The sequence below is a fragment of the Pseudomonas sp. GW823-FHT06B06 genome (assembly GCF_058795195.1).
In genome coordinates this window covers 1-111,223 of sequence record NZ_JBXAHO010000001.1, presented here as the reverse complement: position 1 = coordinate 111,223, position 111,223 = coordinate 1, and the positions used below count along the sequence as shown (strand labels likewise).

Genomic DNA, 111,223 nt, shown 5'->3' with positions numbered 1-111,223 from the left:
GGCCCAGTGAAGGCTCGTCGAGCAGCAACAGCTTGGGTTTGCTCATCAGCGCACGGCCGATGGCGAGCATTTGCTGTTCGCCGCCGGACATGGTGCCGCCACGCTGGCTGAAGCGCTCTTTCAAGCGTGGGAAAAGTCCGAGGACCTTGTCCATCTGTTCCTGATAGTCGCCTTTGGCGGTGAAGAAACCACCCATGGAGAGGTTTTCTTCGACGGTCAGGCGGGAAAACACCCGACGACCTTCCGGCACCACGGCAATGCTCTTGCGCATGATCTGCGAAGAGTCCTGCCCGACCAGCTCCTCACCCATGTAGCGGATGCTGCCGCTGTGGGCCCGCGGCGAACCGCACAGGGTCATCAGCAGCGTGGACTTGCCGGCACCGTTGGCGCCGATCAGGGTCACGATCTCGCCCTGGCGGACTTCGACGTTGACGCTGTGCAGGGCCTGGATCTTGCCGTAGAAGGTGGAAACGTTTTCGAACTGCAGCATTTACGCTTCCCCCAGGTAGGCTTTGATCACTTCAGGATTGTCACGGATCTGTTCCGGCGTACCGTTGGCCAGGGGCGTGCCCTGGTTGATCACGACGATGTGGTCGGAAATGCTCATGACCAGTTTCATGTCGTGTTCGATCAGCAGCACGGTGACGTTGTGCTCTTGACGCAACACGCTGATCAGCGCCTTGAGGTCCTCGGTTTCCTTCGGGTTCAGGCCGGCGGCCGGTTCGTCGAGCATGAGGATCCGCGGACGGGTCATCATGCAGCGGGCAATTTCCAGGCGCCGTTGCTGACCGTAGGCCAGGGTGCCGGCCGGACGGTTGGCGAACTCCTTGAGGTTGACCTTTTCGAGCCAGTACTCGGCGAATTCCATGGCCTCGCGTTCGCTCTTGCGGAACCCTGGGGTCTTGAACAGGCCGGACAGGAAGTTGGTGTTCAGGTGGCGATGCTGGGCGATCAAGAGGTTCTCGACCGCGGTCATGTCCTTGAACAACCGCACGTTCTGGAAGGTGCGCACCACGCCCTTGAGGGCGATCTTGTGGCCCGGCAGGCCTTCGATCGGCTCGCCATCGAGCAGGATGCTGCCGCCGCTTGGCTTGTAAAAGCCGGTGAGGCAGTTGAACACGGTGGTCTTGCCGGCGCCGTTGGGGCCGATCAAGGCAACCACTTGTTTCTCTTTCACGCTCAAGGCAACGCCGTTGACCGCCAGCAAGCCGCCGAAGCGCATGCTCAGGTTTTCTACTTTAAGGATCTCGCGGCTCATTTGCGCAGCTCCATGTGAGGACGTTGCATGGGCAGCAGACCCTGAGGGCGCCAGATCATCATCAGTACCATCAAGGCACCGAACATCAACATGCGGTACTCACTGAACTCACGCATCATTTCCGGCAGCAGGATCATTACCACGGCGGCCAGGATCACACCCAGCTGCGAGCCCATGCCACCCAGTACCACGATGGCGAGGATGATCGCCGACTCGATGAAAGTGAAGGATTCCGGCGTCACCAGGCCCTGACGGGCAGCGAAGAAGCTACCGGCGAAACCGGCGAAGCTGGCACCCAGGGTGAACGCCGACAATTTGATCACGGTAGGGTTCAGGCCCAGTGCACGGCAGGCAATCTCGTCTTCACGTAACGCTTCCCACGCGCGGCCCAGGGGCATGCGCAGCAGGCGATTGATGACGAACAGCGCGCCGAGCGCCAGCAACAACGCAACCAGGTACAGGAAAATCACCTTGTTGATCGAGTTGTAGGCGATGCCGAAATACTCGTGGAACGTCTGCATCCCTTCAGCGGCCTTACGTTCAAAGGTCAGGCCGAAGAACGTTGGTTTCTCGATGTTGCTGATGCCGTTCGGACCGCCCGTGAGGCCGGTCAGGTTACGCAGGAACAGACGGATGATCTCACCAAAGCCCAGGGTCACGATCGCCAGGTAGTCACCGCGCAGACGCAGCACCGGGAAGCCGAGCAGGAAGCCGAAGGTGGCCGCCATCAGGCCGGCGATCGGTAGGCAGATCCAGAAGCTCAGGCCGTAGTAGTGCGACAGCAGCGCGTAGCTGTAGGCGCCAACGGCGTAGAAACCGACGTAACCGAGGTCGAGCAGGCCGGCCAGGCCGACCACGATGTTCAGGCCCAGGCCCAACATTACGTAGATCAGCACCAGCGTCGCGATATCGACTGCACCGCGAGAGCCGAAGAACGGCCAGACCAGGGCGCCGGCGATCAGCGCGATGATGATCCAGCGCTGAGTGGTAGGCAGGGTCAGGAAGTTGCTGGCCTTGGCTGGGATCAGCGGCATGCTCGGCGAAGAACGCCAGGCCGAGCTGATCTGCTGGTCGAACAGCACACGCAGGAACATCAGTACCGAGCACACCGCGATGGTGATCAGGGTGGCGTCGCTGGTGCCATGAACTTCGAGGTTGATGCCGACGATGGTCAGCTTCAGACCGAGTACCGGGTAGGCCACGGCCCACACCAGCAAAGCGCTGAACAGCGCCTGTTTAAGATTCCTAGTCATACCTTCTCAACCTCCGGACGGCCCAACAGGCCAGTTGGCCGGAACAACAACACCAAAACCAGGAGGCCGAACGCCACGACGTCCTTGTATTGGTCGCCGAAGATATCGGCACCAAAGGCTTCCGCAACGCCCAGCACCAGTCCGCCAAGCATGGCGCCTGGAATGCTGCCGATACCGCCCAGTACCGCGGCGGTGAAGGCCTTGAGGCCGACCAGGAAACCGGCGTTCGGGTTGATCACGCCGTACTGCATGCTCAGCAGCACGGCCGCGATGGCCGCCAGCGCGGCACCGATGACGAAGGTCAGGGCGATGATGTTGTTGGTGTTGATACCCAGCAGGTTGGCCATCTTGATGTCTTCGGCACAGGCGCGGCAGGCGCGACCCAGGCGAGAGCGGGAGATGAACAGCGTCAGGCCGAGCATGGCGACCAGGGTCACCACGAACACCACGATTTGCATGTAGGAAATCAGCACTTCATGTGCGCCACCTGGTCCGAAGGCAAAGTTGCCCGGAATCAGGTTGGGGATGGATTTGTCCTTGGAGTCTTGCGCCAGCAGAACCGTGTTCTGCAGGAAGATCGACATGCCGATGGCGGAAATCAGCGGGATCAAACGGTTGCTGCCGCGCAAGGGGCGGTAGGCGATCCGTTCGATGCTGTAGCCGTAGGCACTGGTGACGACGATGGTCGCCAGGAAAGCGGCGGTCATCAACAGCGGAACACTGTCGAGTCCCAGCATGGCCAGCCCGGCGATGGCGATGAACGCCACGTAGGAGCCGATCATGTACACCTCGCCGTGGGCGAAGTTGATCATTCCAATGATGCCGTAGACCATCGTATAGCCGATGGCGATCAGGGCATACGTGCTGCCAATGGTCAAACCATTAACCAGCTGTTGGAAGAAGTGATAGATGTCAGGCATTACAGCGCTCCTAAAAACCTGATACGCATTTCACTGGTGGAGTCATTTTCCCGCCCGGGCCCCGTGGATCTGCATCCACTTCGAATCCGGGATTTGCCAGCGAACCGCTGATGACGGTTTTGAGATTTTCAGGTGGGGAGACTAGCGGATCACGCCAGCACGGCCCAGATACGTTCGTAAAACAAAGCCCACGGCACGCCGTGGGCTTTGTTGGCAGTCAGTCAGGCAGCGCCTTACTGAGGCTTGGCTTCAGTTTTTGGTTTGCCGAAGTGCCACTCGTAAACCACGAATTTGAAGTCTTTCAGGTCGCCCTTCTCGTCGAAGCTCAAGTCGCCGGTAGGGGTCTTGAAGGTGCCTTTGTGGATGGCTTCAGCCACTTTGGCGGAGTCTTCGGACTTGGCCGCCTTGATGCCTTCGGCAATCACTTCCACAGCCGAGTAGGCCGGGAACACGAACGGACCGCTTGGATCTTCTTTCTTGGCCTTGAAGGCGTCAGCCAGGGCGATGTTGGCCGGATCCTGGTCGAAGGATTTCGGCAGGGTCACCAGCAGGCCTTCGGAAGCGTCCTTGGCAATCTGCGAGATGGAATCGTTACCCACGCCTTCCGGACCCATGAACTTGGCTTTCAGGCCTTTTTCCTGGGATTGACGCAGGATCAGGCCCAGTTCCGGGTGGTAGCCGCCGTAGTAGACGAAGTCGACGTTGGCTTGCTTGAGCTTGGCGATCATCGACGAGAAGTCCTTGTCGCCGGCGTTGACGCCTTCGAACACGGCAACCTTCACGCCTTTGCCTTCCAGGGTTTTCTTCACGGCAGAGGCGATACCTTCACCGTATTGCTGTTTGTCGTGCAGCACGGCAACGATTTTCGGTTTTACGAAGTCGGCGATGTAGTTACCGGCGGCAGGGCCTTGGGCGCTGTCGAGGCCGATGGTGCGGAACACCATTTTGTAACCACGGTTGGTGATGTCCGGGCTGGTGGCTGCCGGGGTGATCATGATCACGCCTTCGTCTTCGTAGATGTCCGAAGCCGGTTGAGTGGAGCTGGAGCACAGGTGGCCAACCACGAATTTCACGCCGTCGTTGACGACTTTGTTCGCGACCGCTACCGCTTGTTTTGGATCACAGGCGTCATCGTATTCAACGGCTTCGAGCTTCTTGCCGTCTACGCCGCCTTTGGCGTTGATCTGTTCAATGGCCATTTTGGCGCCGCTGAACTGCATGTCGCCGTATTGGGCTACAGGACCGGTTTTTGGGCCGGCGATGCCGATCTTGATGGTGTCAGCTGCGAACGAATGGCTGGCAACCCCGGCCAGAACCATAGCGGCAAACAGTTTGGAAATCTGCTTAGTAGCCTTAGTCATAGTGCTCCACTCTTACTGTTGTAATTTTTATAGTCCTGGCGCCGTCGGCGGCAGAACCGGGTCAGTATCTACGACATTCCCCGGAAAAGCCCCTCGGCAACTGTACCGGTACAGTGTAGAGCGCCGATTGTCAGCCTGGGAAGCTGGCGCCGGGGGGCAAAACTTGGGGGTGTCGCTTTTTTGAAAGAAAAAGTCAGAATTGCGGCGGGGCTTTGACGGGCTTATAGCCAGATTCCGTGCATTCCTTGGCATTCCTGCGCTTTTCATTCGATCCTGCAAATTGCATCTGGGTTTTTCTGCCTGACCACCGACGTTATCATTGCGTCGATTTCTTTTCCGGACCGGACCCATGATTGAAGAACCTAGCACCCTCTATGCCAAGCTGCTTGGAGAAACCGCATCTATTACCTGGAAGGAGTTGGAGCCGTTCTTTGCCAAGGGTGCCCTATTGTGGGTCGACCCCGGCCTTGATTTGATCGCTGCCGCCGAAGCCATGGCGACCGATGACGGCGAGAAAGTGGCCGCCTGGCTGGCTGACGACAAGGTCGCCAAGCTGTCTGAAACGCGGGCGCTGGATCTTTTTGAAAGGGATCCGGAGTTGTGGGCGGTGGTGGTTTCGCCCTGGATCATGATTCAGGAAAAGGCGCAGGGTTGAATGGTTGCACTGTCTTGGTGCGATGGCTTGGCGGGGATAAGTGTGTAGCCGAGTAGCGTGATGGCACGTTGCCGTAGAGAAAGGCCACGCTTCACGGTGACGTAAACGTAACGGGAACAGTTGGGTAGGCAATTAAACGACTGCCCAATTGTTTCTGGATTTGCCTTCGCGAGCAGGCTCGCTCCCACAGGGATCGCATTTACCCAGAAGGTACGCGGTCAACTGTGGGAGCGAGCCTGCTCGCGAATGGGCGTGCCACGGATTAAGCGGTTCTACCCGTATGGTTATTCAACGAAATCACCTTGGTCTTGCCAATCCGGTGACGATAGATCTCACGCAGGTACTTGATCGCTTTCTTCACGCAATCGCGTGACAGGCGGATATCGTTGATCGAGACAAACTTGTCCTTGTCGTTGATCAGCTCGCGATACTTCTTCTCGTACATCGGTTTGATCGCATACCAATTGGTATCAAGAATTTTCGCCGGGTTCTCGAACTCGTTGAGCAGGTCGTCGATCAGGTCTTCATCGAATTGTTCGTTGATGATGAAGTCCAGGACCGAGTTGTCCAGGGTGTCATCGAAGCGGTAAGGCGCACGCGCAAAGCAACGCTTGATGAACGCCACGATCAAGGTCAGGAAATCGTCCGACAGGCATGGGCTCTTGGCGATCAGGGTGGTCAGCGACAGGTTGGCCGAGGCACCGATCACCAACGCATAACGCTTGAGCGTGGTGTTGGGGAACAGGTTGTTGAGGTGCGTCTTCAGCCGGTTCAGGTCCATGTAGGACAGCTTGTAGTCCTTGGGCAGGGAAACGATCGACACCACCGACGAACAGTTCTTGAAGAAATGCAGGTCGTGCAGGGCTGCCGCGTCATATCCCGAATTCTTGTATTGCTCCAGCGACGCACGATAGCGCTTGGACTCGATCGGCAACAGGCTGATGCCTTCGATGGCCTGGGTGACCTTGTTGAAGTGCGGCAGGTCGATGGAGCGGAAGAACAGATCGTCGATGTTCAGGCGCTGTGGCTCTTTTTCGAACACCTTGAACTTGTCGCCGGTAGGCGCCTGGGTTTCAGGCACCACGGACTCGGCGTAGGCAATCGCCACGGGGCCGGCCAGACTCATGAACAGGTCGTTGGCATCCAGGCGAATGGTTTCGCCGATGTCGATGCCGGCACGGCGGAAATAGTTCTGGTCGTAATCGGTCGTGACCGCCTGCGCGGTCAGGATGTTGAAGATCTGCTGCGAGATGTACTGGTTGGCATGCTTTTCCATGGCGTTGACGTCGATGTTCTGGATGTTGCCGTCATCGCTTTCTTCGGCATAACGCATGATGTCATTGGAAATCAGCATCATGGCGTTCCATGGGCGGATACGTCCCATGACACTGGCTTCGCTGCTGTCTTCGTTGGCGAAGTTGTAGGAGAAATCCCACTCTTCCGACAGGTATTTGCACAGCAGGCGACCGGCGTTGATGTGCAGCGCTTCGGACATTTCACTGCGGTGATCGGAGATGTTCGGCAGTACGCAGATACCGCTGGTGAAGATCGGCTCGAAGACGAAGGCATGGCCGCTCTTGCTGTCGTGCTCGTCCATCGGCTTGGTGTCGAACGTCTTGTTCATGTACGAGTGTTGCTGGGCCAGGCCGAACTCCGAGGCCATGCCCGAACCGGTGCCGCCACCGGCACTGAAGATCGAAAAATACAGGCGCGACTGGTTGGCCTTGATGCCACAGCTGTCGATCAAGTACGAGTGAATCATCTTCCAGTCCGGGCTGGAGAAGCGCTGGGTGTCCTTGTTCAGGATAATCTTGGCCAGGTACTGGCCGAGGATCGGTGCGTTACCGGCACCCCCGGCATGGACTTCCGACAGGTCCATGATCTTCATCTTGCTGTAGTCACGCAGGAACCCGCTCTTTTCGCCCTTGCGCGAGAAGCGGATACGCCCAGCAATGTCTTTGTCCAGGTCACCCAGCATCACCAGGGGTTCTACCAGGAACACCGGCTTGGTGGCCTTGTTCGACCCCAGGCGCAAGTTGTTACGAATCCACTGCGCCGGGCTATAGCCTTTTTCCGCATAGCGTTTGTCTGGCGAGAGGCGATCGTCGTTGTTGAATTCGTTGAGGTAGAACTTGCGGGCGTTGTAGACCAGTTCTGCGACATCCAGCGCGATGTTCGATCCGCAGCGGCCCAGGCCAATAAGGCACACCGACGGGAATTGCTGGTCGTTGTGCTGTTCGTTGTCGCCTTCCAGATGCGGCGGGCGGGGGAATACCATGTCGCGCAGGCCGTCGAGGTTGTCGAGGATGCGATCGGTATTGGTTTCGGTGAAGTACAGGTATTGCTGGGTCGCGAGCGGGCGCGACGGTGTCAATGGCTTCGACGGTGCGGGGCTGTTCGCCGCCGGGCTCAGCGTCAGGTCGGAAAGCGCAGGGGCCGGGTTGTTTTTGGAAGTCATTGTTCGCCATGTACCTGGGCTGGTTGGTCGGGCGGCATACTGTCGTCGACCATCACGGAATGAGAACTCGCGTCTTTTATCAGCGCGTATTAGTCCCGGGCGGCGCAGTCAGCTTGCGCGTCGCTCGGCGGAATCCTTTCCTGCGTCTTGAAGAATCGGCCAATATTCAGTGTTCTTTAATCCAAAGGAGGCAAAATGATGTCAACGTTACCGGCCCTGGGATTTGCCGGAATCGGCCTGATGGGCCTGCCGATGTGCCGGCGTTTGCTCGCCGCGGGGTATCCGCTGGCGGTGTGGAACCGCAATCCGGCCAAGTGCGCGCCGCTGGTTGAAGCCGGGGCACGCCAGGTCGCCACGCCTGCCGAGTTGTGCCAGCACGCCGAGGTGGTCATGTTGTGCCTGGCGGATACCGCGGTGGTTCGTGAGGTGGTTTTCGGCAAGTCGGGCATTGTCGAAGGGGCGACAAAGGATCAATTGCTGGTGGATTTTTCCAGCCTGGAGCCCACGGCGACCCGCGAGATGGCGACAGAGCTCGGCAAAACAGGCATGGGCTGGCTGGATGCGCCGGTGTCCGGTGGTGTGGTGGGTGCCGAAGCGGGTAGCCTGGCGATCATGGTCGGCGGCACCGTGGCACACCTTGAGCGGGTCAAACCGGTCTTGTTGAATCTCGGCCAGCGTGTGACGCACATGGGCGCCGTGGGCGCAGGGCAGGTGACCAAGGCCTGCAACCAGATGATCGTTGCCTGCAACGCACTGGTCATCGCCGAAGTGGTGGCTTTGGCGGAGCGCTCCGGGGTCGACGCCAGTCGGATCGCCGAAGCACTGGCCGGCGGGTTTGCCGATTCCAGGCCGTTGCAGTTCCTGGCTCCGCAAATGGCCGAGAGCCGTTTCGAACCGGTCAAATGGCACGTGCGGACCTTGCTCAAGGATCTGGACGGTGCGGTGAAATTTTCCCGCGAACAGGGTTCGGCGACGCCGATCAGTGGCTTGGCCGCGCAATTGATGCGCCTGCACGGGGGGCAGGGTTTCCTGGAGAAGGACCCGTCTACGTTAGTGCAGATGTACCGTGAGCCAGACCCAGGCGCCTGACGCTGTACGAATGCTTGCGCTGGTTGATTTCGTTCAGCACCGGTTGCAGTTCGGTCAAAGGTATCGGGCGGCTGAGCAGGTAGCCCTGGACGAAATCGCAGCCGTGGCATTCGAGAAACTGGTACTGCTCGAAGGTTTCTACGCCTTCGGTAACCACCTCCAGATGCAGGGTGTGGGCCATGACGATAATGGCCTGGACGATCTCCATGTCCTGGGTGGATTTCGGAATGTCCTGGATGAATGAACGGTCGATCTTCAGCGTGTTCAGCGGTAAGCGCTTGAGGTAAGCCAGGGATGAATAACCGGTGCCGAAGTCATCGATCGACAACGAAACGCCGAGGGCGCGTATCTGCTGCAGCAGCACCAGCGTCTCGGCAATGTTGCCCATCAGAGCGCTTTCGGTGACCTCCAGTTCCAGTCGATGGGGCTCCACCCCGGCGCTGCGCAATGCCAGTGAGATTTCGTCGCTCAATTCTTCGCGTGCCAGGGTCAGGGGTGAGCAATTGATGGCAATCTTCAAGTGCCCGCAGCCCTGGCGCGCCAGCTCGCCCAGGTCGGCGCAAGCCTTGCGCAGCACCCAGTTGTCCAGCTCGGTAATCAGCCCATTGGCCTCCGCTATGCCAATGAAGCGGTCCGGCGCGAGGAATCCGTGGACGGGGTGTTGCCAGCGGATCAACGCTTCGAGCTTGCTGACCTGGTCGGTCTTGAGGTCAAGGATCGGTTGGTAATAGAGCATCAGGCCGGTGTCTTCGCGCAGGGCGTGGCGCAACTCTTCCTCCATTTGCAGTTCGAGCATGGCGCGTGCCTTGAGGTTGGCACTGAAGAAATTCAGGCCATTACGGCCACCGTCCTTGGATTGATAGAGCGCCAGGTCGGCGTTTTTCAGCAGTTCTTCACAGGTCTTGCCGTCTTCGGGAAATACGCTGATGCCGATGCTGGTGGTCATGACCATGCGCCGCCCGGACAGCTCGATGGGTTCCTTCATTTTCAGCATGATGCGCTGGGCCATCTGTCGCGCCTCATCACGGTCATGCAGGTCGATGAGAATGCAGAATTCGTCGCCGCCAAAACGTGCTACCACATCGTCATGACTGCGCACTGAACTTTTGATGTGCCGGGCGAGCACCTTGAGCAATTCATCGCCGGCATCGTGGCCCAGGCTGTCGTTGATACGCTTGAAATGGTCGATGTCGAGGAACAGGACTGCGAGCATGCCGCCTGCGTGAGTGCGCTCCAGGAGCTTTTCGGCGAAGAGCTGGTTGAACCCGCGACGGTTGAGCAGATTGGTCAGGGCGTCATAGTGCGCCACCTGTTGCAGGGACATCCGCGCCTGGTCCAGTTGGGTGAGTAGCGAATTCACCCGCAGCAGATCGCGATCCTTGTGCTGCAGCTTCTTGTCAGCCAATGCCGCACTGATGCAGCTGCCTATTATCAGGAGCGTCATGACGGCTACCGTCAGGCCCAATTGCAGATGGTTATTTTCGCCTGGCTGGGTTAACTGGCTGCCAGTTGGCAGGGCCAGGTCGAAGGCGGCCATGCCGGTGAAATGCAGGCTCATGATGCCTGCGCCCAGTACCAGGCTGGCGGCGCATTTGCGCAGTTGGTGAAAAATACCCAAGCCATTACGCAGGTAACTCGCCAGCAGCAGTGCTGCCAGACTGGCTCCGATGGCGATCATGATCGAAAGGATGAACAGCCCCGGATGGTAGTAGGCCGTGGCTTGCGAGCGCATGGCGGCCATGCCCACGTAGTGCATGGTGGCGATGCCCAGGCCAATGATGATCGACGCCTTGCAGCATTGTCGAAAATTCAGGGTAGGCAAGCTGAGGGTGTGCATCGCCAGCCACGACGCACACAGGGCGATCAGTAGCGACAAGAGTGTGATGGGCAAATGATAATGAACGTCGATCGGCGCCTGGAACGCCAACATGCCAATGAAGTGCATGGCCCAGATTCCGCCGGCCAGGCATCCGGCGCCGATCCAGCGCCAGAGGCGTTGGGACGCTGGTTTTTGCGCATGATTGATCCGTTCGGCCATATCCAGCGTGGCAAAACAGCTGGCGCAGGCGACCAGATACGCCAGCAGCACCAGAAAAGGGTCATGTACACATTGGAGTATGACCTGTCCGCTTTCTGCTAGCTCTGTAGTGAAATGCAGACCAAGCCACTCCATTAGCATGCCCCGTGTTTGTCTCCCTGCCGACGTTATCAACGCTGGCGAATGTCTTGGAGTATAGAGGCCATGGATTGAACGCAAGCGATGGTGGCACATTGTCTACCAATGATTTTGGAATGGACCTTAGTTCGTTTGGAAATAAAATATTGCCTGGGCCGCGTCTGTCCCCATGGGCGGGTATCAGCTTTACGAATAATTACAGACAGTCCCGGCCTGCCTGACTAGATTGCAGGTTCCGGGCTCGGATGCACTGGCAGTGAAGCCCCCATAACAATAAAAGAGACGGACCCATGCAGAACTCGACCCAAGCGGCGAATGCCTGGCGCATTCTGTTCCTGCTGTTCCTGGCCAACCTGTTCAACTTCTTCGACCGCACGATCCCAGCCATCATCATTGAGCCGATCCGCATGGAGTGGCAGCTCAGCGACTTTCAACTGGGGATCATCGGTACTGCCTTCACTATTGTCTACGCGATCGCCGGCCTGCCACTGGGACGAATGGCCGATACCGGCTCGCGCAGCAAGTTAATGGGGTGGGGCCTGGCGGCTTGGAGCGGCCTGACCGCCGTCAACGGCATGGTCGGCAGCTTCTGGAGTTTCCTGATCGTGCGCATGGGCATCGGCATCGGTGAAGCCAGTTACGCACCGGCCGCCAACTCGCTGATCGGCGACTTGTTCCCGGCGCATCGCCGGGCGCGGGCCATGGGTATATTCATGCTCGGACTGCCGTTGGGCTTGTTGCTGGCGTTCTTCACCATCGGCGCGATGGTCAAGGCTTTCGACAGCTGGCGTGCTCCATTCTTTATTGCCGCAGTACCGGGACTGATCCTGGCGATCTTCATGTTTTTCATCAAGGAACCGAAACGCGGCGCGGCTGAAAGCGTGCAGGTGTCGCAGGAGAAGATTGATCGACCGATTCGCCGGGTGCTGGCGGTGCCGACATTCCTGTGGCTGGTAATGGCTGGACTTTGTTTCAACTTCGCCACCTATGCCTGTAACTCGTTCCTTGTGCCAATGCTGCAGCGTTATTTCCTGATGCCGTTGCAGGAGGCTGCGGTGGCGACCGGGGTGATCGTCGGCGTGACAGGGTTGTTCGGACTGACACTGGGCGGTTGGGTGGCGGACAAGATCCACCAGCGCGTCGCCAACGGTCGCCTGCTGTTCGCCGCGTTCAGCCTGATCATTTCAACGCTGTGCACGGCGTGGGCGCTGCATTCTGGGCGAATAGAGATCGGCGTATTCGTGGCGGTGTTCAGCCTGGGTTGGTTGTTTGCCTATAACTTTTATACCTGCGTCTACACGGCGATTCAGGACGTGGTCGAGCCGCGGTTGCGGGCGACGGCCATGGCGCTGTTCTTTGCCGGGTTGTACTTGCTGGGTGGTGGTCTTGGACCGGTCGTGGTGGGCGCGTTGTCCGATCACTTTGCCCACACGGCGATGCTCTCGGCCGGTGCCGGGCAGATGACCGAGGCGTTCAAGGCGGTCGGCCTGCATGACGCGATGTACCTGATTCCGGTGGCGCTGTTTTTCACCATGGTGTTTCTGGTGTTGGCGTCGCGGTGTTTTGTGAAAGATGCCAAGCGGATGAAGGACGGGTTGGTGGCGGTGGTTGAGCCGGTGGGTTCTGCGGCGACTGCGTAGCCACTTGCGTTGATCGCTCCCACGCGCAGCAAAGGAATGCAGCCCGGGACGCTTCGCGTCCCTTTCGAGAGCTGGAACGCGGAGCGTCCCTTGAGGTATTCCCACGCAGAGCGTGGGAACGATCAGGCCCGCATCGCTGCGGGCCTGATCGTTCAAGCGGTGGAGCAGGGGGGGGCTTAACCCGCCACCAACACCCGGATCGCTTCCAGTCGCAGCGCAGCCTTGTCGAGCATCGCCAGGCCTTGTTCGCGTTGCTTGCGCAAGGCAACCAGTTCGCTGTCACGAACGGTCGGGTTGACCGCTTGCAGCGCGGTCAGGCGTGCCAGTTCTTCTTCGGTATCGGCGGCCAGGCGGCGTTGCGCCTCTGCCACACGTTCGGCGTGACGTGGGTAGATCTTGTCCTCGCCAGCGTTGATCCGTGGCGTCAACTGATCGCGCTGGGCCTGGATGAACTTGTTGGCGCTGGCGCGCGGCACGCTTTCCAGTTGATCGTTCAAGGTCTCGAACGACACCCGGGCCGACAGGTCGTTGCCATTGGCATCGAGCAGGCAGCGCAGGGCGGCCGGCGGCAGGTAGCGGCCCAGTTGCAGTGAGCGCGGGGCAACCACTTCACTGACGTAGAGCAGTTCCAGCAACACGGTGCCAGGTTTCAGCGCCTTGTTCTTGATCAGCGCCACGGCGGTGTTGCCCATGGAGCCGGACAGCACCAGGTCCATGCCGCCCTGGACCATCGGGTGCTCCCAGGTGATGAACTGCATGTCTTCGCGAGACAGCGCCTGGTTGCGGTCGTAGGTGATGGTCACGCCTTCGTCGTCGCCCAGCGGGAAACTGGCGTCGAGCATTTTTTCGCTCGGCTTGAGGATCAGGGCGTTTTCCGAATGGTCTTCGCTGTCGATGCCGAATGCATCGAACAGGGTTTCCATGTAGATCGGCAGGGCGAACTGATCGTCTTGCTCAAGAATCGCTTCGACCAGCGCATCGCCTTCGCCAGCGCCACCGGAATTGAGTTCCAGCAAGCGGTCACGGCCGGTGTGCAGTTCGGCTTCCAGGCGTTCGCGCTCGGCACGGGCTTCGTCGATCAGCGCTTGCCACTCGCCATCGTCGGCTTCTTCGAGCAGCGGCAGCAGGCGCGGGCCAAACTGATGCTGCAGGGCGTTGCCGGTCGGGCAGGTATTGAGGAACGCGTTCAGGGCTTCGTGGTACCACTGGAACAGGCGCTCTTGCGGGCTGGTTTCCAGGTACGGCACGTGCAGTTCGATCGTGTGCTTCTGGCCGATCCGGTCCAGACGGCCGATACGTTGTTCAAGCAGGTCCGGGTGCGATGGCAGATCGAACAGCACCAGGTGATGGGAGAACTGGAAGTTGCGGCCTTCACTGCCGATTTCCGAGCAGATCAGCACTTGCGCGCCAAACTCTTCGTCGGCGAAGTAGGCGGCGGCGCGGTCCCGCTCGAGGATGTTCATGCCCTCGTGGAACACCGTGGCCGGGATGCCGGAACGCACGCGCAACGCGTCTTCCAGGTCCATGGCGGTTTCGGCATGGGCGCAGATCACCAGCACCTTGGTGCGCTTGAGCATTTTCAACTGGTCGATCAGCCACTCGACACGCGGGTCGAATTTCCACCAGCGCTCTTCTTCGCTAGCGTCCGGCTGGGCCTGGAAGCTGACTTCCGGGTACAGCTCGGCGTGATCGCCCAGTGGCAGTTCAAGGTATTCGTCCGGGCACGGCAGCGGGTAAGGATGCAGTTTGCGCTCCGGGAAACCCTGGACCGCCGCTCGGGTATTACGGAACAGCACGCGGCCGGTGCCGTGGCGGTCCAGCAGTTCGCGCACCAGGCGGGCGCTGGCTTCGGTGTCGCCATCGTTGACGGCGGTCAGCAGGGCTTCGCCTTCGTTACCGAGGAAGCCGTGAATTGTTTCATGGGCTTTCGGCGACAGGCGACCTTTTTCCAGCAGTTCCTGAACGGCCTCGGCCACCGGGCGATAGTTTTCGCTCTCGGCGCGGAAGGCGGCCAGGTCGTGGAAGCGGTTCGGATCGAGCAGGCGCAAACGCGCGAAGTGACTGTCCTGGCCCAACTGTTCCGGGGTTGCGGTCAACAGCAAGACGCCCGGGATCGTTTCAGCAAGTTGCTCGACCAGAGAGTATTCAGGGCTGACCTGATCTTCGTGCCACACCAGGTGATGTGCTTCGTCGACCACCAGCAAGTCCCAACCGGCTGCGAACAGCGCGTCCTGGGCTTTCTCGTCGTCGACCAACCACTCCAGGGCCACCAGGGCGAGCTGGGTGTCCTCGAACGGGTTGGAGGCATCGCTTTCGATGAAGCGTTCTTCGTCGAACAGCGCGACCTGCAGGTTGAAGCGACGGCGCATCTCTACCAGCCACTGGTGCTGGAGGTTTTCCGGTACCAGGATCAGCACGCGATTGGCGCGGCCCGAGAGCAATTGGCGATGGATCACCAGGCCGGCTTCAATGGTTTTGCCCAGGCCTACTTCGTCTGCCAGCAACACCCGTGGCGCAATCCGGTCGGCCACTTCGCGGGCGATGTGCAGCTGGTGCGCGATCGGTTGCGCACGCACGCCACCCAGGCCCCACAGCGACGACTGCAGTTGGCGGCTGGTGTGTTCCAGAGTGTGATAGCGCAGGGCGAACCAGGCCAGGGGGTCGATCTGCCCGGCGAACAGACGGTCGCTGGCGAGACGGAACTGGATGAAGTTCGACAGTTGGGTTTCCGGCAGGGTGACTACTTCGTTCTGCGCGTTGAGGCCGTGATAGACCAGCAGGCCATCGATGTCGTCGACTTCGCGAACGGTCAGTTTCCAGCCTTCGAAGTGAGTGATGGTGTCACCCGGCGAAAACCGTACACGTGTGAGGGGCGCATTCCGTAGCGCGTACTGGCGAGTGTCGCCAGTGGCCGGGTAGAGCACGGTCAGCAAGCGGCCGTCCTGTGCCAGAACGGTGCCCAAACCCAGCTCCGCTTCGCTGTCACTGATCCAGCGTTGCCCCGGTTGATACTGCTGCGCCATGCTGCCTGACTCCCACCTTGAAAAAGCGGGCTATCTTAACGGAATCAGGTCTCCAGACCAAAGGAATACCTGTGCGGGAACTGCCTTGGGCTACGATCCTTTGATCTTGCCAGGCTGAAGAAATCGTAGCCTGTGGCAGTTCTTGTCGTGCCGATAGACACACAGTTTGCGACCGATGGCTCAAGTCGCCGTCGCCGCGGCCGACAGCCTGCAGACAGGAGACCGAAAAAATATGCTGCCACCGATGCTCCCCTTGAGTGCCGTGCCGATCACTTCCCAGCACGACCCGGTCCGCCCGCGCCCGGACATCGCGCCCGTCGTGCCGATGCAGGAAAGCGCCAGCGACAGCACCATCGACCTGCAACATCGTGATCCAGAAGAGGCCGCCCTGCTGCTGCGCGAGGAGCAGCGGCGCAAGCAAGAGCAGCAAAGGCGCCGCCGTGAGGCCGATGAAGACCCTGAGGCGCACCTGGCGATCCCGGGTAACGAACTCAATGCCGACAACACCGTGCCGGTGGCCCCGTTGATGGAAGGCCAGCCTCGCCAGGGACTGTGGGTCGATATCGAGATTTGAGCCGGTGGCTGGTCAGCGCCGTCGCCAGACCGCATTATTGGCACAATCCCGCCGATACCTGCGGCAATTGAATTTCATTTCAAGCGATGCACTGACGCCATGAGCCAAGATGACAAGCTGATCGACCTTAATGCCGAACGCGCCAAGCGTGTCCACGATCTCAACGACAAGCGCCTGAATGAAGTGCGCCAGGCGTTCGAGCAGGCCATGCCGTTGGGCAAGGCGAAGAAAAAGCCGAAGAACAAACCGAAAAAGCGTTGAATCCCCCTGCATCGATTGATGCAGGTCAGTTTTTCCCTCCTTCTATGCCCGGTCCCGGGCAACATTGATCCCGGTCAATATTCTCTCCTGCCCAAATGGTTACCTTGGCTCCATCGCAACAGGGCAACTGCAGGAGACGCGTCATGTTTTTCGACAACGTGGTGATCGCCGGAGTGCTGACCGTCAGCCTCATGTTGGTGTTTTTTGCAGGGTTCGGATTCTTTATCTGGAAAGACTCGCACAAGCGAAAAAAGCCGTAGGTCTTTCTGGATGCAATGAGCACGCAAGGCATTTTGGGCAACTTCGGTTGCCCTTTTTTTTGTCTGCGATTCCTGGAAGTGGATCGTTCCCACGCTCTGCGTGGGAATGCCGCCATGGACGCTCTGCGTCCACCTGTGACGCGGAGCGTCACGGGATTCATTCCCACGCAGAGCATGGGAACGATCGAGCGTGCACATTCAAACAGGTAAAAAAAAGGCGCGGTCCTCACGGAGCGCGCCTTTTTTCGTACGACTGCGTATCAGCTACCCAGTGCCTTCGACGCCAGCCAGAACAGGCCGGCCGACAGGGCGACCGTGGCTGGCAGGGTCAATACCCAGGCCAGCAGGATGGTCTTGACGGTGCCGCCTTGCAGGCCGCTTTTGTTGGCGACCATGGTGCCGGCCACGCCCGAGGACAGGACGTGGGTGGTGGACACTGGCAGGCTGAAGATGTTGGCCATGCCGATCAGGCTCGCCGTGGTGATCTGCGCCGACATGCCTTGGGAATAGGTCATGCCTTGCTTGCCGATCTTCTCGCCGATGGTCAGCACCACGCGTTTCCAGCCAACCATGGTACCCAGGCCCAAGGCCAGGGCGACCGCCAGAATGACCCAGAACGGAGCGTATTCGGTGGTGGTGGTCAGGTCCTTGCGCAGCTTGTCGAGGTCAGCCTTTTCACGGGCGCCCAGGATTGGCAACTTGCTGACTTTCTTCGCCGTGTCGTCCAGGCACAGCAGGTAACGGCGTACTTCGATGCGGCTTTCCGACGACAGCGAGTGGTAGTCAGAGACACCTTTGAGGGTGCCAAGCAGAGCGTCGATGGTCGGTTCGGTCTGCTGCGGGTTGCAGCGGAATTTCTCCGGCAGATCGCCTTCGACACTTTTGCCCAGTGCCAGGAACTCGCCCAGGGAGTCGGCATTGCGCTTGTAGAACTGGCTCAAGTGCAAGGTGGCATCGCGGGTGCGTTCGATCTGGTAGGTGGTGCTGTTCAGGTCGAGCACGAATTGCGCCGGTACGATACCGATCAGCACCAGCATGATCAGGCCGATACCTTTCTGGCCATCGTTAGAGCCGTGCACGAAGCTCACGGCCATGGCGGAGATCACCAGCACCAGGCGGTTCCAGAACGGCGGGTGTTTCTTGTCGTCGATCTTGCGGCGCTGTTCCGGCGTCTTGTGCATCTTCGACAGCGGACGCCACCATTTAAGGCCGATCAAAATCAGCGCGGCAATCAGGAAGCCTGCCATCGGCGAGAACACCAGCGACATGGCGATATCGATCGCCTTCTGCCAGTTCACCCCGTCGGCCAACGCAATATCGTTGATCAAGGCATTGGCCAGGCCTACGCCGAGGATCGAACCGATCAGCGTGTGGGAGCTGGAGGCCGGGATACCGAAGTACCAAGTGCCCAGGTTCCAGGTGATGGCCGCCGCGAGCAGCGAGAAAACCATTGCCAGGCCGTGGCCGGTGTTCACGTTGATCAGCAGTTCAACCGGTAGCAGGTGAACAATGGCATACGCCACGCCCACGCCACCGAGCAATACGCCGAGGAAATTGAACACACCGGAAAAGAACACCGCCAGATGTGGGGGCATGGCTTTGGTGTAGATAACAGTGGCTACCGCGTTAGCGGTGTCATGAAATCCATTGATGAACTCGAAGGCGAGGACAAAAGCCAGGGCGAGCAAGAGGCTCACAAGCACCCAAGCATCCAGTCCGCTGAATAAATCGATCATGAAGGTTTTCTGACCCGGTCATAAGGGGGCGCGATTATGCCAGAAAAGACTGGAAATCGATGCACTTGCTGCTCATCGGTAACATTCTTCAACGAATTATTTTGCAACGGTGCCGATAACCCCCGTGAATTACAGGGTTTTGCAAGTGATTGAATTTCTTTGAGAAGCCCGCAGGCACAGGGGTTTGCCTCACCTGAAGGGGGGGTGAGCATGCTTGTATGAAATTTCTGAAAAAAGGGTCAGATTCGAGCCTTCGACCTCGTCCGGTGGGCAAGGCGGCCGCTGCCCGCTCGTAGCGGGCGCAAAAGGCAATATCTATACATTCCGCTTTTAACGGATGCAACGCAGACCCCGGCAGGCATTCAAGCCCAGGCCTTCATGGCTCCTCGGCTTTGAGTTCCTTTTCCATTTTTTCCAGTTCTTGCTTGAAAACCTGATCCTGAACGGTGGCGCGTTTGCGCCATGGCTTGCGTTCCGGTTCTGGCTGGGCGGCGTAGGTGGTGACTTCCCCGCCGTAAACTTCCTTGTAACGTTGTTCCTGGCGCTCAAGTTCCGCGCGCAGTTCGTCTTTTGTCACGGTGCTACCTGATTGAGATGAGATGAGTTCTGGTGAAACGCACTGCACCTGATGTATTGACCGCACGCATCGAATGCAAAAAGCCTTTGCAGGCATCGCGTTTACGACAGGGCGATCATTACTTCCATGTTGCAGGCGGCCACGGCACCAGAGATAAACAGCTGACGTAGCATCAGATCCTGTTTCAGCGAGCGCGTTGGCGCGATGCGGATGCAGTCGGCGTCAGGTGCTTGCTGTGGAGAGCGGCGATGGAACATCGCGCCACCGGGTAGCGGTATCGGCCAATAAAAATCCGAATGGCTACTGAACTACATTATAGCGAGCGATTTACAGAACACTATCACGAGAGAGTTAAAAGTGGATCTTGATGTGTGATTGTTTTTTACCCATAACCGTAACTGGCAACTAGGGCATAGGAGGATGCCACACTACGGTGATGTCTTTCTGACGTCATTAAGTCGCACAACTTAAGACAGTTACATTGCGTCATGAAGTCTGCAGCGCTTGCACAAAAAAACTTGTATCGATGGCTGCATGGGCGATTGCGTCGTGAGCAGCATCGGTTGCGATTATCGCGCAATGGTTCGATAATCGCCCGATGATACCGAGTCGGGCTTGTATACCCTGCACCCAGTGCCCTGTAATAGCTCGCCGATCCGTCCGGGAAAAGGACCTTGTATGAACGATCAACTGCGCAACTCCTTCGCTTCGGTGGCACCGCCGATCGTCGCTTCACCCGCCAAGCGCATCCAGGCCCTGACCGGTGATCCGGATTTCATGACCTCGCTGGCGCGTGGACTGGCCGTGGTGCAAGCCTTCCAGGAGCGCAAGCGGCACTTGACCATTGCGCAGATCAGCCATCGTACGGAAATTCCCCGCGCCGCCGTGCGACGTTGCCTGCACACGCTGATCAAACTCGGTTATGCCACGACCGATGGCCGAACGTATTCGTTGTTGCCCAAAGTCCTGACCCTGGGCCATGCCTATGTGTCCTCGACGCCGCTGGCGGTTTCTGCGCAACCCTACCTGGACCGCATGAGCGAGCAACTCCACGAGGCCTGCAACATGGCTACCCTGGAAGGCGATGACATTTTATATATCGCGCGTTCGGCGACCACCCAGCGCCTGATTTCGGTCGACCTTTCGGTGGGCGGGCGCCTGCCGGCCTATTGCACGTCGATGGGCAGGATCCTGCTCGCCGCCCTCGATGACAGTTCATTGCGCGAGTATCTCGACCACGCCGACCTGCAAGCCAAGACCAGTCGAACCATTCATACCCCCCAAGCCTTGCTCGAATGCCTGCAGGAAGTACGTCAGCAGGGTTGGTGCATCGTCGATCAAGAGCTCGAGCAGGGGCTACGTTCGATCGCCGTCCCGGTATACGACGCTTCCGGCCAGGTGGTCGCGGCTCTCAACGTCAGTACCCACGCCGGTCGGGTTAGCCGCAGCGAGCTCGAGCAGCGTTTCCTGCCCGGCCTGCTGAGTGCCAGTCGTGACCTCAGTACCCAGCTGTTTTCCTAAGCTGTTCGATAATCGCACAGACTCGCGTTTGACGAATTGACGCTCTTTCCCTTGCCTCATTAATGTCGCGCCAGCGCCACCCGGCGCTGGCGATCTCGATCCGGCTCCGGACGACGACCCCATAATAATGAGAAGAGGCACCCATGCGCACATTCCCTGACTGTCGCCGTTCTCCCCGGTTATTTTGCCGGAGCTCGATCACCTGATCCCGGCTCCCCCTTTCTCGTGACAGCCTCGTTAGAGGTTGATATCTGTTCGACTGCGTTCTTTGCGTGGAAAAAAAATAATGAACCAGCCCCAGTCTGCTGTAGGTAACTGCCTCGACGTGCAGTCCTTCATCAATGCCCAACCCATTTCGCGTTATCAGTGGCGAGTGGTGATCCTGTGTTTCCTGATTGTCTTCCTCGATGGTCTCGATACAGCGGCGATGGGCTTCATCGCGCCCGCCCTGTCCCAGGATTGGGGTATCGATCGCGCCAGCCTTGGCCCGGTGATGAGTGCGGCGCTGATCGGCATGGTCTTCGGGGCGTTGGGCTCCGGGCCGCTGGCTGACCGGTTTGGGCGAAAGGTCGTTCTGGTCGGGGCTGTGCTGCTGTTCGGTGCCTTCAGCCTGGCTTCGGCCTACAGCACCAACGTCGACCAGTTGCTGGTATTGCGCTTCCTGACCGGCCTCGGCTTGGGCGCGGGCATGCCCAACGCCACGACCCTGTTGTCGGAGTACACCCCGGAGCGCAAGAAATCCCTGCTGGTGACCAGCATGTTCTGCGGCTTCAACCTGGGCATGGCCGGTGGCGGATTCATTTCGGCCAAGCTGATCCCCGCGTTCGGCTGGCATAGCTTGCTGTTGATCGGCGGGATCCTGCCGTTGATCCTCGGCGTCGTGTTGCTGATCTGGCTACCGGAATCGGCGCGTTTTCTGGTCGTGCGTAATCGCGGCACCGACAAAGTACGCAAGACGCTGGCACCCATCGACCCGAAGGTGGTGGCCCAGGCATCGAGCTTCAGCGTGCCGGAACAGAAAACCGTGAAGGCGCGCAACGTGTTTGCCGTGATCTTCTCCGGCACCTACAGCGTCGGCACCTTGCTGCTATGGCTGACCTACTTCATGGGCCTGGTGATCGTTTACCTGCTGACCAGCTGGCTGCCGACCCTGATGCGCGACAGCGGTGCGAGCATGGAGCAGGCCGCGTTCATCGGCGCGCTGTTCCAATTCGGCGGGGTGTTGAGCGCGGTGGGCGTTGGCTGGGCCATGGATCGCTTCAATCCGCATAAGGTCATCGGTACTTTCTATCTGTTGGCCGGGGTGTTTGCCTACGCGGTAGGGCAGAGCCTGGGCAATATCACCTTACTGGCGACCCTGGTGTTGGTGGCGGGCATGTGTGTCAACGGTGCGCAATCGGCGATGCCTTCGCTGGCGGCGCGGTTTTATCCGACTCAAGGGCGTGCCACCGGGGTGTCATGGATGCTCGGGATTGGCCGCTTCGGCGCGATCCTCGGTGCATGGATGGGCGCGACACTGCTGGGACTGGGCTGGAATTTCGAGCAAGTGCTGACGGCACTGGTGATTCCGGCGGCTTTGGCGACTGCGGCAGTGGTGATCAAGGGTGTGGTCAGTCATGCGGATGCGACCTGACATTTTACCTTGATCGTTCCTGCGCTCTGCGTCCGCTTCGGCAGGGACGCGGAGCGTCCCGGGCTGCATTCCCACGCAGAGCGTGGGAACGATCATAGGCAAGACAAAACGGTAGCCTGACAACAATGTGTTCGATAAACGAACACTCAGTCGATTATCGGATTGTTTGGTGTGGGGCACGCGCTTAATCTTTAACCACTCCGGCGCTGCGCATCGGCGCCTTTTTATCAGTTGGTTAATAACAAACGGGAGCCTGCCCCGATGGCTGAAATTCTTTCGCTGCACGACGCGGTAAAGCAATTCGTGAACGACGGCGATACGGTCGCACTCGAAGGCTTTACCCATCTGATCCCGACAGCGGCGGGTCACGAACTCATTCGCCAGGGCAAGAAAGACCTGACCCTGGTGCGGATGACCCCCGACCTGATCTACGACCAGTTGATCGGTGCCGGTTGTGCGCGCAAGCTGATTTTCTCCTGGGGCGGCAACCCGGGTGTCGGTTCGTTGCATCGTCTGCGTGACGCCGTCGAGAAGCAGTGGCCCCACGCCCTGGAAATTGAAGAACACAGTCACGCCGACCTGGCTAACGCCTATGTTGCCGGCGCTTCCGGGCTGCCGTTCGCGGTGCTGCGTGCCTACGCCGGTTCCGACCTGCCGAAAGTCAACCCACTGATCAAGTCCGTCACCTGCCCGTTCACCGGTGAAGTGCTCGCCGCCGTGCCTTCGGTACGCCCGGATATCACCGTGATTCACGCGCAAAAAGCCGACCGCAAGGGCAACGTGCTGTTGTGGGGCATTCTCGGCGTGCAGAAAGAAGCCGCGCTGGCTGCCAAGCGCTGCATCGTCACCGTTGAGGAAATCGTCGACGACCTGAACGCACCGATGAACTCCTGTGTCCTGCCCACCTGGGCCCTGAGCGCGGTTTGCCACGTCCCTGGTGGCGCGCATCCGTCCTACGCCCATGGTTACAACGAGCGGGACAACCGTTTCTACCAGGCCTGGGACCCGATTGCCCGCGACCGTGAAACCTTCACTGCATGGATCAACGAGTACATCCATGGCAGCGCTGACTTCAGCGAGTTCCAGGCCAAACTGGCCGCCGCTTCGGAGGCGAAGTAATGACTTACACCACCAATGAAATGATGACCGTGGCTGCCGCCCGCAGGCTGAAGAACGGTTCTGTGTGCTTCGTGGGTATCGGCCTGCCGTCGAAAGCGGCCAACCTGGCGCGCCTGACGTCCTCGCCGGACGTGGTCCTGATCTACGAATCGGGCCCAATCGGCGCCAAGCCGAGCGTACTGCCACTGTCGATCGGTGATGGTGAACTGGCGGAAACCGCTGATACCGTGGTCCCGACCGGTGAGATTTTCCGCTACTGGCTGCAGGGCGGGCGTATCGACGTCGGTTTCCTCGGCGCTGCGCAAGTCGACCGTTTCGGCAACATCAACACCACCGTGGTCGGTGATTACCATGCACCGAAAGTGCGTCTGCCGGGTGCCGGTGGCGCGCCGGAGATTGCTGGTTCCGCCAAGAGCGTGCTGATCATTCTCAAGCAGTCGTCGCGTTCGTTCGTCGACAAACTCGATTTCATCACTTCGGTCGGCCATGGCGAGGGTGGTGATTCACGCAAGCGTCTGGGCCTGCCGGGCGCCGGTCCAGTGGGAATCATTACCGACTTGTGCATCATGGAGCCGGAAGCCGACACCCACGAGTTCGTGGTCACCGCACTGCACCCGGGCGTGACCCGCGAGCAAGTGGTCGCGGCGACCGGTTGGCCGATCCGCTTTGCCGATAGCGTCGACACCACTGCCGAGCCGACCGAAGTCGAGCTGACCGCGCTGCGTGATCTGGAAGCCCGCACCGCAGCCGCCCACGGCCAAACCCCAGGAGAAGCATGATGCGTGAAGTTTATATCTGCGACGCGATTCGTACCCCCATCGGCCGTTTCGGCGGAGGCTTGTCGGCGGTTCGCGCCGACGACCTGGCCGCCGTGCCGATCAAGGCCTTGATGGAGCGCAACCCGTCGGTGGACTGGAATGCAGTGGACGAGGTGTTCCTCGGCTGTGCCAACCAGGCCGGTGAAGACAACCGCAACGTGGCGCGCATGGCGCTGCTGTTGGCGGGTCTGCCGGAAACCATTCCCGGCGTGACCCTTAATCGCCTGTGCGCTTCGGGCATGGATGCCATCGGTACCGCGTTCCGCGCCATCGCCAGTGGCGAAATGGAGCTGGCGATTGCGGGTGGCGTCGAATCGATGTCCCGCGCGCCGTTCGTGATGGGCAAGGCGGACGCCGCGTTCTCGCGCAACATGAAGCTGGAAGACACTACCATTGGCTGGCGCTTCATCAACCCGTTGATGAAGGCCCAGTACGGTGTGGATGCGATGCCGCAGACCGCCGACAACGTCGCCGACGATTATCAAGTGTCCCGTGAAGATCAGGACGCTTTCGCCCTGCGCAGCCAGCAACGCACCGCTGCCGCGCAAGCCGCGGGCTTTTTCGCCGAAGAAATCGTCGAAGTGCGCATTGCCCACAAGAAGGGTGAAACAGTGGTCAGCCAGGATGAGCATCCGCGCGCCGACACGTCCCTGGAAACCCTGGCCAAACTCAAACCGGTCAATGGCCCGGACAAAACCGTCACCGCCGGCAACGCTTCCGGTGTGAACGACGGCGCGGCGGCCTTGATCCTGGCCTCGGCCGAAGCGGTGAAAAAGCACGGTCTGACCGCTCGCGCCAAAGTATTGGGCATGGCCAGCGCCGGTGTTGCACCTCGGGTGATGGGTATTGGCCCGGTGCCAGCGGTGCGCAAGTTGACCGAACGCCTGGGTGTGGCGGTCAGCGATTTCGACGTCATCGAACTCAACGAAGCGTTCGCCAGCCAAGGCCTGGCGGTACTGCGTGAACTGGGGCTGGCGGACGACGCACCTCAAGTCAACCCGAACGGTGGTGCCATTGCCTTGGGGCATCCGTTGGGCATGAGCGGTGCACGACTGGTTTTGACAGCCCTGCATCAGCTGGAAAAAAACGGTGGCAAGAAAGGTCTGGCGACCATGTGCGTCGGTGTCGGCCAGGGTCTGGCCCTGGCGATCGAGCGCGTCTGACGCGCTCGAAAAGACTTATAAGAACTGAGGAATGTTTCATGACTGACAAGCCTGGTTACCGTCGCCCGCAGGAAGGCACCCAGCCTGCCTACCTGCACCCGACCTATCAATCCACCAACCTGCGCTCGCCGTCCAAGCCGCTAGTGTTCTTGCCGCACTCGTTGTCGGAAATCACCGGTCCTACCGTTGGTGCCGAGCGCATCAACGAGAAGGACAACGACCTGACCGCCCAGCACGAAGGGCAGCCTCAGGGTGAGCGCATCATCATCCACGGCCGTGTGCTGGATGAAAACGGCCTGCCGGTGCCGGGGATCCTGGTGGAGATCTGGCAAGCCAACGCCGCCGGACGCTACAACCATCCCCGGGACCTGCACGATGCACCGCTGGACCCGAACTTCACCGGCACCGGCCGTACCGTGACCGATGCCGATGGCTGGTACCAGTTCCAGACCATCAAGCCCGGCGCGTATCCATGGGGTAACCACCACAACGCCTGGCGTCCGGCGCACATCCATTTCTCGCTGTTCGGGCCGAGCATCCTGACGCGCCTGGTCACGCAGATGTATTTCCCCGGGGACCCGCTGCTGGCGTACGACCCGATCTACAACTGCGTGCCCGATACCAGTGCCAAGGAGCGTTTGATCGCCAGTTTCGATCTGGAAAAAACCATCCCTTCCTACGCCCTCGGTTATCGCTGGGACATCGTATTGCGTGGCCGCGACGCCACGCCGATGGAGAAATAAGATGACGCTGACTGCGACCACGTCCCACACCGTAGGGCCTTACTACCATATCGGCCTGACCTGGCTTAATCGCGAAAACCTGACCGTCGAACAAACCCTGGGCGAGCGCGTGGCGATCACCGGGCAAGTGGTCGATGGCAACGGTGATGTCGTCAACGACGCGATGCTGGAAGTCTGGCAGGCCAACGCCGCCGGCAAGTACGACCACCCTGAAGACGATCAGGACAAACCCCTGGACCCGAACTTCGAAGGCTTTGGCCGGGTGCCGGTGGACGCCGAAGGGCGTTTCCGCTTTACCACCATCAAGCCGGGCACGGTTGAAGGCCTCAAGGGCACGACCCAGGCGCCGCACCTGGTGGTGCTGGTGTTTGCCCGTGGTTTGGTAAAGCACTTGCTGACGCGGATCTACTTCGATGGCGAACCGGCCAACGTGGACGACCCGTTGCTCGAATGCGTTCCGGCCGAGCGCCGCAGCACCTTGCTGGCCAAGCAGGATGCCAGCGGTGTTTATCAGTGGAATGTGATTCTGCAGGGCACTGATGCCGAGACGGTGTTCTTCGATTATTGATCGAACACCACAAAACCCTGTAGGAGCGAGCATGCTCGCGAAAAACGTCTCGCCAACGCGGGCATTCAGATTCCCCGCGTTATCGTTGGCGCCCATCGCGAGCAGGCTCGCTCCTACAAGGGAATCGTGTTGGTGATCCATCTGCGGAACGGGACTGTTACAAAGTGTGTCTAGACTCTCACTGTCCCCATTGAGTGAACAAAACAATGACAACCCCAACTACAGCTCCTGCAGCGCTCTACACAGGCGAAGAACGCAGCAAGCGGATCTTCGCCATCGTCGGCGCATCGTCGGGCAACCTCGTCGAATGGTTCGACTTCTACGTCTACGCCTTCTGCGCGATCTATTTCGCGCCAGCCTTTTTCCCGTCCGACAACCCCACGGTGCAGTTGGTCAACACAGCGGGCGTCTTTGCCGCCGGGTTCCTGATGCGTCCGATTGGCGGCTGGATTTTCGGCCGTCTCGCAGACAAGCACGGGCGCAAGAATTCGATGCTGATATCGATTCTGATGATGTGCTTCGGTTCGTTGCTCATCGCCTGCCTGCCCACCTACAAGGACATCGGGGTCTGGGCCCCGATCATGTTGCTGTTCGCCCGTTTGCTCCAGGGCCTGTCGGTGGGCGGCGAATACGGCACCACCGCTACCTACATGAGCGAAGTCGCCCTCAAGGGCCAGCGCGGTTTCTTCGCCTCGTTCCAGTACGTGACCCTGATCGGCGGGCAGTTGCTGGCGGTGTCGTTGGTGGTGGTCCTGCAACAGTTCCTCACCGAGGATGACTTGCGTGCCTACGGCTGGCGGATTCCGTTCGTGGTCGGTGCCATGGCGGCCTTGGTTTCGCTGTACCTGCGTCGTTCGCTGAAAGAAACCACCAGCAAGGAAATGCGCGAAAACAAGGACGCCGGCAGCATTCGCGCGTTGTTCCGCGACCATAAAGCCGCGTTCATCACCGTGCTCGGTTACACCGCCGGCGGCTCGCTGATTTTCTACACCTTCACCACGTATATGCAGAAATACCTGGTGAACACCGCCGGCATGCACGCCAAGACCGCCAGCTACATCATGACCGGCGCACTGTTCCTTTATATGTGCATGCAGCCGATCTTCGGCATGCTCTCGGACAAGATCGGCCGCCGGAACTCGATGCTGTGGTTTGGCGCACTCGGCACGCTGTGCACCGTGCCGATCCTGCTCAGCCTGAAAAGCGTCACCAGTCCATTCCTGGCCTTCGTGCTGATTACCCTGGCGCTGGCGATCGTCAGTTTCTACACCTCGATCAGCGGTCTGGTAAAAGCCGAAATGTTCCCGCCTGAGGTGCGTGCACTGGGTGTTGGCCTGGCTTACGCGGTGGCGAATGCAATCTTCGGCGGTTCGGCGGAATATGTTGCCCTGAGCCTCAAGGCAGTCGGCATGGAAAACTCCTTCTACTGGTACGTGACGTTGATGATGGCGATAGCGTTCCTGTTCAGCCTGCGTCTGCCCAAGCATGCGAAGTATCTAGAAAACGACCTTTGATCCACATCCGCGGGCCTGAGCGGCCCGCGCCTCCAGGGACTGTTTATGAACGAGCGACCGGGCAATCAATTGTTCGATGCCTATTTCACTGCCAGCGATATGCGCGAAGTGTTCTGCGATCAGGGCCGGGTCCAGGCCATGCTCGATTTCGAAGCGGCGCTGGCCCGGGCCGAAGCGCGGGTCGGCGTGATTCCGCCTACCGCGGTGGCACCGATTGAAGCGGCGTGCCAGGCCGGGCATTACGATTTTGCCGCCCTCGGCGAGGCAATTGCCACGGCGGGTAATTCGGCGATCCCGTTGGTCAAGGCGCTGGGCAAGCAAATCGCCGCGAGCGATGCGCAAGCCGAACGCTACGTGCATCTGGGCGCCACCAGCCAGGATGTAATGGATAGCGGCCTGGTGTTGCAATTGCGCCGGGCGCTGGAATTGATCGACAGCGATCTGGCGCAACTGGGCGACACCCTCGCCACCCAGGCCCAACGTCATGTCGCCACGCCACTGGCCGGGCGCACCTGGTTGCAACATGCGACGCCGGTGACCCTCGGCATGAAAATCGCCGGTTGGCTGGGCGCCGTCACCCGCAGCCGTCAACGTCTGCAAGAGCTCAGGCCGCGCCTGCTGGTGCTGCAATTCGGTGGCGCCTCCGGAACCCTCGCGGCCCTCGGTGAACAGGCGATGCCGATTGCCCAGGCGTTGGCCGAAGAGCTGCAACTGAGCTTGCCCGACCAACCCTGGCACACTCAGCGCGATCGCCTGGTGGAGTTTGGCTCGGTGCTCGGATTGATCGCCGGTAGTCTCGGCAAGCTCGGTCGCGATATCAGCTTGCTGATGCAAACCGAAGCCGCCGAGGTGTTCGAGCCTTCGGCGCCGGGCAAGGGTGGCTCTTCGACCATGCCGCATAAACGCAATCCAGTCGGCGCGGCGGTGCTGATTGGCGCGGCGACTCGCGTGCCAGGCCTGCTGTCGACACTGTTCAGCGCCATGCCGCAGGAGCACGAGCGCAGCCTGGGGCTGTGGCATGCCGAGTGGGAAACCCTGCCGGAAATTTGCTGCCTGGTGTCCGGCAGTCTCAAGCAGGCGCTGCTGGTCACAGGCGGCCTGGAAGTGGACGCCGAACGCATGGCCCGCAATCTCGACCTGACCCAGGGCCTGGTGCTTGCTGAAGCGGTGAGCATCGTCCTCGCACAACGGGTCGGCCGCGACACCGCGCATCACCTGCTGGAACAATGCTGCAAACGCGCCGTCGCCGAACAACGCCATCTGCGTGCCGTACTTGGTGACGAACCGCAAGTGACTGCCGAGCTGTCGGCCACTGAACTCGATCATCTGCTGGACCCCGCCCATTATCTCGGTCAGGCCCGTACCTGGGTCGAGCGAGCGGTGGCTGAACACTCTGCAATGACTGCCTGAAGGAGACTGCTGTGGCTTTCGTACAACTCGCCGATGGCGAACTGCACTACCAAATTCAAGGGCCGCAACTTGATGGGCCGGTCGATGCGCCGGTGCTGGTGCTGTCCAACTCGCTGGGCACCGACCTGCACATGTGGGACGCGCAGATTCCGGCGTTCACGGAGCACTTTCGTGTGCTGCGTTTCGACACCCGCGGCCACGGCCAATCGTTGGTGACACCGGGCCCTTACAGCATCGAACAACTGGGCCGTGACGTATTGGCACTGCTGGATGCCTTGCACATCGAACGCGCACATTTCTGCGGCCTGTCCATGGGCGGCCTGATCGGCCAGTGGCTGGGGATCAACGCCGGCGAACGTCTGAATAAGCTGATCGTGTGCAACACGGCGGCGAAAATCGGCGATCCGTCGATCTGGAACCCGCGTATCGAAACGGTGTTGCGTGACGGTCAGGCAGCGATGGTCGCCTTGCGCGATGCATCGATTGCACGCTGGTTTACTCCGGATTTCTCCGAAGCCAACCCGGCGGCGGCCAAGCAGATTACCGACATGCTGGCGGCGACATCGCCTGAAGGCTATGCGGCCAACTGTGCGGCGGTGCGCGATGCCGATTTCCGCGACCAGTTGTCCTCGATCAAGGCGCCGCTGCTGGTGATCGCCGGCACCCAGGATGCGGTCACGCCGCCGTCCGGCGGGCACTTCATCCAGGAGCACGTGCCGGGTGCCGAGTACGCCGAGTTCTATGCCGCGCACTTGTCCAACGTCCAGGCCGGCGCTGATTTCAGCGACCGCGTACTGGCCTTCCTGACGGCTCGTTGAGGGGAATTCCGTGGACGAGAAACAACGTTACGACGAGGGCATGAAGGTCCGTCGCGCTGTTCTGGGCGATGCCCATGTCGATCGCAGCCTGACCACCCTGACCGAGTTCAACTCGGAGTTCCAGGAAATGATCACCCGCCACGCCTGGGGCGACATCTGGACCCGTCCGGGCCTGCCGCGTCACACCCGCAGCCTGATCACCATCGCCATGCTGATCGGCATGAACCGCGAGGGCGAACTCAAACTGCACCTGCGCGCCGCCGCCAACAATGGCGTGAGCCGTAGCGAGATCAAGGAAGTGATCATGCAGAGCGCGATCTACTGCGGGATTCCGGCAGCCAATGCGACGTTCCACCTGGCTGAGTCGGTGTGGGATGAGTTGGGGGTTGAATCGCGGGAGTGATCCCCCGCGATTGATCGTTCCCACGCTCTGCGTGGGAATGCCTCAACGGACGCTCTGCGTTCGGCTTTGGAAGGGAAGGGACGCGGAGCGTCCCGGGCTGCATTCCCACGCAGAGCGTGGGAACGATCAGGCAGCAGAGGTTTAGAGCAGGCTGATCGGATAGCTGATGATCACGCGGTTCTCATCAAACTCGTTGTTGCTGTAGTCGCGGCGCATCGTCGAGTTGCGCCACTTCACATTCAGGTCTTTCAGCGCACCACTCTGCACGGTGTAGCCCAGTTCACTTTCACGCCCCCATTCCTTGCCATCGGTGATCGTGCCGGTGTGCACGTTATCGCCGCTGATGTAGCGGTTCATCAGGGTCAGGCCCGGCACGCCGAGGGCAACGAAGTTGTAGTCGTGGCGCACTTGCCAGGATTTTTCCCGGGCGTTGTCGTAGCTGGAGTTGTAGCTGTCGTTGGCCAGGGTGCCGCCGCTGGTGCCGTTGACCCGCATCCACGGGCTGTCGCCGGTAAGTTTCTGCAGGCCGACGTAAAAGGTGTTGCCGCCGTACTTGGCCGAGAACAGGCCGTACATGGTTTTGTTGTCCAGCTCGCCGGCTCGGGCGCTGCCGTCATCCTTGCCGTAGAAGTAACCGAGGTTGGCGCCGAGGGTCCAGGCGCCGATGGGTTGGCTGTGGGTCAGGCTGATGAATTGCTGGCTGTAGATGTCCTTCAGTTCGGCGTTCCACACACCGATCTGGGTGCGTTTATCGTTGAACAGGTACTCGCCGCCCTGGAAGTTGAAACGGTCGGAGGTGAACGCGGCTTTGCCGGTCATCGACATGTCGCCCATGCTGCTGTCGTCGCGCGGGCTGTTCTGGCGGAACTGACCGCCGTACAGCGTCAGGCCGTCGATTTCCTTCGAGGTGAGTTGGCCGCCGCGGAAGGTTTGCGGCAGGGAACGACCGTCGTCCGAACGCAGGATCGGCAGCACCGGCATCCATTCGCCCACTTTCGCTTCGGTCTGCGACAGCTTGGCCTTGAACGCCACGTTGGTGCGACCGAAGTTGTCGGCCGGGCGGCCGTCACTGTCCAGCGGCAGCAGTTGGGTACCGCCAGTACCTTTGCCGCCATCGAGTTTCACCGAGTACAGGCCCAGCACATCCATGCCGAAACCGACGGTGCCTTGGGTAAAGCCGGACTTGGCATCGAGGATGAAGCTTTGCGTCCACTCTTCGGCCTTGCCTTGGGCCTTGGTCGGGTTGGTGAAATTGCGGTTGATGTAGAAGTTGCGCAGGTTCAGGTTGACCTTGGCGCCCTCGACAAAACCCGGCTCTTCGGCGGTCACGGTAGTTGCGGTTGCGGTCAAGGCGACGGCGATCAAGCTTGGGAGGAAATAATGCGCGGTGGAAGGCGTCATGGGCTCGGGTCTCTCTAATTGTTGTGGATGCAACAGGATGTGCCGCAACCTGAGGCTGCATTTGAAGATTCGGATCGGGTGATAGCGGAACGGGATCAGCCGGGAAGGGCAGGGCGCTGGGGCACGGTGTGGATCCTGATTGTTATTGGTCTGAGATGGAATGGTGCGGTGAATTAACTAGATAGTTCAATTGTGAGGGATGAATTTTGGGCGATTATCGAACGAAAATGAATGGCGTAATTTCAGGCAGGTAGGGAGAAGGGCGGTGGTGTTATTGGACTAGTTTTCGCCATGGATATCAGGTTTTTATAACTTTTAAGTTTGTCGCGCTGTCACTTATGACAGTTGTTTTGATCCTGATCAAGAAATACGCTCGCCTTGTAGTTGTGTATTTTTAACGATAATCCAATAGAGGGTGTGATCATGGGTGCCGAAAAAGAAGAACAAGGCAATGCAGCCATTAGTGGGGCGAAAGATCATGGGCCGGGAGTCGGAGGAATTAGAACAACCATTACAAAAGGCGATATAGTGCGTCGGATCAATTTTGGTGAAATTGATTATCTTTCCTGGACGCCTCGTAATTTTTTGCTGAATGCCTCAAACCCAGTAACGGGTGGTAAAGCTAATATAGAGTTTGAATCGAATCTGGATCTTATAGAGAATACAGAATACGTAATCGGTTCAGGTTTGGATTTAGTAGAGGCATATTGTGAAATTGAAGAGTTTATGGGTTTTCCATATTCCACGTCAGGAAAAATCACTTTCACGACCTTGACTAAAGTTGAAGGTGTAGTAAGCGTAGCCGGTAAGTTTGATTTTGATATTATAAATGCCCAAGATCCAGCAGAAATCATACATGTGAACTGCCCTGGGTTCGTTGTGAGTTCCAAAGTGTAACGATAAGTCCTTAACGTAAAAGGCTTCGCCGGCGCGTTCTAGGTGGGCTGTATGGTTTAATTACTAGATAGCGTGGATGTGGAATGTGAATTTGAGGGGTTTACCGGCAGCTGTATGTCATTCGGCAAGTTATCAGGCTCAGATGCCGGCGATGTATATGATCTTTGGCCGCCATACCAATAAGCCCACCATCGGTGGGCTTATTGGTTTTACTACTATCAGAATAATTTCAACTTCGGCGCTTCTTCTTTCAGCGGCTCGTTCTTCGCCGTCTGTTCATTCCAGCCACCGCCCAAGGCCTTGTACAGGTTGACCTGGCTGACCAGTTGCGCCAGACGGTCGGTGATCAATGCCTGTTGGGCACTGAACAGCTGGCGCTGGGCATCGAGGAAGGTCAGGTTGCTGTCGACACCGATGCGGTAACGACGCTCGGCCAGGCGGTAGTAGTCCTGGTTGGCGTTGACGAAGTCCTGCTGCGCCTGCAACTGCTGGACGTAGGTCTGGCGCGCGGCCAGGCCGTCGGCGACTTCCTGGAAGGCGGTCTGGATGGACTTCTCGTAGTTCGCCACGCCAATGTCTTTCTGGATTTTCGAGTAATCCAGGCTGGCACGCAGGCTGCCGGCGTTGAAGATCGGCAGGTTGATCTGCGGCTGGAACAGCCAGGTGCCCGAGCCACCCTTGAACAGGCCGGACAGGTCCGGGCTGAGGGTCCCGGCGTTGGCCGTCAGGCTGATGCTCGGGAAGAACGCTGCCCGCGCCGCGCCAATGTTGGCGTTGGCGGCCTTGAGGTTGTACTCGGCTTGCAGGATGTCCGGGCGACGCTGCAGCAAGTCCGACGGCAGGCCAGGCGGCACTTCGGCCAGCAGGTCGTCGTTCAGCGGTTTAGCCGCTTGCAGGTTGGCCGGGATGCCGGTGCCAAGCAGCAGCACCAGGCTGTTTTCATCCTGGGCGACCTGACGGGTGTACTTGGCCAGTTGCGCACGGGCGTTTTCCACCGAGGTGCGCGATTGTGCCAGGTCCAGGGCCGAAGCGACGCCCACTTCGTTGCTGCGCGCGGTGAGCTTGTAGCTCTCCTCGAACGCGGCGAGGGTGTCCTGGGTCAGCTTGAGCAGTTCCTTGTCGGCCTGCCAGGTCAGGTAGGCATTGGCCACGCTGGCCACCAGGCTGATCTGGGTGCTGCGCCGGCCTTCTTCGGTGGCGAAGTACTTCTGCAGGGCTTCTTCGTTCAGGCTGCGAATCCGACCGAACATATCCAGTTCATAGGCGCTGATGCCAACCGTGGCCGAGTAGGAACTGGTGATACCGGCCTCGCCGGTCTGCGAAGCGTCAGCCGGCAAGCGCTGGCGGCTGCCGGTACCGTTGGCCGAAACGGCCGGGAACAGATCGGCGCGCGAGATGCGGTATTGAGCCGCAAAGGCGTCGATGTTCAAGGCCGCGACACGCAGGTCGCGGTTGTTTTCCAGGGACAGCTGAATCAGTTGCTGCAGCGCCGGGTCATGGAAAAACTGCTTCCAGCCCTGCTCGGCAGCGGCCTGCGCCGGAGCCTGGGCTGGCGAATACGCCTGGCCCTGCGGGTATTGATCTGCCACCGGAGCGTCCGGCCGCTGATAGTCAGGTATCAGCGAGCAGCCACCAAGCACGAATGCGGCGACGGCCAGGGAGAGTAGCGACTTGCTCATTAGCCAGCCTCTTTAGAAGTTTCAATGGCGTCTTGCTGGTCGACGTTTTTACGCTGACCCAGGGCCGACACGGTGACGAAGAACAGTGGGACCCAGAAGATCGCCAGAACGGTTGCGGTGATCATACCGCCAATCACGCCGGTACCGATGGCATGCTGGCTACCGGAACCTGCACCCGTGGATATCGCCAGGGGCACCACGCCGAGCACGAACGCGAGCGAGGTCATGATGATGGGTCGCAGACGCATGCGGCAGGCTTCGATGGCCGCCTCGCGCAGGCTGCGCCCTTGTTCGTGCAGTTCCTTGGCGAATTCGACAATCAGGATGGCGTTTTTCGCCGCCAGGCCGATGGTCGTCAACAAGCCCACCTGGAAGTACACGTCGTTGGACAGGCCGCGCAGGCTGGTGGCCATCAGCGCACCGATGATCCCCAGCGGTACCACCAGCATGACCGCGATCGGAATCGACCAGCTTTCATAGAGGGCCGCCAGGCACAGGAACACCATCAGCAACGACAAGGCGTACAGCGCAGGCGCTTGCGAACCCGACAAACGTTCCTCGTAGGACAACCCGGTCCAGGAAATACCGACGCCGGCCGGCAGTTTCTTGGCGATGGCCTCGACTTCGGCCATGGCTTCACCGGTGGAGTAACCCGGTGCCGGGGCGCCGAGGACTTCCACCGCTTCCACGCCGTTGTAACGGGCCAGTTTCGGCGATCCGTAGATCCACTCACCCTTGGCGAACGCCGAGAACGGAACCATGGTGCCGACGCTGTTGCGCACGTACCACTTCTGCAAGTCCTCAGGGCTCATCCGCGCACCGGGCTGGCCTTGCACGTAAACCTTCTTCACCCGACCGCGGTCGATGAAGTCGTTGACGTAGCTACTGCCCAGGGCGATCGACAGGGTGTTGTTGATGTCGGCGATGGTAATGCCCAGGGCACTGGCCTTCTCGTCGTCGATTTCCAGCTGGTATTGCGGCTCATCGTTCAAGCCGTTCGGACGCACTTGAGTCAGGATCTTGCTTTGCGCCGCCATGCCGAGGAACTGGTTACGGGCTTCCATCAGCTTGTCGTGACCGATACCGGCGCGGTCCTGCAGGAACACGTCGAAACCGGTGGCGTTACCCAATTCCAGTACCGCCGGTGGCGCGAAGGCAAACACCATGGCGTCACGGAAGGTGAAGAAGTGCTGCTGGGCCCGGGCTGCGACCTTGAACACGCTGTTCTCGGCGTTACGGTCTTCCCATGGGCGCAGCATGATGAACGCCATGCCCGAGCTTTGGCCACGGCCGGCGAAGTTGAAGCCGGTCACGGTAAACACCGAGTTCACCGCGTCGCCTTCACCGCCATCCTTGCCCGGACGCAGCAGGAATTCACGCATTTCGTCCACGACCACCTGGGTACGCTGGGACGTCGATCCGGCGGGGGTCTGTACCTGGGCGAACAATACGCCCTGGTCTTCTTCCGGCAGGAACGCGGTTGGAATGCGGGTGAACAGCCAGATCATGCCAACGACGATGATGATATAGGCCAGCAGGTACGGCGCCTTGTGCGTCAGCATGCTGCCGACGCCACGCTCGTAGCTTTTGACACCACGGTCGAAGTTGCGGTTGAACCAGCCGAAGAAACCGCGTTTCGGGGTGTGGTGCTCGCCCTTCGGAATCGCCTTGAGCATGGTGGCGCAGAGCGCCGGCGTGAAGATCAGGGCAACCAGTACCGACAGGGCCATGGCCGAGACGATGGTGATCGAGAACTGCTTGTAGATCACACCGGTGGAGCCGCTGAAGAAGGCCATTGGCAACAGCACCGCCGACAGCACCAGGGCGATACCGACCAGTGCTCCCTGGATCTGCCCCATGGATTTCTTGGTCGCTTCCTTGGGCGACAGGCCTTCTTCGCTCATCACCCGTTCGACGTTTTCCACCACGACGATGGCATCGTCCACCAGCAAGCCGATGGCCAGCACCATACCGAACATGGTCAGGGTATTGATGCTGAAACCGGCTGCCGCGAGGATCCCGAATGTACCGAGCAATACCACCGGTACCGTCATCGTGGTGATGATGGTGGCGCGGAAGTTCTGCAGGAACAGGAACATCACCAGGAACACCAGCCCGACCGCTTCGACCAGGGTGTGAACCACGCCCTTGATCGATTCGGTCACCACCGGCGTGGTGTCGTACGGGAACACCACTTCCATCCCTTCGGGGAAGAACGGCTTGAGGTTGTCGATGGTCGTGCGCAGGGCCTTGGCGGTATCCAGGGCGTTGGCGCCAGTGGCCAGTTTCACGGCCAGGCCGGACGCCGGGGCGCCGTTGAACTGGGCGTTGATGCTGTAGTTCTCACCACCCAGGCCGACGCTGGCGACATCCCTGAGGCGAACCTGGGAGCCGTCCTTGTTGACCTTGAGCAGGATCTTTTCGAATTGCTCGGCGGTCTGCAGGCGGGTCTTGCCGATGATCGTCGCGTTCAGCTGCGTGCCGGGCAGGGCGGGCAGGCCGCCGAGCTGGCCGGACGAGACCTGGACGTTCTGTGCGGCGATGGCGGTTTTGACATCGATCGGGGTCAGGTTGAAGTTGTTCAACTTTGCCGGGTCGAGCCAGATGCGCATGGCGTACTGGGAGCCGAATACCTGGAAGTCGCCGACGCCGGCGGTCCGCGAGATCGGGTCCTGCATGTTCGACACGATGTAGTTGGACAGGTCGTCCTTGGTCATGCTGCCGTCACGCGACACCACGCCGATGACCAGCAGGAAGTTCTTCACTGCCTTGGTCACGCGGATACCTTGTTGCTGCACTTCCTGCGGCAACAGCGGGGTGGCCAGGTTCAGCTTGTTCTGGACCTGGACCTGCGCGGTATCGGAGTTGGTGCCTTGCTCGAAGGTCGCGGTAATGGTCATGGTGCCATCGGAGTTACTTTCCGAAGACACATAACGCAAATTGTCGATACCGTTTAGCTGCTGCTCGATCACCTGGACCACGGTGTCCTGCACGGTTTGCGCAGAAGCGCCCGGGTAGGTCACGGAAATGGCGATGGCTGGAGGCGCAATGCTCGGGTATTGGTTGATCGGCAACTTGAGGATCGATAGAGCCCCGACCAGCATGATCACCAGGGCGATTACCCAGGCGAAGATCGGACGGTCGATGAAGAATCTGGACATGGATTACTCCCCTTGGCCGCTGGAAGCCTGCTCAGCTGGCTTGGCGGGGGCCGGGTTTTTTGTGCCGACGTTGGTGGCGTCAGTGGGCTTGACTTCGATGCCCGGCTTGACGAATTGCAGGCCTTCGGTGATCAGGCGATCGCCGGCCTTCAGGCCGTCTTCGATCAGCCATTGGTTGCCGACGGTGCGGTTAGCCTTGAGCTGACGCAGTTCGACCTTGTTGTCGGGACCTACGACCAGCGCGGTCGGCATGCCTTTGAGGTCGCGGGTGACGCCTTGTTGCGGCGCCAGGATCGCGGCGCTGTTCACGCCTGCCTGCAACTGGGCGTGCACGAACATGCCCGGCAGAAGGGTGTGGTCAGGGTTCGGGAACACGGCGCGCAGGGTCACAGAGCCGGTGGTCTGGTCAACCGAGACCTCGGAGAACTCCAGCTTGCCGTCGAGCTTGTACTGGCTGCCATCCTCGAGGGTCAGTTTGACTTTCGCGGCGTTGTCGCCGGCTTTTTGCAGACGACCGCTTTCCAGTTCGCGGCGCAGCGTAAGCAGCTCGACCGAAGACTGGGTGACGTCGACGTAGATCGGGTCCAGCTGTTGGATCACCGCCATCGCTTCGGCCTGGCCGTTGCTGACCAGTGCACCTTCGGTGACCGACGAGCGACCGATCCGACCGGTCAACGGCGCATAGACCTTGGTGTAGCGCACGTTGATCTGGGCCGTTTGCAGTGCGGCTTCCGATTGCAGGCGATTGGCCACGGCGGTGTCGTATTCCTGGCGGCTCACGGCCTGTTCGTCGACCAGTTGCTTGTAGCGGTCAGAGATCGACTTGGTCGAACGCAAGTTGGCTTCGGCGCTTTTGAGCGTAGCGTCATAAACCGATGGATCGATCTGATACAGCTGCTGACCGGCCTTGACGTCGCCGCCTTCCTTGAAAAGACGCTTGAGAATGATGCCGTTGACCTGTGGGCGCACTTCGGCAATGCGGAATGCACTGGTGCGACCCGGCAGATCGGACGTCAACGTAAACGTTTGCGTCTGCAGAGTGACGACGCCGACCTGAGGCGGTGGTGCGGCCGGAGGGGCCTCTTCTTTTTTACATCCGCTGAGCAGCGATGCCAGGGCGACGGCGGCGACCAGAGCGGTAACAGCTGGCTTGAATTGCATGAAAATCCTCGGGTCAGGCGCGAAACAAACGCACAAGAAAAAATTGAAGGTTAAAAAGTGGGGGCCGAGTGGATAAGTAGCATGCTAAGGAATATACTTACGTTCATGGCTGTTTGTAAATACCTTGGTCACGTACCCAATCCGTTACAAACGCCGTCGCAAGGTTCGAATTGTAGGCCCGGGGACGATACCCAAGAGCACTCGCCCCGCTTTTATTCAGCTGATATCCAGACATCGCTGAAGCATCCTGATTGAGGTTGTACTGCCATGGTCCGTCGTACCAAAGAGGAAGCTCAAGAAACCCGCAGCCAGATAATTGAGGCGGCAGAAAAAGCCTTTTTTGAAAGGGGCGTGGCGCGCACGACACTGGCGGATATCGCGACCCTGGCCGGCGTCACTCGTGGGGCTATCTACTGGCATTTCAGCAACAAGGCGGATCTGGTGCAGGCCATGCTCGACACCCTGCACGAGCCTCTGGATGAAATGGCCAAGGCCAGCGTAGACGCGGACGAACTCGACCCCTTGGGCTGCATGCGCAAGCTGTTGATTCATTTGTTTCATCAAGTTGCTTTGGACCCGAAAACCCGACGCATCAACGAAATTCTGTTTCATAAGTGCGAGTTCACCGATGAAATGTGCGACCTGCGCCTTCAGCGTGTGGCGGCCAGCCTGGACTGCAATGTACAGATCGACCTGGCCTTGAGTAACGCCGTGAATCGCGGGCAATTGCCGGAAAACCTCGACACGGCTCGCGCGGCCATCAGCCTGCATGCCTATATCGATGGCATCCTGTACCAGTGGCTGCTGGCGCCCGACAGTTTTCAACTGCACCTTGACGCAGAGCGTTGGGTTGAAACCGGGTTGGACATGCTGCGCTTGAGCCCCAGTCTGCGCAAATGAAACAATATGTAGAATTGGAGGCGAGCGCTGATCCTTCAGCGCTCGTCTGTTCGCGATGGCATGCTTTTATATACGTACGCGTGCCAGGTTGAAAGGTAGCGAGTTTCGTATTTTGTAGGGAATTTGTGTCGTGGGTAGTAAGGCAGGCTCAGACGCAGAGGTGAACACTCGCGTGACAAATGCCCTGGCTGACCACGCTTGTCGAACCGGCGGATTGGCCACCATCAGCCCAGGATGATTTCTACCTCGAAGTCGAAGGGCGCCTCATCACCCATTCGAGTGGTTGTGGTCGAGCACTTGATACTGGATGAGCCAATCGACGTGACGGTGTTTTTTACACTTGGCCTGAGCGTTGGCGTATGAACGCCAAATGACGTATTCATGATCATGCCCAGATCGAAGCGGACTCCGATATGATTATCGACGAAGTCTATAAACTGATTGAACATGATTTTGTTTTTAGGCCAGGGGTAGGCATAGCTATAGTCAAAGTCGCATTTAAATGCAGTTTGTCCTTGGGTGGGCGTCTGGAACGATTCGCGCTCTGCCTTGCTCATGGGTAAGCTGGTCTGGGCAATACCGAATGTATGAGACGTGTTATTGATGATTTTTACAATCACACGCGTATGTTTTGGACCCCTTTTCTGATTTCGCCATTGTTCGATTTTTTGATTCAGCGCGTTCGTATATTCCGCTTCTTCCAGCAAATCAATCAGCTCCACCTTGGCCTTGCCTACCAGATCGTCCAGCATGGCCTGGTATTCCTCGCTGAGCAGGTGCGGCGAAAGCTGGTAAAGAATACCGATAGAGGTAGCTTTAAAGAACGCGAACAATTGGTCGTAGGGTTGGTTAACTTCGTTGTCAGTGTTTTCACTGGTGTTCATGTCGATTCCTTTCGATAAAGTTTTGTCTTAGTTATGAGGAGTACAGCTGTCTGTGGAAAATTTATTATCTGTATTGGTGGTGCGTGCCGGAAGAGGTGGATGATGTCTGGATGTGTGTTGAATGCTTTTTTAGTGTGCTCGAAAGTTATTTTAATAAAAAAGCCCCGGCGCTTTCGAGTCGGGGCTTTTGCGTTTCAAGCTATGAAACTTACAGCGTCGGGTAGTCGATGTATCCCACCGGGCCCTTGGCGTAGAACAGCTCCGGACGAGCCTCGTTGAGCGGCGTATCCGCTTTCAGGCGCGCCGGCAAGTCCGGGTTGGCAATGAATGGCACACCGAAGGCGACTGCATCAGCCTTGCCGCTCGCCAGCCAGGCATTGGCGCTGTCCTTGGTAAAGCGTTCGTTGATGATGTACGGGCCACCGAAGGCTTCCTTGATTTGCGGTCCCAGGCTGTCGGCGCCTTCTTTTTCGCGCGAGCAGATGAAGGCGATGCCGCGTTTGCCCAGTTCGCGAGCGACGTAGGTGAAGGTTTCGGCCAGGTTGTCGTCACCCATGTCATGGGAGTCGGCGCGAGGTGCCAGGTGCACACCGACACGGCCGGCGCCCCAGACCTCGATCGCGGCATCGGTCACTTCCAGCAACAGCCGGGCACGGTTTTCCACGGAACCGCCGTATTGGTCGGTGCGCTGGTTGGTGCTGCTTTGCAGGAACTGGTCGAGCAGGTAGCCGTTGGCGCCGTGGATTTCCACGCCATCAAAACCGGCGGCCTTGGCGTTTTCGGCACCCACGCGGTAAGCGTCGACGATGTCGGCGATTTCAGCGGTTTCCAGCGCGCGGGGCGTTGGGTAATCGGCCAGCGGACGCACCAGGCTGACGTGGCCTTTAGGCTGGATGGCGCTTGGGGCGACCGGTTTTTCGCCATTCAGGTACGACTCGTGGGACACCCGGCCGACGTGCCACAGTTGCAGGAAGATCTTGCCGCCCGCGCCGTGGATCGCCTTGGTGACGTTGGTCCAGCCGCGCACCTGGTCGTTGGACCAGATGCCCGGGGTGTCCGGGTAGCCGACGCCCATCGGGGTGACCGAAGTGGCTTCGCTGAGGATCAGGCCAGCCGAAGCGCGTTGTACGTAATATTCGGCCATCAACGCGTTGGGCACACGGCCTTCGTCGGCGCGGCAGCGGGTCAGCGGGGCCATGATGATGCGGTTAGCCAGCTCGAGGTCGCCCAGTTTGATCGGATCGAAAATAGTCGTCATGAAATAGCTCTCTTGTGAAGATCAGTTGGTAACGGGGGCCAGTTCGGGGTCACCGCTCTGACGGAAAGTGATCAGGGTCGCCAGCAGGGCGAGTACCGCGAGGGCCGCTGCCGCGAGAGGCACGCTGGTCAGGCCGAAACCGTGGGCGATGACGCTGCCACCGACCCAGGCGCCCAATGCGTTGCCGACGTTGAAGGCGCCGATGTTCAGGGTCGAGACCAGGTTCGGTGCCGCCTTGCCGTAGGTCACCACGTTGACTTGCAGGGCAGGCACGGCGGCGAAACACGCGGTGGCCCAGAGGAACAGGGTGATTTCGGTCGGGATCAGCGCGACGCTGGTCCAGGTCAGTACGGTGGAGACCACGGCCATGGCGATGAAGACGCCGATCAGGGTTGCCGCCAGGCCTTTGTCCGCCAGCTTGCCACCGATGATGTTGCCGACGGTCAAACCCAGGCCGATGAGCATCAAGGTCCAGGTCACGCCACGGGGCGAGACACCGGTGACTTCGCCCAGCAGTGGCGCTACGTAAGTGAACAGGGTGAATACAGAGGCGGCGAACAGTGCCGTCATGCTCAGGGACAACCAGATACCGGCGCCTTTGAGGGCGCGCAATTCGGCGCGCATGTCGAGTTTTTCTTCATCGCGGTTGGCCGGCAGGAAGCGGATCAGGCCGATCAATGCGATTACGCCGATCACGGTCACCGCCCAGAAAGTCGAGCGCCAGCCGGCCTGTTGGCCGAGCGCGGTGCCCAGCGGTACGCCGAGGACGTTGGCCAGGGTCAGGCCGGTGAACATCAAGGCCACGGCCGAGGCGCGCTTGTTGGCGGGCACCAGGCCTGCCGCCACCACCGAACCGATGCCGAAGAACGCACCATGGCACAGGGCGGTCACCACTCGGGCAAACATCAGCACGTTGTAGTCACTGGCTACCGCGCAAAGCAGGTTGCCGACAATGAAAATGCCCATCAACGCTACCAGGGCGGCCTTGCGCGGCAGCCGGGCGGTGGCCAGTGCCATGAATGGCGCACCAATGGCCACGCCCAAGGCGTAACCGGTTACCAGCCAGCCGGCACCGGGGATCGACACACCGAGGTCGGCCGCCACATCGGGCAGCAAGCCCATGATGACGAACTCGGTGGTGCCGATGGCGAAGGCGCTTAACGCCAATATGAGTAGCGAGAGGGGCATGGGTGGATTCCTTGTCGGCTGGCTGACGTAAAGGGTCAGAGCTCTTTGCTGAAGACTTTGAGGAACTCCTGGATGGTTTCCTCGTTACGTTTGAAAAAGTGCCACTGGCCGACCTTGCGGCTGCTGATCAGGCCGGCGCGTTGCAGGGTCGCCAGGTGTGCCGACACCGTGGACTGCGACAGGCCGCAACGTTGATCGATCTGCCCGGCGCAAACACCGTGCTCGTTACTGTGGGACTGGTCGGGGAATTCGACGGTCGGGTCTTTGAGCCAGTGCAGGATGTCTCGCCGTACTGGGTGCGCCAGGGCTTTTATTATTTCGTCGAGGTCAAGGTTCATGGTCGGGGGCTCGTGATTAGTAAAACGCTATATCGCGATGAAGCGAACTTTAAATCGGTATTTCGCGATATACCAATATGATTTCGATCTGATGACCGAGTAAATCGATATATCGGGTTATAACGATACGAGGATTGTATAGGGTCAAGGGCACAGTGCTAAGCTGCGCCCATGAACTATCTCGCACATCTTCACCTCGGTGGCCATCGTCCCGGTCAATTGCTCGGCAGTCTCTATGGCGATTTCGTCAAGGGACGGCTGCAGGGGCAGTTCGATCCGGAAATCGAAACGGCCATCCAGCTGCATCGCAGCATCGACGTATTTACCGATCGCCATCCGCTGGTGGATGTCGCGTTGTCGAGGTTTTCCCTGACGCGCCGGCGTTATGCCGGAATCGTGCTTGATGTATTTTTTGATCATTGCCTGGCCCGGGACTGGACGCTGTACGCGGATCAGCCGCTGGAACTGTTCACCTCGGACGTGTACCGGGTGTTGTCTGCCCAACCTGAACTGCCGGATCGCCTGGCGACAATCGCGCCGCACATGGTGGCCCATGACTGGTTGGGGTCTTATCGGGAATTCGAAGTGCTGGAGCAGGTATTGCGGGGGATTTCTCGACGCTTGACCCGACCGGAGGAACTGGCGGCGGCGATGCAGGAGTTGCGCGTGTTGTATGAGCCGTTGAGCGAGGATTTCCGGTTGTTCTATCCGCAGCTGCAGGATTTTGCCCAAAACCAGCCAACACCATAAAGCTATTGTGGGAGCGGGCTTGCTCGCGAATGCGGTGTGTCAGCCGGCATAGATGTCCACTGACACACCGTATTCGCGAGCAAGCCCGCTCCCACAGGAGATCTATGTTTATGCCGCGATAGCGGGTCGCATCGGTGCTTGCCGGGGTTCCGGAATGGCCCCAAACAATGCCTTCTGCACCGCCTGCTGCGCTTCGAACGCCAGCGCAGCACGTTCGCGGCCTTCGCATGGGATCGGCTTGAGCAGATGAATCTCCACCGCGCCGCGGTCGTTGGCAAACAAGCGCATCAGGTGCGACAGCAAATCATCATCGCCAATGAACGGTGCCAGTGTGTCGGGTTCACCGTTGCGCACATAACGAATCGCCACCGGTTGCAGTTTCACCTCGGAGTCGATCGCCGCCGACAGAAGGCGACCGTGAAAGGTGCGCAGCGAACGGCCATCGGTAGTCGTGCCTTCCGGGAACATCAGCAGCGGATGTGCCTGTTGCAGGTGGCGCGTCATCTGTTTGCGGATCAACTGGCTGTCACCCGAACCGCGACGGATAAACAGGCTGCCGGCCTTGGCCGCCAACCAGCCCGCCACCGGCCAGGTGCGCACTTCGGCCTTGGACAGGAACGACAGCGGCGTGAGCATTCCCAACAGCGGGATGTCGGTCCAGGACACGTGGTTGCTGACCCAGAGCATTGGCGTCTTGGGCAACTCACCGTGCAGGGTCACGTCGAAGGGCAAGGAGTTGCTCAGGCGTGCCATGAAAAACCGCGACCAGCGCTGGCGGCGTTCCATCGAGTGAGCCAGCCCCAGGCGTTCGAACATACCGAATACGCTGGCCATGCTCAGGCCGAGCGCGACCACCAGAAGCACCCGGGCGATTCGCGCGTACACGCGCAAGCGACTCATCAGACAGCCGCCTTGAAGTGTTTGGCGTAACGCGGGCAGAGTTCGTCGCGCTTGAGCAGGATGAACACATCGGCCACCTGGAAATCTTCGTCCCAGCACGGCTCGCCGCAGATCTTCGCGCCCAGGCGCATGTAGGCCTTGAGCAGTGGCGGCATTTCGGCGATCACGTTCGAGGGAATGTCCAGGGTGGGCAGCGGCTTTTTCGGTTCCGCCCGCAAGTGTTCGGTGCACAGGTAGCGTTCACGCAGGCGCTGCATGATTGCGTGGGCCTGGATCCCGCCGTCCTGCATCGGAATGCTTGCGCAACCCATCAAGTAACTGTATCCGCCCTGGTTCAGGACTTCGGCCAGTTCGCCCCAGAGCACGGCGATGGTACCGCCATTGCGGTAGGCCGGGTCGACGCAGGTGCGACCGATTTCCAGGATCGGGCCTTTGAGGTGAACGAGCCCGTGCAGGCTGAATTCTTCTTCGCTGTAGAATTTGCCCAGGCTGCTGGCGGCGGTATGGTCGAGCAGCCGGGTGGTCGCCACCAGGCGCCCGGTGTTCAGGTCACGCACGCCGATGTGAACGCAGTGAACATCATAGTCGTCCATGTCCAGACCCAATTCCGCGCCCTTGAGCTTGGCGTTGAACTCGCCGCTGAACACGTTGAAGCGAAGGGCCTGGGCTTCCTGCAAAGCCTCGGCACCGACCAGGCGTTCGGCTTGCAGGCGGCGTTCGTTGCCGGTGTCGCTGATGCGTGCGATCTGAGTCATGGCGAATCTCCGTGCGGGCTGCTCACCCGTCTTGGGGTTACAGCGAATCGACTTTCTTTATCCAGCCGTGTTGTGCAAAGTCAGGCTATGTAGCCCCGGTGTCATCGCCGTTAAGCTTTGGTGATGCTTGTATGACAGCCCACAAGGAGCCTCTTATGCCCTGGCAAACCCTGTTGAACCGCCACGCTCGCTTGCCCGCCAATCCGGATCTGGGCGAGGGGTTCGCAACGTTGTTGCAGCAGCTGGGTAACGTCGCCCCGTTTGAACTGGCCGTGGTCGGTGCACGCTTGATGGCGACGCCGGGGCTGGCATTCCTGGTGGGCTATCAGGCGGCGTTGCGCATGCTGTGGCCGAGCGCGCCGTTGAGCCTTGGCGCACTGTGCGCGACCGAGCAACGCAGCCTGCGGGTGGCTGACATGCAAACCCGTCTGCACGATTTGCGCTTGAGCGGACGCAAGGATTTCGTCACTGCAGGCGATGCCGCCGACTGGCTGCTGATTGCCGCCCGCAGCGAACAGCAAGGCGAAGCTCCGCGCCTGAGCCTGGCGGTGGTCTACCCCGATGAACCGGGCGTGCGGGTGGAAAAACTGCCGCCGATTCCGTTGATGCCGGACATCAGCCATGGCCGGCTATTTCTCGACAATGCATTGTGCGAATTGCTCGCGGGGGATGGCTGGGATGCGTACGTCAAGCCATTCCGGACCCTGGAAGACATCTATGTCTTGAGTGCCATGACCGCCTGGCTGTACGGCGTTGGCCAGGACAGTGACTGGTCGCAAGCCTTGCAGTTGCGCTTGCTGGCGCTGCTGGCCGGGTGTGCGGAGGTCAGTCGACATCCCCCCGTCAGTCCGGCGGGGCATGTGTTGCTCGGTGGTCTGTTTGCGCAGTTCGAGGGGCTCAAGGGTGAGATCAACGCAGCGCTGGCCGAGGGCCCGCCACAGTGGGCGGCGATGTGGCAGCGCGATCAGGCGGTACTGGATCTGGCGGCCGGGGCCAGGGGCAAGCGGTTGGCCAAGGCACTATCCGGATCTTCGCTGAATTGACTGACGCCTTCGCGAGCAAGCCCGCTCCCACATTTGATCGCAATCATTCTGGGAACCCGGTTAAATGTGGGAGCGGGCTTGCTCGCGAAGGCGGTCGCAGTAACAACACAAATCCCGGAACTGTCATCAACCTCGACTAGGCTCAGCAGGTTCATCGCCACGAGCCCCCGCCATGCCCAAAGGCCTGTTCCTGTTTTTCATGCTGTTGCTCAGTCTCCCGGCCCACGCTGAAGACTGGCCCACTGAGCAATGGCCCACAGGGCCAGCCATCACCGGTCCGGCGCTTCAAGCACTAGAGGCATATGCCTTCCCACCCCGCGACGACACCACCCGCCGAGGCATTCGCAGCGACGCCTTGCTCGTCATCCGCGACGGCCAGTTGATCTACGAACGCTACGCCGGCCCGACCAATGCCCAGACGCCGCATCTCACTTGGTCCATCAGCAAAAGCCTGATGGCCACGGTCCTCGGCGTAGCTTATGGCGATGGCCGGTTCAGGCTCGAGGACCCGGTGGCCAAATTTTACCCGCCATTGGCAAAACACCCGGACCTGACCATGGCCGACCTGCTGCACTGGGCCTCCGGCATCGACTGGCAGGAAGACTACGAATACGCACCGTTGAAGTCGTCGGTGGTGGCCATGCTCTACACCCGTGGTCACTCGGACATGGCTGCCTTCACGGCCGATCACCACTCGTACGCAGCAGCGGGGCAGGCGTTTCGCTATTCCAGTGGCGACACCAATCTACTGTCCGCCGCGCTGAAAAACATCGTCGGTGCAGAGCGCTACCCGAACTATCCGTGGAGTGCGTTGTTCGAGCCATTGGGCATTCGTAGCGCGGTTTGGGAAACCGACGCTACGGGAACGTTCGTCGCCTCGTCCTATGCCTACCTCACCGCTCGGGATCTGGCTCGCATCGGTCTGTTGATGGCGCGAGACGGTCGCTGGGGCGATAAACAACTGCTACCCAAAGACTGGGTTGTTTTCAATCGCGAGCCCTTCATTGGCTATCGCGCCAATCAGGATGAGGCGGTTCCCGGCGGCCACTGGTGGCTCAATCGTGCAACAGGCGGTGGCGCCCGACCCTGGCCCGATGCACCTGCCGACACCTTCGCTGCGCTGGGCCACTGGGGGCAGGCGATGTACGTGATTCCTGGCGCGAACCTGGTGATCGTCCGCTACGGCGATGATCGCGACGGCAGCTACCGGCACAATGAATTGCTCAGGCTTGCGCTCAAGGCGTTTGCCGGGAGTGAGCAGCCATGAGCAGCTTCATTCGTCGCCGTCCTTTCAGTGCGCTGCTGCTGGTCCTGTTGCTCGCCTTGGTAGGCTGGGTCTGGCATGAGCGAGTGGCGCTGATGGCGTTCCCCGACATCATCAGTGCATACACTGCGAAAGAATATTGCTCATGCCGCTACGTGATGGGTAACGACACCGAGTATTGCCTCAGCTATGTAAAGCAGTGGTTGCCCACCAGCGGTTTTTACGATGACGCCCCCAACAAGCGCATCACCGTCAGCGGCATGGGGCGCACTAATCGTGCAGCCTGGATCGGTGAACGCCAGGGCTGCCGCTTGAACCCCTGACGCCACACACAACACCCGTGGGAGCGAGCCTGCTCGCGAAAGCGTCGGCAGACTCAACGCAAGCAGTGGGACTGGTAGAGCATTCGCGAGCAGGCTCGCTCCCACAGGGTATTGGGCGAATTTCAATTGATCGGCCACCCAGGTTCCATCCAGTGGAACCACATTCGATTGTCCTCGCGCGCGACTCGCGGTTATCTGGTGGCGAACGCGACCTGCCGTTGATACGTCGCGCAATCACAGCGAACAAAAAGAACGGGAATACACCCGGCCCGAGGACATTCGACATGACCCGACATCAGCACATCCTTGCCTGGCTCAACGACGTCGCCAGCGACCTGCATGCCACCCGACAGGATATCCACGCCCATCCGGAACTCGGTTTCGAGGAAAGTCGCACCTCGGCGCTGGTCGCCAGGTCTCTCGAAGAGTGGGGCTACGAGGTTCACACAGGTATCGGCAAGACCGGCGTAGTCGGCGTCCTGCGCAACGGCAGCAGCCCGCGCAAGTTGGGGATACGGGCCGACATGGATGCACTGCCGATCATCGAGAACACCGGGGCGGCCTACAGCAGCCGGCATCAGGGCTGCATGCATGCCTGTGGACACGATGGACACACCGCGATGTTGTTGGGCGCGGCGCGCTATCTGGCGGCGACTCGCCAGTTCGATGGCACGCTGACCCTGATATTCCAGCCAGCCGAAGAAGGCCAGGGCGGCGCCGAAGCGATGCTCGCCGATGGCCTGCTCGAACGTTTCCCTTGCGACGCACTGTTCGGCATGCACAACATGCCGGGCTTGCCAGCGGGGCACCTGGGGTTTCGCGAAGGGCCGATGATGGCTTCGCAGGATTTGCTCACCGTGACCCTCGAAGGCGTCGGCGGGCACGGCTCAATGCCGCATCTGGCGGTCGACCCATTGGTGGCGGCGGCCAGCGTGGTCATGGCCCTGCAAACCGTGGTCGCGCGCAACATCGATGCGCAGCAGGCGGCGGTGGTGACGGTCGGTGCATTGCAAGCCGGGGAGGCGGCCAACGTCATCCCCCAGCAGGCGATCCTGCGCCTGAGCCTGCGCGCGCTGAACGCCCAGGTGCGTGAGCAGACCCTCGACCGAGTGCGCGCGATCATCCAATCCCAGGCGCAAAGCTTCGGTTGCAGTTCGAAAATCGAACACCGTCCGGCTTACCCGGTACTGGTCAACCACGCCGCCGAAACCGAATTCGCCCGGCAAGTCGGCGTCGAGCTGGTCGGTACCGATGCCGTCGATGGCAACACCCCAAAACTGATGGGCAGCGAGGACTTCGCCTGGATGCTGCAACGCTGCCCCGGCGCCTACCTGTTCATCGGCAACGGCGTGTCGCGGCCGATGGTGCACAACCCCGCCTACGACTTCAACGACGACATCCTGCTGACCGGGGCTGCGTATTGGGGCGCGCTGACCGAGAGCTGGCTCAAGCCGGCCTGACCCTTTCACTTTCTACTGCCGCTGGACCGGGCGCGTCGAGTCGCGCCCGGCATCACCCAACAGGTTATTGGAGAGTTCCCCATGCACACTTCGAGCACAGGTGTTTCGCGCACCCGGCAGGTGGTCGCTGCCGTGATCGGCAACGCGCTGGAATGGTATGACTTCATTGTTTACGGCTTTCTGGCGAGCATCATTGCCCGACAGTTTTTTCCGTCCGAAGACGAATATGCGTCGTTACTGATGGCCCTGGCGACGTTCGGCGTCGGGTTTTTCATGCGCCCCGTGGGCGGCATCCTGCTAGGCATGTATTCGGACCGCAAAGGCCGCAAGGCGGCGATGCAGATGATTATCCGCTTGATGACCGTGTCGATCGCGCTGATCGCCTTCGCGCCGAACTACGCCGCTATCGGCATGGGCGCCCCGTTGTTGATCGTAGTGGCGCGGATGCTCCAGGGTTTTGCCACCGGCGGCGAATACGCCAGTGCCACGGCGTTCCTGGTGGAAAGCGCGCCAGCGCACCGCAAGGGGTTGTACGGTTCGTGGCAGTTGGTGGGGCAATGCCTGGCGGTGTTTTCCGGGGCAGGGATGGTGGCGTTGTTCACCCATCTGCTGACCCCCGAAGCCCTGGACAGCTGGGGCTGGAGGGTTCCGTTCATGATCGGTCTGTTGATCGGCCCGGTCGGCCTGTGGATTCGCAAGCACATGGAGGAACCGGAAGAATTCCTCGAGGCACGCAAACAAGCCAAAGGCGCGAGCCCGGGTTTGCTGCAAGTGATCCGCGAACATCGCCGCGCCATCCTGGTGTCGATGGGCCTGGCGTGCGGCGCGACGGTGTCGTTCTACGTGGTGCTGGTGAACATGCCGACCTTCGCCCACAAAAACCTCGGTTTGCCGCTGGATCAGGTGCTGCTGGTGCAAATGCTCGCGGTGGCGTTGATGACCGTGGTGATTCCGCTGTCTGGCGCATTGTCGGACCGTCTTGGTCGCCGTCCGGTGTTGATGGCTTTCACCCTGGCATTTTTCCTGATGGTGTATCCGCTGTACGTGTGGGTCGCGGCGGCGCCCTCGGTGGAGCGCTTGCTGGTGATGCAACTGTTGTTGTGCAGTTCAATTGGCGGCTTCTTTGGTCCGGCACCGACGGCGCTGGCCGAGCAGTTTCCGATTGAAGTGCGCTCCACTGGCGTGTCGGTGGCTTATAACGTTGCGGTCATGGTGTTCGGCGGTTTTGCTCCGCTGATCGTCACCTGGCTGAGCAAGGTGTTGGCGACACCGGTGGCGCCTTCGTTCTACGTGTTGTTCGCTTGCGTGCTGACGCTGTTGGGCACTTACTGCATGCAGGAAGCACCACGGGCAAAGCGATCCGTTGCACTTAACCTTGGGGTGAAACCTTGAGCATGAATCCGATTGTTGAAATGGACGCCGATGCGTTGTCCCAGGCCATCCACGCTCGCGAGGTGTCCTGCCGTGAAGTGATGCAGGCCTATCTGGCGCAGATCGAGCGCTTCAATCCGCAGGTCAATGCGCTGGTGTCGCTGCGACCTGCCGAGGAGCTGCTGGCAGAGGCCGACGCCTGCGACCGACAACTGGACCAGGGCCAGTCCCGGGGCTGGATGCACGGTATGCCGCAAGCGGTGAAGGACCTGGCGGCCACCGCCGGGTTGCGCACGAGCATGGGATCAACGCTGTTCGCCGAACACATTCCACAGCACGACGCCATCAGTGTGGCGCGGGTTCGTGATTGCGGCGCGATCATCATCGGCAAGTCCAACGTGCCGGAATTCGGCCTCGGCTCGCAGACCTACAACAGCGTGTTCGGTACCACCACCAATGCCTACGACCCGACGTTGATTGCCGGTGGCAGCAGCGGCGGGGCGGCGGTGGCGCTGGCGTTGCGCATGCTGCCGGTAGCCGACGGCAGTGACATGATGGGCTCGCTGCGCAACCCGGCGGCGTTCAATAACGTGTTTGGTTTGCGTCCGTCCCAGGGCCGCGTGCCGCATGGCCCGCAGCCGGAGGTGTTTGTCCAGCAACTGGCCACCGAGGGGCCGATGGGCCGCACCGTCACCGATGTCGCGCGTTTGCTCGGGACCCAGGCCGGGTACGACCCTCGCGTGCCATTGTCATTGACTCAGTGCCCGCAGGTTTTCCATCAGTCGCTTGCGCGAGACTTCGGCGAGGTCCGCGTGGGTTGGCTGGGCGACTACAACGGTTATCTGCCGATGGAGCCTGGCGTAATGAGCCTGTGCGAGTCGGCGCTGCAGGACTTTGCAAGCCTGGGCTGCAAGGTCGAAGCCTGTCAGCCGGATTTCTCCATGGAACGCCTGTGGCAGACTTGGTTGGTGCACCGTCACTGGCTGGTGCACGGCAGTCTCGGCGCGTTGTATGCCGACTCGCGCAAGCGCGAACAACTCAAGCCCGAAGCCCAGTGGGAAATCGAGGGTGGCCTGCGCCTGATTGCGGCCGATGTCTATCAAGCCTCGGTCAGCCGCAGCGAGTGGTATCGCGCCTTGAACGAATTGTTCGAACGTTACGATTTCCTGCTGCTGCCCACCGCCCAAGTGTTCCCTTTTGATGCACAAACCCCTTGGCCGCGGGTGGTCGGCGGGCAAGATATGGACACCTATCACCGCTGGATGGAAGTGGTGATAGGTCCGACCCTGGCAGGTTTGCCAAGCATGAACGTGCCGGTGGGATTCAACCCGGCCGGACTGCCGATGGGCCTGCAAATCATTGGCCCGGCCCAGGCTGACCTTGCGGTTTTGCAGCTGGCTTACGCCCATGAGCAGCTAACGCAATGGGTTACGCGTCGGCCACCCGGTTGTCTGCAAACTGCGTAGAACCTTCGGGCAGGCCCGCATCTTGCTGTGCTTTTTAATAAAAAGAGAGCAGCGATCATCCGATCCGGGCTTAGGGATATCGAATCCATGGAAAACAAGGCAGAAACCGGCAGCGTACGTTCCGTCGAGCGCGCTTTGGCGATCGTCGAGCTGCTGGGTGAGCATCAGGCATTGGGCCTGGAGGAGTTGCACTATTTGACCCGCCTGCCCAAGGCCACGGTGTCGCGCATGTTGCTGACGTTGCAGGAGCAGGGCTGGATCTATCGCGGCTTGAGCGACCGGCGCTACCGTTTGTGTGCCAAGCGCCTGTTCGGTGACAGTCGGCAACGCTTCAAGCGGCGGCTGGTGGAAAGCGCCGCGCCGCTGTTGCTGGAGTTATGCGAACGCACCGGCTTGGTGGCGGACCTGTCGTGCTTCGATGGCGAACGGGTGGAGGTGATGGAAAGTGCGATCCCCTCGGTGCTGCGCAAACGCTATCCGAACAACTGCCAGATCGTCGGCCAGCATGCCAGCCTGTTTCATTCGGCCATGGGACGGGCCTGCCTCGGTGAACTGGAACGTCATGAGGTAGAGCGCCTGGCCGAGCGTGAACGGGTGAGCGACGAATCTCTGTTCAGCGCCACCGAACAGGCATTGCAGCAAGGTTTCGGCCAGCGCACCGAAGGCTACTGGGAATACCCGGTGCGCCTGCCCTTCCTGATTCGTGCGGTGGCCTTGCCGATTCACACCGATGGTCGGCTGGTCGGCAGCATGGCGTTGCACTGGCCGATGGACCAGGCGCCGGTGGAGCGGGTGTTGAGCCTGCACCTCAATAGCCTGGCGGCCACGATTGGCGATGTGCAGCAGGCGATGGCTTGATTGACGCCTAACCTGTAGGAGCGAGCCTGCTCGCGATGGTCGTTAACGATAACGCGGGGTTGCAGGATAAACGTGGTGCTCTTGAGTCCATCGCGAGCATGCTCGCTCCTACAAGTTTGCAATTGGCTCGTGGGCAGTTAAGGTTCAGCACAGGTTTATCTGCCCCCACGAGTTTTTATGTTCAAGCGGTCTGTCACCCAAACCCTCGCCTGCCTGCTATTGGCCGGCGCTTCGCTGTCGGCCCAGGCTAACTGGTATCTGGACGGCGAATCCTCGCGGCTGTCGTTCGTCAGCACCAAAAACGCCAATGTTTCCGAAGTGCAGCGCTTTTTGGTGTTACACGGCAAAGTCGATCCCAACGGCAAGGCCGAGGTAGAAGTCGAGCTCGAATCGGTCAACAGCGGCATTCCCCTGCGCGACGAACGCATGCGCAAGGAGCTGTTCGAAATCCAGACCTTTGCCGAAGCGCTGATCACCACGCAAATCGATCTGCGGCCGATCAACGATCTCGCGCCCGGTGCGCAACTGGAATTGCGCCTGCCGCTGACCGTTGACTTGCACGGCAAGCAACACACCTACAACGCCGAACTGCTGGCTACCCGGCTCGATGACCGGCGTTTCCAGGTGGTGACGCTGGAGCCGGTGGTGATCAATGCCCAGGACTTCGATCTGGCGCCGGGCCTGGAAGCGCTGCGCAAGGTTGCCGACCTGTCAGCCATCAGTCTGTCGGTGCCGGTGGGTGCGGTACTGATCTTCACGGCGCGTTGACATGGCCGGCCCGATCTTTCCCTGGCGTGAAGGCAATCGCTTCGAGTTGCTGGTCGATGGCCCGCAATTCTTCCCACGCATGCTGGTGGCGATTGCCCGCGCCGAAGAACAGGTCGAGCTGGAACTGTACCTGGTGGAGGCGGGCGCTTGCGCCGAAGCCATGGTCCAGGCACTGGTCCAGGCCGCCGAACGCGGTGTGCGGGTGCGCTGCCTGTTCGATGATTACGGCAGCCTCGCCTTTACCCTGACCCTGCGCCATCGACTCATGGCCGCCGGCGTCGAACTGCGCTTCTACAATCGCTTGAGCTGGCGGCGCTGGGTTGGCAATTTCTACCGCGATCACCGCAAGCTGCTGCTGGTGGACCAGAGCATGGCCGTGGTCGGCGGTACCGGTGTAACCGACGAGTTCTGGACGCCAAACGAGGACGTCAGCGAGTGGCACGAGGTGATGGTGGAAATAACCGGCCCGCTGGTGCTCGACTGGCAATTGCTGTTCGATCGCCAATGGATCGCCAACCGCCATCGTCGCGCCTGGCGACCGGCCTCGCATTTCGGTCTTCCGCGCTTGCCCCGTGTGCCGGCCATGGGCGAGGGCATGGGCCGGGTCGCCTATGCCGACGCCCGCCAGCACCGAGACATCCTGCAATCGCTGATTCGTGCATTGAACAGCGGGCAGAAGCGGATCTGGCTGGCGACCCCGTATTTCCTGCCGACCTGGAAAGTCCGCCGTTCACTGCGCCGCGCGGCCTCCCGCGGGGTCGATGTGCGGCTGCTGTTGACCGGGCCACGCACCGATCACCCGTCGGTGCGGTACGCCGGGCATCGCTACTACCCGCGACTGCTCAAGTCCGGGGTGAAGATTTTCGAGTACCAGCCGTGTTTCCTGCATCTGAAAATGGTCCTGATCGATGACTGGGTGAGCATCGGCTCGTGCAATTTCGACCACTGGAATTTGCGTTTCAACCTGGAAGCCAATCTTGAAGCGCTGGACCCTGGATTGACCCGTGACGTGGTGGCGAGCTTTGTGAAGGACTTCTCGCTAAGCCAGGAAGTCAGCCTGGAGGCATGGCAACGCCGACCGCTGTGGAAGCGGATCAAGCAGCGGGCTTGGGGGTGGGTGGACCGGCTGGTGGTGAATCTGCTGGATCGACGGGGGTAGATCCCGATCGTTCCCACGCTCTGCGTGGGAATGCAGCCCGTGACGCTCCGCGTCACTGGACGCGGAGCGTCCCTTGAGGCATTCCCACGCAGAGCGTGGGAACGATCAGTACACGGGGGTTAGAGCAATTCGAAGCTCTGCTGCGTCACGTCCTGGGAGTCCAGGCCGATCTGCACGTTGAACTTGCCCGGCTCCGCTGCGTACTTGAGCTGGGTGTTGTAAAACTTCAGGTCATCCTCGGTGATGGTGAAGTGCACGACTTTCTGTTCACCGGCCTTGAGCATGACTTTCTGGAAGTTCTTCAGCTCCTTGATCGGGCGGATCATCGAACCGGTCTCGTCCTGGATATACAGCTGCACCACGGTTTCGCCGTCACGCTTGCCGGTGTTTTTCACCGTGATGCTGGCGTCGAGCTTGCCGGTCTTGTTCAGGGTGGTCGACGACAGCGCCATATCCGACAGGCTGAAATCGGTGTAGCTCAGGCCGTAGCCGAACGGGTAAAGGGGCCCGGTGGTGTCATCGAAATATTGCGAGGTGTAATTGCCCGGTTTGCCCGGGGTGAACGGCCGGCCAATGGTCAGGTGGTTGTAGTAGGTCGGAATCTGGCCTACCGAGCGCGGGATGGTGATCGGCAGTTTGCCCGACGGGTTGTAGTCGCCGAACAACACGTCGGCGATGGCGTTGCCGCCCTCGGTGCCGCTGAACCAGGTTTCCAGGATCGCGTCAGCCTGTTCCTTCTCTTCAAGAATCGACAGCGGGCGGCCGTTCATCAGCACCAGCACCAGTGGTTTGCCGGTGGCCTTCAGGGCACGGATCAGCTCGCGCTGATTTTCCGGGATGTTCAGGTCGGTGCGGCTCGACGATTCGTGGGACATGCCACGGGACTCGCCGACGGCGGCAACGACAACATCGGCATCCTTGGCGGCTTTCACCGCTTCGTCGATCAGCACATTGGTCGGACGCGGGTCATCCACCACTTCCGGCGCGTCAAAGTTCAGGAAGTTCAGGTAGCCGAGGATTTTCGGATCGCTGGTGATGTTGGCGCCACGGGCGTAGATCAGTGTCGATTTATCACCCAGGGCGTTAGTCATGCCGTCGAACAGGGTCACCGATTGCGCAGGGCGACCGGCGGCGGCCCAACTGCCCATCATGTCGATCGGCGCCTTGGCGAGCGGGCCGACCAGGGCGATTTTCGCAGTTTTCTTCAGCGGCAGGGTTTCGTTCTGGTTCTTCAGCAACACCAGGCTGCGACGGGCCACATCTCGGGCCTCGGCACGGTGCAGACGGCTGTCGGCGTAGGTGTCGGCCGGATCGTCCTCGGCCTTGCCGATGCGCAGGTACGGGTCCTTGAACAGGCCCATGTCGTACTTGGCGTCCAGCACCGCACGCACGGCGTTGTCGATGTCGCTCTGCTGGATCTCGCCGGCCTTGAGCAGCCCCGGCAGTTCCTTGCCGTACAGGGTGTCGTTCATGCTCATGTGGATGCCGGCCTTGATCGCCAGCTTCGCCGCCTCACGACCATCGCGAGCGACACCATGCTTGATCAGCTCGAAAATCGCGCCGTGGTCGCTGACCGCCAGGCCCTTGAAGCCCCATTCCTTGCGCAACAGGTCGTTCATCAGCCAGGTGTTGGCGGTGGCCGGCACGCCATTGACCGAGTTCAGCGCGACCATGACCCCGCCAGCGCCGGCGTCAATCGCGGCGCGGTAAGGCGGCAAGTAATCCTGGTACATCTTGACCGGGCTCATGTCGACCACGTTGTAGTCGCGACCGCCTTCGACTGCGCCATACAGGGCGAAGTGCTTGACGCTGGCCATGATGCTGTCGGCGGCGTTCGCGCCCGTGCCCTGGAACGCCTTGACCATCACCCCGGCAATGCGTGACACCAGGTAAGTGTCCTCGCCGAAGCCCTCGGAAGTACGGCCCCAGCGCGGGTCGCGGGAGATGTCGACCATGGGCGCGAAGGTGATGTCGAGGCTATCGGCCGCGGCTTCCTTGGCGGCAATGCGCCCGGACAGGCCGATGGCGTCCATGTCCCAGCTCGAGGCCAGGGCCAGCGGGATCGGGAAAATGGTGCGGTGGCCGTGGATCACGTCGTAGGCGAAGAACATCGGGATCTTCAGGCGGCTGCGCATGGCCGCGTCCTGCATCGGACGGTTTTCCGGGCGGGTGATCGAGTTGAACGTACCGCCGATGTTGCCTGCCGCGATTTCCTTGCGAATCAACTCCCGGGGCATTTCCGGGCCGATGCTGATCAGGCGCAACTGGCCGATTTTTTCATCGAGGGTCATCTGCTTCATCAGGTTACTGACGAAAGCGTCCTTGTTCTCCAGGGGTGCGGGCGTCGTGGCGGCCAGTGCGTCATGACTGGCCAGGCTGACGAACAGGCCCAGCAAACACAGCTTCTTCATGAATAGTTTTCTCAAGGGCCCAAGCGGCGATGTAAATGCCGGCCAGCCAAAATTTAGGGAGCGACTATTGTTGTTCGGGGGCAGCCTGGAAAAGCGGCAGCCGAATACCCGATGCGTTTTTTGCGCAGGGCATCTTTTAGCCCATTGCCCGGATGCAAACCAGTGGCGCGGCCGATTATGCCCCAAGAGCCGGCCGAGAGGGTCGCCGGTTGTTTTTTCCATGAAATATGAAGGGAGTACCACCCTGATGAATGTTCGACAGTCCTACCGGTCGAGGCTGCAGGTCGCCACCTTGCTCATGCTGGCCACGTTGCTGACCGCCTGCGGCATCAACAACATACCGACCCTCGATGAACAGGCCAAGGCGGCCTGGGGCCAGGTGCAGAACCAGTATCAGCGCCGTGCCGACCTGATTCCCAACCTGGTGGAAACCGTGAAGGGCTACGCCGCGCATGAGAAGGAAACCCTGACGGCCGTGATCGAAGCCAGGGCCAAGGCCACCTCGATCCAGGTCGATGCCTCCACACTCGACAACCCGGAAAAGCTCAAGCAGTACCAACAGGCCCAGGATCAACTCAGCGGCGCCTTGAGCCGCCTGATGGTGGTGTCTGAGCGCTATCCGGACCTGAAGGCCAACCAGAACTTCCTGGCCTTGCAATCGCAGCTTGAAGGCACCGAGAACCGGATCAGCGTGGCCCGGCGCGATTTCATCCTGGCGGTGCAGAAATACAACACCGAGATCCGCACGTTCCCCGGTCGCCTGTGGCACAGCGTGCTGTACAGCAGTCTGCCGGAACGCGAGACCTTCGAGGCCACGCCGGGGTCGGAAAAGCCGCCGGAAGTCAAATTCTGATCTGGATGAATAACCCTGTAGGAGCTGCCGCAGGCTGCGATCTTTTGACTTTGCTTCTCAAGATCAAGATCAAAAGATCGCAGCCTGCGGCAGCTCCTACGGTTGGATCGATGAGGTTGCCAATGCGAGCGTTGAAGATCGGCCTGGTGCTATTGCTATGGGTGTTTGCCCTGGCGGTCCAGGCCCAATTGAAGTTCCCGGAGCTGACCGGGCGGGTGGTCGACAACGCCGAGATGATCGAGCCTTCGGTGCGCGAGCAGTTGACGCAACAGCTTCAGGCCCATGAAAAAGCCACCGGTGAGCAGCTTGTGGTCGTGACTTTGCCGGACTTGCAGGGCACCGACATCGCCGACTTCGGCTATCAACTGGGCCGTTACTGGGGGATCGGCCAGAAAGACAAGAACAACGGCGCACTGCTGATTGTTGCCCGTGATGAGCGCAAACTGCGCATCGAAGTCGGTTATGGCCTGGAAGATCGCCTGACGGACGCCCAGAGTTCGGTGATCATCCATCAGGTCATCACCCCGGCGTTCAAGGCCGGCAATTACAGCAAAGGCATCAGCGACGGGGTGGCAGCGATGCTGGTGGTACTGGGCGGCAATCCCCTGGACGAACCCTCGACTGTGTACGAGTCCAGCGGCGATCCGGGCGATGATTTCATGTCGCGGCATCCGGGGCTGTTCGTATTCCTGGTGTTGTTGTTCATCCTGACAGTATTCGTTTTCCAAATGCTCGGTATCCTTCCGGCCGGTCGCGGCGGCTCCGGTGGTTCCGGTGGCGGTTTTGGTGGCGGCGGTTTCGGCGGCGGTGGCGGTGGAGGCTTCAGTGGTGGAGGGGGCAGTTTCGGTGGCGGCGGTTCGTCGGGCGGCTGGTGATGACACAGCAAAAAAAAACAATAGCGAGCAGGCATTTAACGACATGGCATTACTGACTGAACACGAACAACGCAAGGTCGCCGAGGCGATTGCCCGGGTCGAGCGCGATACCGACGCCGAACTGGTCACCGTACTCGCGGCCCGCGCCGACGATTATGTGTACATCCCGCTGCTCTGGGCCAGCCTGCTGGCACTGGTGCTGCCGGGGATCGTGCATTACCTGAGCGGTTGGCTGACCTTGCACAGCCTGCTGCTGGTGCAATGGATCACCTTCATCGTGCTGTGCCTGGTATTGCGCATACCGAAAATCACCACGTACCTGGTTCCACGTTCGGTGCGTCACTGGCGCGCCTCGAACCTGGCGCGCCGGCAATTCCTGGAACAGAACCTGCACCACACGGCGGGCAGTACCGGAATCCTGATTTTTGTCTCTGAAGCCGAGCGCTATGTGGAAATCCTGGTGGATGAAGGTATTTCCAGTCGGCTGGACAACAGCCATTGGGATGCGATTGTCGCGGCGTTTACCCGGCAGGTGCGCCAGGGCCAGACGTTGCAGGGCTTTGTCACCTGCGTCGAGGCATGCGGCGAGTTGCTCAGGGTGCATGTTCCGGTGACGCATGCGCGCAACGAGCTGCCAAATCGACTGGTCGTGCTCGGCTAGGGCTGGTTATGCGAACACTTTTGTAATGCTTGCCGGTACAACTGCGGCAAGTTGTTTGGCTACTGTTCAGTCTTCAACATCTCCCTCCAATAGCGAACGCCCTGTGATGGGTGTTCTGACGCAGAGGGAGTGTTTATGTCAACGTATCTACCGCTCGACTCTTTTGCCGGTGCCGCCCCCAAAGGCGGGAGAGATGTATCGCCGGTCCATCTGACAGCGAAAGAAATACAAGCCTTAATATGGTGTTACAAGGGCAAGACTTCCTGGGAGATTGCCAGGATCCAGAATTGCTCACCCACCACGATAAATTTTCACTTTTTCAACATTCGCCGAAAGTTTGCTGTCAGGTCCCGTCATGCCGCCTTGCTCAAAGCCATAGAGTCGGGAGTTATTGTCATCGACGACGTCGATGAGCGAGGTCTCCATGAACTGGACTGATTCGGCTTACAACAGCATCAGTGGGCTCCTGTTGGGGTTGGGCATCGCGACGCTGCCCGCGATTGATGGCGAAGCGCTATTTGGTGCTTCGCTTGGGGCGTGGCTGGTCACTTCCACTCGCGTTGACTTCAAGGCCTGGCAGCGTATCGGTTCCTGGGTGCTATCGGCCGGCGTCGGTTATCTATTTACCCCCGTTGCGCTGCCGCTGGCGCCTTTCCTGACTGCGGGGGTAACGGCATTTCTGTGCGCGCTGATCATTATTCCTATCAGCATCAAGGTCATGCAGTGGGTCGATGGTGCTGGCCTGGGCGAAATTATTGAGCGCTTTAAAGGGCGACGCTGATGGATGTTAATACTGCATGGTCAAGTGTCCTGGCAATATTGCCCGTCTTACGCGTCTTCAAGTAAAGCGCGTATAACATTATGTTTCGCGCAGCTGTTGAAGTGTCGACAGGATAGACGCCATCTCTGAAAGTTTGAGTTCCATTTCACGCAGGCGGCGTTTTTCCTCCAGGGCATGTTGTATGGCGTTGCGATCTTCTTCATTGAGCAATCGCCACATCGCGAGAATTGTATTTTCCCGTGTGATTGTTTCCTGGGTTTGTTCCAAGGCATTGCCAGCAGTGCTTAGCCGCAAGATCGGTCCTTCGCCAAGCAACAACCAGTCAAGTGAAATACCGCGAGTCTGGGCAATTTCTACGCATAATGAGTACGGTGTACTGTCTCGACCTTTCCAGCTGCTGAGGGTTTGCGGACTGACTTTCAGCGCAGAAGACAGGGAGGCATCACTTTTTGTGCCAGTAATTTGTTTTAGGCGGGCTAAAACAGTCTGAGATTTTTTGCTACGCAATTTGAGCCTCTACCTTTTGACACATGCTTTTTGAGTGCTTAATGTATGCGCAATGAGTATTCTAAAATGAGTAATCAATCTTCAACTATGAGTCAGATAAATGTGATGTCGAAACTTCCTAATGGTAGCAGGGTGATTTCCTACATGTTTGTTTCTTGCCCATTGCACCGTTTTCCGTTGCACTTTCTTTTATCAGGTAAGCGTTATTTGCAGCGCCAGGTTGCAGCGATCCTCGCTCGCAGCAGTATTGCGTTTGATTATGTTGATTACCACCCGATGAACAGCGGGACCCAAGCATGAGTACTTACAAAATGGTGTGCCCGCATTGCTTGAGCCGCATGCGAATCCGCACCAGCGAGGGCCGACATATTTTCCTGCGGGTGGCCTACTTGCAATGCACGTCGGAAGCCTGCGGCTGGTCGGTTCGGGCCGAGTTCGAAATGACTCACGAGCTCTCTCCCAGTGGCATGCCCAATCCTGCCGTACGCCTGCCTTTCGCCGGACCCGATTTGCGGCATGCCGCCCGGCCTGTTGCGCCAATTGAGCCGACGACGTCGGCGCCTGTGGAGTCATGAACATGGGCGCAATTGTTGAAGACAAGGATTTGAACGAGCAATTGTTGACCATTGCCCAGGGGTTTTTGGCCCGCCATGAAAGCGGTGCGGTCGTTGATGACCAGGTGCTGTTCTGTCGTGCCGTGAAGCACTTGCAAGGGATTGATGTGCCGATGCACCTGGCGGAGCGGCTGGTCAGCCACGCCTATGGGGAACTCAAGTCCTGCAACGATCGACGACGCCTGGACATCGGTGCCAGCTCCGAAACCGTCGCTGTCATCACTGATCCGGCCAACGGCATGACATGGGCCGTACCGGTGGGATTGATCGTCAGGCATGTGATCAATTCACCGAGCAATCGCAAACTTCGGCTGGTGGAGCCCTGAGGTATCGGCCATTACACTGCAGGTCTGGGGGGGATGACCGGGCCTGCGAAAAATAACCCCGTGCCCAAAACCCGCATCCCCCCTAAAATACCGGGCATTCTCCGATTTGCTCTGCCCGAGGCCGTTTTTTCCATGTCCGTCACCGCCACCCCCGCCAGCCTCGCGCCGGACCATCACGCCCAATTCATCGACCTGCTGCAATCGAGCCTGGAGCAGAACGCCTTCATCAAGTTGGTGTTGGCCAAGTACGCTGGCGATGAAGCGGACTTGCAGCGCATCATCATCAAGCCGGTGACGGTCAAGGCGCAGGCTTGCCTGTCCTTCGTCTATCGATACAAGACCCGCGACATCACCAAGAACCTGCCATTGGCCGAAGGTGTAGCCCTCATCAAAGACTTGTTGCCGGCATCGTTCAAAAATGCGCATTTGTTGTCGTTGACTGATGAAGCCCAGCTCGAATACAGCAAAAAGGGCAAGTCTTCGCTGTTCAAGAGCAAACCCCAGCAATTGCGTGAAGTGCCATCCGCCGGGCACAACCGTGAGAAAAACCGCTTTCTCGATTTGAACCGCCCGTTTCTCGCCGACCTGGGCGTCACCAACAAGCAGCATGAATTAATCCCTGCGATGTCGCGCAAGTGGAAGCAGATCAACAAGTTCATCGAGGTTTTCAGCCATGCGCTGACCTCGTCGCCACTGGCCCTGGATAGCCCGGTTCGCGTGGCAGACTTCGGCTCCGGCAAGGGTTACCTGACGTTTGCGATCCATGACTATCTGCGCAACACCCTGAAGGCCGAGGCGCAAGTGACTGGCGTCGAGTTGCGTGAAGACATGGTCACCCTGTGCAACGCCGCAGCGGCAAAGCTCGAGCACCCGGGGCTGGTCTTCAAGTGCGGTGATGTACGCAGCGTGGCACCGAGCGAGCTGGATGTGATGATCGCGTTGCATGCCTGCGACATCGCCACGGATTATGCGATTCACACCGGCATTCGTTCCGGTGCCTCGATCATCATGTGTTCGCCGTGCTGTCACAAACAGATTCGCCTGCAAATCCAGAGCCCGGCATTGCTCAAGCCGATGCTGCAGTACGGCTTGCACCTGGGACAGCAGGCGGAAATGGTCACCGACAGCTTGCGTGCGCTGTTCCTCGAAGCCTGCGGTTACGAGACCAAGGTGTTCGAGTTCATCTCGCTGGACCACACCAACAAGAACAAGATGATCCTGGCGGTCAAACGTGCCGAACCGGGTGATCCGGCCCAGCTGTTGGCGAAGATCCAGGAACTCAAGGCGTTCTACCACATCACCGAGCATTGCCTGGAAACCCTGTTGCGGGCTGACGGTTACCTCTGAAAGCCGTTCGATTTACGCCGTCACAATGCGTGCGGGCTTGACCGCCGTCTTGCGTCCCAGCACGACGGTCAGGATCACCCCGCCAGCAAACAGCCACGTAATCGGTTCGACGTGCTCGCCAAAAAACAGCGCGGAAAAGCCAATGGTGAAGAAAATCTGCAGCAGCTGGATCTGGCTGACCCGGGCAATGCCACCGATGGCCAGCCCGGCATACCAGGCAAAGAATCCGATGAATTGCGAAAACAGCGAGACGTAGCCGAAAGCCCACCAGGCCTTGGCCGAAATCTCGCCCTGATGTTGCAACCCAAGGTACAGCACCGGCCCGATCAACAGCGGGGTCGACAGCACCAGTGCCCAGCAGATCACTTGCCAGCCGCCCATTTCCTTGGCCAATCGGCCACCCTCGGCGTACCCCAGGCCACCCACCGCAATCGCGCCGAGCATCAACAGGTCGCCCGCCTGAATGCTGCCGGCCCCGCTGATCAGCGCATAACCGAGCACCAGTGCACTGCCCAGCGCGGCGCAGGCCCAGAAGGCTTTCGACGGGCGTTCGTGGGACAACCACGCGGCGTACAGCGCCACACACAGTGGCTGCAAGCCATTGACCAGTGCGCCATGGGACGCCGGCAAGGTTTGCATGGCCCAGGCCGATAGGACCGGAAAACCGAGGATCACCCCGGCAATCACCAGCGTCAGGCCTTTGACTTGCTTCCAGGTTGGCCATTTCTCACGCCGCCACAACAACAGCAACGCCGCGGGAACAGCCGCAAACAGTGCCCGGCCCAGGCCATTGAGCAGTGGATGCATCTCTTGCACGACGATGCGCGTGAAGGGCAGGGTAAGGCTGAAGATCACAACGCCGAGCAGGCCCAGGGCCATGCCGGTGTTTTCGCGGGTGGACATGATGGCAACCAGAATTTAATAGATGCTGTTATCTAGCCATAAACCCAAGGTAGCGCGCTGTTACAGCTGGGCGCAGAGTTATCCGTACAGTTGGGCGCGAAGCTCCCAACGTAGGAGCTGCCGCAGGCTGCGATCTTTTGATCTTGTTTTTAAGATCAAGATCAAAAGATCGCAGCCTGCGCCAGCTCCTACCAAGTGATCGGCGTAGTAGCAGGTTATTACCCACCCCTGCGGATAAGGACTACCTTGAATACTCCTGCATGCCAAGCATTTCCCAGAGGAGTCCTCCCCATGGCCGCGAAAAAAATTCTGATGCTGGTCGGCGATTACGTCGAAGACTATGAAGTGATGGTGCCGTTCCAGGCCCTGCTGATGGTCGGTCACACGGTGCATGCCGTTTGCCCGGACAAGAGCGCCGGCCAGACCGTGCGCACCGCTATCCATGACTTCGAAGGCGACCAGACCTACAGCGAAAAACCCGGTCACCTGTTTGCCCTGAACTTCGATTTCGCCAAGGTCAATGCGGCGGATTACGACGCCGTGCTGATACCCGGTGGTCGTGCACCAGAGTACTTGCGCCTGAATGAAAAAGTGTTGGAGCTGGTGCGCGATTTCGACAAGGCCGGCAAGCCGATCGCCGCCGTGTGCCACGGTGCGCAATTGTTGGCCGCCGCCGGGATTCTTGAGGGGCGTGAGTGCAGCGCTTACCCGGCCTGTGCGCCAGAAGTGCGCCTGGCGGGCGGTACGTTTATCGATATCCCGGTGACGGACGGCCATGTTCAAGGCAATCTGGCGACGGCACCGGCCTGGCCTGCCCACCCGAGCTGGCTCGCCGGTTTTCTCGGCTTGCTGGGCACTAAAATCACGCTGTAACAAAGGACCCGTCCATGTGCGAGCTCTACGTCAAGGCCGATCCGATTCTCTACGAATCGCGCTCCCGCTCGCTGCGCATTTGCGGGGTGGTCACCACCTTGCGGCTGGAGAATCAGTTCTGGGACATCCTCAGCGAAATCGCCGAGAGCGACGGTATGACCACCAATCAGCTGATTGCCAAGCTGTATGAGGAGGTCATGGACTACCGTGGCGAGGTGGTCAATTTCGCCTCGTTCCTGCGGGTGAGTTGTACGCGGTATTTGAGTCAGCGGCGGATTGCTCCTCCTCAGATGAGTGTGGTGCGAACGGCGTGAAAATCAAAAGATCGCAGCCTTCGGCAGCTCCTACAGGGATCGATGTAGGAGCTGCCGAAGGCTGCGATCTTTTGATCTTGTTGTTCCGGTGGTCTTTACTCTGAAGCGCGCAATCCCTCATTCGCCAAGGAGAAAGAGCATGTCTGGATGGTACGAAGTGAGCAAGAGCAGCAGCGGTCAGTTCAGGTTCGTCTTGAAGGCGGCGAACGCCGAAACCATTCTGACCAGCGAGTTGTACACCACCCGCGCCGCGGCCGACAAAGGCATCGCGTCAGTCCAGGCCAACAGTCCGCTGGATGAGCGCTACGAGAAGAAAACTACCAAGGATGGCCATCCTTATTTCAACCTCAAGGCGGGCAACCACGAGATTATTGGCAGCAGCGAAGCCTATTCCTCTGCATCCGCGCTGGACAAAGGCATCGCCAGTGTAAAGGCGAACGGCCCGACCAAGGTGATCAAGGACAAGACCTTGCCGGTGCTCTAAAACTCAACACAAATCCCCTGTGGGAGCGAGCCTGCTCGCGAATGCGGTTTAACAGTCAGTAAGATGTTGACTGACACGCCGCCATCGCGAGCAGGCTCGCTCCCACATGGGGTTATGCGTATGGCTGAGCGATCAGCGCAGGGCTTTTAGCAGGCCTTGCAACTGGCTCAGACCTGCTCCGTCCAACGGAAACACCGGCAACCGCGGATCACCCACCTCCAGCCCGGTAGCCCGTAAGCCGGCCTTGATCGTCGCCGGCAAACCACCCTTGAGAATGAAGTCCAGCAACGGCAACTGGCGATAGAACAGTTCACGAGCCTTGTTCAGGTCGTTGGCCAGCACGGCGTCGTACAGGTCGAGATTGAGTTGCGGGATCAGGTTCGGCGCTGCTGTACACCAGCCTTTTGCCCCGGCTGCGAAGGCTTCCAGCGCCAGGGGGTTGCAACCGTTGTAGAAGGGTACCTGGCCTTCGCCCAAGCGATACAGTTGATGCATGCGCTGGATGTCACCGGTGCTCTCCTTGACCATGGTCACGTTTTCCACGCCCTTGACGATACGCAGGATCAGCTCCACCGACATGTCGGTGCCGCTGGTGGCCGGGTTGTTATAGAGCATGATCGGCACGCCGATGCTGTCGCCGATGGCGCGGTAATGCGCGAGGATTTGCGCTTCGCTGAGTTTCCAGTAGGACGTCGGCAGCACCATCACCACGTCGGCGCCATGGGCTTCGGCGAAGCGGGCGCGACGCACCGCTTTGGCGGTGGTCAGGTCAGACACGCTGACGATGGTCGGCACACGCTTGGCCACATGCTTGATGCTGAACTCGGCGACCTGGTCCCATTCGGCGTCACTCAGGTAAGCGCCTTCGCCGGTGCTGCCCAGCGGTGCGATCGAATGCACACCGCCGTCGATCAAGCGGTCGATGGAGCGTCCGAGCGCCTCCAGGTCTACGCCCTCGCCGTTGGCGGTGAAGGGGGTGATGGTGTAGCCAATGATGCCGTGAATGTTTGCGCTGGGCATGGTGTCTCTCCGTTCAAATGAGCTCTGGGGTTCAGTTCAGGCAATCGGCGTGTCGACGCAGGTTCTGCCGGGCGTAGTAGTTAAAGGCGGCGGCATGGCGCTTGGGCCGGGCAATCCAGTCATGGGCTTCACGGCCCAGTTCGGGGATGATCGGCTTGATGGTTCCGGCGCTCATCGCCAGCAGCTGCAACCTGGCGGCGCGTTCGATCAGTTGGGCAATCACACAGGCCTCCTCGATGGTGGTGCCGGTGGACAACTGGCCGTGGTGGGAAAGCAGGATCGCGCGCTTGTCGCCCAAGGCGCCGGCAATCAATTCGCCTTCTTCATTGCCCACCGGTACGCCAGGCCAGCCTTCGAGAAACGCGCAGTCGTCATAGAGCGGGCAGAGGTCCATGTGGGAGATCTGCAGCGGCACTTCCAGCATCGACAACGCTGCGACGTGAGTCGGGTGGGTGTGAATGATGCAGTTCACATCTGGCCGGGCGCGGTACACCCAGCTGTGGAAGCGGTTGGCGGGGTTCGGCATGCCGTGGCCTTCGAGCACTTGCAGGTCTTCGTTGACCAGCAACAGGTTACCCGCAGTGATTTCGTCGAAACCCAGGCCCAGTTGTTGAGTGTAATAGGTGCCAGGCTGCGGGCCGCGGGCGGTGATTTGCCCAGCCAGGCCAGAGTCGTGGCCATTCTCGAACAGAATGCGGCAGGTCAGGGCCAGCTTTTGCCGATCGGTCCACGTATTATCCACAAGGGTGTTTTGCATCTGGTTCAGCGCTTGCTTGACCAACTGATCTTTGGGCAGTGCTAAAGTCTCGGCCATGTCGGTGTCCTCGTTGGCTGGGTCATGCATATGACACTAAAGATGCTATATGACACTTTGTGTCATGAGCAAGGACAATTCGTCACCATCCTCGATGGATTAATCGTTCTACATGTCTATCCGTTTGAAATTATTGAGAAAAAAACTTGGCGTAACCCTTGAGGCGCTGGCGGAAAAATCCGGCATGACCAAGAGTTATCTGTCGAAAGTCGAACGCGGCCTGAACACGCCGTCGATTGCGGCCGCATTGAAGCTGGCCAAGGCACTGAACGTAAAGGTCGAGGAGCTGTTTTCCGAAGATAAGGTGAGCCTTGACAGCTACAGCCTGGTACGCAGCCATGAGCGTCAGTCACTGGGTGCCAGCGACGACAATCCAGGCTACGCGGTACTGGCCCGTCAGGTCAGCGAACGCAGCTTGTTGCCGTTCATCATTTACCCGCCGACCGAGTTCACCGACAGAACCTTCAAGGAGCACCTTGGGGAAGAGTTCCTGTTTGTCCACGAAGGGCAGGTGGAGGTGGATTTTGTGAACGAGCGAGTGCTGCTCGGTCGTGGCGATGCGCTGCACTTCAACTCGCAGAAACCGCACCGGATCCGCTCGGTAGGCGAGGTGCAGGCGCAGTTGCTGGTGGTGGTGCATAGCCGCGAGGAATGAGTTGACTTCAAAAGCTTCACGAGCAGGCTCGTTCCCACAGGAGGAATGCATTCCATTGTGGGAGCGAGCCTGCTCGCGAAGGCATCAGCTCAAACAACTAAACTTCCACTGGAACCGCTAGCTTCGGGCTACCCAGCGCATGGGTCTTGGAATCAAAAAACTGCAACTCAACCCCAGTCCCCTCGAACAGCTTCGCGTAATGCCGCTTCTGGTGCTGGATGAACGCCTTGCTGCGCGGGTAAATCGAGATGGCCACTCTCTTCGGTTTCGCCACGCGCAAGGCGTGCACGATGTGACTGTCCTGCTCGCCCAATGCATGCCCGAAAATACACAACCCGCCGCCATGGCCGAGTAACTGCTCGTAGCAGAACGACAGGTAATCGGAACTGCGGATGGTCTTGAGCTTGTCTGCGCTCGGCCCTTCATTGATGAACAACGGTACATCGTCGAGGGTCTTGATCGTGTTGTTGATGGCGAAATTGCCCAGCAACGTGCCTTCGGTCGACATCAATTTGCGCGCGGTGCCGTCCTGGTTGCGCACCAGGTGCAAACCGCCGTGCAAGTACAGCAAACGGGTCTTGTCGGTGGCGGTAACGCTCAGGTCGAAGACAGGTTCTGACCCCTGGAACAGATCGGTGATCGCCTCGGGTTGCTGCTGGATCGCCCAGTAATTGAGCAAGTCGTAGTTAGTGGTGAACACTGTACGATAACGGCCCAGTTCCTCACCGATGGTCGCCAGGCTCGAGGCTTCGACCAACCGCCACGGGATGTGGACGGCGTGCACGGTGTTGATCAGCGCTTCCTTGATCGCGTAGTAACGATTACGCGGTGCGGCAGAGCTGACGGCCAGGGCCTTGTTGACCCGGCTGGTGGTTTTCAAAGCGCTGAGTACCTGTTCGAAGCTGCGTGTCTGCAGCGCATCGAACACACTCAACTCGGATGGGCTGAGAGGTTTTTCTTCGACGGTGCGGGCGTTTTCGAACAGCGAGTCGTAACCGAAGTCATCCCACACCGCACGGCTGGCCCCATTACCCACCAGCAAACCGTCGAACGCAGCGCCGCTGCGCAAGACGTTCCAGTCTTCAAGTTGGGCGTCGACATCCTGGAAATCGGTCATTGCGGTGTTCATCTCGAAGCAAAAGGTCTGATGGGCGGCGACTTTATCATGGTCGAGCACTGAGCCTGGTCTGCATCACTCAGATCATCGCGCCAATCGCGGCAGCCGTCAGTTGATGGACGAATCCGCTCAGCGTCATCGCATAAGCACCGCCGACCGGCGCTGTTGTGGACTTGCCGCAGAAGCTGCGCACGCTCGACAAGTTCTGACGGTTACTGAATCCTGCAGCGCCTGCAGATAGCAATGCATTCCCCTGTGGGAGCCTGCTCGCGAAGACTGACTGGCAATCAACATTGAACGCTCGGTAACAGCTTCAACCCGCAGCCGCCAAAGACTTGGCCGGCATGGCCCCAAACTGAATCAACACCACACCGCCGATCAACAACATTGCCCCAGCCAATCGCGGCAAGGTGATTGGCCGCTCCTCCAACCCAAACCACCCAAAGTGGTCCAGCACCAGCGAGGCCACCACTTGCCCCGCCAACGCCAACGCCATGAATCCCGAAGCGCCAAGCTTGGGCAGCAATACCAGCGCCAGTGAAATAAAACACACCCCAAACGCACCACCGGCCCACATCCACAGCGGCGCCTTGCCGATGAACGCCATCGACGGCAATGGCAAACGCATCGCCAGCATGATCGGCAACAGCACCAGGATGCTCACCACCAATGAAGCGAGGGTCGCCCACAATGGATGACCCAGGCCGCGTCCCAGATTGGCATTGATCGCGCTCTGGAACGGCACCACCGCTCCGGCGAATGCAGCAAGCAACAACAGACCCGCCCAATGCAACGTACTCATATTCATTCTCCAACAGGTTTTGCTGGACTCTAGAGCATTCGTCGCGCAGATTTAAATTCCGTTTTGCTATCCAGAACATGCATCAGATGAATGATCTGCGGCGCATTGATCTCAACCTGCTGGTGATCCTCGACGCCTTGCTCAGCGAGCAACACGTGACCCGTGCGGCCGAGCGCCTGCACCTGAGCCAGCCTGCTGTCAGCCATGCCCTGGCACGCTTGCGCGATCTGCTCGGTGATCCGTTGCTGGTGCGCGCTGGCGCAAGCCTGGTGCCGACTCCACGAGCGCTGGAGGTGATGGCTCCGCTGGGTGAAGTGTTGGCCCAGGTGCAATCGCTGCTGGCACCGAATGCCTTTGATCCGGCCACGGCCAAACGCACTTTTCGCCTGGCGATGTCTGACTATGGCGCCGCCATCGTCCTGCCGGAATTGATTCGCACGCTGCGTCGTGAAGCGCCCGGCATCGACCTGCAGATCAGCCACGCCAGCCGTGAAGGCATGCTCGAAGGGGTGCTCAACGGTGATATCGATGCTGCCGCCGGGGTGTTTCCGGAAATGCCCAACGAGTTGCGCAGCACGCCGTTGTTCGAAGAGCACTATGTCTGCCTGCTGGACCGCAACAGCCTGGCTGACGCGAGCGTGCTCGAGCTTCGCACCTATTTGAGCCGCCCCCACGTCTTGTTGGAAATGCGTGGCAGCGGTACCCCGGAAATCGAGCGCGCCTTGACCCGCCTGCGCGAGCGTCGTCGAGTCGCCGTCAGCCTGCCGCACTGGAGCGTCGCCCCGCAGTTGATCAGCGGCACCGACCTGATCCTCACCGTCGCCTCTCGTGCCTTGCGCGATATCGACGAGCAGTCATTGATTATCGTGCCGCCGCCGTTTGATATCCCGTCGTTCACCTTTGTCCTGGCCTGGCACAAACGCCGGGGCAGCGACCAGGCGTTGAATTGGTTGAATGCGCAAATTGAGCGAGCCTCAGCTGATATAAACTGGCGCCCATTCACCCGAACAGCGCAAAAGGACTTCCCATGACTCCCTCCCTGCTAATGGCCGTTCTCGCCTCGGGCTTCATCTATGGCATCACGCCAGGGCCTGGGGTATTGGCGGTGTTCGGCATCGGCGCCGCCCACGGAAGGCGGGCGGGGGCGGGGTTTCTCTGCGGGCATTTGTTGGGCGACGTGGTCTGGTGCAGTACCGCATTGATAGCGATTGTCGGTGCGCGGGAAATCGGCAGCACGGCCTTCGATGTACTGGGCGTGCTCAGCGGGCTCTACCTGTTCTGGCTCGGCTGGCGTGCGGTGCGCGCCCGCCAGCGGGTGGGCGAGGCGCCGCAGGGGCCTGCGCGGCAGCCATTCTGGCACGGCATTCTGTTCGGCCTGACCAATCCGAAAGCTTACCCGGTGGCGGTGGCCACCTTCACTGCGCTATTGTCCAGCCGGGCAGAGTTGCTGAGCTGGTCGATGTTGCCGTGGCTGATCGTCTTGAGCTTCGTCGGCGGCCTGCTGGCCTACGCTATCCTCATCGGCATCGTTGGCGCGCGGCGCGTGCGCACCTTGTATCAACGCCATGAACTGGCTATCACCCGGTTATGCGGGCTGATGTTCATCGGTTTCGCCATCAACGCCCTGGCGCATGCACTGCCGGGGCTGGTGACGAACAAGGCGTGAGATTGAAGGGATGCGTCGGTTGTACCGTCGGCGCTCAGGCGCCTGACCGGTCAGGGAGAGTTTCCAATGGCTGCAATGTCCGGACAAAATCACGGCACCATGACCAGCACAAACTCCGCGCCGTTGGCGAGCTACATTGACCTCCTGCTGGACGCCGTTTGCGCGGTCGACAAACAAGGCCGCTTCGTATTTGTCAGCGCGGCGTGCGAGCGCATTTTCGGCTATACCCCCGACGAACTGATCGGCCAGCCAATGATCGATCTGGTGCACCCGGCCGATCGCCAGCGCACCCTCGACGCCGCGCGGGAAATCATGGGCGGCGAACCCAAGCTGAATTTCGAAAACCGCTACCTGCGCAAGGACGGCCGGGTGGTCAATATCCTGTGGTCGGCGCGTTGGTCGGAGGTCGACCAGCTGCGCATCGCCGTGGCCCGCGACATTACCGAGCGTAAGCTGGCCGAATCCCGACAAGCGGCGTTGTATGCGATTTCCGAAGCGGCACATGCCGCGGAAGACTTGCTGGCGTTGTTCAAGCGTATCCATCTGATCATCGGCGAATGGCTACCGGCGTTGAATTTTTCCGTGGCGCTGTATGACGAGCAGTGTGCGCAGCTGAATTTTCCCTATCACGTCGACGACCACGAACCGCATCCCGAACAGCCCGGAACCATCACCGCACGCCTTTGCGCGGAGGTCGTCCACAGCGGCCTGCCGATCCTGCTGACGCCGGACCAGAGCGACCTGCCCTTGGAGTTCGAGTCGCTGGTGAGCGGGCAGCATTCGCCGTGCTGGCTGGGTGTACCGCTGAACTCGCAAAACGGCACGATTGGTGCCCTGATCGTCAAAAGCAAGCCGGGCGATGAGCGCTACACCGAACAGGACAAGGAGTTGCTGCAATACGTTTGCGCACAAGTCGCGACGGCGATCGAGCGCAAGCAATTGCACACGCGCCTGCAGCACATGGCCCAGTACGACCAGTTGACCCAGCTGCCCAACCGCGAACTGCTACGGGACCGACTGAAGCTGGCCTTGGCGTCGGCGCTGGAGGAGCGTGGACGTATGGCCCTGTTGTACGTCGATCTTGACCGCTTCAAACAAGTCAACGACACCCACGGTCACGCGGTCGGCGACATGTTGCTGCAAACCGTGGCCAATCGGCTCAAGGGCTGCGTGCGCGAAACCGACACGGTGGCGCGTATTGGCGGTGACGAATTCGTGGTGTTGCTGCACAGCATCCACGCCTCGGGGGATGCCGACTGTGTGGCCGGGAAAATTCGCCAGGTACTGTCTGCGCCCATGCGCCTGGACGGACACAGCTTGCATATCCAGCCAAGCATCGGCGTCGCCCAATACCCCGAACACGGCACTGAAGAAAAGCAGCTGTTCAGGCACGCCGACGAGGCGATGTACAGCGCCAAGCGCGAGCAACACCTGCGGCTCGTTTGACATTATCGCCACCGTTCGTCGTGGCGATTCCAGCTTTTCTAAACCTTTTGATGGATGGAAATTCAGATTCTATGCGGGCAATGGCTCGCCGAGATCATCATCAAGAGGTAGAGAATCATGCCTAACTCAAGAAACTCGAGCTCGGGACACGCCAACGATCGAACGAAGACGTCTGAAGCCGGTCGTAAAGGTGGGAAAACCACGACCACGACTGTTGATAAAGACTCCACGAAGTCCGAGATGGGCCGCAAACCCGGCCAGAAATCCAAGTAATGGATGCAGGTGGTTCTGATTGAGAAGCGGGAGCGAAAGCTCCCGTTTGAATTTTTACTGAGGAGGGCGCGACCATGAACCCTATGGCCACCCGATTACGCAACTGCGGTCTAGCCGCGTTACTGGGCCTGTGTGCCAACAGTGCCTTCGCCCAGACGCCCACCGAATTCATCAACGATGCGTCGGCCAAAGGCATCGCTGACATCGAAGCCAGCCGACTGGCGCACCAGAAGTCCGAATCCAAGGAGGTCAAGGACTACACCATCGTCGTGATCAACGATCGCACGACCGCCAACCAGCACCTGGCGAAAATCGCCAAGCAACTGGATCTGCCGGTGGCACCGCGTGAAGAAGTGATGGAAAAAGCCAAGGCGCTGATGCCGCAGGTCATGGAAGGCGAGACCTTCGACCAGGCCTACGCGGCCAGTCAGGTCAAGACCACCCAGGAAGCCATCGAGCAGCTGGAGCAAACGGCCCAGACCACTGACGTGCCGCAAATCAAGGCGTTCGCAGAAGAGACCCTGCCAAAGCTGCAGAATCACCTGCAAATGGCCAGGGCCTTGCAAGCCAGTCGCTAACGCTTCGCGTGCGTGGGTGACTTGCGGTCACCCACGCACTGTCGATCAGCATTTATTCAGATCCTGCTTGCCTTTCTCCTGGACCACGGTGCCATCAATGGAAATGGTCTGGCCTTCGCCAAGGCTGCGGTAGTGCTTTCTCAGTGCTTCCAGTTCCTTGAGGTCCAGGGCCTCGAGCCCGAGCATCGCGTTCTGTGCTTCTTTCGTCACTCGCAGCAACTCATCGACCTTCAGGTGCAGAATGTCCGTGTCGCGGTTCTGCGTGTTCTGGATCAGGAACACCATCAGGAAGGTGATGATGGTAGTCGAGGTGTTGATGACCAACTGCCATGTATCGTTGAAACCGAAGATCGGCCCACTGAATCCCCACAGCAAAATCAGGATGATCGCCCCGAGGAATGTCGAAGGGCTGCCGGTCCACAAAGCAAGTTTCTGTGCGATTTTTGCGAATTTCATGGCCGTTTTCCTTATAAGTGGGCGCCTGAATTTCAGACAGTGGCGGCGGGGTGAAAATTCGGCTTATTTCAGATCAAAAGATCGCAGCCTGCGGCAGCTCCTACGGGTTGATCCGATGTAGGAGCTGCCGCAGGCTGCGATCTTTTGATCTTGAAGTTTTGCCCATTGAAAGGCTCGCATTGGGTTGCTGGCGATGTATGGTTACGATTGAAATTTTTGCCCGTGCCGAAAAAACAAATGCACCGACAGGAGAACGCCATGAGTTGGTCCGCCAAACAATACGTCACTTTCGAAGATGAACGGACCCGTCCCGCCCGCGACCTGCTGGCCGCCATCCCCTCCGGTGCAGTGCGCTCGGCCATCGACATCGGTTGCGGTCCCGGTAACTCGACCGAGTTGCTGGTGGAGCGCTTCGCTGATGCCACAGTGCGGGGGCTGGACAGTTCGACCGACATGATCGAGGCCGCGCGCAAGCGCTTGCCACAGGTGCGCTTCGATGTCGCTGACATCGACACCTGGAATGACACTGGCCCATTCGATGTGATTTTTGCCAACGCGGTACTGCAGTGGGTGCCCGATCACGCAACGTTGCTGCCGGCGCTGGTGAGCAAGCTCGCACCTGGTGGCAGCCTGGCAATCCAGATGCCCGACAACCTCAATCAACCCTCACACCGCTTGATGCGCGAAGTCGCGGCGGAAGGTCCCTGGGCAGGCAAACTTGCTGAAGTCGCCGGACAACGCACGGAAATGGCCGATGCCAGCGCTTATTACTCGATGCTGAAAGCCTGTTGCACCCGCGTCGATGTCTGGCGCACCACGTACCATCATCCGTTGGCGGGCGGCGCGTCGGGGGTGGTGGAGTGGTTCAAGGGCAGCGGACTGCGGCCCTTCCTCGAACCGCTGGATGAGACCGAACGCACGCAGTTTCTGCAGCAGTATCAGGCTGCAATTGCACAAGCCTATCCGGCATTGGCCGATGGTTCGGTGCTGCTGCCATTCCCGCGATTGTTTCTGGTGGCGACGCGCTGATTTATCAATCAGCGCTGAACACTTACCAACATCATCAGGCGATCCCGCTTTTGGGTCAGTGTCGGTTGCGCGACGGCCTCGGCATCTGAGGGACCCCATTCGTTGACGAAAAAACCGGCCGCGCGGGCCGGTTGATAGATCGCTGCAATCAGCTTATCAACGTTGTTGCAACACCTTGAGTGCTGCCGAAGCCAGGAAGCCCGAACGGCTTTTCTCTTCCGGGTGGTGCAGCACATACTCATCAATACGGTTGAGCAGGTAACCAGGCAGCGTGATGTTCAGCTTCTGGGCCTTGCCTAGATACTTGGTAACGTCGATGTCCACTAGTGCCCATGCGCACCCCGTGTACTTGGGATTGGCTGCGTGCAATGTCACTTTGTTCGCAGGAGGAATGGGTGAACCGCCTTCGGCCAGAATCTCGAAATGGCCTTCAATGGCTTCTCGGGCCATCGCCATCGCATCATCCAGATCTTCCCCGGCGGAAAAACAGCCGGGAATGTCAGGGACTTCAACGCCCCAGGCGTGCTCCTCATCTCCCATTGAAATCGCAATCGGGTAAAGCATTGTCATTGTCCTCCGAGGACTCAGCGCAGCATTAATCAGAGCAACGCCTGTTGCAAAATACTAATGGCCGTTTTCTTGAGAAGATCTTTCTTCGGGTGAGGGACGGTCACCAGCCCCGGTTTGGTCGGATGCTTGAAGTGATGGTGGCTGCCTCTTATACGTACCAGATACCAGCCGTCCGCAACGAGTTGGCTAATCAAAAATCGGCTATTCACAACACCTCCCTGTGGTGTGCTTGTGGTTACTATACCCACTGAATTTTTTTAATCAACACTATAACCACCAAAGTCTTCCTGGCTCGGTGGGGCAGCGATAGGAATCGAGTCTAGGAGGGCGATGCGAAAAAGCCTTGGACAACCCGAATGGATGTATTGCGAAGGTTTTCCTTTAGTCTTTCCAGCAGATGCTCCTGTGCTCTCTGGAAGGTCTTGAAACCGACTTGCTTTAACGAAATTCTTTACTGAGGCAAGAAAAACGCTAGCGGAACGTCGATCCTATGCGAAAACGCTAATGTAAGCAGAGCGGTTGGGAGCACTGCAGTGGCGACCAGCGGAAATGACAAGCTGGAATCTCATCAAATTCCAGACACAAAAAAACCGGCCCTGAAGGCCGGTTTTTTTCTATATCTGCATCCCCCGTCAAAAAACAACGTGAGACAAAAATTCGATTGGAGCGGGTGAAGGGAATCGAACCCTCGTTATCAGCTTGGGAAGCTGGAGTAATGCCATTATACGACACCCGCTCAGAGCGGAGACTTTGTACCAGATGTGCGCGTGGAAATGAAGTTTTTCTTTGCGTTTGATGGCTTTAGCTCGGGTGAACGACGTACACAGACCGTGAGACGGTCATTCGCGGGCAAGCCTCGCTCCTACAGGGAAGGGTGGGGCTTGCTCGCGATGACGCTACTTCACAGGGACAATGCATGGCGGTCCTGAACGTGGTGGAAACGCGGTCGGCTTTCGTGCTGTGCTGGCTTCAGGAACCCCAGCAGTGCATTGCGGCTGTCTCGGCAGGCGGCTTTGTGCTCCATGTCGAGAAAATGGCCAGTTGCATCCAGGGTCGTGAAGGTGGCGTGTTGCACGTGGTCGGCGAACAACCGTGCGCCCTCGGCGGCGGTGTATTCGTCCCATTCGCCGTTCATGAAGAGCACCGGTACGTTGATTTTCTGCGCCGCCTTGAAGAAGCACTGGCGATCGCTGTGCAGCAAGTCGTTGATGTGGAAATGCATCTGCCCGTATTCGTGATCGGCCAGGCTGCTGACGTGGCGGTAGTTGAAGCGCTTGAACAGCGTCGGCAAGTGTTTGCCGATGGTGCTGTTGACCAGGTTGCCGACCCGGTCGCCATCGCGGCTACCGAGGTAGTCGACTCCGCGCTCGAGGTAATCGAGCATGTGCGCATTGATCTCCGGGGAGAACGAGCTGATCACGGCTTTTTCGATGCGCCGAGGTTGTTGGGCCAATGCGACCAGCGTCGCGGCGCCACCCCAGGAAAACGACAGCACGTGCTCGGCGGCGAAGTGGTCGATCAGTTCCAGGAGGATCTGCCCTTCGACTTCCTTGGTCAGCAATTTCTCATGCAGGTTGTGGGCTTTGGATTTGCCCGCGTAGGGCTGGTCGTAGCAGACGACATTGAACTGCGGGTGGAGGTTTTTAACGGTTTGTGCAAACGACGCAGTCGTGGCAAGCGAGCCGTTGACCAGAATAATGGTCTTTTCTGCGGCGTCTGCGCGATAGAACTCCGTGTAAACCCGATACTGACCCTGTATATCCAACACAGCGATTTCTGGCCTCATGTCATAAGACTCCTGGCAAGCGGGTATGCGCGCAAATGAGATTGCACGAGCTTTGTGACAGGTAGGCATACGCCTTGAAATTGTTAGCCCATGTCGATCCATGCAGCCCGGTCGACGGGTATTGTTATTGGCGGGCAGTCTGCCGGGTGAGGCCGGAACCCAAGGGTTCCTACCGGCAAAAAGTTTCTTGGATGTAATCCGTGACTCATCGGTCACATTTCGGCCGACGTCCTGATTCAAGCAGGCGTCACGTCATCGCGCAAGTGTCTTTGGTAAATTGTTCGACAACTTCTGCTGAGCGGTAGATTGCTTAGATCAATTCGATCTCATGGTCGCTCAAAGGGCGGTATTCGCCGGGTTTCAGCGCGTTGTCGAGCGTCAGCGGGCCCATGCGTTCGCGGTGCAGGCGCGTTACTTTGTTGTTGAAGTGACCGAACATGCGCTTGACCTGGTGATACCGGCCTTCGACGATGCTCAGGCGCGCGCTTTTGGGGCCCAGAAGCTCTAGCCCGGCGGGTTGGGTGGTGAGGTCTTCGAAGGCGAAATACAGCCCCTCGCGGAATTTGATCGCGTATTCGGGGCCGATGTCCTGCTCGGTTTCAACGTAGTAGACCTTCGCCAGTTTGGTCTGTGGCTGGGTCAGGCGTCGCGACCAACTGCCGTCATTGGTGATCAGCATCAGGCCGGTGGTGTTGAAGTCCAGGCGGCCGGCGATGTGCAGGTCATCCTTGTCTGGCTCCGTGATCAGGTCCAGTACGGTGCGGTGTTGGGGGTCGCGAGTGGCGCTGACGCATCCGACGGGTTTATGCAGCATGAAGTGACGCAGCGCCTTGCCGGCTTGCAGCACTTCGTCGTCGACTTCGACGCGGCTGAATTCGCGGACGTCGGCGTGGGGATCGCTGACGGTCTGGCCGTCGATCCTGACGCGTTTTTCCACCAGCAACAGGCGCACCTGCTTTCGGTTGAAGCAGGGCAGGTTGCTGAGAAAACGGTCGACGCGCATGACTTGAAGATCGGTGAGTAAAGGGCGGCGTATCTTACGTGATCGGCCGGGCCGTTGCTTGCAACTGCGCCTCGACCTCGGCGCAACGCGGGCACAGGCAGGCTGCGTTGCGCAGCTCTGCAGGCAGCGCCTGGAGCACCGCCGGATCGATGCTGACGCCGTAGCACCAGCACGCCCTGTCCGCGGTTCGCGGGTCGGCCAGGGTGCAATCGTTGGGTGCGCCGCAAGCGGGGCAGAGGTCAGGCTTGGTCATAGACAGGGTGTGGGAGCTCCACGCAGGTTCGGTTGCGGCCCGATTGTTTGGCCCGATACATCGCATGATCGGCCCGCGACAGCAGGGTGTGCAAGGTGTCATCGGGTTGCAGGGAGGTCAGGCCGATGCTGACGGTCAGTTGCAAGCGGTTGCCATTGTACGCATATGGCTGGTGTTCCACATGCCGGCGTATTTTCTCGGCGATCACTTGACCCGTCTCTGCGTCGGTGTCCTTGAGCAGCACGATGAATTCCTCGCCGCCCCAGCGACTGACGATGTCGGAGTGGCGCAGGCAGCTTTCCAGGTCACGGGCGAAGCCGATCAGCACCTGATCGCCGGCCAGGTGGCCGTAGGTGTCGTTCAAGGCCTTGAAATGGTCCAGGTCCAGCAGCAACGCCGTCAGCGGCCTGGGTTCGCGCTGGGCTTCTTGCATCGCTTGCGCGGCCAGCAGGTCGAAGCCGCGACGGTTTGGCAGCTCGGTCAGGCTGTCGAGTGTCGCCTGGGTCTGGATCTGACTTTGGTAGCGATTGATCACGCGGTTGAGCAGGGCCAGCACGGTCAATGTGACCACCAGGCAAATCAGCAAGTTGAGGTACAACGAGCGACGGATGTCGTTGAGGTCGCCATCTTCGCGCTTATCTACGAACAGGTACCAGTTCAGCTCCGGGATGAACCGCACGTTGAGGAAATGCCCCTGGCCTTGGCCCGAGTATTCGTAGCTGCCGCTGTGGGGCTTGGGCAACTGATTGAGCAGGTTTTTCATGCTGTCGAGTTCGGCCAGGGTCTGCCCGGCCAGGGCACCTTGCGGTCCGCCCTCGGCCCCGGTGAGCACCAGGCGGCCGAAGGTGTCGACGAAGTACACGCTGCGCTGGTAGCGCTGCTGGTATTTGTCGATCAGCTTGATCACCGCGTCGACCGTCAGCCCGACACCCGCGGCGCCGATGAAGCGGTTGTGATAGTCGTAGACCTTGTAGTTGATGAAGACGGTCAGGTTGTCTTTGTTGGCGAGGTCCGGATCGACGTTGATCTCGTAGGGGTCTTTCATGTCACGGACACGAAAGTACCAGGCATCGCGGGGTTCGGTGGTCTTGACCTGCTTGAGCACGCCCTTGGCGTGGTAGTAGGTCAGGCTGGTGTCGGAGACGAAAAACGCCGTGTAGGCGCCGTAGTGGGTCATGACCTCGTTGAGGTAGCGGGTCATCTGGCCGGTGTCGCGCTCGCCATTGACCACCCAGTCGCGCATGAAGGTGTCGCGGGACATCATTGAGGAAATCAGGATAGGCCTGACCAGGTCTTTCTGGATTTCCGAGTAGACGGTGTCCGAGGTCAGCGGCAGTTCGGTATTGACGATGTTGTCGCGGATCGACGCGCGCGAGGCGTAGTAACTGAGAAAGGAGGTGGCCAGGAAGCCTGCACCCAGCAACGCGACCAGCGTGAGGACCAACAACCGTTGGGAATACAGCGGCGAGCGAAGCGGCATGGCAGTTCCATTGTCAGCTATCCGGTGGCGAGCATTCTAAGGACTGTCGGGGGAAATAGCTGCTCCATGTACGTCGCGAATGGTCGTTCCTGTGTTTTGACACAGATCGTTCCCACGCTCTGCGTGGGAATGCCTCAACGGACGCTCCGCGTTCGGCTCTGGAGGGGACGCGGAGCGTCCCGGGCTGCATTCCCACGCAGAGCGTGGGAACGATCTCACGTCAGGAGGTGTAGGTAGGCCCTCCAGCCGCCCAGATGGCTGATATCCACCGCCCCCTCCAACCCATAGGCCTCACAGATGAACCCGCTTTCCCAGCGACCATCCGCCAGTTGCACCTTACCCAATCCCAACGGTGCCGGGATGCCGGTCAGGAACGAGCCCAGTTCGCTACTCGGCAGTTCCCAGACTTCCACGGCAATCGCCACGCCGCCGTCCTTGACCCGAACCATGCCCGGACGAAACGGCGGGCCACCGGCCAAGGCATACAGTTGATAGTCGGGTGAGCTGAACGTACTTTCCACCAGGCGCGCGCCGCGCTGCTTGAGCTGCCAGTTCAACGCCAGGCCATCCAGGTGCGCGCCACAGACCACCAGCCGCGCCCGGTCATTGCGCGCAACAACCGTCGGTGCCGGTGCCGCCAATCCTTGCTGGCGCTGCAAGCCATCGGCCAGACTCAACAGGTATTGATCGGTGAACGCCCGTCCGAACAGGGTCACGCCCCAGGGCAAACCGTTGTCCATGAACCCGCTGGGCACGGCGATGGCGGCGTAGTCGAGCAGGTTCATGAAGTTGGTGTAGTAGCCCAGTTCGCTATTGCGCTGGACCGGTTCGGCGTGGAGTTCCGCCAGTGTGACCGGGCGGCCAATGGTCGGCGTGACTACGCAATCGAGGCCATCGAGTGCTTTGTCGCACAAGGCTTTCAGCGCTTGCAGGCGATACTGCGCGCGGAAGGTTTGCACGCCGTTGACCGCCGGCGCCTTGGCCAATACGGCGCGAATCACCGGCAACACGGCTTGCGGATTTTCTTCCATCAGCTCGCCGGCCACGCTGTAGCGCTCGGCTACCCAAGGGCCTTCGTAGAGCAGACGTGCCGCTTCGAGGAACGGCGACAGATCGAGCTCCACGGCGTAACCGCCCATGGCTTTGAGTTGCTCGACGGCGTCGGCGAACAATAACGGGCCTTCAGCGCAGCCGAAAAACTCCAGGTCTTGCGCCCGGGGCACGCCGAAACGGAAGGCACGCATGGCACCGAACGCCGAGCCGTCATTCCACGACGGATTGCTGCGGCTGTACTCGTCCCGTGGGTCGAGTTTGGCGGTCAATGCAAGCAACTGACTGGCCTCCCGGGCGGTTGCGGTGAACGTCGTCACGCAATCGAGGGTGCGACAGGCCGGCACCACGCCGGCGGTGGAAATCAGGCCCTTGGTGGCTTTCATCCCGACCAGATTGTTCAACGCCGCCGGCACGCGCCCGGAGCCCGCCGTGTCGGTGCCCAGGGAAAAACTCGCCACACCGAGCGCCACCGCCAGTGAAGAACCGGCGCTGGAACCACCCGACGGATACTCCGGCAACACACTATTGGAGCATGCGCCATAGGGCGAGCGAGTGCCGTTGAGGCCGGTGGCGAACTGATCGAGGTTGGTCTTGCCCAGGGGAACTGCGCCCAGCGCCAGCAGTTGCTCGACGATGGTCGCCGAACGTTGCGGTACGTAGGCGAATGCCGGACAGGCCGCCGTGGTCGGTATGCCCGCCAGGTCGATGTTGTCCTTGATCGCGAACGGCACGCCGTACAGCGGCAGGCTGTCGATGTCGCGGCCGTCGAGGGCGGCGAGGTAGGGCTCCAGTTCTTCGGCGCTGAGCAAGTGGATGAACAGGTGATAGTCCGGGTTCAGTGCCGCCGCTTTGTCCCGAAGGCCCGGCAGCAGTTGCCGGGGCGTGGTGCTGCCATCGCGGTAGGCGTTGCGCAGGGCGTCGAGTTGCAGATTGATGTTCATGGTATTTGTCCTTTCGAAATGGCTTCAGTCGAGTTCCAGCACCACGACGCGTTGTCCGGCACGCACCGCCGAACCTGGCTGCACGCGAATCTCACGCACCACGCCGGCCATCGGCGCGAGCAGCGGGATTTCCATCTTCATCGACTCCAGGATCACCAGCACATCACCGGCCTCGACGCGATTGCCAGCCTGCACCTGAACCTGCCAGAGGTTGCCGGCGATATGGCTGTCGATGCTCTGCTGACCGTTGGCCAGAGGCGCGTCTTCGGTCACCTCCGGGGCCAATTCCTCGCTGTCGTAATGTGCCTGGCCGCTGGCGATCCAGCGTTCGCGTTCGGCATTGAATGCGCCTTTTTGCTGATCGCGAAACGCGTTGATGCCCTGGGCGTCCTGCGCCAGGAAGGCCTGGTAATCGGCGAGGTTCAGCTGACTGTGCTCGATGTTCAGGGGGAAGCGCCCGAGGGGGAAGTCCCGGCGAATGCGCAGCAGTTCATCGGCGCTGACCGGGTAGAAACGGATCTGGTCGAAGAAGCGCAGCAGCCATGGCTTGCCATCGAAGGCGGCGACTTCGCGATAGCGATTCCACATCTGCAGCGTTCGCCCGACGAACTGATAACCGCCGGGGCCTTCCATGCCGTACACGCACATGTAGGCGCCACCGATGCCCACCGAGTTTTCCGCGGTCCAGGTGCGGGCCGGGTTGTATTTGGTGGTCACCAGGCGATGGCGCGGATCGAGCGGGGTGGCGACCGGTGCGCCGAGGTACACATCGCCCAGGCCCATCACCAGGTAGCTGGCATCGAACACCGTGCGCTGCACCTCATCGAGGTTCGGCAGGTCGTTGATGCGGCGGATGAACTCCAGGTTGCTCGGGCACCAGGGGGCGTCCTTGCGCACGGTGGTCATGTATTTCTCGATGGCCAGCTGACAGGCCGGGTCGTCCCAGGACAGCGGCAGGTGGACGATGCGCGAGGGGACCTGCAGGTCCTTGGCGGCGCACACGGCGTCCCATTCGCCGGCAACGATGCCGAGCAAATCGGCAAGTGGCAATTGCTCGGGCTGGTAGTGCACTTGCAGCGAGCGAATGCCCGGGGTCAGGTCGATCACGCCGTGCAGGTGTTTGCTTTCCAGGGCTTGCATGAGGGCGTGGGCGCGAAAGCGCAGGACGAGGTCGAGTTCGGGGGCGCCGATTTCCAGGAGCAGGTGTGTATCCCCCGACAGCCGCGCAACCAGCCGCGTATCCTCCTGACCAATATCCAACACCACAGGCGACACAGCCCCCTGTGGGAGCGAGCCTGCTCGCGAAGAAGTTGATGCGGTGTCTGATCTGGCCCCTTCGCGAGCAGGCTCGCTCCCACAGGGGGTATTCCATTTCAAGGCGAGGTTGCGGGCAGTCTTGAGGTCGACCGGTTGGAACTGCACCTTGTCCCCAGCCTTGAGTTGCCCCAGTTGCCAGAGATCCGCCTCGATCACCGTCACCGGGCAGACGAATCCGCCCAGGCTCGGACCATCCGGGCCGAGGATCACCGGCATGTCGCCAGTGAAGTCCACTGCGCCGATCGCGTAGGGATTGTCGTGGATGTTCGACGGATGCAAGCCTGCTTCACCGCCGTCGGCCCGCACCCATTCCGGTTTCGGCCCGATCAGCCGTACGCCGGTTCGGCTGGAGTTGAAATGCACTTCCCACTGGGTCGCGAAGAAGGTGCCGATGTAGTTTTCAGTGAAGTATTCCGGTGCCCCATGGGGGCCGTAGATCACCCGTATTTGGCGTACGGCAGGCAACTCGCCGAGCTGATCGTCGGCCAGCCGCGCACCGACATTACGATCACTCAAGGCTGGCACATGCAACACGTCGCCGGCCCGCAGAGCACGGCCGCCATGCCCGCCAAACTGGCCGAGGGTGAAGGTACTCTTGCTGCCCAGGTAATCCGGAACCTGCAAGCCGCCGCGCACGCACAGATAGCTGCGCGCGCCAGCACCGGCAATCGTTCCGAGGCTAAACGTGGAACCGGCTGGAACCAACATTGCCGTGTTCATCGGCACGCTTTCGCCGTTCAGCGTCAGCGCAATCACCGCGCCCGTGACGGCAACGACCGCGTCGCAATTGAAGCACAGCAAGGGCCCGCTCATGGTGATTTCCAGCGCTGCGGCGCCTTCATCGTTGCCCAGCAGAAGGTTACCCAGGCGCAGCGCACGACTGTCCATCGGCCCCGATGGCGGCACGCCTACCGCCCAATAGCCGAGGCGACCGGGATAGTCCTGGACGCTGGTCTGGGTGCCGGCGCTGAGCACTTCGAAAGTGTTGGCCTGATACGCCAGGGCTTCCAGGCAACGGGTCCAGGGCTGACCGCTGGCAAAAGGCGCATCGAGCAGGATCTGCCTCAGGTAGTCCCGGTTGGTTTGCACCCCGTAGAGCAGGCTTTCGCCCAAGGCCTGATGCAGATCGGCTGCGGCTTGCTCACGGGTCGGGGCCCAACTGATGACCTTGGCGATCATCGGATCGAAGTAGGGTGGGATCTCGCAACCGGCCTCGACCCAGGTGTCGATGCGCAGTTCTACGCCGTTGGCCGGTGGAAAGTGCACCGCAGTCAGCAAACCCGGACTCGGTTGAAAGTCCCGCCCTGGATCTTCCGCATACAACCGTGCCTGAATCGCATGACCCTGCGCTTTCAAACCCTGGCCCAATGCGCTCAACGGCGGCAGGTCACCCGCTGCCAGTTGCACCATCCAGCGCACCAGGTCGACGCCCCAGACTTGCTCGGTGACGCCGTGTTCCACCTGCAAGCGGGTGTTCACTTCAAGGAAATAGAAACGCTGGGCATCGCTGTCGAACACGAACTCGACGGTGCCGGCGCTGCGGTAATTCACCGCCTTGGCCAGTTTGATCGCCGCCGCGCACAGTTCATCGGCCATACCCTCTGGCAGGTTCGGCGCCGGGGTTTCTTCGAGGACTTTCTGGTTGCGCCGCTGCACCGAGCAGTCGCGCACGCCGAGGGCAATCACCTCGCCACGGCCGTCACCGAATACCTGCACTTCCAGATGTCGGGCGCGCTGGATGTACTTCTCGATGAACACCCCGGCGTCGCTGAAATTGTTCTGGCCCAAGCGCTTGACCGCTTCGAAGGATTCGCTCAATTCGGCCGCGCTGCGGCACACGCGCATGCCGATGCCACCACCGCCGGCGGTGCTCTTGAGCATGACCGGATAACCGACTTGCGCGCCGGCGATCATTGCCGCGTCAAGGCTGTCGAGCAGTTCGGTACCTTCGAGCATCGGCACGCCGTGTTGTTTGGCCAGGGCGCGGGCGGTGTGCTTGAGGCCGAATACGCGCAGTTGTTCGGGCGTCGGGCCGATAAAGGCAATGTCGGCGGCCTCGCAGGCTTCAGCGAACGCAGCGTTTTCCGAGAGAAAACCATAGCCTGGATGGATCGCGGTGGCGCCTGTGGCCTTGGCGACGGCGAGGATTTTTTCCACTGCCAGGTAGGTGCCGGCGGCTGCGCCTTCACCAAGGCTGTGGGCCTCGTCGGCTTGCAGGATGTGCAGGCTCGCGGCATCGGCTTCGGAATATACGGCAACGCCTGCAACCTGCAGTTCGCGCAAGGTGCGCAGGATGCGGCAGGCAATGGCGCCACGGTTGGCAATCAGGACTTTTTCGAACATGGCATAACCCCTGGAGGGGATGCGGGCCGTCCCGCAGTTTTTCGATGAGCGCCGGGGTCGTCCCCGACGGAAAAATCATTTTTTCTTCAAAACACCGCTGAACCCTTGTGGGAGCGGGCTTGCTCGCGAAAGCGGTGTATCAGTTGGCATTGATGTTTCTGACACACCGCTTTCGCGAGCAAGCCCGCTCCCACATTTGGATTTGTGGCGGGCTTATTTTTTGAGGCACTGCCCTGAGCGGGCCTGGCACAGGGCAAACAACCATCGGCGCAAACGACTCAGTTCCATACCAGCACCTGCGCAGGAGTCGGGTTATAGGCATTGCACGGGTTGTTCAGTTGCGGGCAATTGGAGATCAGCACGATCACGTCCATCTCGGCGCGCAGGTCGACGTATTTGCCCGGTGCGGAGATACCGTCCTCGAAGGTCAGCCCGCCGTCCGCCGTCACCGGTACGTTCATGAAGAAATTGATGTTAGGCCCGATGTCGCCTTTACCCAGGCGCCCGTCGTGAACGCAGGCGCGCAGGTAGTTGTCGCGGCAACTGTGCATGTAGCGTTTTTCCAGGGCGTAGCGCACGGTGTTGCTTTCTTGCGCGCAGGCACCACCGAGCGTGTCGTGGCGGCCGCAGGTGTCGGCGATGATCGTCAGCATCGGCTTGCCGAGGTTGGAATACAGCACGCTGCCGGTGCTCAGGTACACGCTGTTCTGGCGGCGCAACGTGCGTTGCACGTCGTAGCGCTCCCTGGGATTGGCGACGCTGTAGAACAGGGTGTCGACGGCCTGGTTGCCTTCCAGGTCGAGGATGCGCAGGGTCTGGCCGGCCTTGACCTCCATCAGCCAGGGTTCGCCGGCGGGGATGGTGGCGCGGTAGACCGCGGTTTCGGGTTGCCTGCTCGTAGTAACGTCGGCAGTGGCGATTGCGAGTGACATGGCAGCGATCCTCAGGCGAACAGACGGTCGGTGTTGATGAAGCCGCGCTCGTTTTCCGGGCGCGAGGTGCGGCAGTGTTCGGCGACGCTGGGGTCGGCGTTCATCCAGCTGAGCTTCAGTGGTTTGGGGGCATATTCCGGCGCCGGGTCCATCGGGTGTTGCAGGGCGGTGAGCACCACCAGGGTGTCCATCGGTGCGTACAACTCGATGTAGTCGCCAGCTTTGGAATTGCCTTCAACGAAGTGAAAACGCCCGGTGTCGTCGACGTTCACCCGGCTGAACAGGTTGAGGGTCATCAGCAGGTCGGACAGGCCCAGCCCCCACTTGCCCAGCTCCACCAACAGGTTGTCGGTGCCGTTGCGGAAGAAGCCATTGCGCAGTTCCTGATAGCGGCCCTGGCCGTATTTTTCGGCCACTTCTTCAGCGCAGAGCACGCCGCCGAGGCTGTCGCTCCAACCGCAGGTGTCGGCGGTGATGGCGGCCAGTACGCGGCCCATGTCCGAGTACAGGCAATGACCGGCGGTGAGCTTGGCGGTGTGTTGGCATTTGAGGCTGTCGGGCAGGTTCAGGCGTTCGGTTTTTTCGTTGGCGTTGAGCAGCGTCAGGCTGACGTTGGCACCGCCGCGCAGGTCGGTCAGGCGCAGCAGTTGGCCGCGTTTGAGCACGAAGGAGCGATGGCCGCCACCGGGTAGCATTTCTTCGGCGAAGGGCGGGAACAGTCGGGTCGAATCAGTCATTGTGCAAGTCCTCTCAAGCGGTTCTAAGCGCGCCTGCCAGTTGTACTGGCAAGGCATCGACGGCGGCACGGCAGGCGCGGCGGTCGCTGTTCAAAGGGATGTCGTAAGTGATGCGTGCGCCATAGGCGCCGGGGGCGTGCGGGTCGACGCGGACCTTGTCGAACACCAGCAAGCGGGTGCCGAGGCTGAAACCTTCGGACAGGTCATGGGTGACCATGAAGACCGTCAATTGGGTCTCGCGCCACAGCTCCAGCAGCAAGGCGTGCATGTCCTTGCGGATGCCCGGATCCAGCGCGCCGAAAGGTTCGTCCAGCAGCAGCACCCGCGGTTTCATGATCAGCGCCTGGGCGATGGCGAGGCGTTGCTGCATGCCGCCGGACAGTTGCGCCGGGTATTTGTCCAGCGAATGTCCCAGGCCGACTTTGTGCAGCAGCACCGAAGCCTGTTCGCGGGCAGCTTTTTTGGCACTGCCGAACAACCTGCCCAACAGCGCTGAACGCGGCAGTTCCAGGCCAAGGGCGACGTTGTCCAGCACGCTCAAGTGCGGGAACACCGAGTAGCGCTGGAACACTACGCCACGGCTGGCGTCCGGTTCGCCCGCCAGTGGTTGACCGTCGAGGAGAATCTCCCCGCGACTGGCTTTTTCCTGACCGAGCAACAACCGCAGGAAGGTCGATTTACCGCAACCGGAAGCGCCCACCAGGGTGCAGAACTCACCCTCGTTGACGCTCAGGTTCAGGCCTTCGAGCACCACCTGGTCGGCGTACTGCTGCCAGACATTTTTCACTGTGATGAAACTCATGCCCGCGCTCCTTCATACCAGGGAAATGCACGCAAGGTCAGGCGTTTGAGCCCCCAATCCATCAGCCAGGCGAGCAGGGTGATCCACACCACGTACGGCAAAATCACGTCCATCGCCAGGTAGCGGCGCACCAGGAATATCCGGTAGCCGAGACCGTCAGTGGAGGCGATGGCTTCGGCGGCAATCAGGAACAGCCACGCCGAACCCAGCATCAGGCGCAGCGAGATCAGCAGGCGCGGCAGCAACTGCGGCAAGACCACCCGCAACATCAGGGTCCAGGTCGATGCCCCGAGGGTCTGGGCCTTGATCAGCAGCTCAACGGGGATTTCCCGGGCGCGCTGTTCGAGGTCGCGGGCCAGGGCCGGGGTGATGCCGATCACGATCAGCATCACTTTCGACAATTCCCCCAGGCCGAAGACAATAAACAGGATCGGCAGGATCGCCAGCGGCGGCACCATCGAAAGCACGGTCAGCAACGGCGACAACGGCGCGCCAAACAATGGCAGGGTGCCCGCAGCGATGCCCAGGCACAGCCCGGCCAGCGCACTGATGCCCAGGCCGATGGCCAGGCGTCGCAGGCTCGCGGCGCTGTCCTGCCACAGCAGGTATTCGCCGGTGCGGCTGTCGGCAACGAAGGCCAGGCGCTTGACCGCGTCGCTCATTTGCACGGCGCTGGGCAGCAGTTTGTCGTTGGGGTTGTCCGCCAGGCGCTCGGCCGAGCCCATGAAGTAGGCGAACAGCACGAGGGCGAACGGCAGGATCACCAGCAGCAGGCGACTCGGGCGATCCGGGTGGCGATTGATCAGGCGCATGGCCAAGTCCTCTGGTTACAACTTGGCGTCGGCAGCCATCTGCACGTAGCTGGGGTCGAAACGCAGCTTGAGGTTGCCCTTGTCGCCGCTGGTCACCCCGTTGGCGAAGGCCATGCCGACTGCGCTGGTGTCTTTGGCACCTTCACCCAGCAAGCCGTGCTGGAAGGAGAATTCCGCGACCTTGCGCATGGTTTCCGGCAGTTGCTTGCTGGTGCTGAACGCCAGGGCTTCTTGAGGAGTGGCGAACAATTTGGTGGTGTCCAGTTGCGCCTGGAAACCGGCCAGGTCGGTGCCCGAGGCCTTGGCCATGTGCTCCAGTGCAGCCTTGCCCGCGGCGTTCTTCGCGTTCATCAACTCGACCACTTCGAACCAGGCGCCAGTCAGCGCCTTGCCCAGGGCGGGGTTGTCCTTGAGGGTCTGGGAGTTGACCACCATCATGTCCATGATCTCGCCGGGGATCTGGCTGGAATTGAACACCTCGGTCACCCCAGGCTTGGCCTTGATGTCCGAAAGCATCGGGTTCCAGGTGGTGACGGCGTTGACCTGATCGGTGTTGAAGGCGGCGGCGATATCGGCATCCGAGGTGTTGACCACTTTCAGGTCTTTCTCGGTGAGGTCCACCGAATCCAGGGCCCTGGCCAGCAGGTAGTGCGACACCGAGAGCTCGACCAGGTTGACGTCCGCCCCCTTGAGGTCGGCGACCTTCTTGCCTTCGCCCTTGAGCACGATGCCGTCGTTGCCGTTGGAGAAGTCGCTGACGATCAGCGCGGTGCTGTCGACGCCGCCAGCGGCCGGGATGGTCAGCGCATCCATGTTGGTCATGGTGCAGCCATCGAACTGGCCGGCGGTGTACTGGTTGATCGATTCGACGTAGTCGTTAAGCTGCACCACATCGATCTGGATGCCGTATTTCTTCGCCCACTTGTCGACGATGCCTTGGCTACCGGCGTATTCCCAAGGCATCCAGCCGGCGTAGATCGTCCAGCAGACGCTGAAGTGGTCTTTTGGGGCGGCGTGGGACGAGACGCTCACGAGGGCTGCGAAGGCAGCGGCGAAGAGGGCGGGTAAACGATGCTGGGACATGGTGGTTCTCCAGTTGATCAAGGGCGGACAGGAAGGCAGCAGCACCGCGAACGGTGGCTTGTCTCCCGGGCTTTTGTCCCGCCGTGTAACCTCAACTGGAGGTCGCCAACTCTCGGACCAGTCACTCGCGCTTGCGAGCCGGAACCCTAGTCAGCCATTGCAAATTGTGGTGCCGCGAACCTGTGATGACTCCTGCACGTCTTTGCTAAAGCGAGAGACGTGCCAAGTCGAGCGGAGTGCTCTGGCACGCGGGATTGGTCGATTGGTGATGTAGGAAGACAGTGTGCGCTTGCCTTGCAATGGTGCGCGACTGCACCGCAATGGGACGTGCCGGCCGCTGATCCGAAGGTTGCCGGGGCGCTGCACTTGGTCGGGGATAATGAGTCAAAACAGGTGTCAGCCGGCCTGTACCGGCTGTGGGTCTTTCAGGAGGCCGCCATGTTTCGTCGATTGTTGCTCGGCTGCGTACTCGGCTTGGGCCTTGCCGGTTGTTATTACTATTCCGGTGGTTACGACGTCGCGTATCCCGCACCTTATTACTATCCCGGTTATTCACCTTATTACTACCACGGCGGCTCGCGCTTTTATGGCGGCTATCGCTATTACTACTGGGGTGGTCACGCGCCACGTTATTACGGCGGTGGATATCGTCACGGCCACCACTAATCAGCGTGTGAATGGATGAAAAACCTTTCATCGGCGAGATGTATCAAGGTGTTGCGGGAGCGCACGGGATCTTCAATTCGATGTCTGATCTATCGACAGTCGCAGAAACTTTGACTGTCGCCTGCCAGCGTCGCTGGTGTGGCTCACTCGCGGTCCAGGAGGCCGCCAATGTATCGACGAATTCTTCTGATTGCCGTGTTGGGTTTGTCACTGGGTGGATGCGTAGCTTATTCCGATGGAGGCGGTTACTACGGTTCAGAGGTCTACTCATCGCCGGCGCCCTATTACGCTGGCGGCAACTCCTACTACTCCAATGGCGGCGGTTACTACACGCCACCGCGCCGGTACTACGCGCCGCCTGCCCGGTATTACCAACCAACGCCGCGCTATTACCACCAGCCGCGGGTTTATCAACCGGCGCCGCGCTATTACCAGCCGGCGCCTCGCTACTATCAGTCCCGGCCAGACTACAGGGCGCATCAGAACCAGGGTTGGGACGGTCGCAACCGGGGTGGCTGGGACAATGATCATCGTCGCGGACGAAACGACAATCATGATCGTCGAGGTGACCGCAATGGGCGCGGCGATCACGACGGCCGGGGTAATCACCGTTAATCACGCATGACCAAGCGGCGCATCAAGCGCCGCTTTTTATGGGTGCGCGAGACATGGCGCGTTGCGCGAAACGCAACCAACTTGGCTGTGGTGACCACTCTGGTGACTTGAAGGTGAAAGTCCTCTACACACCCAGCAAGGGGAAGTGTTAGCCAGAGCCAAGCGGGGCGCGGGTGACTGCGAATCTGAAAGAAAGTCCGAGGCAAAATGCTGGCCTGCAAACCGGTGCGGATAGAGGCGGCGCAGCGGGGTAAGGTGGCCATGATTACTAAAGCCCAGTACTTACCGCGGAACGCTGCGATGTAGAGCCGAACAGGTATAAGCAGGAAGAGGTGTCCACGCCCAGCGCGATGTAACTTGAACCGCTCAGCTCAGCTCCTCCACTGCTTCAGCAACCAAGGACACTTGCAGCGCCACCTCAAGATCTCCCTCCAGCCTTAACACCTTGCCTCTGCGCTGGCCCAGCCAGGCTTCATGTGACGCACGGGACCGTCCTGGCCGGCCACCCTGCTCGTATTGAGCTGCCCAATCAATAAAAGCCAGATCAATATCCGTATATAAACGCCGCTCACGCTCGATCAACCGCTGCAAACGTATCGATGTATCCAGCACCCTGAACACAATAAGGTCGAAAGCGTTTTCCAACGCGTCTCCCCAATTGACAATCGAACCGGCGACAACAACATTCTGCTCACGATTCAGGGCATCGAGGATATTCCACAAACGCGTCGCTTCATCTACCTTTCGTGTAAAGGGAGGCGCCTTGTCCAACCATTGAAAGTCATCTGTTTCAAGATGACGCCACAATAGTTGTTCAGCCAACGCGGCTGCCAACGTCGACGTGCCGGAACCCGGCCCTCCCATGATCAATACTCGAAGGGGCCTTATTGTAAATGCCGAAGCTGTAGTGTTCATTTTTCAATTATCACACATGGGTGCGTCACAAACTTCGCTGTGTCATCTGGCGTCAATGGAAGCAGCCCTCAACGAGGGCGCGTAACCTGAGCTGGGGCTCGACGAAGAACACGTCTGTACATCCGCGTTCAATGGTCGAGGTCAATGGCGAAACTCCGGAGCGCCGCATATGAATCAGGCTCTGCAGAAGAAGCTGTGGGGTCGACTGGGACTGCTCTCGATACTGGACACGATAATCCGGCTAAGCCGTGTAGCCTGAGCCGCCGTATACGGAACCGTACGTTCGGTTGGTGGGAGAGGACGGCGGATGTAAATCCGCCACCAACAATCCGGCTTTCAGTAATCCGACAAATCCGCCAACGGATGACGGCCTTCCCAAACCTTGTGGAAATGCGCCTCTACCACCGCCTCCGGCACGTTGTTGACGTCCGGCCAATGCCAGCGAGGTTTCTGATCCTTGTCGATCAATCGCGCACGCACGCCCTCGCTGAATTCCGGATGGCGACAGCAGTTGAGGCTCAGGGTGTATTCCATCTCAAAGACCTGCGCCAGAGACATATGCCGGGCACGTTTGATCTGCTCCCACACCAGATGCGCGGTCAGCGGCGAGCCTTCGATCAGGTTGCGCGCGGCGCGGTTGAGCAGCATGTCGGTGTGATCGAGCAGCGTGACAATGGCTTTCCAGGCACAACGCACATCACTGACGTCCAGCAATTCATCGATCTGTTGGCGGCGCGGCAACCACTGGGCCTCGGGCATTTGCGCAACGGCTTTCTGCTGCAAAGCCTTGAGCAGGCTGTTGAGCTGCATCGGCGTCTGTTCCTGCCAATTCAATTGCAGCAGGCCTTCGATCAGTTCCTGCTGCTGCTCGTCGAGCAGGAAACGGTCGGCCAGGTCCAGATCGATCGCGTCGCGACCGTTCATGTGGGCGCCGGTCAGGCCGAGGAACAAGCCGAGCTTGCCCGGCAGGCGAGACAGGAACCAACTGGCGCCCACGTCCGGATACAGGCCGATACTGATCTCCGGCATCGCCAGTCGACTGCTCGGCGTGACAATACGAATGCTTGCCCCCTGCAACAGGCCCATGCCACCCCCGAGCACATAGCCGTGACCCCAGCAGATCAACGGTTTGGGATAAGTGTGCAGGCTGAAGTCCAGGCGATATTCGGAGTTGAAGAAGTGCGCGGCCAGCGTCGGCACTTCACCCGGATGGGCCCGGCAGGCCTCGACCAGGCTGCGCACTTCACCGCCGGCGCAGAAGGCCTTGATGCCGTTGCCGCGCAGCAGGACGCAAACGATTTGCGGTTCCTTCGCCCAGGCGTCCAACTTGTCGCGCATGGCATTGATCATCGGCAGGGACAGGGCATTCAACGATTTTTCGGCATCCAGCGTGGCAATGCCAATGCGGGCGCCGTCAGTGCCGGTGAGTTCTTCGAAGTGCAGATTCATCGTGACCTCGCTCGGGAATTTGAGGGTTAAGTATGATCGCTGTGTGGGAAAGTGCCGGATTGGTGTCAGATCAATTGACAAGCGTGATGGGCTTTCCTAGGGTGCGCCCCATTGCTTTTGCCGGATATAACCATGACTGCTGACGACCGTATCAAACTCGAACCGAGCTGGAAGGAGGCACTGCGTGCCGAATTCGACCAACCCTACATGGCAGAGTTGCGAAAATTCCTCCAGGACGAGCGCGCGGCGGGCAAGGAAATCTATCCGCCGGGCCCGATGATCTTCAACGCGCTCAATTCCACGCCGCTGGACAAGGTCAAGGTGGTCATTCTTGGCCAGGACCCCTATCACGGCCCCGGCCAGGCCCATGGCCTGTGCTTTTCGGTGCAGCCGGGCGTCCCGGCGCCGCCGTCGCTGGTCAATATCTATAAAGAGTTGAAGCGCGACCTGAACATCGACATCCCCAATCACGGCTATCTGCAAAGCTGGGCCGAGCAGGGCGTGTTGATGCTCAATACCACCATGACCGTGGAGCGTGCCAACGCCAATGCGCACAAGGACAAGGGCTGGCAGTTTTTCACCGACCGGATCATTGAAGTGGTCAGCCAGCAGCAGCCGCATCTGGTGTTCATGCTGTGGGGCGCCCATGCCCAGAGCAAACAGAAGTTGATCGATGCCACCAAGCACCTGGTGCTGACCTCGGTGCACCCGTCACCGCTGTCGGCCTATCGTGGCTTCCTCGGGTGCGGGCACTTCAGCCGGACCAACAAGTTTTTGGAGCAGAATGGCGAGACGCCGATCGAGTGGCGGTTGCCGCCGGTCGTCCAATGATCGTTCCCACGCTCTGCGTGGGAATGCAGCCCGGGACGCTCTGCGTCCCATTCAGAGCCGAACGCGGAGCGTCCGTTGAGGCATTCCCACGCAGAGCGTGGGAACGATCAATTACTCAGGGTTGCGGTTCCAATACCTGAACAACGGCTCCGCCAGAAACAACACAAACAGCAACCGCATCACCTGCATCGCCGTCACCAGCGGCACCGACAGTTGCAAGGTTTCGGCCGTCAGGCTCATCTCGGCAATGCCGCCGGGCATCATGCCCAGGGTCAGCGAGCGCAAATCCAGGTGGGTCAGCGCACTCAGTCCCAGTGCAGCCGCTGTGGCGATCAGCATGGTCAGCAGCGTGCCGATCAACGTCCTACCCATGAACGACGGCGCACGACGGAAAAACTGCCGATTGAAATGACAGCCCAGGCCGCTGCCAATCAGCCATTGGCCGATCTGGCTGCCGCCGTTAGGCAAGCCGATATGCAGGTCCCAGCCAACGCTGACCGCTGCGCTGACCAGCAAGGGCCCGAACAGCCAGGGGTTGGGTTGCCGCAGGCGTTCCCAGATCCAGGCCGCCAGCGCTCCCGCCGGAAACAATAGCGCCAGCCAGCGCCAATCGATGCTGCCGGCGTGGGACATCGGTGCGCCGTCCCCCAGCAGGTATTTGAACGCTGCCGGAACGCAAAGCACCACCACAAGCACCCGCAAACTCTGGCCCGCCGCCACCCGGCTGAGCACCGCGCCATTGCGTGCGCCGAGGTTGACCATCTCCCCGGAACCGCCGGGCATGCTGGAAAAAAATGCAGTGGCGCGATCTTCACCGGTGCGACGCATCAGCCAGACACCGACCACCGCCGAGAGGCTGGTGACCAGCGCACCGAAGAAGATCAGCCCGAAATGACTCAGCACCTGCTCCATCACCACCGGGGTGAAGTGCAGGCCGATACCGATGCCGACGATCCACTGGCCGCACTTGCGGCCGCCAGGGATCTCCGCCAGTTGCCAGGGTGTCAGGCAGCGCACCAGGATGATTGCCAGCAACGAGCCGACCATCCACGGTAGCGGCCAGCCGACCTGGCTGGCGAGGAAACCGCCCAGCAGGCCGACCAGCGGTGTACCCCACCAGGCTTTGAACGGTGTTCGATCAGACATCGGCGATGGCGCGTTGCGCAGCCGAACGCTTACGCCAGATCCGCAGGATCGGCACCAGCAGCATGACCACGATCAACCCCCAGACACCGACGGTGATCCCGCTCGACCAGAGGATATCCAGCGAACCGTTGGAGATCGAAAGGGCCCGACGCAGGTTCTGTTCCATCAAGCCACCAAGGATGAAGCCCAGCAGCACCGGCGACAACGGGAAGTCCAGCTTGCGCAGGATGTAGCCGAAGATGCCGATACCGATCATCAGGAACAGATCGAACGTGGTGGCATGCACGGCGTAGACGCCGATGGCGGTGATGATCGCGATCATCGGTACCAGTGCCCAGTTCGGCACGGCGAGGATCTTGGTGAAGATGCGGATCATCGGGATGTTGAGGATCACCAGCATGATGTTGGCGATGAACAACGACGCGATCAGGCCCCAGACGATGTCCGGTTGCTGTTGGAACAGCAGCGGGCCCGGGGTGATGTTGTACAGCGACAGCGCGCCGATCATCACCGCCGTGGTGCCAGAACCTGGAACGCCAAGGGTCAGCATCGGCACCAGTGCGCCGCAGGCTTCGGCACCGATGGCGGTTTCCGGGGCCGCCAGGCCGCGTTTGTCGCCCTGGCCGAATTTACCGTTCGGGCCGGCAATGCGTTTTTCGGTCATGTAGGCCACGGCACTGGCCAGCGTCGCACCGGCTCCCGGCAGCACGCCCATGATGAAGCCGAGCACGCCGCAACGCATGTTCACCCAGAACACCGAAGCGGCTTCCTTGAAGTTGAACAGCATGCGCCCGGTGGCCTGGAAGGCTTCCTGGCCGCGGTGAGTTTTTTCCAGCAGCAACAGGATTTCGCTGATGGAGAACAGGCCCAGCACCAGCACCACGAATTGAATGCCGTCGGTGAGGTGGATGTTGTCGCCGGTGAAACGGTACACGCCACTGTTGGCATCGATGCCGACGGTCGACAGGAACAGCCCGATCAGCGCAGCGATAAAAGTCTTCAGCGGACGATCGCCGGCCATGCCGCCGAGACAGACGATCGCAAACACCATCAGCACGAAGTACTCCGCCGGGCCGAAGGCAATCGCCCATTTCGCCAGCATCGGTGCGAACACCACCATCCCGCAGGTGGCAATGAAGGCGCCGATGAACGAACTCCACGCCGACAGCGACAGGGCAACACCGGCCAGGCCCTGACGGGCCATCGGGTAGCCGTCGAGGGTGGTCATCACGGTGGACGCTTCGCCCGGAATGTTCAGCAGGATCGAACTGATCCGGCCGCCGTATTCGCAACCCAGGTACACCGCGGCCAGCAGGATCAGCGCCGATTCCGGCGGCAAGCCCAGCGCGAAGGCGATCGGGATCAGCAACGCCACGCCGTTGATCGGACCCAGCCCCGGCAGCAGGCCGACGACGGTGCCGATCAATGTACCGCTGAGTGCGGTCACCAGATTGTAAGGGGGCAGTGCGACGCCGAAGCCGTGACTCAAGTAACCAAGCGTATCCATATCAGTTCTCCAGAACGTCGAGCATGCCCAGAGGCAGTGGCACGTCCATGACTTTGTCGAACAGCAGGTACAGGCCGACGCTCATCAGGCTGATGATCACCGCCCCCGGCAACCAGCGCCCGCCGTACAGGCGCGCCATGGGAATGCCGACCAGCATGCTGCTGAGAATAAAGCCCAGGGGTTCGAACAGCCCGGCAAAGACCAGCAGCAACAGCACGCAAACACCGATCTTGGTCAGGGTTTCGCGGTCCATCGGTGGGTCTTCATCGGTGTGCTTGATGGCCGAGGGGCGATACACCATGTACACCAGCGCCAGGCCCATCAGCCCCAGCATCAGCAGGGGGAAGGCGCGCGGGCCGATCGGTTCGTAGGAAAAAGGTGCCTGGTAGGGCCAGGCCATCGCCACGAGGCTCAGGCAAGCCAGCAACAGCACCGAAGCAAAAATGCGTTGTAAGAGCATGGGGAACTCCTGGGTCACGGCGGCGCTTGCCCGCCGTGACCGCTAGACAGAGACAATCACTGGATCAGGCCGAACTCTTTGGCCAGCACTTTGTAGTCCGCTACCTGCTTCTTCACGTAGGTGTCCAATTCCGGACCGGTCATGGCGAACGGGAACAGTTCACGCTGATCGCGCAGCTTGGCGAACTCGGGTGAGGCCAGCAGTTTGTCGAAGGAGTCCTTCCACCAGGCGTAGTCTTCATCGCTGACTTTTGGCCCCAGGTAGAAACCGCGAACCACTGGCCAGACGATGTCGTAGCCTTGTTCCTTGGCGGTCGGGATGTCTTTCATTTCCGGCTCGTCCAGGCGTTTCTCGGAGAACACCGCGAGCAGACGCATGTCGCCGCTCTGGATGTGCGGCATGGAGTCGGAGATGTCGGTGCTGCCGACCTGGATGTGGCCGCCGAGCAAGGCAGTGGCGATTTCACCGCCGCCTTCGAGCGCCACGTAACGCAGGTCGCGCGGGTTGATCCCGGCGGCCTTGGCGATCAGGGCGGTCTGCATCCAGTCCTGGCTGCCGACGGTGCCGCCGGAACCGATCACCACTTTGCTCGGATCTTTCTTCAGCGCCTGGACCAGATCGTCCAGGGTCTTGTAGGGCGAATCGCTCTTCACGGCGATGGCGCCGTAGCTGGTGCCAACGGCGGCCAGCCAGCGCACGTTGGTTTCATCGAAGCGACCAAACTTGCCCTGGGCCAGGTTGAGCAGCGAACCACTGGACCAGGCCACCAACGTGCCGGCATCCGCCGGGCGCTGGGCGACTACCGCGTTATAAGCCACCGCGCCGACACCGCCGGGCATGTAGGTCACGCGCATCGGCTTGGTCAGCAACTTTTCGTTGACCAGCGCGCTTTGCGCCAGTTTGCAGGTCAGGTCGAAACCGCCGCCGGGCGAGGCCGGTGCGATGCATTCCGGGCGTTTGGGCTCGGCCATCAGTGGGCCGGCGAACAGCATGACGCTGGCGGCGAGGGCGAAACGGCGCAGTGATCGATTCATTGTTGTCTCCACAGGAGTTGTTGTTTTTTGGGATGTTTCAGATGCAGCGGTTTCGCTTCGCGCAGCCGTTGACGGCGCCGGCAAGCGTATACGAGGGGGTGCGAGAAAAGGGGCGGGACGGACAAATGTGGAGCCGGGTGGACAGCATGGCGACGTACCTCGTTATTGTTCTTATTGGCGAAAACGCATCGAGGCGTTTTTCGGGAGCTACATTTCAAAGCACGATCGATGGCTGCGAGATAAACCATCCGTAGATCGACTCTAACGGTCCAACCTTTCGCTAACCTTTCATCGGGCTTTCACGGTTTTTCAGGCTTCACAGCGGCGGATGCCGCTGTAAACTCCGCGCCAAAGAATGGCGTCGACCATCCCTGAACGAGGTAATGATCCATGCGTGTCCTGCTCGTCGAAGACCATCTGCAGCTCGCTGAAAGTGTCGCTCAGGCGCTCAAGAGCACCGGCTTGACCGTGGATGTGCTGCACGACGGCGTGGCGGCCGACCTGGCGCTGGGTAGCGAGGAATACGCCATGGCGATTCTCGACGTCGGCCTGCCGCGCATGGACGGTTTCGAAGTGCTGGCGCGCTTGCGTGCCCGGGGCAAGAATCTACCGGTGTTGATGCTGACCGCCCGCAGCGACGTCAAGGACCGGGTCCATGGCCTGAACCTGGGGGCGGACGACTACCTGGCCAAGCCTTTCGAACTCACCGAGCTTGAAGCCCGGGTCAAGGCTTTGTTGCGCCGCAGTGTGTTGGGTGGCGAGCGCCTGCAGCGCTGCGGTGTGCTGGCCTACGACCTGGAGACCCGGCGCTTCACCCTTGGTGAGGAACTGCTGACCCTGACCTCCCGCGAGCAAGCGGTACTCGAAGCCCTGATCGCCCGTCCTGGCCGGGTGATGAGCAAGGAGCAACTGGCTTCACAGGTCTTCGGCCTGGACGAAGAGGCCAGTCCGGACGCCATCGAAATCTACGTTCACCGCTTGCGCAAGAAACTCGACGGCCACCCGGTGGCGATCGTAACGTTCCGCGGTCTCGGTTATTTGCTGGAAAGCCGTGATGCATAAGGCCAGCAGCCTGCGTTGGCGGTTGCTGTGGAACCTGGCTTTGCTGCTGGTGGTATTGATGCTGGCCAGCGGCTTGAGCGCTTACTGGAACGGTCGCGAAGCGGCCGACACGGCCTATGACCGCACGTTGCTGGCCTCGGCGCGGACCATCGCCGCCGGCCTGTCCGAACGTGATGGCAGCCTCAGTCTGGACGTGCCTTACGTGGCCCTCGATACGTTCGCCTACGACAGCGCGGGGCGGATTTTCTACCTGGTCAACGATATCAACCAGAAGCTGATCTCCGGTTATGAAAACCTGCCGCCACCCCCTCCCGGTACACCGCGCACCGACAACTACCCGGCGCTCGCGCGTTTTTACAACGCGACTTATCGGGGACAGAACGTGCGCGTGGTCAGTTTGCTCAAGCCGGTCAGCGAGCCGAACATGAACGGCATGGCGGAAATCCGCGTGGCGGAGACCGATGAGGCACGCGTCAGCATGGCCCGCAGCCTGGCCGGCGATACCTTGCTGCGCCTGGGCATGCTGGCGGTCGGGGCACTGATGATCGTGTGGTTTGCGGTCAGTGCGGCGCTGCGCCCGCTGGAGCGTTTGCGCACCGCAGTGGAGGAACGTCAGCCGGATGACCTGCGGCCGCTACCCCTGGTGGAAGTGCAACGCGAGTTGTGGCCACTGGTGCGTGCGCTCAACCATTTCACCGAACGCCTGCGCGGGCAGTTCGAGAAGCAGGCGCAATTCATCGCCGATGCCGCACACGAACTGCGCACGCCGTTGGCAGCGCTCAAGGCCCGGCTGGAATTGGGCTTGCGCTCGAACGAGCCGCAAACCTGGCGCAGCACGCTGGAAACCGCTGCCCAAGGCACTGATCGCCTGACCCACCTGGCCAATCAATTGCTCTCGCTGGCCCGGGTGGAAAACGGCGCCAGGGCGATTGCTGAGGGCGGCGCGCAGTTGCTCGACCTCAGTCAATTGGCCCGTGAGCTGGGCATGGCCATGGCGCCGCTGGCCCATAAACGCGGCGTGGCCCTGGCGCTGGAAGCTGACGAGCCGGTCTGGTTGCGCGGTGAGCCGACCTTGTTGAATGAGCTGTTGAGCAATCTGGTGGACAACGCCCTGGCCCACACGCCACCGGGCGGCAACGTCATTTTGCGGGTCCTGGCGCCGGCGGTGCTGGAGGTCGAGGACGACGGGCCGGGCATTCCCCTTGATGAGCGCGATCGGGTGTTCGAGCGCTTTTACCGGCGCAATCAGCAAGTGGCCGGTTCAGGCTTGGGGTTGGCGATTGTTGGTGAAATTTGCCGGGCGCACCTGGCGCAAATCAGCCTGCATGATGGGGAGAAGGCGGGGTTGAAGGTGCGGGTGAGTTTTATGGCTGGGGAATGATGGTGTCTGGTCTGGCCTCATCGTCGGAACGCCGCCCAGAGCAGGTTCCTACAGGGTTATCCGACACGGTTAACCCGGGATACCAATACAGAAAAGCCCTACACCATCCTCAGAAACGTCCTATTTCCAGCTTCCTTCCATTTCGCCAAAGCTTTCACCCCTCAGGACCCGGGTGAACGCTAAACCCTTCCTGTGTGTTTCCCCCACAGACCAGGAAGGCCTGACATGAGCACACAACCGCGCATCTTCTTCAACCACACCCGTCACAAATTCGCGATCCGCTGGTTCGACGCCGCGTTCGATGTCCTCGCCTTCGAAGGCGAAGAACACCTCAGCCAACCCTTCACCTACCGCATCGAATTCACCTGCAGCGAGCAAGACCTCAGCGCCGAGAAGATGCTCAACAAGGACGCCAGTTTCAGCCTCTATCCGCCGCCGGCAAAGCCTCCTTACCCTGGCCTGCCAGTGCCCGAGGTCAAGCCGTTGCGCAGCCTGTATGGGATGGTCAATAGCTTCCAGCGCCTGTCCGCCTCCCGCGACGAAGCGCGCTATGAAATCACCCTGCAACCGCGCCTTGCCCTGCTCGATCGTGGCCGTCAGTACCGCCTGTACCAGCAGCAGTCGGCGCCGGAGATCGTCGAGCACATCCTGCGCAGCCGCCACGATTTCCTCGGCCAGCACTTCTTGTTCCAATTGGTGCGCGAATACCCCCGGCGCGAGCAGGTCATGCAGTACGGCGAAAGCGACCTGGCGTTCATCGAGCGGCTGCTGGCCGAGGTCGGCATCTGGTACCGTTTCACGCATGACGACCGCCTGCGGATCGACGTCGTCGAGTTCCACGACGACCAGCGCCACTACCAGTTTGGCGTGAAATTGCCACTGCGCTCACCGGCCGGTTTCGCCAGCGGTGAGGACGGCGTGTGGGGTTTGCAGACCCGCCACCAGGTGGTGGAAAAATCCATCAACTTTCGCGCCTATCACGCCCTTGACGCCCGCGCCTTTCTCGATGGCGAGGTCGACCAGACCCGCGGCACCACGACCACCACCTACGGCGAGGCCTACCACTACGCCGAACCCTATCGCGTGCTCGGTGACAAACTGGACCAGGACGAAGACCTGCTAAGCGAAAGCGGCTTTTTCTACGCGCGCCTGCGCCACGAGCGCTACCTCAACAGCCAGACCCATCTCAGCGGCGCCAGCAGCAGCGCCACCCTGGCGCCAGGCCAGGTGCTGAAAATCGCCGGCGCGCCCCAGGCCTTTGCCCCTGGCGCGGTGATCACCAGCCTGCGCACCCGCGCCGCCCGCGACCGCAACATCGAAGTGCATTTCGAAGCCATTCCCTACGCCGAGATGGTCTGCTTCCGCCCAAAGGTCCCGCCCAAACCGATCATCGCCGGCACCCTGCCGGCACGGCTGAGCAGCCCCGAGCGCAACGACCGCTACGCCGAAATCGATCTCGAAGGCCGCTACCGCGTGCGCTTCCTGTTCGACCGCGACATCTGGAAACCCGGCCAGGAAAGCACCTGGCTGCGCCTGGCCCGGCCTTACGGCGGCGACACCCACGGCCTGCACCTGCCAATGCTCGCCGGCACCGAAGTGGCGGTGGCTTTCGAACAGGGCGACCCGGACCGCCCCTACATCGCCCACGCCCTGCACGACAGCGAACACCCGGACCACGTGACCCTGCGCAGGCGCGACCACACCCGCAATGTGCTGCGTACACCGGCGAATAACAAGCTGCGCATGGAAGACCTGCGGGGGCAGGAGCACGTCAAGCTCAGCACCGAATATGGCGGTAAGAGCCAGCTGAACCTGGGGCATCTGGTGGATGCTCAGAAGCAGAAACGCGGGGAAGGGTTTGAGCTAAGAACGGATGATTGGGGGGCCATTCGGGGTGGCAAGGGCGTATTCATCAGCGCCGATGAACAGCCCAAGGCCCAAGGTCAGATGCTGGACATGCAGGCCGCGCTGGGCCGCTTGCAACAGGCCGGCGATCAGCTGCAAGGGCTGTCGAGCGACGCGCAGGTGGCCAACGTCGATCCAGCTGATGTAGCGGCACAACTGCAACTGCTGCGCGAACAACTCAATGAGCTCAAGGCCTCGGTCCTGCTGCTCAGCGCGCCCCAAGGCATCGCGCTCACCAGCGGCCAACACCTGCAACTGGCGGCGCAAGAGAACCTGATGCTCAACGCCGGTGACGACGCCAACCTCAGCGTGGTCAAGCGCCTGTTCATGGGTGTGGGCCAGGGATTGAGCGTATTTGTGCGCAAGCTGGGGATCAAGCTGTTTGCCAACCAAGGGCCGGTCTCCGTGCAGGCGCAGAACGGCACCCTGGAACTGCTGGCTCGCCTCGAGCTATCGATTACCAGCACCGAAGATGAGATCCGCATCACCGCGAAAAAGAAAATCGCCCTGAATGGCGGGGGCAGCTACCTCAACCTGGATGCGGGCGGCATCGAGTCGGGTACGGCGGGCGACCACAAGGTCAAGGCAGCGCATCACGAGTTCAAGGGACCTGACGGGCAGGCCCGGCAAATGCCGCCGCTACCGCAATTGTCCGAACACCCTTTCCAGTCCCTGGAACGTACGGATTTCTCTGGCTGACTCTTTCGCAAACCTGGAGCGACACACCATGGCAAAGCTGCTCGACTGGATTTTTGGACGCCACTACGACTCAAGCACCCCCAGCACCATGCCCCCGGTCTGGCCAACGCGCGACACCCAGCCCATCACCCCAACGGCGGCCTCGAAAACCGACGACTTGCAGCCGCTGAAAAACTGGTGCCACCCGTTCAAGGACACGCGGGACCCGTTGCAGCAACTGACCCTTCTGGCAAACGCCACCTCGGGATACTACCCCTTGGGTGTCAATGGCCTGTGGCACGGTGGCGTGCATTTCGACAGTGGCACCGCAGCGGGCCTGAAGCAGCAATCCAGCGTGCACTGCCTGGCCGACGGCGAAGTGGTGGCTTACCGCATCGATCGGGAATCACCGAAGACGACCTACTACGACCACAAGATCACCGCCAACAAACCCTTCTCGCGCAACTTCGTACTGGTCCGCCATCGCCTGCAGCCGCCGACGATCCACAACAGCACGGACAAGCCACCGAGCCTGATCTTCTACAGCCTGTACATGCACCTGCAGGATTGGGAGAAGTATGACGAGGATTCGAATCTGGCGCGCCCGGGATTCTGGCCCGAAGTGCACCGGGTCAAGGCGACGGCGAACGATCCGCATCCCGACGATCCCGAACAACGCGGCCTGCACGTTTACTACCGCCCCCGGTCCGGCAAGGTCGCCGACTTCCTGCCCCACGGCGCCGAGGTGGACATCAGCGGCCAGGGCGATTACCGCCGCCTGAAAAACCGCCTGGGCCCGGCCAGCCTGAGCAACGACGACGGTTCGCTGCGCGGTTACCTCGCCTCCCGATATCTGCAGTCGCAGGTGGGTGGCGAACATCGCATCGAAACCAATGGAGACGAACTCAAAGTGCGCCCCGAAGGGAGTCTGCACTACGAGCACATCAGCAAGTTGCCCAAAGGCACCATTGTCACCGTCAGCGGTGAAGGCGAATTTCGCAAACTGGAACGGGTCCCGCAGTACGTACAGTTCGCGGGGCTGCAAAGCGTACTGGAACCGCTGGCGACGGACCGGATCGTGGTCCTCGATACCCCCGTCGCAATCCAGGCCGGCGCGCTTATCGGCCACCTCGGCGATTATCACAGCGAAGGGGCGGAACGACCGGAAAAAAAGCTGCACCTGGAAACGTTCAGCGAACAAGACATGGACGTCTTCATCGTGGCCAGTCGGGCTTGGGCCCAACGCCTGCCGGCGCGCGAGCGAACCTGGCTGAAACTGGCCAAGGGCACCGCCGTAATGACGCATCGCGACGGCGCGAGCGCCACGCGCTGGCCGGTGCCGAGCGGGACCGACCCGGTGAGCGACGCGGGCCTGTTGATCCCGAAAAGCCTGCTTGAGGCCCTGTCAGCCGACGACAAGATTTCCGTGCCTGCTACCCTCGACCGAAAGGCGATCAACTGGTACCGCCTCGAAGGCCTGCTGCACGACGCTGACGGCAAGTTGCTCAACGGCTGGGTGCGCGAAGACGTGGGCGACACGCCGTGGATCAGTCCCTGGGACTGGGATGGCTACGAGGTCTTGCACGACTACGGCCGGCCCATCCACGCCATGGCTTTATTCCTCAGCAACATGCGTCGTTTTAGCGAAGCGCAACTGGAACGCTACCGCCACTTGGCCGACGACGAGGACCAGGGACCGATCAGGAGCCGCTTGTTCGACATCATCGACCCTAACCGCCTCGGCCAGATGAAGTCCGAAGAACTGCAAAAGGCGCTCAGGCTGCCGGCGCAGGCACAAGCGATCGCGCAAATGATCATCCGCAAGGAAAGCGAATGGTTCCACCGTGCACATGTCTGGGATGCGCTGGATGAAATGCTCGGGCATAGCGGCTCGACCCCGCACTTGAACTGGTTGGCGGAGAAGCAGCGGATCAAGGAACTCAGTTGGTGGGAAGAGGTGGCGGAGAAAGTGGGGTTGCCGTCGTGGGGGAAGGCTTATCACGTTCATCCGATTGGGTTGGTGGGGAGTTTTTATGTAGTCCGGCCGAAGAGCGATTTGATAGTACGCCAAGGTCAAGTAACTTTCGACGCCGAAGGAAACGACATACAGAACAGCCCCTATTTCAGCAGGCGGTTGCACTGGCCGGGAGGCGCTTCGGGCGTGACATTGGGGCGCGGTTACGACATGCGGCATAGAACACAAAATGCAGTGCTTTCAGATTTAATTGCTGCAGGAGTTCAAGCTGTTCTTGCAGAAAACTTCTCTCGAGGAGCTGGCCTATCTGGTCAAAATGCTCGTGATTTCGTAAATGCAAATAGAGAACAGTTCGGTGCGATAACACAGGAAGCGCAGCGAATTCTATTCGAAGATGTAGTGTATCCACGATATGAAATTGCAGCTCAACGCCAATATAACTCAGCTGTATTGTCGTCTGCAGCGACATGGGAGCAATTGGATCGCCGAGTCAGAGATGTGGCGGTGGACTTTACTTATCAGCAGGGCAGCATTTGGAATAGGCAAATGCCCCACATCTCTAAAAATAATCGCGAAGATCTAGCTACTTACATTCAGGAAGCTCAAGAGCTCATACAGTATGAGCAAGGCCGACACAGGGCACGTTATCTGAGGGCTAAAGAATGAGATTTTATTTTTCTACTATCACATCGATGTTTTTGGTGCTTTTTGGTTTCTGTTCTTGGGCGGAGGAATTGCACAGCAACGAAGACCCGAATGGTGTTGGTGTTGAGAGTTTGTTTGACTCCTCTGGTGAATGGTCTGGTCGCTATTTGAAGAAAAGTGAGCTGTGCACATCACCCGGTAATGGAAGTGGTTGTTCTGAACGATTTAATGACTGTCTCGAAATAAAGCCAGAAGGATCAGGTTATTTAGTCAGGCTTCACAGTACGCAAGCGAATCAACATGTGTGTTTTTTCTCCTTACAGATGGATGCAGTCGATGGGATGCTCGTTCATCAGACTAAGTTTGGAAGTGTTTTTCTAAAGCGTACTGAAAATTTTTTGGAGATTTCGTCGAAAGGAATGGATTCTACGGCGCTAGGTCTAGGGTTGTGTGGGGCTCATGCGGATATTGATGGTTTAAAGTTTGATATTTCAAAAAGAACAAATTCAGTTTTGAAATGTATGTCGCCTAACTGAATATTTTGGGGTGGATGTACTCATTTAATGCTGGAAATACAGGGCGAAGATGATTGGGTGAGAGTTCGTTATTCTGTGGGTCATATTCTTGAAGTGTGGGCGTCGCAAGACTCGATTAAATTCAATAGGGATGACTATTGTGAGGAATAAAAGGCAGCGATTGAACCTGGTTTCTATTGTTTTCTGCTCGTCAGATAGCGCATTAGATTTTTTTACCTCTTTATTAGAGGGAGAGAATTGATCATGCCTGTCCGATTGGATCAAATCCCTTCTCCGGCCCCACGCCCCGCACCACCTCGTATTTGGTTCTGGGTATGTTTACTACCTCTGCTTTTACTGTTGGGCATGGGGGAAACTTTATTGTTCGCCAGTGAACCGCTGAATGCGCAATCCATTGATAGCTGGCAGCGTGCTTTGGGTGTACCGCTCTTCGTTTGGTGTGTGCTGCTGTTCGGGCGGCTGCTGTTGTACTTCGGTCAACAAGGCGCGTCCGATGGCTGGGACGAAGCCCGCGATGAGGATTTTTGCCGAAAAATGCGTCGAGGTCGGCGTTCTCAGCAGGTGTTAAGCGCGAACCTGTTCACTGCCCTGCGAAATCCGGGTGAAGAGGGGGCCACACAACTCGATGCCTTGCTGAGCGGGACGGAGGTACTGACGGCGCAACCGACCCGGCTGGATGAAATCGTTGTGCGTCATAGCCGCTTATCTGGTGAAAAGCATGAAGACCTGGAAAAAGTGCTGCTCAATATCTTCAGTCAGGTTCTGGTCGAGCTGGCGCAAACGCTGGCACAGCTGCCGGATGAAAAGCCGTTGGCACTGTTGCTGGAGGTCGAGAGCGGTCTGCCGCAAAGTCAGTGGCGTCCAGCATGGCACACGGCGTGGAACGCGTCCGGCATCCGACAGTCAGTGGTGCCCGTCGAAGGGCAAGGGTTGTCTGCAGTGGATCAGTGGCTCGACCAGCGCATTGATGATCAGGCGCTACTGCTAGTGGTGGCATTGCAGTTTGCACCGCTACAACCAGAAGGCAAGGCAGAAGCGGCCGTTGGGCTACTACTGGGCAACCGTTTGACACAAACCACTTTACCGCCAATGGCCTACCTTCACCGCCCTGAACAGGGGCGGGCACACACTCCTGATGCACTGCTGTATGCCACTCGCCAAGCGCTGGATTGGGTGCCAATGGATGCCAAGTCGATCGAGCACGCGTGGCGGGCGGGAGTTGATGGGCAACGCAATGCGACAATAAGCACCGTTCTGACTGAAGTGCCGATGCCGGTAAAGTACCCCCAGGGATTGATCGACCTGGACGCATCGTTGGGACACCCAGGCACCGCCTCACCATGGCTGGCAATCGCAGTCGCGACGCAGACCATTCAGCGCGGCGCTGGGCCGCAGTTCATTTTCAGTGGTGACAGCGTCGCCGACGCGGGGCTCTGGAGCACTGTGCTGACGCCCGTCCTACCGCTTTCGACGAAGGAATCTTGAATGCAGATTCAACGCTCTCTGGGGCCGAGTGTACTGGTCGGCCTGTTAGTCCTGACCGGAGTGATCCTTGAGTTCATGGTCTGGTATTTTCCTCAGTGGCTAGGAATGGGTTCTGGCAGTGACCGACAAAACACTTGGTTGTTGGCGATACCAGCGCTCACTTTTATCGCGCTGATAGGCCTGGGAGCCTACCGCCTTTTGTGGTGCCGTCTGGGATACTCGGTGCATCGCGCAGAGGCTGCGGATGATGTGCTCAAGCGAACGCGTTCGGAGAGTCCGAAAGCCCCGAGCACCCATCAAGTTAGCGTGGCTCAGGTGTATCTTAATAAATACTACGGCCCCTTCTGGCGCTTCAAAGTCCGCCTGCTCCTGGTCGTCGGCGAACCCGAGCAGATCGAAGCCATCGCCCCCGGACTGACCACCCGACAGTTCCTGCATGGTCAGGACACCGTGCTGCTCTATGGTGGCCGCGTGCAGGCGCCATTACTGTTCAACCAATGGCAGGGTTTGAGTCGCTGGCGTGCTCTCGATGGCGTGGTCTGGGCCTTGAACAAGCAACAATCCACCGACGCCGCAACGCTGGGCGACAGCGTGCGGCGCCTGCGCGATCTGGCGCGGACGCTGCATTGGCAGTTGCCGCTGCACGTGTGGCAGGTCTGCGACACTCAATGGGACCAGTCCATGCGGCAGACGCAGGCGGTGGGTTGCGCGTTGCCCGCCGACTTCACCGCGGTGGAGTTGGAGAGCCGCCTGAATCAATTGCTCGAGCCCTTGCGTCAGGAGGGTCTGGAGCAGATGCGCGGACAGATACCGCATGACTTTTTGCTGCGCCTGTCCCGTGATTTGCAAGTCGAGGGCATTCCCCGCTGGCGGCAGGCGCTGGCACCGTTGCTCGGTGAGTTTGCCGGGGGCGTGCCGTTGCACGGGTGTGGTTCAGTCTGCCATTACCGGCGGTGGCGGCGGATCCCCATGACCGCGATCATTTCTGGTCGGTAGCGCCGGTGTGGCACGGCGTGCTCGGCGATCAAAAATCGCGCCCGCGTCGCCTCGGCTGGCCCGCGACCCGCATCGCGCAAACCCT

General features: G+C 60.0%; 106 protein-coding genes, 1 tRNA gene, 1 pseudogene and 1 riboswitch (1 of these 109 cut by a window edge). Of the genes and pseudogenes, 59 read left to right on the top strand and 49 right to left on the bottom strand.

From position 1 onward, the window contains the following. The 5 genes from AC1Q8Q_RS00540 to AC1Q8Q_RS00520 all read right to left on the bottom strand — a co-directional run. Positions 1 to 490, bottom strand: partial view of an ABC transporter ATP-binding protein gene (locus tag AC1Q8Q_RS00540; RefSeq protein ID WP_020798122.1) — the 5' portion only. 212 nt of this gene lie to the left of the window's left edge; the window shows 490 of its 702 coding nt (coding positions 1-490); its start codon is at positions 488 to 490; the stop codon falls past the left edge of the window. Further along, positions 491 to 1,258 (bottom strand): high-affinity branched-chain amino acid ABC transporter ATP-binding protein LivG, encoded by a 768-nt coding sequence (gene livG / locus AC1Q8Q_RS00535; protein ID WP_020798123.1) that lies wholly within the window; start codon positions 1,256 to 1,258, stop codon positions 491 to 493. Continuing rightward, the gene (locus AC1Q8Q_RS00530) at positions 1,255 to 2,511 is read right to left on the bottom strand and encodes a high-affinity branched-chain amino acid ABC transporter permease LivM (RefSeq protein ID WP_020798124.1); all 1,257 of its coding nucleotides are present in this window, start codon (positions 2,509 to 2,511) and stop codon (positions 1,255 to 1,257) included. Before AC1Q8Q_RS00530 ends, livG begins: the two co-directional genes overlap by 4 nt. Further along, the gene (livH, locus tag AC1Q8Q_RS00525) at positions 2,508 to 3,431 is read right to left on the bottom strand and encodes a high-affinity branched-chain amino acid ABC transporter permease LivH (RefSeq protein ID WP_007947264.1); all 924 of its coding nucleotides are present in this window, start codon (positions 3,429 to 3,431) and stop codon (positions 2,508 to 2,510) included. The genes AC1Q8Q_RS00530 and livH overlap by 4 nt, the downstream gene beginning before the upstream one ends. 233 nt (positions 3,432 to 3,664) lie before the next feature. Next, positions 3,665 to 4,792, bottom strand: a complete 1,128-nt coding sequence (locus AC1Q8Q_RS00520) for a branched-chain amino acid ABC transporter substrate-binding protein (protein WP_020798126.1) — start codon at positions 4,790 to 4,792, stop codon at positions 3,665 to 3,667. 349 nt (positions 4,793 to 5,141) lie between these two features. Here AC1Q8Q_RS00520 and AC1Q8Q_RS00515 point away from each other — a divergent pair, with 349 nt between their 5' ends. Continuing rightward, positions 5,142 to 5,447 carry a DUF2288 domain-containing protein gene (locus tag AC1Q8Q_RS00515; protein ID WP_168757353.1) on the top strand — a complete coding sequence of 102 codons (306 nt, stop codon included), beginning with the start codon at positions 5,142 to 5,144 and terminating at the stop codon, positions 5,445 to 5,447. Positions 5,448 to 5,709: 262 nt separating this feature from the next. Here AC1Q8Q_RS00515 and AC1Q8Q_RS00510 read toward each other — a convergent pair whose 3' ends face one another. Continuing rightward, the gene (locus AC1Q8Q_RS00510) at positions 5,710 to 7,905 is read right to left on the bottom strand and encodes a hypothetical protein (protein WP_020798328.1); all 2,196 of its coding nucleotides are present in this window, start codon (positions 7,903 to 7,905) and stop codon (positions 5,710 to 5,712) included. Between the two features lie 195 nt (positions 7,906 to 8,100). On the opposite strand from AC1Q8Q_RS00510, the gene AC1Q8Q_RS00505 reads away from it, so the two are divergent. Continuing rightward, a complete protein-coding gene (locus tag AC1Q8Q_RS00505) occupies positions 8,101 to 8,994 on the top strand; it encodes an NAD(P)-dependent oxidoreductase (protein WP_492614734.1) in 894 nt (297 codons plus the stop codon). On the opposite strand, the gene AC1Q8Q_RS00500 is transcribed toward AC1Q8Q_RS00505, so the two are convergent. Next, the gene (locus AC1Q8Q_RS00500) at positions 8,951 to 11,167 is read right to left on the bottom strand and encodes a putative bifunctional diguanylate cyclase/phosphodiesterase (protein ID WP_033045398.1); all 2,217 of its coding nucleotides are present in this window, start codon (positions 11,165 to 11,167) and stop codon (positions 8,951 to 8,953) included. The two genes, AC1Q8Q_RS00505 and AC1Q8Q_RS00500, sit on opposite strands and share 44 nt — an antisense overlap. A gap of 293 nt (positions 11,168 to 11,460) precedes the next feature. Here AC1Q8Q_RS00500 and AC1Q8Q_RS00495 point away from each other — a divergent pair, with 293 nt between their 5' ends. Continuing rightward, on the top strand, positions 11,461 to 12,810 hold the full coding sequence (locus AC1Q8Q_RS00495) for a spinster family MFS transporter (RefSeq protein WP_020798331.1): 1,350 nt from the start codon (positions 11,461 to 11,463) through the stop codon (positions 12,808 to 12,810). 176 nt (positions 12,811 to 12,986) lie between these two features. Here AC1Q8Q_RS00495 and rapA read toward each other — a convergent pair whose 3' ends face one another. Continuing rightward, positions 12,987 to 15,833, bottom strand: a complete 2,847-nt coding sequence (gene rapA / locus AC1Q8Q_RS00490) for an RNA polymerase-associated protein RapA (protein ID WP_020798332.1) — start codon at positions 15,831 to 15,833, stop codon at positions 12,987 to 12,989. Between the two features lie 232 nt (positions 15,834 to 16,065). On the opposite strand from rapA, the gene AC1Q8Q_RS00485 reads away from it, so the two are divergent. The 3 genes from AC1Q8Q_RS00485 (at position 16,066) to ccoM (ending at position 16,928) form a co-directional block, all read left to right on the top strand. Then, positions 16,066 to 16,407 carry an aspartate-semialdehyde dehydrogenase gene (locus AC1Q8Q_RS00485; protein ID WP_151140720.1) on the top strand — a complete coding sequence of 114 codons (342 nt, stop codon included), beginning with the start codon at positions 16,066 to 16,068 and terminating at the stop codon, positions 16,405 to 16,407. Positions 16,408 to 16,506: 99 nt separating this feature from the next. Next, a complete protein-coding gene (locus AC1Q8Q_RS00480; RefSeq protein ID WP_008016476.1) occupies positions 16,507 to 16,668 on the top strand; it encodes a hypothetical protein in 162 nt (53 codons plus the stop codon). Between the two features lie 143 nt (positions 16,669 to 16,811). Then, positions 16,812 to 16,928, top strand: coding sequence for a cytochrome c oxidase subunit CcoM (gene ccoM / locus AC1Q8Q_RS00475; protein ID WP_008056860.1), 117 nt, complete (start codon positions 16,812 to 16,814; stop codon positions 16,926 to 16,928). 260 nt (positions 16,929 to 17,188) lie between these two features. On the opposite strand, the gene AC1Q8Q_RS00470 is transcribed toward ccoM, so the two are convergent. The 3 genes from AC1Q8Q_RS00470 to AC1Q8Q_RS00460 form a co-directional block, all read right to left on the bottom strand. Next, positions 17,189 to 18,664: an inorganic phosphate transporter gene (locus AC1Q8Q_RS00470; RefSeq protein WP_020798335.1), complete on the bottom strand. Its 1,476-nt coding sequence runs from the start codon at positions 18,662 to 18,664 to the stop codon at positions 17,189 to 17,191. A gap of 376 nt (positions 18,665 to 19,040) precedes the next feature. Then, positions 19,041 to 19,241, bottom strand: a complete 201-nt coding sequence (locus AC1Q8Q_RS00465; RefSeq protein ID WP_008056863.1) for a hypothetical protein — start codon at positions 19,239 to 19,241, stop codon at positions 19,041 to 19,043. Positions 19,242 to 19,342: 101 nt separating this feature from the next. Then, complete coding sequence (locus tag AC1Q8Q_RS00460; RefSeq protein WP_020798337.1) at positions 19,343 to 19,498, bottom strand: hypothetical protein; 156 nt, start codon at positions 19,496 to 19,498, stop codon at positions 19,343 to 19,345. A gap of 421 nt (positions 19,499 to 19,919) precedes the next feature. Between AC1Q8Q_RS00460 and pcaR the strand changes: the two genes are divergently transcribed. From pcaR to pcaC, 11 genes are all read left to right on the top strand, one after another. Further along, a complete protein-coding gene (gene pcaR / locus AC1Q8Q_RS00455; RefSeq protein ID WP_020798338.1) occupies positions 19,920 to 20,762 on the top strand; it encodes a pca regulon transcriptional regulator PcaR in 843 nt (280 codons plus the stop codon). Positions 20,763 to 21,048: 286 nt separating this feature from the next. Next, on the top strand, positions 21,049 to 22,395 hold the full coding sequence (gene pcaK / locus AC1Q8Q_RS00450; RefSeq protein ID WP_020798339.1) for a 4-hydroxybenzoate transporter PcaK: 1,347 nt from the start codon (positions 21,049 to 21,051) through the stop codon (positions 22,393 to 22,395). Positions 22,396 to 22,656: 261 nt separating this feature from the next. Continuing rightward, positions 22,657 to 23,514, top strand: coding sequence for a CoA transferase subunit A (locus tag AC1Q8Q_RS00445; protein WP_168757358.1), 858 nt, complete (start codon positions 22,657 to 22,659; stop codon positions 23,512 to 23,514). After that, entirely contained in the window at positions 23,514 to 24,293 is a 780-nt protein-coding gene (locus AC1Q8Q_RS00440; protein ID WP_020798341.1) for a CoA-transferase subunit beta, read from the top strand. Before AC1Q8Q_RS00445 ends, AC1Q8Q_RS00440 begins: the two co-directional genes overlap by 1 nt. Beyond that, complete coding sequence (pcaF, locus tag AC1Q8Q_RS00435; protein ID WP_020798342.1) at positions 24,290 to 25,495, top strand: 3-oxoadipyl-CoA thiolase; 1,206 nt, start codon at positions 24,290 to 24,292, stop codon at positions 25,493 to 25,495. The genes AC1Q8Q_RS00440 and pcaF overlap by 4 nt, the downstream gene beginning before the upstream one ends. Before the next feature lie 38 nt (positions 25,496 to 25,533). Beyond that, positions 25,534 to 26,238: a protocatechuate 3,4-dioxygenase subunit beta gene (gene pcaH / locus AC1Q8Q_RS00430; protein ID WP_033043621.1), complete on the top strand. Its 705-nt coding sequence runs from the start codon at positions 25,534 to 25,536 to the stop codon at positions 26,236 to 26,238. 1 nt (position 26,239) lies between these two features. Beyond that, positions 26,240 to 26,806: a protocatechuate 3,4-dioxygenase subunit alpha gene (pcaG, locus tag AC1Q8Q_RS00425; RefSeq protein ID WP_020798344.1), complete on the top strand. Its 567-nt coding sequence runs from the start codon at positions 26,240 to 26,242 to the stop codon at positions 26,804 to 26,806. Between the two features lie 206 nt (positions 26,807 to 27,012). Further along, on the top strand, positions 27,013 to 28,320 hold the full coding sequence (locus AC1Q8Q_RS00420; RefSeq protein WP_020798345.1) for an MFS family transporter: 1,308 nt from the start codon (positions 27,013 to 27,015) through the stop codon (positions 28,318 to 28,320). Between the two features lie 45 nt (positions 28,321 to 28,365). Beyond that, complete coding sequence (locus AC1Q8Q_RS00415) at positions 28,366 to 29,730, top strand: 3-carboxy-cis,cis-muconate cycloisomerase (protein ID WP_020798346.1); 1,365 nt, start codon at positions 28,366 to 28,368, stop codon at positions 29,728 to 29,730. Positions 29,731 to 29,741: 11 nt separating this feature from the next. After that, positions 29,742 to 30,548: a 3-oxoadipate enol-lactonase gene (pcaD, locus tag AC1Q8Q_RS00410; protein WP_168757359.1), complete on the top strand. Its 807-nt coding sequence runs from the start codon at positions 29,742 to 29,744 to the stop codon at positions 30,546 to 30,548. Between the two features lie 10 nt (positions 30,549 to 30,558). Continuing rightward, positions 30,559 to 30,951, top strand: a complete 393-nt coding sequence (pcaC, locus tag AC1Q8Q_RS00405) for a 4-carboxymuconolactone decarboxylase (RefSeq protein ID WP_020798348.1) — start codon at positions 30,559 to 30,561, stop codon at positions 30,949 to 30,951. Positions 30,952 to 31,092: 141 nt separating this feature from the next. Here pcaC and AC1Q8Q_RS00400 read toward each other — a convergent pair whose 3' ends face one another. Next, the gene (locus tag AC1Q8Q_RS00400) at positions 31,093 to 32,352 is read right to left on the bottom strand and encodes an OprD family porin (protein WP_020798349.1); all 1,260 of its coding nucleotides are present in this window, start codon (positions 32,350 to 32,352) and stop codon (positions 31,093 to 31,095) included. Positions 32,353 to 32,775: 423 nt separating this feature from the next. Between AC1Q8Q_RS00400 and AC1Q8Q_RS00395 the strand changes: the two genes are divergently transcribed. Next, complete coding sequence (locus AC1Q8Q_RS00395) at positions 32,776 to 33,249, top strand: hypothetical protein (protein ID WP_492614733.1); 474 nt, start codon at positions 32,776 to 32,778, stop codon at positions 33,247 to 33,249. A gap of 218 nt (positions 33,250 to 33,467) precedes the next feature. Here AC1Q8Q_RS00395 and emhC read toward each other — a convergent pair whose 3' ends face one another. Genes emhC through AC1Q8Q_RS00380 form a run of 3 tightly spaced genes read right to left on the bottom strand, consistent with a single transcriptional unit; the run spans position 33,468 to position 39,250 of the window. Next, positions 33,468 to 34,928, bottom strand: a complete 1,461-nt coding sequence (emhC, locus tag AC1Q8Q_RS00390) for an efflux RND transporter outer membrane subunit EmhC (protein WP_020798352.1) — start codon at positions 34,926 to 34,928, stop codon at positions 33,468 to 33,470. Next, on the bottom strand, positions 34,928 to 38,089 hold the full coding sequence (gene emhB, locus AC1Q8Q_RS00385; protein ID WP_020798353.1) for an efflux RND transporter permease subunit EmhB: 3,162 nt from the start codon (positions 38,087 to 38,089) through the stop codon (positions 34,928 to 34,930). Before emhB ends, emhC begins: the two co-directional genes overlap by 1 nt. Before the next feature lie 3 nt (positions 38,090 to 38,092). Next, positions 38,093 to 39,250 carry an efflux RND transporter periplasmic adaptor subunit gene (locus AC1Q8Q_RS00380; protein WP_020798354.1) on the bottom strand — a complete coding sequence of 386 codons (1,158 nt, stop codon included), beginning with the start codon at positions 39,248 to 39,250 and terminating at the stop codon, positions 38,093 to 38,095. Between the two features lie 267 nt (positions 39,251 to 39,517). Between AC1Q8Q_RS00380 and emhR the strand changes: the two genes are divergently transcribed. Beyond that, the gene (emhR, locus tag AC1Q8Q_RS00375; RefSeq protein ID WP_020798355.1) at positions 39,518 to 40,150 is read left to right on the top strand and encodes an efflux system transcriptional repressor EmhR; all 633 of its coding nucleotides are present in this window, start codon (positions 39,518 to 39,520) and stop codon (positions 40,148 to 40,150) included. Positions 40,151 to 40,374: 224 nt separating this feature from the next. Here emhR and AC1Q8Q_RS00370 read toward each other — a convergent pair whose 3' ends face one another. The 4 genes from AC1Q8Q_RS00370 to AC1Q8Q_RS00355 form a co-directional block, all read right to left on the bottom strand. Continuing rightward, positions 40,375 to 41,034, bottom strand: a complete 660-nt coding sequence (locus AC1Q8Q_RS00370) for a hypothetical protein (protein ID WP_492614732.1) — start codon at positions 41,032 to 41,034, stop codon at positions 40,375 to 40,377. A 208-nt stretch (positions 41,035 to 41,242) separates the two neighbouring features. Continuing rightward, positions 41,243 to 42,292 (bottom strand): alkene reductase, encoded by a 1,050-nt coding sequence (locus AC1Q8Q_RS00365; RefSeq protein WP_033042955.1) that lies wholly within the window; start codon positions 42,290 to 42,292, stop codon positions 41,243 to 41,245. Between the two features lie 21 nt (positions 42,293 to 42,313). Beyond that, positions 42,314 to 43,480 carry an MFS transporter gene (locus AC1Q8Q_RS00360; RefSeq protein ID WP_020798359.1) on the bottom strand — a complete coding sequence of 389 codons (1,167 nt, stop codon included), beginning with the start codon at positions 43,478 to 43,480 and terminating at the stop codon, positions 42,314 to 42,316. 35 nt (positions 43,481 to 43,515) lie between these two features. After that, complete coding sequence (locus AC1Q8Q_RS00355) at positions 43,516 to 43,818, bottom strand: ArsR/SmtB family transcription factor (protein ID WP_008056907.1); 303 nt, start codon at positions 43,816 to 43,818, stop codon at positions 43,516 to 43,518. Positions 43,819 to 43,989: 171 nt separating this feature from the next. On the opposite strand from AC1Q8Q_RS00355, the gene AC1Q8Q_RS00350 reads away from it, so the two are divergent. After that, the gene (locus tag AC1Q8Q_RS00350; protein WP_020798360.1) at positions 43,990 to 44,568 is read left to right on the top strand and encodes an acyl carrier protein phosphodiesterase; all 579 of its coding nucleotides are present in this window, start codon (positions 43,990 to 43,992) and stop codon (positions 44,566 to 44,568) included. 108 nt (positions 44,569 to 44,676) lie between these two features. On the opposite strand, the gene AC1Q8Q_RS00345 is transcribed toward AC1Q8Q_RS00350, so the two are convergent. Both AC1Q8Q_RS00345 and olsB read right to left on the bottom strand, forming a co-directional pair. Then, entirely contained in the window at positions 44,677 to 45,468 is a 792-nt protein-coding gene (locus tag AC1Q8Q_RS00345; protein ID WP_020798361.1) for a lysophospholipid acyltransferase family protein, read from the bottom strand. Further along, entirely contained in the window at positions 45,468 to 46,223 is a 756-nt protein-coding gene (gene olsB, locus AC1Q8Q_RS00340) for an L-ornithine N(alpha)-acyltransferase (RefSeq protein ID WP_020798362.1), read from the bottom strand. The genes AC1Q8Q_RS00345 and olsB overlap by 1 nt, the downstream gene beginning before the upstream one ends. A 155-nt stretch (positions 46,224 to 46,378) precedes the next feature. Between olsB and AC1Q8Q_RS00335 the strand changes: the two genes are divergently transcribed. The 9 genes from AC1Q8Q_RS00335 (at position 46,379) to AC1Q8Q_RS00295 (ending at position 55,935) form a co-directional block, all read left to right on the top strand. Beyond that, positions 46,379 to 47,266: an acyl-CoA dehydrogenase family protein gene (locus AC1Q8Q_RS00335; RefSeq protein ID WP_492614731.1), complete on the top strand. Its 888-nt coding sequence runs from the start codon at positions 46,379 to 46,381 to the stop codon at positions 47,264 to 47,266. 172 nt (positions 47,267 to 47,438) lie between these two features. Then, the gene (locus AC1Q8Q_RS00330; RefSeq protein ID WP_492614730.1) at positions 47,439 to 48,533 is read left to right on the top strand and encodes a serine hydrolase domain-containing protein; all 1,095 of its coding nucleotides are present in this window, start codon (positions 47,439 to 47,441) and stop codon (positions 48,531 to 48,533) included. After that, the gene (locus tag AC1Q8Q_RS00325) at positions 48,530 to 48,853 is read left to right on the top strand and encodes a hypothetical protein (RefSeq protein WP_020798365.1); all 324 of its coding nucleotides are present in this window, start codon (positions 48,530 to 48,532) and stop codon (positions 48,851 to 48,853) included. Before AC1Q8Q_RS00330 ends, AC1Q8Q_RS00325 begins: the two co-directional genes overlap by 4 nt. Positions 48,854 to 49,137: 284 nt before the next feature. After that, positions 49,138 to 50,313 carry a M20 aminoacylase family protein gene (locus tag AC1Q8Q_RS00320; protein WP_020798366.1) on the top strand — a complete coding sequence of 392 codons (1,176 nt, stop codon included), beginning with the start codon at positions 49,138 to 49,140 and terminating at the stop codon, positions 50,311 to 50,313. A gap of 81 nt (positions 50,314 to 50,394) precedes the next feature. Beyond that, positions 50,395 to 51,705 (top strand): citrate-proton symporter, encoded by a 1,311-nt coding sequence (locus tag AC1Q8Q_RS00315; RefSeq protein WP_492614729.1) that lies wholly within the window; start codon positions 50,395 to 50,397, stop codon positions 51,703 to 51,705. Between the two features lie 2 nt (positions 51,706 to 51,707). Further along, on the top strand, positions 51,708 to 53,150 hold the full coding sequence (locus tag AC1Q8Q_RS00310) for an amidase (RefSeq protein ID WP_492614728.1): 1,443 nt from the start codon (positions 51,708 to 51,710) through the stop codon (positions 53,148 to 53,150). Positions 53,151 to 53,237: 87 nt separating this feature from the next. Continuing rightward, positions 53,238 to 54,008 (top strand): IclR family transcriptional regulator, encoded by a 771-nt coding sequence (locus AC1Q8Q_RS00305; RefSeq protein ID WP_020798369.1) that lies wholly within the window; start codon positions 53,238 to 53,240, stop codon positions 54,006 to 54,008. 177 nt (positions 54,009 to 54,185) lie between these two features. After that, a complete protein-coding gene (locus AC1Q8Q_RS00300) occupies positions 54,186 to 54,776 on the top strand; it encodes a YceI family protein (RefSeq protein WP_020798370.1) in 591 nt (196 codons plus the stop codon). A gap of 1 nt (position 54,777) precedes the next feature. Further along, complete coding sequence (locus AC1Q8Q_RS00295) at positions 54,778 to 55,935, top strand: phospholipase D-like domain-containing protein (RefSeq protein WP_020798371.1); 1,158 nt, start codon at positions 54,778 to 54,780, stop codon at positions 55,933 to 55,935. 119 nt (positions 55,936 to 56,054) lie between these two features. Here the strand turns inward: AC1Q8Q_RS00295 and bglX are convergent, their stop codons facing one another. Then, entirely contained in the window at positions 56,055 to 58,346 is a 2,292-nt protein-coding gene (gene bglX / locus AC1Q8Q_RS00290) for a beta-glucosidase BglX (protein ID WP_020798372.1), read from the bottom strand. A gap of 247 nt (positions 58,347 to 58,593) precedes the next feature. Between bglX and AC1Q8Q_RS00285 the strand changes: the two genes are divergently transcribed. The 5 genes from AC1Q8Q_RS00285 (at position 58,594) to AC1Q8Q_RS00265 (ending at position 61,516) form a co-directional block, all read left to right on the top strand. Next, positions 58,594 to 59,199, top strand: a complete 606-nt coding sequence (locus tag AC1Q8Q_RS00285; RefSeq protein ID WP_020798373.1) for a LemA family protein — start codon at positions 58,594 to 58,596, stop codon at positions 59,197 to 59,199. 122 nt (positions 59,200 to 59,321) lie between these two features. Next, positions 59,322 to 60,074: a TPM domain-containing protein gene (locus AC1Q8Q_RS00280; RefSeq protein ID WP_083348372.1), complete on the top strand. Its 753-nt coding sequence runs from the start codon at positions 59,322 to 59,324 to the stop codon at positions 60,072 to 60,074. Positions 60,075 to 60,117: 43 nt separating this feature from the next. Then, positions 60,118 to 60,735 (top strand): TPM domain-containing protein, encoded by a 618-nt coding sequence (locus AC1Q8Q_RS00275; RefSeq protein WP_083348373.1) that lies wholly within the window; start codon positions 60,118 to 60,120, stop codon positions 60,733 to 60,735. Positions 60,736 to 60,870: 135 nt separating this feature from the next. After that, positions 60,871 to 61,173 carry a helix-turn-helix domain-containing protein gene (locus AC1Q8Q_RS00270; protein ID WP_033044472.1) on the top strand — a complete coding sequence of 101 codons (303 nt, stop codon included), beginning with the start codon at positions 60,871 to 60,873 and terminating at the stop codon, positions 61,171 to 61,173. Then, positions 61,160 to 61,516: a putative holin gene (locus AC1Q8Q_RS00265; RefSeq protein WP_020798376.1), complete on the top strand. Its 357-nt coding sequence runs from the start codon at positions 61,160 to 61,162 to the stop codon at positions 61,514 to 61,516. Before AC1Q8Q_RS00270 ends, AC1Q8Q_RS00265 begins: the two co-directional genes overlap by 14 nt. Positions 61,517 to 61,594: 78 nt before the next feature. On the opposite strand, the gene AC1Q8Q_RS00260 is transcribed toward AC1Q8Q_RS00265, so the two are convergent. Next, positions 61,595 to 62,023, bottom strand: a complete 429-nt coding sequence (locus tag AC1Q8Q_RS00260; RefSeq protein ID WP_168757366.1) for a helix-turn-helix domain-containing protein — start codon at positions 62,021 to 62,023, stop codon at positions 61,595 to 61,597. 66 nt (positions 62,024 to 62,089) lie between these two features. On the opposite strand from AC1Q8Q_RS00260, the gene AC1Q8Q_RS00255 reads away from it, so the two are divergent. From AC1Q8Q_RS00255 to AC1Q8Q_RS00240, 4 genes are all read left to right on the top strand, one after another. Next, a complete protein-coding gene (locus AC1Q8Q_RS00255; RefSeq protein WP_492614727.1) occupies positions 62,090 to 62,323 on the top strand; it encodes a hypothetical protein in 234 nt (77 codons plus the stop codon). Continuing rightward, positions 62,320 to 62,598 (top strand): Ogr/Delta-like zinc finger protein, encoded by a 279-nt coding sequence (locus tag AC1Q8Q_RS00250; protein WP_080725384.1) that lies wholly within the window; start codon positions 62,320 to 62,322, stop codon positions 62,596 to 62,598. Before AC1Q8Q_RS00255 ends, AC1Q8Q_RS00250 begins: the two co-directional genes overlap by 4 nt. Before the next feature lie 2 nt (positions 62,599 to 62,600). Next, on the top strand, positions 62,601 to 62,963 hold the full coding sequence (locus AC1Q8Q_RS00245; RefSeq protein ID WP_454866645.1) for a hypothetical protein: 363 nt from the start codon (positions 62,601 to 62,603) through the stop codon (positions 62,961 to 62,963). A 132-nt stretch (positions 62,964 to 63,095) separates the two neighbouring features. Next, positions 63,096 to 64,310 (top strand): class I SAM-dependent methyltransferase, encoded by a 1,215-nt coding sequence (locus AC1Q8Q_RS00240; RefSeq protein ID WP_033044469.1) that lies wholly within the window; start codon positions 63,096 to 63,098, stop codon positions 64,308 to 64,310. Between the two features lie 12 nt (positions 64,311 to 64,322). Here AC1Q8Q_RS00240 and AC1Q8Q_RS00235 read toward each other — a convergent pair whose 3' ends face one another. Further along, positions 64,323 to 65,213 (bottom strand): DMT family transporter, encoded by an 891-nt coding sequence (locus tag AC1Q8Q_RS00235; RefSeq protein ID WP_083348375.1) that lies wholly within the window; start codon positions 65,211 to 65,213, stop codon positions 64,323 to 64,325. Between the two features lie 291 nt (positions 65,214 to 65,504). Here AC1Q8Q_RS00235 and AC1Q8Q_RS00230 point away from each other — a divergent pair, with 291 nt between their 5' ends. From AC1Q8Q_RS00230 to AC1Q8Q_RS00220, 3 genes are all read left to right on the top strand, one after another. After that, positions 65,505 to 66,086 carry a DJ-1/PfpI family protein gene (locus tag AC1Q8Q_RS00230; RefSeq protein WP_020798383.1) on the top strand — a complete coding sequence of 194 codons (582 nt, stop codon included), beginning with the start codon at positions 65,505 to 65,507 and terminating at the stop codon, positions 66,084 to 66,086. A gap of 14 nt (positions 66,087 to 66,100) precedes the next feature. Further along, complete coding sequence (locus tag AC1Q8Q_RS00225) at positions 66,101 to 66,400, top strand: ribbon-helix-helix domain-containing protein (protein ID WP_020798384.1); 300 nt, start codon at positions 66,101 to 66,103, stop codon at positions 66,398 to 66,400. 139 nt (positions 66,401 to 66,539) lie between these two features. Continuing rightward, positions 66,540 to 66,884, top strand: coding sequence for a YegP family protein (locus AC1Q8Q_RS00220; protein WP_020798385.1), 345 nt, complete (start codon positions 66,540 to 66,542; stop codon positions 66,882 to 66,884). Positions 66,885 to 67,016: 132 nt separating this feature from the next. Here AC1Q8Q_RS00220 and AC1Q8Q_RS00215 read toward each other — a convergent pair whose 3' ends face one another. Beyond that, complete coding sequence (locus AC1Q8Q_RS00215; protein ID WP_020798386.1) at positions 67,017 to 67,904, bottom strand: dihydrodipicolinate synthase family protein; 888 nt, start codon at positions 67,902 to 67,904, stop codon at positions 67,017 to 67,019. Positions 67,905 to 67,935: 31 nt separating this feature from the next. After that, positions 67,936 to 68,718, bottom strand: a complete 783-nt coding sequence (locus tag AC1Q8Q_RS00210) for an aldolase (RefSeq protein ID WP_020798387.1) — start codon at positions 68,716 to 68,718, stop codon at positions 67,936 to 67,938. Between the two features lie 112 nt (positions 68,719 to 68,830). Between AC1Q8Q_RS00210 and AC1Q8Q_RS00205 the strand changes: the two genes are divergently transcribed. Further along, on the top strand, positions 68,831 to 69,373 hold the full coding sequence (locus AC1Q8Q_RS00205; protein WP_020798388.1) for a helix-turn-helix domain-containing protein: 543 nt from the start codon (positions 68,831 to 68,833) through the stop codon (positions 69,371 to 69,373). 97 nt (positions 69,374 to 69,470) lie between these two features. Here AC1Q8Q_RS00205 and AC1Q8Q_RS00200 read toward each other — a convergent pair whose 3' ends face one another. Continuing rightward, complete coding sequence (locus tag AC1Q8Q_RS00200; protein ID WP_042955463.1) at positions 69,471 to 70,490, bottom strand: DUF4917 family protein; 1,020 nt, start codon at positions 70,488 to 70,490, stop codon at positions 69,471 to 69,473. 313 nt (positions 70,491 to 70,803) lie between these two features. Continuing rightward, complete coding sequence (locus AC1Q8Q_RS00195; protein WP_168757368.1) at positions 70,804 to 71,292, bottom strand: DMT family transporter; 489 nt, start codon at positions 71,290 to 71,292, stop codon at positions 70,804 to 70,806. A gap of 77 nt (positions 71,293 to 71,369) precedes the next feature. Between AC1Q8Q_RS00195 and AC1Q8Q_RS00190 the strand changes: the two genes are divergently transcribed. The 5 genes from AC1Q8Q_RS00190 (at position 71,370) to AC1Q8Q_RS00170 (ending at position 75,255) form a co-directional block, all read left to right on the top strand. Further along, positions 71,370 to 72,323 (top strand): LysR family transcriptional regulator, encoded by a 954-nt coding sequence (locus tag AC1Q8Q_RS00190; protein ID WP_492614726.1) that lies wholly within the window; start codon positions 71,370 to 71,372, stop codon positions 72,321 to 72,323. Then, the gene (locus AC1Q8Q_RS00185; RefSeq protein ID WP_033044291.1) at positions 72,320 to 72,958 is read left to right on the top strand and encodes a LysE family translocator; all 639 of its coding nucleotides are present in this window, start codon (positions 72,320 to 72,322) and stop codon (positions 72,956 to 72,958) included. Before AC1Q8Q_RS00190 ends, AC1Q8Q_RS00185 begins: the two co-directional genes overlap by 4 nt. 99 nt (positions 72,959 to 73,057) lie before the next feature. Next, positions 73,058 to 74,404, top strand: coding sequence for a sensor domain-containing protein (locus AC1Q8Q_RS00180; RefSeq protein ID WP_151144005.1), 1,347 nt, complete (start codon positions 73,058 to 73,060; stop codon positions 74,402 to 74,404). 117 nt (positions 74,405 to 74,521) lie between these two features. After that, complete coding sequence (locus AC1Q8Q_RS00175; protein ID WP_080725380.1) at positions 74,522 to 74,677, top strand: stress protein; 156 nt, start codon at positions 74,522 to 74,524, stop codon at positions 74,675 to 74,677. A gap of 74 nt (positions 74,678 to 74,751) precedes the next feature. After that, a complete protein-coding gene (locus tag AC1Q8Q_RS00170; protein WP_020798396.1) occupies positions 74,752 to 75,255 on the top strand; it encodes a DUF4142 domain-containing protein in 504 nt (167 codons plus the stop codon). Between the two features lie 45 nt (positions 75,256 to 75,300). On the opposite strand, the gene AC1Q8Q_RS00165 is transcribed toward AC1Q8Q_RS00170, so the two are convergent. Further along, a complete protein-coding gene (locus tag AC1Q8Q_RS00165; RefSeq protein ID WP_020798397.1) occupies positions 75,301 to 75,711 on the bottom strand; it encodes a low affinity iron permease family protein in 411 nt (136 codons plus the stop codon). Between the two features lie 258 nt (positions 75,712 to 75,969). On the opposite strand from AC1Q8Q_RS00165, the gene tam reads away from it, so the two are divergent. Next, positions 75,970 to 76,740: a trans-aconitate 2-methyltransferase gene (gene tam / locus AC1Q8Q_RS00160; RefSeq protein WP_020798398.1), complete on the top strand. Its 771-nt coding sequence runs from the start codon at positions 75,970 to 75,972 to the stop codon at positions 76,738 to 76,740. Between the two features lie 156 nt (positions 76,741 to 76,896). Here tam and AC1Q8Q_RS00155 read toward each other — a convergent pair whose 3' ends face one another. From AC1Q8Q_RS00155 to AC1Q8Q_RS00090, 14 genes are all read right to left on the bottom strand, one after another. Continuing rightward, positions 76,897 to 77,304, bottom strand: coding sequence for a type II toxin-antitoxin system HicB family antitoxin (locus AC1Q8Q_RS00155; protein ID WP_020798399.1), 408 nt, complete (start codon positions 77,302 to 77,304; stop codon positions 76,897 to 76,899). Positions 77,305 to 77,339: 35 nt separating this feature from the next. Further along, positions 77,340 to 77,519 carry a type II toxin-antitoxin system HicA family toxin gene (locus AC1Q8Q_RS00150; protein ID WP_077184214.1) on the bottom strand — a complete coding sequence of 60 codons (180 nt, stop codon included), beginning with the start codon at positions 77,517 to 77,519 and terminating at the stop codon, positions 77,340 to 77,342. A gap of 453 nt (positions 77,520 to 77,972) precedes the next feature. Next, positions 77,973 to 78,046, bottom strand: a tRNA-Gly gene (locus tag AC1Q8Q_RS00145). 165 nt (positions 78,047 to 78,211) lie between these two features. After that, positions 78,212 to 79,096: an alpha/beta fold hydrolase gene (locus tag AC1Q8Q_RS00140; protein ID WP_020798401.1), complete on the bottom strand. Its 885-nt coding sequence runs from the start codon at positions 79,094 to 79,096 to the stop codon at positions 78,212 to 78,214. Between the two features lie 310 nt (positions 79,097 to 79,406). Then, positions 79,407 to 80,099 (bottom strand): pseudouridine synthase, encoded by a 693-nt coding sequence (locus tag AC1Q8Q_RS00135; protein WP_492614725.1) that lies wholly within the window; start codon positions 80,097 to 80,099, stop codon positions 79,407 to 79,409. 34 nt (positions 80,100 to 80,133) lie between these two features. Next, positions 80,134 to 80,352, bottom strand: coding sequence for a cysteine-rich CWC family protein (locus AC1Q8Q_RS00130; RefSeq protein WP_020798403.1), 219 nt, complete (start codon positions 80,350 to 80,352; stop codon positions 80,134 to 80,136). Then, a complete protein-coding gene (locus tag AC1Q8Q_RS00125; RefSeq protein WP_492614724.1) occupies positions 80,339 to 81,832 on the bottom strand; it encodes a sensor domain-containing diguanylate cyclase in 1,494 nt (497 codons plus the stop codon). The genes AC1Q8Q_RS00130 and AC1Q8Q_RS00125 overlap by 14 nt, the downstream gene beginning before the upstream one ends. Positions 81,833 to 82,047: 215 nt before the next feature. Further along, positions 82,048 to 83,826, bottom strand: coding sequence for an allophanate hydrolase (gene atzF, locus AC1Q8Q_RS00120; protein ID WP_020798405.1), 1,779 nt, complete (start codon positions 83,824 to 83,826; stop codon positions 82,048 to 82,050). A 24-nt stretch (positions 83,827 to 83,850) separates the two neighbouring features. Next, complete coding sequence (gene uca, locus AC1Q8Q_RS00115; RefSeq protein ID WP_492614723.1) at positions 83,851 to 87,486, bottom strand: urea carboxylase; 3,636 nt, start codon at positions 87,484 to 87,486, stop codon at positions 83,851 to 83,853. A 278-nt stretch (positions 87,487 to 87,764) separates the two neighbouring features. Then, a complete protein-coding gene (locus tag AC1Q8Q_RS00110) occupies positions 87,765 to 88,418 on the bottom strand; it encodes an urea amidolyase associated protein UAAP2 (RefSeq protein WP_033039025.1) in 654 nt (217 codons plus the stop codon). A gap of 11 nt (positions 88,419 to 88,429) precedes the next feature. Then, positions 88,430 to 89,155 carry an urea amidolyase associated protein UAAP1 gene (locus AC1Q8Q_RS00105; protein WP_492614722.1) on the bottom strand — a complete coding sequence of 242 codons (726 nt, stop codon included), beginning with the start codon at positions 89,153 to 89,155 and terminating at the stop codon, positions 88,430 to 88,432. A 13-nt stretch (positions 89,156 to 89,168) separates the two neighbouring features. Further along, positions 89,169 to 89,957, bottom strand: coding sequence for an ABC transporter ATP-binding protein (locus AC1Q8Q_RS00100; RefSeq protein ID WP_020798409.1), 789 nt, complete (start codon positions 89,955 to 89,957; stop codon positions 89,169 to 89,171). Further along, a complete protein-coding gene (locus tag AC1Q8Q_RS00095) occupies positions 89,954 to 90,769 on the bottom strand; it encodes an ABC transporter permease (RefSeq protein ID WP_020798410.1) in 816 nt (271 codons plus the stop codon). Before AC1Q8Q_RS00095 ends, AC1Q8Q_RS00100 begins: the two co-directional genes overlap by 4 nt. Before the next feature lie 15 nt (positions 90,770 to 90,784). Further along, the gene (locus AC1Q8Q_RS00090; protein ID WP_020798411.1) at positions 90,785 to 91,852 is read right to left on the bottom strand and encodes a putative urea ABC transporter substrate-binding protein; all 1,068 of its coding nucleotides are present in this window, start codon (positions 91,850 to 91,852) and stop codon (positions 90,785 to 90,787) included. Positions 91,853 to 91,912: 60 nt separating this feature from the next. Beyond that, a riboswitch (guanidine-I (ykkC/yxkD leader) is annotated at positions 91,913 to 92,013 on the bottom strand. Between the two features lie 277 nt (positions 92,014 to 92,290). Here AC1Q8Q_RS00090 and AC1Q8Q_RS00085 point away from each other — a divergent pair. Then, entirely contained in the window at positions 92,291 to 92,518 is a 228-nt protein-coding gene (locus AC1Q8Q_RS00085; protein ID WP_492614721.1) for a hypothetical protein, read from the top strand. A gap of 168 nt (positions 92,519 to 92,686) precedes the next feature. Next, positions 92,687 to 93,133 carry a hypothetical protein gene (locus tag AC1Q8Q_RS00080; protein ID WP_168757374.1) on the top strand — a complete coding sequence of 149 codons (447 nt, stop codon included), beginning with the start codon at positions 92,687 to 92,689 and terminating at the stop codon, positions 93,131 to 93,133. Between the two features lie 366 nt (positions 93,134 to 93,499). Here AC1Q8Q_RS00080 and AC1Q8Q_RS00075 read toward each other — a convergent pair whose 3' ends face one another. Then, positions 93,500 to 94,048, bottom strand: coding sequence for a P-loop NTPase family protein (locus tag AC1Q8Q_RS00075; protein ID WP_168757375.1), 549 nt, complete (start codon positions 94,046 to 94,048; stop codon positions 93,500 to 93,502). Positions 94,049 to 94,065: 17 nt separating this feature from the next. Between AC1Q8Q_RS00075 and AC1Q8Q_RS00070 the strand changes: the two are divergent. Further along, a pseudogene (locus tag AC1Q8Q_RS00070) lies at positions 94,066 to 94,307 on the top strand (group II intron reverse transcriptase/maturase); the annotation flags it as partial. Between the two features lie 77 nt (positions 94,308 to 94,384). On the opposite strand, the gene dspII reads toward AC1Q8Q_RS00070, so the two are convergent. Further along, the gene (gene dspII / locus AC1Q8Q_RS00065; protein ID WP_168757376.1) at positions 94,385 to 95,497 is read right to left on the bottom strand and encodes an enoyl-CoA hydratase/isomerase DspII; all 1,113 of its coding nucleotides are present in this window, start codon (positions 95,495 to 95,497) and stop codon (positions 94,385 to 94,387) included. A 132-nt stretch (positions 95,498 to 95,629) separates the two neighbouring features. Between dspII and ung the strand changes: the two genes are divergently transcribed. Then, entirely contained in the window at positions 95,630 to 96,328 is a 699-nt protein-coding gene (ung, locus tag AC1Q8Q_RS00060; RefSeq protein WP_168757377.1) for a uracil-DNA glycosylase, read from the top strand. Between the two features lie 111 nt (positions 96,329 to 96,439). Here ung and AC1Q8Q_RS00055 read toward each other — a convergent pair whose 3' ends face one another. The 4 genes from AC1Q8Q_RS00055 to AC1Q8Q_RS00040 are packed head-to-tail and all read right to left on the bottom strand — an operon-like array spanning position 96,440 to position 100,475. Then, positions 96,440 to 97,474, bottom strand: a complete 1,035-nt coding sequence (locus AC1Q8Q_RS00055) for an AbrB family transcriptional regulator (RefSeq protein WP_168757378.1) — start codon at positions 97,472 to 97,474, stop codon at positions 96,440 to 96,442. Then, entirely contained in the window at positions 97,467 to 98,981 is a 1,515-nt protein-coding gene (locus AC1Q8Q_RS00050) for a tripartite tricarboxylate transporter permease (RefSeq protein WP_492614720.1), read from the bottom strand. The genes AC1Q8Q_RS00055 and AC1Q8Q_RS00050 overlap by 8 nt, the downstream gene beginning before the upstream one ends. 1 nt (position 98,982) lies before the next feature. Beyond that, the gene (locus tag AC1Q8Q_RS00045) at positions 98,983 to 99,441 is read right to left on the bottom strand and encodes a tripartite tricarboxylate transporter TctB family protein (protein WP_168757380.1); all 459 of its coding nucleotides are present in this window, start codon (positions 99,439 to 99,441) and stop codon (positions 98,983 to 98,985) included. A 56-nt stretch (positions 99,442 to 99,497) separates the two neighbouring features. After that, positions 99,498 to 100,475, bottom strand: a complete 978-nt coding sequence (locus AC1Q8Q_RS00040) for a Bug family tripartite tricarboxylate transporter substrate binding protein (protein ID WP_110749044.1) — start codon at positions 100,473 to 100,475, stop codon at positions 99,498 to 99,500. A gap of 390 nt (positions 100,476 to 100,865) precedes the next feature. On the opposite strand from AC1Q8Q_RS00040, the gene AC1Q8Q_RS00035 reads away from it, so the two are divergent. The 7 genes from AC1Q8Q_RS00035 (at position 100,866) to AC1Q8Q_RS00005 (ending at position 111,138) form a co-directional block, all read left to right on the top strand. Then, positions 100,866 to 101,537: a response regulator gene (locus AC1Q8Q_RS00035; RefSeq protein ID WP_008055965.1), complete on the top strand. Its 672-nt coding sequence runs from the start codon at positions 100,866 to 100,868 to the stop codon at positions 101,535 to 101,537. Further along, positions 101,530 to 102,918: a sensor histidine kinase gene (locus tag AC1Q8Q_RS00030; RefSeq protein ID WP_020798421.1), complete on the top strand. Its 1,389-nt coding sequence runs from the start codon at positions 101,530 to 101,532 to the stop codon at positions 102,916 to 102,918. Before AC1Q8Q_RS00035 ends, AC1Q8Q_RS00030 begins: the two co-directional genes overlap by 8 nt. A 225-nt stretch (positions 102,919 to 103,143) precedes the next feature. Continuing rightward, complete coding sequence (locus tag AC1Q8Q_RS00025) at positions 103,144 to 105,522, top strand: type VI secretion system Vgr family protein (RefSeq protein ID WP_492614719.1); 2,379 nt, start codon at positions 103,144 to 103,146, stop codon at positions 105,520 to 105,522. A gap of 28 nt (positions 105,523 to 105,550) precedes the next feature. After that, positions 105,551 to 108,142 carry a pesticin C-terminus-like muramidase gene (locus AC1Q8Q_RS00020; protein WP_080725413.1) on the top strand — a complete coding sequence of 864 codons (2,592 nt, stop codon included), beginning with the start codon at positions 105,551 to 105,553 and terminating at the stop codon, positions 108,140 to 108,142. After that, on the top strand, positions 108,139 to 108,657 hold the full coding sequence (locus AC1Q8Q_RS00015; RefSeq protein ID WP_168757381.1) for a hypothetical protein: 519 nt from the start codon (positions 108,139 to 108,141) through the stop codon (positions 108,655 to 108,657). The genes AC1Q8Q_RS00020 and AC1Q8Q_RS00015 overlap by 4 nt, the downstream gene beginning before the upstream one ends. A 360-nt stretch (positions 108,658 to 109,017) precedes the next feature. Further along, the gene (locus tag AC1Q8Q_RS00010; protein WP_050511536.1) at positions 109,018 to 110,142 is read left to right on the top strand and encodes a hypothetical protein; all 1,125 of its coding nucleotides are present in this window, start codon (positions 109,018 to 109,020) and stop codon (positions 110,140 to 110,142) included. Further along, complete coding sequence (locus AC1Q8Q_RS00005; RefSeq protein ID WP_492614718.1) at positions 110,143 to 111,138, top strand: hypothetical protein; 996 nt, start codon at positions 110,143 to 110,145, stop codon at positions 111,136 to 111,138. Positions 111,139 to 111,223: the final 85 nt, after the last annotated feature.

Excerpts from the sequence above, each read along its gene's own strand:
- AC1Q8Q_RS00335 (WP_492614731.1), top strand. The coding sequence starts at position 46,379 with ATGCCCTGGCAAACCCTGTTGAACCGCCACGCTCGCTTGCCCGCCAAT.
- AC1Q8Q_RS00330 (WP_492614730.1), top strand. The coding sequence starts at position 47,439 with ATGCCCAAAGGCCTGTTCCTGTTTTTCATGCTGTTGCTCAGTCTCCCG.
- AC1Q8Q_RS00170 (WP_020798396.1), top strand. The coding sequence starts at position 74,752 with ATGAACCCTATGGCCACCCGATTACGCAACTGCGGTCTAGCCGCGTTA.
- AC1Q8Q_RS00195 (WP_168757368.1), bottom strand. The coding sequence starts at position 71,292 with ATGAGTACGTTGCATTGGGCGGGTCTGTTGTTGCTTGCTGCATTCGCC.
- AC1Q8Q_RS00270 (WP_033044472.1), top strand. The coding sequence starts at position 60,871 with ATGTCAACGTATCTACCGCTCGACTCTTTTGCCGGTGCCGCCCCCAAA.
- AC1Q8Q_RS00100 (WP_020798409.1), bottom strand. The coding sequence starts at position 89,957 with ATGAGTTTCATCACAGTGAAAAATGTCTGGCAGCAGTACGCCGACCAG.
- AC1Q8Q_RS00280 (WP_083348372.1), top strand. The coding sequence starts at position 59,322 with ATGCGAGCGTTGAAGATCGGCCTGGTGCTATTGCTATGGGTGTTTGCC.
- AC1Q8Q_RS00265 (WP_020798376.1), top strand. The coding sequence starts at position 61,160 with ATGAACTGGACTGATTCGGCTTACAACAGCATCAGTGGGCTCCTGTTG.
- emhR (WP_020798355.1), top strand. The coding sequence starts at position 39,518 with ATGGTCCGTCGTACCAAAGAGGAAGCTCAAGAAACCCGCAGCCAGATA.
- tam (WP_020798398.1), top strand. The coding sequence starts at position 75,970 with ATGAGTTGGTCCGCCAAACAATACGTCACTTTCGAAGATGAACGGACC.
- AC1Q8Q_RS00515 (WP_168757353.1), top strand. The coding sequence starts at position 5,142 with ATGATTGAAGAACCTAGCACCCTCTATGCCAAGCTGCTTGGAGAAACC.
- AC1Q8Q_RS00295 (WP_020798371.1), top strand. The coding sequence starts at position 54,778 with ATGGCCGGCCCGATCTTTCCCTGGCGTGAAGGCAATCGCTTCGAGTTG.
- AC1Q8Q_RS00090 (WP_020798411.1), bottom strand. The coding sequence starts at position 91,852 with ATGTCCCAGCATCGTTTACCCGCCCTCTTCGCCGCTGCCTTCGCAGCC.
- bglX (WP_020798372.1), bottom strand. The coding sequence starts at position 58,346 with ATGAAGAAGCTGTGTTTGCTGGGCCTGTTCGTCAGCCTGGCCAGTCAT.
- AC1Q8Q_RS00310 (WP_492614728.1), top strand. The coding sequence starts at position 51,708 with ATGAATCCGATTGTTGAAATGGACGCCGATGCGTTGTCCCAGGCCATC.
- AC1Q8Q_RS00030 (WP_020798421.1), top strand. The coding sequence starts at position 101,530 with ATGCATAAGGCCAGCAGCCTGCGTTGGCGGTTGCTGTGGAACCTGGCT.
- pcaG (WP_020798344.1), top strand. The coding sequence starts at position 26,240 with ATGACGCTGACTGCGACCACGTCCCACACCGTAGGGCCTTACTACCAT.
- emhB (WP_020798353.1), bottom strand. The coding sequence starts at position 38,089 with ATGTCCAGATTCTTCATCGACCGTCCGATCTTCGCCTGGGTAATCGCC.
- AC1Q8Q_RS00420 (WP_020798345.1), top strand. The coding sequence starts at position 27,013 with ATGACAACCCCAACTACAGCTCCTGCAGCGCTCTACACAGGCGAAGAA.
- ccoM (WP_008056860.1), top strand. The coding sequence starts at position 16,812 with ATGTTTTTCGACAACGTGGTGATCGCCGGAGTGCTGACCGTCAGCCTC.
- AC1Q8Q_RS00415 (WP_020798346.1), top strand. The coding sequence starts at position 28,366 with ATGAACGAGCGACCGGGCAATCAATTGTTCGATGCCTATTTCACTGCC.
- AC1Q8Q_RS00350 (WP_020798360.1), top strand. The coding sequence starts at position 43,990 with ATGAACTATCTCGCACATCTTCACCTCGGTGGCCATCGTCCCGGTCAA.
- AC1Q8Q_RS00215 (WP_020798386.1), bottom strand. The coding sequence starts at position 67,904 with ATGCCCAGCGCAAACATTCACGGCATCATTGGCTACACCATCACCCCC.
- AC1Q8Q_RS00365 (WP_033042955.1), bottom strand. The coding sequence starts at position 42,292 with ATGACGACTATTTTCGATCCGATCAAACTGGGCGACCTCGAGCTGGCT.
- AC1Q8Q_RS00040 (WP_110749044.1), bottom strand. The coding sequence starts at position 100,475 with ATGAATCGATCACTGCGCCGTTTCGCCCTCGCCGCCAGCGTCATGCTG.
- AC1Q8Q_RS00180 (WP_151144005.1), top strand. The coding sequence starts at position 73,058 with ATGACCAGCACAAACTCCGCGCCGTTGGCGAGCTACATTGACCTCCTG.
- AC1Q8Q_RS00005 (WP_492614718.1), top strand. The coding sequence starts at position 110,143 with ATGCAGATTCAACGCTCTCTGGGGCCGAGTGTACTGGTCGGCCTGTTA.
- AC1Q8Q_RS00300 (WP_020798370.1), top strand. The coding sequence starts at position 54,186 with ATGTTCAAGCGGTCTGTCACCCAAACCCTCGCCTGCCTGCTATTGGCC.
- AC1Q8Q_RS00025 (WP_492614719.1), top strand. The coding sequence starts at position 103,144 with ATGAGCACACAACCGCGCATCTTCTTCAACCACACCCGTCACAAATTC.
- AC1Q8Q_RS00480 (WP_008016476.1), top strand. The coding sequence starts at position 16,507 with ATGAGCCAAGATGACAAGCTGATCGACCTTAATGCCGAACGCGCCAAG.
- AC1Q8Q_RS00505 (WP_492614734.1), top strand. The coding sequence starts at position 8,101 with ATGATGTCAACGTTACCGGCCCTGGGATTTGCCGGAATCGGCCTGATG.
- AC1Q8Q_RS00440 (WP_020798341.1), top strand. The coding sequence starts at position 23,514 with ATGACTTACACCACCAATGAAATGATGACCGTGGCTGCCGCCCGCAGG.
- rapA (WP_020798332.1), bottom strand. The coding sequence starts at position 15,833 with ATGGCGCAGCAGTATCAACCGGGGCAACGCTGGATCAGTGACAGCGAA.
- AC1Q8Q_RS00050 (WP_492614720.1), bottom strand. The coding sequence starts at position 98,981 with ATGGATACGCTTGGTTACTTGAGTCACGGCTTCGGCGTCGCACTGCCC.
- AC1Q8Q_RS00135 (WP_492614725.1), bottom strand. The coding sequence starts at position 80,099 with ATGCGCGTCGACCGTTTTCTCAGCAACCTGCCCTGCTTCAACCGAAAG.
- AC1Q8Q_RS00045 (WP_168757380.1), bottom strand. The coding sequence starts at position 99,441 with ATGCTCTTACAACGCATTTTTGCTTCGGTGCTGTTGCTGGCTTGCCTG.
- pcaK (WP_020798339.1), top strand. The coding sequence starts at position 21,049 with ATGAACCAGCCCCAGTCTGCTGTAGGTAACTGCCTCGACGTGCAGTCC.
- AC1Q8Q_RS00095 (WP_020798410.1), bottom strand. The coding sequence starts at position 90,769 with ATGCGCCTGATCAATCGCCACCCGGATCGCCCGAGTCGCCTGCTGCTG.
- AC1Q8Q_RS00235 (WP_083348375.1), bottom strand. The coding sequence starts at position 65,213 with ATGTCCACCCGCGAAAACACCGGCATGGCCCTGGGCCTGCTCGGCGTT.
- ung (WP_168757377.1), top strand. The coding sequence starts at position 95,630 with ATGACTGCTGACGACCGTATCAAACTCGAACCGAGCTGGAAGGAGGCA.
- livG (WP_020798123.1), bottom strand. The coding sequence starts at position 1,258 with ATGAGCCGCGAGATCCTTAAAGTAGAAAACCTGAGCATGCGCTTCGGC.
- AC1Q8Q_RS00495 (WP_020798331.1), top strand. The coding sequence starts at position 11,461 with ATGCAGAACTCGACCCAAGCGGCGAATGCCTGGCGCATTCTGTTCCTG.
- AC1Q8Q_RS00400 (WP_020798349.1), bottom strand. The coding sequence starts at position 32,352 with ATGACGCCTTCCACCGCGCATTATTTCCTCCCAAGCTTGATCGCCGTC.
- AC1Q8Q_RS00085 (WP_492614721.1), top strand. The coding sequence starts at position 92,291 with ATGTTTCGTCGATTGTTGCTCGGCTGCGTACTCGGCTTGGGCCTTGCC.
- AC1Q8Q_RS00345 (WP_020798361.1), bottom strand. The coding sequence starts at position 45,468 with ATGAGTCGCTTGCGCGTGTACGCGCGAATCGCCCGGGTGCTTCTGGTG.
- AC1Q8Q_RS00080 (WP_168757374.1), top strand. The coding sequence starts at position 92,687 with ATGTATCGACGAATTCTTCTGATTGCCGTGTTGGGTTTGTCACTGGGT.
- AC1Q8Q_RS00445 (WP_168757358.1), top strand. The coding sequence starts at position 22,657 with ATGGCTGAAATTCTTTCGCTGCACGACGCGGTAAAGCAATTCGTGAAC.
- AC1Q8Q_RS00175 (WP_080725380.1), top strand. The coding sequence starts at position 74,522 with ATGCCTAACTCAAGAAACTCGAGCTCGGGACACGCCAACGATCGAACG.
- AC1Q8Q_RS00285 (WP_020798373.1), top strand. The coding sequence starts at position 58,594 with ATGAATGTTCGACAGTCCTACCGGTCGAGGCTGCAGGTCGCCACCTTG.
- pcaH (WP_033043621.1), top strand. The coding sequence starts at position 25,534 with ATGACTGACAAGCCTGGTTACCGTCGCCCGCAGGAAGGCACCCAGCCT.
- AC1Q8Q_RS00530 (WP_020798124.1), bottom strand. The coding sequence starts at position 2,511 with ATGACTAGGAATCTTAAACAGGCGCTGTTCAGCGCTTTGCTGGTGTGG.
- AC1Q8Q_RS00020 (WP_080725413.1), top strand. The coding sequence starts at position 105,551 with ATGGCAAAGCTGCTCGACTGGATTTTTGGACGCCACTACGACTCAAGC.
- AC1Q8Q_RS00370 (WP_492614732.1), bottom strand. The coding sequence starts at position 41,034 with ATGAACACCAGTGAAAACACTGACAACGAAGTTAACCAACCCTACGAC.
- AC1Q8Q_RS00105 (WP_492614722.1), bottom strand. The coding sequence starts at position 89,155 with ATGACTGATTCGACCCGACTGTTCCCGCCCTTCGCCGAAGAAATGCTA.
- AC1Q8Q_RS00075 (WP_168757375.1), bottom strand. The coding sequence starts at position 94,048 with ATGAACACTACAGCTTCGGCATTTACAATAAGGCCCCTTCGAGTATTG.
- AC1Q8Q_RS00315 (WP_492614729.1), top strand. The coding sequence starts at position 50,395 with ATGCACACTTCGAGCACAGGTGTTTCGCGCACCCGGCAGGTGGTCGCT.
- AC1Q8Q_RS00190 (WP_492614726.1), top strand. The coding sequence starts at position 71,370 with ATGCATCAGATGAATGATCTGCGGCGCATTGATCTCAACCTGCTGGTG.
- AC1Q8Q_RS00395 (WP_492614733.1), top strand. The coding sequence starts at position 32,776 with ATGGGTGCCGAAAAAGAAGAACAAGGCAATGCAGCCATTAGTGGGGCG.
- emhC (WP_020798352.1), bottom strand. The coding sequence starts at position 34,928 with ATGAGCAAGTCGCTACTCTCCCTGGCCGTCGCCGCATTCGTGCTTGGT.
- AC1Q8Q_RS00485 (WP_151140720.1), top strand. The coding sequence starts at position 16,066 with ATGCTGCCACCGATGCTCCCCTTGAGTGCCGTGCCGATCACTTCCCAG.
- pcaF (WP_020798342.1), top strand. The coding sequence starts at position 24,290 with ATGATGCGTGAAGTTTATATCTGCGACGCGATTCGTACCCCCATCGGC.
- atzF (WP_020798405.1), bottom strand. The coding sequence starts at position 83,826 with ATGAACATCAATCTGCAACTCGACGCCCTGCGCAACGCCTACCGCGAT.
- AC1Q8Q_RS00380 (WP_020798354.1), bottom strand. The coding sequence starts at position 39,250 with ATGCAATTCAAGCCAGCTGTTACCGCTCTGGTCGCCGCCGTCGCCCTG.
- AC1Q8Q_RS00110 (WP_033039025.1), bottom strand. The coding sequence starts at position 88,418 with ATGTCACTCGCAATCGCCACTGCCGACGTTACTACGAGCAGGCAACCC.
- AC1Q8Q_RS00355 (WP_008056907.1), bottom strand. The coding sequence starts at position 43,818 with ATGAACCTTGACCTCGACGAAATAATAAAAGCCCTGGCGCACCCAGTA.
- AC1Q8Q_RS00155 (WP_020798399.1), bottom strand. The coding sequence starts at position 77,304 with ATGCTTTACCCGATTGCGATTTCAATGGGAGATGAGGAGCACGCCTGG.
- AC1Q8Q_RS00200 (WP_042955463.1), bottom strand. The coding sequence starts at position 70,490 with ATGACCGATTTCCAGGATGTCGACGCCCAACTTGAAGACTGGAACGTC.
- AC1Q8Q_RS00320 (WP_020798366.1), top strand. The coding sequence starts at position 49,138 with ATGACCCGACATCAGCACATCCTTGCCTGGCTCAACGACGTCGCCAGC.
- AC1Q8Q_RS00460 (WP_020798337.1), bottom strand. The coding sequence starts at position 19,498 with ATGTTCCATCGCCGCTCTCCACAGCAAGCACCTGACGCCGACTGCATC.
- olsB (WP_020798362.1), bottom strand. The coding sequence starts at position 46,223 with ATGACTCAGATCGCACGCATCAGCGACACCGGCAACGAACGCCGCCTG.
- AC1Q8Q_RS00275 (WP_083348373.1), top strand. The coding sequence starts at position 60,118 with ATGGCATTACTGACTGAACACGAACAACGCAAGGTCGCCGAGGCGATT.
- pcaR (WP_020798338.1), top strand. The coding sequence starts at position 19,920 with ATGAACGATCAACTGCGCAACTCCTTCGCTTCGGTGGCACCGCCGATC.
- AC1Q8Q_RS00325 (WP_020798365.1), top strand. The coding sequence starts at position 48,530 with ATGAGCAGCTTCATTCGTCGCCGTCCTTTCAGTGCGCTGCTGCTGGTC.
- AC1Q8Q_RS00500 (WP_033045398.1), bottom strand. The coding sequence starts at position 11,167 with ATGGAGTGGCTTGGTCTGCATTTCACTACAGAGCTAGCAGAAAGCGGA.
- uca (WP_492614723.1), bottom strand. The coding sequence starts at position 87,486 with ATGTTCGAAAAAGTCCTGATTGCCAACCGTGGCGCCATTGCCTGCCGC.
- AC1Q8Q_RS00220 (WP_020798385.1), top strand. The coding sequence starts at position 66,540 with ATGTCTGGATGGTACGAAGTGAGCAAGAGCAGCAGCGGTCAGTTCAGG.
- AC1Q8Q_RS00470 (WP_020798335.1), bottom strand. The coding sequence starts at position 18,664 with ATGATCGATTTATTCAGCGGACTGGATGCTTGGGTGCTTGTGAGCCTC.
- AC1Q8Q_RS00165 (WP_020798397.1), bottom strand. The coding sequence starts at position 75,711 with ATGAAATTCGCAAAAATCGCACAGAAACTTGCTTTGTGGACCGGCAGC.
- AC1Q8Q_RS00510 (WP_020798328.1), bottom strand. The coding sequence starts at position 7,905 with ATGACTTCCAAAAACAACCCGGCCCCTGCGCTTTCCGACCTGACGCTG.
- AC1Q8Q_RS00035 (WP_008055965.1), top strand. The coding sequence starts at position 100,866 with ATGCGTGTCCTGCTCGTCGAAGACCATCTGCAGCTCGCTGAAAGTGTC.
- AC1Q8Q_RS00250 (WP_080725384.1), top strand. The coding sequence starts at position 62,320 with ATGAGTACTTACAAAATGGTGTGCCCGCATTGCTTGAGCCGCATGCGA.
- AC1Q8Q_RS00205 (WP_020798388.1), top strand. The coding sequence starts at position 68,831 with ATGTCTATCCGTTTGAAATTATTGAGAAAAAAACTTGGCGTAACCCTT.
- AC1Q8Q_RS00130 (WP_020798403.1), bottom strand. The coding sequence starts at position 80,352 with ATGACCAAGCCTGACCTCTGCCCCGCTTGCGGCGCACCCAACGATTGC.
- AC1Q8Q_RS00185 (WP_033044291.1), top strand. The coding sequence starts at position 72,320 with ATGACTCCCTCCCTGCTAATGGCCGTTCTCGCCTCGGGCTTCATCTAT.
- AC1Q8Q_RS00255 (WP_492614727.1), top strand. The coding sequence starts at position 62,090 with ATGAGTAATCAATCTTCAACTATGAGTCAGATAAATGTGATGTCGAAA.
- AC1Q8Q_RS00240 (WP_033044469.1), top strand. The coding sequence starts at position 63,096 with ATGTCCGTCACCGCCACCCCCGCCAGCCTCGCGCCGGACCATCACGCC.
- AC1Q8Q_RS00305 (WP_020798369.1), top strand. The coding sequence starts at position 53,238 with ATGGAAAACAAGGCAGAAACCGGCAGCGTACGTTCCGTCGAGCGCGCT.
- livH (WP_007947264.1), bottom strand. The coding sequence starts at position 3,431 with ATGCCTGACATCTATCACTTCTTCCAACAGCTGGTTAATGGTTTGACC.
- AC1Q8Q_RS00520 (WP_020798126.1), bottom strand. The coding sequence starts at position 4,792 with ATGACTAAGGCTACTAAGCAGATTTCCAAACTGTTTGCCGCTATGGTT.
- AC1Q8Q_RS00230 (WP_020798383.1), top strand. The coding sequence starts at position 65,505 with ATGGCCGCGAAAAAAATTCTGATGCTGGTCGGCGATTACGTCGAAGAC.
- AC1Q8Q_RS00140 (WP_020798401.1), bottom strand. The coding sequence starts at position 79,096 with ATGAGGCCAGAAATCGCTGTGTTGGATATACAGGGTCAGTATCGGGTT.
- AC1Q8Q_RS00055 (WP_168757378.1), bottom strand. The coding sequence starts at position 97,474 with ATGTCTGATCGAACACCGTTCAAAGCCTGGTGGGGTACACCGCTGGTC.
- AC1Q8Q_RS00125 (WP_492614724.1), bottom strand. The coding sequence starts at position 81,832 with ATGCCGCTTCGCTCGCCGCTGTATTCCCAACGGTTGTTGGTCCTCACG.
- dspII (WP_168757376.1), bottom strand. The coding sequence starts at position 95,497 with ATGAATCTGCACTTCGAAGAACTCACCGGCACTGACGGCGCCCGCATT.
- AC1Q8Q_RS00245 (WP_454866645.1), top strand. The coding sequence starts at position 62,601 with ATGGGCGCAATTGTTGAAGACAAGGATTTGAACGAGCAATTGTTGACC.
- AC1Q8Q_RS00360 (WP_020798359.1), bottom strand. The coding sequence starts at position 43,480 with ATGCCCCTCTCGCTACTCATATTGGCGTTAAGCGCCTTCGCCATCGGC.
- AC1Q8Q_RS00015 (WP_168757381.1), top strand. The coding sequence starts at position 108,139 with ATGAGATTTTATTTTTCTACTATCACATCGATGTTTTTGGTGCTTTTT.
- AC1Q8Q_RS00210 (WP_020798387.1), bottom strand. The coding sequence starts at position 68,718 with ATGGCCGAGACTTTAGCACTGCCCAAAGATCAGTTGGTCAAGCAAGCG.
- AC1Q8Q_RS00225 (WP_020798384.1), top strand. The coding sequence starts at position 66,101 with ATGTGCGAGCTCTACGTCAAGGCCGATCCGATTCTCTACGAATCGCGC.